This is a genomic window from Bradyrhizobium sp. 604_D8_N2_3 (assembly GCF_051810765.1).
Lineage (GTDB): Bacteria > Pseudomonadota > Alphaproteobacteria > Rhizobiales > Xanthobacteraceae > Bradyrhizobium > Bradyrhizobium barranii.
The window spans coordinates 454,269-567,043 of the sequence record NZ_JBPWPM010000001.1 but is presented as its reverse complement, the minus strand read 5'-3'; the positions used below and the strand labels follow the sequence as shown (position 1 = coordinate 567,043).

Below are 112,775 nucleotides of genomic sequence, written 5' to 3'. Positions count from 1 at the left end.
TCGCGGCCGCTCCAGCATCCTGCCGCAGAGTCGAACCAGATGGCGCCGAGCACAACCGTGACAGTCCGTTTATTCCCCTCCCGGCGCGCCCATGCATCGCGGTCAATTGTCGCGATAATGCCGAATCTCCAAGCGGTTGACGCCCCCCTTCCGCGGTTTGATAATGCACATTGCGTAAGTTAAGGTCGCCGCGGCGCAAGCTGGTAACGGCGCCTTTTTGGCTGGACCGCGCTGATTATGAAAATTCGCTTCCTTTTTCTTCTGCCCTTGCTCGTTTCGCTCGTCCCGGTTGCGCCATCCCTGGCCGCCGGTGACCGTTATGCGTTGGTCATCGGCAACGCCAAATATCCGGACGCGGACGCTCCGCTGAAGGAACCGCTCAACGACGCGCGCGACGTCGCCGACGAGCTCAAGCGCGACGGCTTTTCCGTTGAAATCGGCGAGAACCTGACCGGCGACGGCATGCGCCGCGCGTTCGACAAGCTCTATGGCAAGATCAAGCCGGGCTCGGTGGCGCTGATCTTCTTCAGCGGTTTCGGCATCCAGTCGGCGCGCCAGAGCTACATGCTGCCGATCGACGCGCAGATCTGGACCGAATCCGACGTCCGCCGCGACGGTTTCAGCCTGGAGACCGTGCTCGGCGAGCTCAATACCCGCGGCGCGGGCGTCAAGATCGCGCTGGTCGACGCCTCCAGGCGCAATCCCTTCGAGCGCCGGTTCCGCAGCTTCTCGGCCGGCCTGACGCCGGTCATCGCGCCGAACGGCACGCTGGTCATGTACTCGGCGGCACTGGCCTCGGTGGTCTCGGACGCGGGCGGCGATCACAGCCTGTTCGTCCAGGAGCTCCTGAAGGAGATCCGCGTCCCCGACCTGATGGCCGAGGAGACGCTGAACCGCACCAAGATGGGCGTCACCCGCGCCTCGCGCGGCGAACAGGTGCCGTGGATCTCCTCGTCGCTCGCCGAGGATTTTTCGTTCATTCCGGGCGCCGGCGGATCGCGCCCGTCGATGACGGCACCGCCGCCATCGCCGCCGGTTGTCGCCAACAACCCGCCGCCGGCTCCGCCCGCACCGCCTCCGCCGCCAAAGCCGGCGGACACGGCAGCGGCACCTGCTCCAGCACCGGCTCCTGCTCCGGCACCGGCGCCCTCACCGAAACCGCAGGTCGAGGCGGCCTTGCCGCCGGCGCCACCGCCGGTGAAACCAGCCGAGACCACCCCCGCACCGAGCATGGATAGCGGGCCGAGCGCGGCCGCGCTGGCGGAGGATCCGACCATCAAGGGCCTGACGGCCAAGATCGCCGCCAATCCTGATGACGTGAATGCGCTGTACCGGCGCGGTCAGGTCTATGCCAGCAAGGGCGCTTACAATTTGGCCATCAAGGATTTCGACGAGACGCTTCGGATCAACGCGAAGGACGTCGAGGCGCTGAACAACCGCTGCTGGACCCGCACCGTGGTCGGCGACCTCCAGGGCGCGCTGAAGGATTGCAACGAGGCGCTGCGGCTGCGGCCGAATTTCGTCGATGCGCTGGACAGCCGGGGGCTCGTCAATCTGAAATCGGGAGCGGTCAAGAACGCCATCGCCGATTTCGACGCAGCCCTGAAGATCAACCCGCGCCTGACCTCCTCGCTCTTTGGCCGCGGGATTGCCAAGCAGCGCAACGGCTCGGCGCAGGAAGGCGCGCTCGACATCGCCAATGCCAAGGCGATGGACCCGAACATTGTTCAGGAGTTCGCAAGCTACGGAGTACGCTAGTATTTTTTTGAATTGAGGCGGCAGACGCCTCGAACCCTCGGCGGCTCAGGGAAGACTAACGGACGGATGCCGCAGGCGGCCTTTCCCGGGGGGGCCATTGCAGGAATTTTGGAACCGCGCGGTCAGCTGCGCAGGAGGGACTGGCAATGAGATTGGCTGCAAAGGGATTTACCGCGATCCTGTCCATCATCGCGGTCGGCGCCGCTCTGTCGCTGACGACCCCGCTCGCATTCGCGGGCGACGACGGCAACAGCAAGAACGTCACCGAGGACGAGATCGTCCGCGCACTGGCGCCGCCGCCGAAGAAGCCGTTGACCCGCGGCCTCTCGATCGCCCCGCAGGCCGATCCCGCACCCAGTGCGGCGGAAACCAAGCTGATCCAGTCCGTGCGCGGCCGCTCGACGCGCTCGCTTTCGTCGACCGAGCGCGAAGAGATCGCGTCGGTGGCCAAGGACAAGCCGAATATCGATCTTGAAATCACGTTCGACTACAACTCGGCCAATATCAGCGCCAAGTCGCTCGCCTCGGTACAGGCGCTCGGTCGCGCGCTGACCAGCCCCGACCTGAAGGGCTCGACCTTCGTGGTTGCCGGCCACACCGACGCCGCCGGCGGCGAGGGCTATAATCAGGACCTGTCGGAGCGCCGCGCGGATTCGATCAAGCGCTACCTCGTCGACAAGTACGGCATCGCCGCGACCGATCTCGTCACCGTCGGCTATGGCAAGAGCAAGCTGAAGGACCCGGCCCAGCCGATGGCGGAGGTCAATCGTCGCGTGCAGGTCGTCAACATGGAAAACAAGACCACCGCATCGAAGTGAGAGCACGACGTAATCCTTTGAAGTGCCAAATCCTTTGAACTGCCAAGTCGTGATGTGGTGTAAAGTCTTGCTTCAAAAGCGCGTCCCGCAGCCTTGTGGGACGCCGCTTTATTTCAGGGAAACGCTCTCAGCAGGCCTCGTGCGGATGGCCGTGAGCCAGGCCAGGACAATCCGGCGATGAACGCCTCCGAATATCTCAAGCCTGCCGGAACCGTGGTGTTCGTCGTTGCGCTCGGCGTCGGCTATTATCTGTTCGAGCATCGGCATCGCCCCGAGGCGAAGGAAACGCCGAGCGAGGCGCTCGTCATCGTGACGAAGTCGACCAACGCCTGCTTCTCCGACCTCGTGCGGGTGACCGGCTTCTTCGTGCCACGCCGCGAGGCCGTGGTCGTCGCCGACCAGGAAGGCTCCAGGGTCACCGACCTCTTCGTCACCGAAGGCGCCATGGTCACCGACAATCAGGAGCTGGCGCGCCTGACGGCGCCGCCGCAGATCCCCGGCCAGCCGCAAAGACCCGGCCCGCAAGGCCCGATCTCGCTGAAGGCGCCCGCGCCAGGCCTCGTCACCGAAGTGCGCACCATCGTCGGTGCGCCCGCCTCGCCGCAGGCCGGCCCGATGTTCCGCATCGCCGTCAACAACGAGATCGAGCTCGACGCCCAGGTCCCGGCGGTGCACATGCCCAAGCTCAACCCCGGCGCGACCGTGCGCATCAGCCGCGATGACGCGCCCGATTTGATCGGCCGGGTCCGGCTGGTCGCGCCCGAAATCGACCGCACCACGCAGCTCGGCCGCGTCCGCATCAGCGTCACCAACAATCCTTCGCTCAAGGTCGGCGTGTTTGCCCGCGCCTCGATCGACGCCAAGCGAAGCTGCGGCGTCTCGATCCCCAAGACCGCGATCGACCATCTCACCATTCAGGTCGTCAAGAACAATATTGTCGAAACGCGCAAAGTACGGGTCGGGCTGTCGTCCGACAGCGCGACGGAAATCCTGGAAGGCCTCGAGGTCGGCGAAATCGTCGTGGCCGACGCCGGGTCTTCGCTCCATGACGGCGACCAGATCAAGACCATGTTCGCCGATGAACTCGATCGCACGCGGGTACGCTGATGGCTCTCAATATCTCGGCTTGGTCGATCCGCAATCCACTGCCGTCGGTCGTCTTCTCGATCATCCTCCTGGTCCTCGGCTGGGTGTCCTTCACCAAGCTCGCGGTGACGCGGCTGCCCTCGGCCGACATTCCCGTGATCTCGGTCGTGGTGTCGCAATTCGGCGCCGCGCCCGCAGAGCTCGAATCCCAGGTCACCAAGACGGTTGAAGACGCCGTCTCCGGCGTCGAGGGCGTCAGGCACATCACCTCCTCGATCACCGACGGCGTGTCAGTGACCACCATTCAGTTCGCGCTGGAAACCAACACCGACCGCGCGCTCAACGACGTCAAGGACGCGGTGACGCGGGTGCGCTCCAACCTGCCGCAGAACGTCACCGAGCCGCTGATCCAGCGCGTCGACGTCATCGGCCTGCCGATCGTCACCTATGCCGCGATCTCGCCCGGCAAGACGCCGGAGCAGCTCTCCTATTTCGTTGACGACGTGGTCAAACGCGCGCTGCAGGGCGTGCGCGGCGTCGCCCAGGTCGAGCGCATCGGCGGTGTCGAGCGCGAGATCCTGGTCTCGCTCGACCCGGACCGGATGCAGGCAATGGGGCTGACCGCGGTCAATGTCAGCCAAAGCCTGCGCGGCACCAATGTCGACGTCGCCGGCGGCCGCGCCGAGATCGGCAAGAACGACCAGGCGATCCGCACGCTTGCGGGCGCGAAGACACTGGGCGATCTCGCCGGCACCATGATCCCGCTGTTCGGCGGCGGCGAGGTCCGGCTCGACGATCTCGGCACCGTCACCGACACCATCGCCGACCGCCGCACCTTCGCCCGCTTCAACGGCGAGCCGGTGGTCGCGCTCGGCATCAAGCGATCCAAGGGCGCCAGCGATGTGAAGGTGGCCGAGGCCGTGCAGAAGCGCATCGACGCGCTGAAGGCCGCCTATCCCGACGTCGACCTGAAGGTGATCGACACCTCGGTCGAATATACCAACGGCAATTACCACGCGGCGATCTCGACCCTGTTCGAAGGCGCCATCCTTGCCGTCATCATCGTGCTCCTGTTCCTGCGGGACCTGCGCGCCACCATCATTGCCGCGATCTCGCTCCCGCTGTCGATCTTCCCGGCGTTCTGGGCGATGGACCTTCTCGGCTTCTCGCTGAACCTCGTCAGCTTCCTCGCCATCACGCTGTCGACAGGTATTCTCGTCGACGACGCCATCGTCGAGATCGAGAACATCGTCCGGCACATGAACATGGGCAAGTCGCCCTATCGTGCCGCACTTGAAGCCGCAGACGAGATCGGCCTTGCGGTGATCGCGATCTCGCTGACCATCATTGCGATCTTCGCGCCCGCGAGCTTCATGTCGGGCATCGCCGGACAGTTCTTCAAGCAGTTCGGCATCACCGTCTCGGTGCAAGTGTTCTTCTCGCTGCTCGCGGCGCGCTTCGTCACGCCGGTGCTGGCCGCCTACTTCCTCAAGCACCATGCGCACGAAGAGCCGCCGCCCGGCCGCGTGCTGCGGGCCTATCACAGGATCGTGGCCTGGTCGGTGAAGCACCATTTCATCACCGTGCTGATCGGCTTCGGGGTGTTCGCCGCCTCAATCTGGAGCATCACGCTGCTGCCGCAGGGCTTCCTGCCGGCGCAGGACAGCGCGCGCTCGCTGCTGGCGCTCGAGCTGCCGCCGGGCACCCAGCTTGCCTACACCGAGAAGGTCACCGAGGACATCGTCGCACGCCTGCGCAAGCGGCCGGAGGTGAAGAGCATCTTCGTCGATGGCGGGCGCGTCCCGCCGGGCACCCAGGAAGTCCGGCGCGCCTCCTTGATCATCAACTACACGCCCAAGGACAGCCGCGACATCACTCAGCGCGAGCTCGAATTCTCGATCAGCCAGGAGCTGGAGAACGTTCCCGACATCCGCTTCTGGTTCCTCGACGAGAACGGCCTGCGCGCCATCTCGCTGGTCGTGACCGGCGTCGACGCCAACATCGTCAACAACGTCGCCAGCGAGCTCGCGACGCAGATGAAGCGGATTCCGACGATCTCCAACGTGATCTCGGAAACCACGCTCGAGCGGCCCGAGCTGCGCATCGAGCCGCGCGCAGATCTCGCCGCGCGCCTCGGCGTCTCCACGGAAAGCCTGTCGCAGACCATCCGCGTCGCCACCATCGGCGATGTCGGGCCCGCGCTCGCCAAGTTCGACGTCGGCGACCGCCTGGTGCCGATCCGCGTTCAGCTCGAGGACGCCGCGCGCGGTAATCTGAGGACGCTCGAACAGCTGCGCGTGCCGCTCGGCGAGCGCGGCGAGAAGGGCGGCGTGCCGCTCTCGGTCATCGCCGACGTCAAGCTCGACCAGGGTCCGACCAGCATCAACCGCTACGATCGTGAGCGGCAGGCAACCGTCGCCGCCGACCTCGTCGGCTCCGCCGCGCTCGGCGACGCGACCAAGAAGATCTACGACCTGCCGGTGATGAAGAGCCGACCGAAGGGCGTGAAGGTCTCGCCCTCCGGCGACGCCGAAAGCCTGAACGAGCTGTCCGACGGCTTCGCCACTGCGATCACCGCGGGCCTGATGATGGTCTACGCCGTGCTGGTGCTGCTGTTCGGCACCTTCCTGCAGCCGATCACCATCCTGTTCTCGCTGCCGCTCTCGATCGGCGGCGCCATCGCCGCCCTGCTCATCACCGGCAAGCAGCTCACCACGCCGGTCTGGATCGGCATTCTGATGCTGATGGGTATCGTCACCAAGAACGCGATCATGCTGGTGGAATTCGCCATCGAGGCAATCCGGGCCGGCAAGCCGCGCGAGGAAGCGATGATCGACGCCGGCATGAAGCGCGCGCGCCCGATCGTGATGACCACGATCGCGATGGCCGCGGGCATGACGCCGAGCGCGCTCGCGGTCGGCGCCGGCGGCGAGTTCCGCTCGCCGATGGCGCTCGCGGTGATCGGCGGCCTGATCTTCTCGACCATCCTGTCGCTGGTGTTCGTGCCCGCGATGTTCATGGTGATGGACGATCTCGGCGCCCTGATCTGGCGATTCGCCAAGCGGCTGATCGTGCACAGCGAGGATGCCGAGACCGCCGATCATCACGGCGCGGCGCCGGATAAAAAGGGCATGGTACACCCCGCGGCGGAGTAGCCGTGATACGGACGTCGACGGCTCAAGCTGGTTCAGCGAGCGGCGTCAGCGAACTCGACGTCGCAGGAGATCGTCTTCGCTACCAAGCGTTCAAGCGCACCGGTCGCGCCGCCCGAACGACGGAGCGGTTTGGCCGATCCCCTACTCGTTCCGCGCGATCGCCGTCAGCTTGGTCATGTTCCGCAGCAGGATGCGGCCGCGCTGGAGATCGAGAATCGCCTCCTTGCGCCAGGCCTGAAGCTGGCGGTTGACGCTCTCGCGGGCCGCGCCGACGAAGATGCCGAGCTGCTCCTGCGAGATGTGGACCTCCGAGCCGAAATCGGCGGCGAGCGCGCAGAGCCGCCGCGCCAGCCGCACCGGCAGCGGTTGCAGCATGGATTCTTCCATGCGCTCGCTCTGCCAGCGGATGCGCTGGCACAACAGCGCGATGATTTTGATTGCGACCTTCGGCTCGCGTTCGAGGAAGCTGAGAAAATCTTCGCGCCGCAGCACGAACAATTCACTGGCTTCGCCTGCGGTCGCATCCGCAGTGCGGCTCTGGCCGTCCAGCACCGCGACCTCGCCGAACAGGTCGCCCGGCCCCATGAAGTTCAGGGTCAGACGGCTGCCGTCGGAGACGCCGGTCTCGATACGGACCTGGCCCCGGCGCACGCCGAACAGCGCGTCCCCAGCATCGCCCTTCTGGAATAGCACCTCGCCATTCCCCAGATGCTGGGTGTGGCAGAGATTCGACAGCCGCTGGAGCTCGTCTGCGCCGAGATCGGCGAACATCGCGTTCATCTTCAGGATGACCGCAAATTCGGCCTGCTTGCTCATTTCAATGTCCTTGTGAATTTCCTTAGCCAGTTTCCCTGGCAAATCGCTTGGAACCATCAAATCAGGATCGCGTAATACCGCGCCGGGGAAGTGTGTCATAAGTCACATAACTTTGCAGCACCCCCTGACTATTTTTACGTGCTTGGAGCCGCTTCCCGTCCGGGGATAAACTCAGGCGCAAAGGACGGATGCATAGGACGGTCATCTGCGGGATTCGACGCCGATTGTCCGTCGTTGGAAAGTCGACATGAGAGCAGTGAAATTCGCCGGCGCGGCGATAGCCGCCGTCATCATCGTGATCGGGCTTCTCCTCGTGGTCGGGATTCCCTCGGGATTCCTGACCACGACGATTGCCTCGCGGGTCGAGAGCGCGACCGGCTATCGCCTGTCCATCGACGGCACCACGAAGATCAGCCTGTGGCCGACGCTGAATGTCACGCTCAACGATCTCACGCTTCAGGACCCGAAGGACCGCAGCGGCATCACGCGCCTGACGGTCGACAGCGTGCAGGCCGACATGTCGCTCTCGAGCGTATGGTCGGGCAGCCCGAAGATCAGCGAACTCGTCGTCACCCATCCCGTGCTCCACCAGCCGCTGCTGCGTGAGCGACTGCCGAATGCAGGCACCGCGTCGAAGCCGCTGGCGCTCGACACCGGTGGTGCGACCATCGACCGCGTCAAGGTCATCGACGGTGAAGTCGCGTTCGCGCGCGTGCGCGACCGTGTCGAGGGCCGCATCAGCGCCATCAACGCCGATGCCGTCGTTGGCCGCGACCGCAAGGTCGACATCGCCGGCACCGCGCGGGTCGGCGATCACCCGACCAAGTTCGACATCAAGGCGTCGACGCCGGCGCCGCCAGCCGACCGGCCGACCATTCCGGTGGATTTCGCCATCGACATGCCCGATGTGCTGAAATCCCAGCTCACCGGTCATGCCGAGATGCGGCTGAGCGGCGATGTCGTGATGATCAACGGCGTGAACGGCAGGCTCGGCGACGGCGCCTTCAACGGCTGGGCCTCGGTCGATATTGCGAGCAAGCCTCTGGTCAAGGTCGATCTCGACTTCCAGCGGCTCGCGATTCCGGTGGCGAAATCGCCGGAGGGCACGTCGGGACAGCCCTGGAGCAATGCACCGATCGACGTGTCCGGGCTCAATTATGTCGACGCACAAATCAGGATCTCCGCGAACGAGGCCGTGATCGGCGATGCGCGCCTCGCGCCGCTGGCACTCGATGCGAAGCTCGCCGGCGGCGTGCTGAAGGCCGGCACCGCCAATCTCGGCGCCTATGACGGCCAGGTCTCGGGCGAGGTGATCCTGGATGCCACAAGCGGCGCACCGAGCTTTGCCATGCATTCCGATCTCGTCGGCGTGCGCGCGCTGCCGCTGCTCCAGGGCCTTGCCGAGTTCGACCGGATCGACGGCAAGCTGCAGGCCAAGCTCGCGCTGCGCAGCGCCGGCACCAGCCAGCGCGCCCTGATGGCGAACATGCAGGGCACCGCCTTCGTCAATTTCCAGGACGGCGCCATCCGCGGCATCAATATCGCGCAGATGATCCGCTCGCTGACATCGGGCACGCTGTCCGGCTGGCAGGACAGTGAGGCCCAGAGTACGGATCTGTCGCAGCTCTCGGCGTCCTTCCGCATCGACAAGGGTCAGGCGGTGACGACCGATCTCAATCTGATCGGACCGCTGGTGCGCGTGACCGGCGCCGGCACCATCGCGCTCGACACCAAGATGATGGGTTTTCGCGTCGAGCCGAAGCTCGTGATGACCACCGAAGGCCAGGGCCGCGCGTCGGAGCCGGTCGGCTTCGGCATTCCCGTGATGATCCAGGGCAGTTGGTCGCAGCCGCGGATCTACCCTGACATGGCCGGCATGCTGGACAATCCGGACGCCGCCTATGCCAAGCTGCGCGAGATGGGCAAGGGCCTGTTCAGCCCTGATGGCGCAGGGCTCGGCAATATTCTGGGCAGCCTCGGATTGGGCGGCGCCGCAGCGCCGGGCGGCGGCAACGCGGCCGGCAATGCCAATCCGCAAACCCAGCAGCCGGGACAGAACAACCCGCTCGGCGGCCCGCTGGGCGAGGCGATCGGCAATTTGATCCAGCAGGGGCTTTCCGGCGGCGCGGGGACCAGCACCGGCACCGGCCGCAGCCGCGGCCTGCCGGCAACACCGTCCACCCCCGCTCCGCAGGCCTCTCCCGCGCCCCCGGCCCAGGACGACCCGGCGGTGGTGCAGCAGGACAGCCAGCCGATGAACGACGTGCTGCGACAGCTCTTTAATCGATGATTGGCCGACCAACGCACTGGACTCCACGCCAATCCCTACATCGGCCTCCCCGTCCGCCGCTTCATCCGAAGGGATGAGGCCGCGACAATTCACGACCCTTTCGGCCTAGCCCGGCGTCGACAGCGGGTAACCACGCTGGCCGGTCGACCGGTCGCAGGACCGTCTCCTGGCCCGAATTGTGGTAGAAGGGCGCCTGGACCGGTACGGCCCGTAGCGCCGGCGTCGATGACGGCGCGAGAGGATCTGGATGGCGGGAGCGAAAGACAAGACACGGTTTCTGCGCGAGGGCCTGTTCGCCAAATACGTCGTCTCCCTCGTCGGCCTCGTCGTGTTTGTCCTCGCCGTCAACGGCGCGATGGAGACCTGGATCTCCTATCGCGCCACCAAGACCCAGCTGACCGACGGGCTCGACGACAAGGCGCAAGGAGCCGCCCGGCGGATCGAGCAGTCGATCTCCGAGCTCGAGCGCCAGATCAGCTGGGTGACGCGGGCAAGCCAGGACACGCTCGAGAAGCGCCGCGCCGACTACGCATCGCTCCTGCACCAGGTCTCGGTCGTCAACCAGCTGTTCCAGCTCAACGGCGAGGGACGCGAGGTGCTGCGCGTCTCGCGCCAGTCGACCACGACCGGTGGCAATGCCGACCTCTCCCGCGACATGCGCTTCACCGACACGGTTGCCCGCGGCGTCAGCTACGCGCCGGCCTGGTTCTCCGACCGGACGCCGATGATGTCGATCTCGGTGGCGCATTCCGGCTTCAATGCCGGCGTCACCGTGGCCGAGATCGATCTCAGCTTCCTCTCCGACTTCCTGTCCGACGCCCAGGTCGGCAAGGCCGCGTTCGCCTATGTGGTCGATCCGCGCGGCCGCGTGCTGGCGACGTCGTCGAAAGGGCCCGATGTCGGCAAGGATCTGTCGAAGCTGCCGCAGGTGGCATCGGCGATTGCGCCCGGCCGCGAGCCCGACACGTCGGGTACCGACTTCAACGGCCATGCGGTGATGAGCGCCGCCAGCACCGTGCCGAAGCTCGGCTGGAACGTGATGTTCGAGCAGCCGACGACGCAGGCGTTGATGCCGATCCGCGACCAGCTCGTGCGCATCGCGCTGTTGATCGGCATGGGCCTGATGGTCGCGATCCTCGCCGGCACGCTGCTCGCCCGCCGCATGATCATCCCGATCACGGCGCTGCGCGACGGCGCCCACAAGCTCGGCGAAGGCGATTTCAGCCACCGCATCGACGTCCATACCTCCGACGAGCTGGAAGACCTCGCCGGCCAGTTCAACCGCATGGCCGGCCAGCTCCAGGAAACCTATTCGGACCTGGAGACCAAGGTCGAGGAGCGCACCCGCGATCTCGCGCAGTCGATCAACGAGCTCAAGGCGCTGGAAGAGGTCGGCCGCGCGGTCGCCTCCTCGCTCGACCTCAACGCCGTGCTGCCGACCATCGCGGCGCGCGCGATCGAGATCACCCATGCCGATGCGGTGCTGATCTACGGCTTCGATGCCGAGACGCGCCGCTTCAACCTGATCGAATCCAACGGCATCGACAAATCGGCCGACGGCGCGCATGTCACGATCCAGCAAGGCGCGAACATCCTGAGCGATGCCGCCGAGAGCGGCGAGCCGATCGCGATTGCCGATCTCGACCGGGCCTCCGAGCAGCCGCTGCGCGACGTCGCGGTCGATGCCGGCTTCCACTCGGTGCTGGTGGTGCCGCTGGTGGACCAGCAGGGCACGCTCGGCTCGCTGGTGGTGCTGCGCCGGGCCGGCGGCGAGTTCGCCGGAAGCCTCACCGGCCTGATGCGCACCTTCGCGAACCAGGCCGTGCTGGCGATGCGCAACGCGCGGCTGTTTACCGAGGTCGATCACAAGGGCCGCGAGCTCGCCGCGGCACATAACACCGTGCAGCAGCAGGCGGCAAAGCTCCAGGAGCAGACCGAGCAGCTTCGCAACTGGAACCGCTCCCTGGAAGAGCGCGTCGAGAAGCAGCTCGGCGAGATCAGCCGCATCAAGCGGCTCGAACGATTTCTCGCGCCGCAGGTCGCCCAGCTCATCGCTTCGTCGGATGGTCATGACTCGCTGCTCGACAGCCATCGCCGCGAGGTCACCGTGCTGTTCTGCGATTTGCGCGGCTTCACCGCCTTCACCGAGGCGACCGAGCCGGAGGAGGCGATGAACGTGCTGCGCGAATATCACGCAGCGCTCGGCAAGCTGATCTTCAAATACGAGGGCACGCTCGACAAATATGCCGGCGACGGCGTGATGATCCTGTTCAACGCGCCGATCCAGTTCGAGGACCACACGCGGCGCGCGGTGCAGATGGCGGTGGAGATGCGCGACACGATCGGCCCGCTGACCGAAAAGTGGCGCAACCGCGGGCACACGCTCGGCTTCGGCATCGGCATCGCGCTCGGCTATGCCACGCTCGGCCAGGTCGGCTTCGAGCAGCGGCTGGAATACGCCGCGATCGGCAGCGTCACCAACCTCGCCTCGCGTCTCTGCGACGAAGCCAAGGCCAACCAGATCGTGGTCAGCCGCCGCGTCTACGGCATCGTCGAGCCCTGGGTCGAAGCCCGCGCGCTCGACGACCTCGTGCTCAAGGGGTTCAACCACCCGGTGCTGGCGATGGAAATCCTGAGCTGGCGCGAGCAGGTGGAGAACGTGGTGGATGCGTCGGCGGCGCGCCGGCGAGGGTAGCCAACAACAAAAACTCGAAAACAACCCCTTGCACAGTAGACGGGGTCCGTAAGATCAATGACTTACGCGGGTGCCGAAGTGGTTTGACACGTCGGGCAAAACACCGGCAGGATGGTATGATCCCCCCGCACCCCTCCCACGAACCACATCCCTCCTCCCTGCGACTAACCATCGCCTCGGCGTCGAGGCTCGATTTCGGATGGGAGACGATCGTGGCGTTTGCCTTGCCTTCGCGCGCGTATGATTTGCAGATGCTGGACCGTCCCGCGGATCGTGCGCGCGATCACGGTTGGGTCTTTGGCCTGCCGCCGGGCATCAGCAGCGAGCAATGGCCGCTCGATCCCGTCACCGGCTTTCCGCTGATGCACGGCTTCACCTTGAGGCTGCCGGATGATTATCGCGTGCATGGCGAGGACATCGTCGCGGTGTCGTTCTTCGCCACGGCGCCCGACCACAATGACGGCGGGGCGCCCGATGATCCCGAGATTCGCGAAGCCGTGGCGGCGCGACCCGCGCATCCGCGGCTTTCGCGCATGACCGATATTCTCGACTACGAATATGCCGCGTTGCTGCTGACCAAAGCCGAATATGAGGGCGCGTTCGCGGCGCCACCGGCACCGCTTCCGCTTGCGACGGCAGATCGGCCGCGCTGGCTCGACGTCGGCGGCGCCGGTGCCTTCTTCGAGGCCGCCGCGCCTTACGCAAAAAAGATGTTTGCCGCGCAGCCGCGCGCCGATCTCAGCGAGACCCGCGCGATCGCGCTGGTGCCGCGCGCGACCGATCCCAATGCCGGCAAGGGCCCGCAGGACGAGCACACAAGGCAGAACCCGCCGACCGGTTATCAGCCCTACTATTACTATGTCGGCGGCGTGCCGAGCCGCGACAATTTCCGCCTGCACGACTGGGGCAAGGATCACGCGCACAACCATCTCGGCGGCACCATGCGGCCGTGCCAGGCGGTGCCGGAGATGAGCCCGTTCTACATCGAGTTCGAGGAATATTTCGGCGGCTACAATTTCGGCGGCGGCAACGCGCAGCTCGACTTCAAGGACATGAAGTTCGACTGGGCGTGCGGCTGATCACGCCCCGCGCTTCGGCCCGATCGCCTCGAAGCCCGCCTTCTGCTCGTCGCTCAAGTCTGCCTCGAAATCGTCGAGCGCGTCGCCGACGCCCTTCACTGCCTGCAGCATCGTCTCCAGCCGCGCCTTCACGGCGGTGAGGCGGGCCTGTGGCGTGGGCTCGGCCTTGAGCTCGGTCTTGGACGGGCAGGCACTCAGCGTCTCCATGGTGCGCAGCGTGGTGTCCTGGAGCACCTCCAACCGGGCGCGAGCTGTGTCGTCAAGCCTCAGCGTGGACGCGATCTCGCCGGCGGGCCATTGCTGCTGCACGAGCTGCTCGTATTGCCGCTGCGCCTGAACATCATAGCGGGGATCGTAGCCGGCCTCGCACGCGGCTGGCGCCTGTGCGTCCTTGCGCTGGCCGGCCGCAAGCGCGGCACGGCGCTCATTGGCCAGCGCGTCGAGCTTTGCCCTCTGGCCGGCATCGAGAAGATCGACGAATTTTGCGAGCGGCGGCGCGATTGCGTCCGTCGCCTTGATCATGGCCGCGAGGCGCGTCTGCATCAGGCCGAGGCGCTCCGCGGCGGTCGCGGGGGCCTGCGTCGGGCAGGCCGTGCGGATGGTGTCGCGCGCAGCGACCCAGGCGGTCGCGAGCTCATCGAGCGCTGTGCGCTGCAATTCGTTCGGCTGCACCAGGGCGACGATACGGTCAACCGGCAGGCCGCCGGTGTCGCTGGCATCGCAAACGGCGTCGACCGAAGGGACCTTTCGCGCGCGCCTGCCTTGCGGCGCCGTGTAGGCGGCGAACTCCGTGGCCGCATAGGGGGCGAAGATCGCGGCGTAGATGTCGCCATAGCCATAGAGCGAGAGGCTGGTCGTATCGCCCAGGATGATTGCAGTGGTGAGGTCGTCATGCGCGAACGGCCAGAACACCGGGCCCGCCCAGCCATAGCTGCCATCGGGGTGGCGCCACCAGCCCTGCGGGCGGCGGCCACCGTGCCAGCCCGACAGCGCAGCTTGCGCCGTGAGCGCCGCACGCAAAATGTAGGGGTTGGCCGGCTGGCTGCGCTCGGCGCCGCGAGGATCCTGCGACCTCAACGCGGCGGAGCGGTATCGGCCGCCCCTTACCGCCATGCGCGAATGGCGCAGGCGCGACATGCCGATCACGTGGCCGACGGCAAAGCGCGCGACACCGAGCGGGCCGCCGCGCAATCCGAACTGTGCCTCGGCCTTATTCGGCAGCAGCACTGCCGCAATCATCAGAGCAGCGCCCGCCAGCGCCAGTCCCATGCGTCCGGACATGAAAGCGGACCTGACCACCTTGGCCTCCTCCCAGCGGCAAGCAAGCACTGCGACGCATCACAATGACGCGCTGGGGAACCGAATGTTCCAGAGAGACGGAGGGCAAAGCGTCGCAACGCGCACCGGCGTTGCCGATGCGGTCTCACTCCGCCTTCTGCGGCACCACAAAAGTCTGGCCGGGATAGATCAGGTTGGGGTTGTGGATCTTGCCCCGGTTGGCGTTGAAGATCACCGCGTAGCGGGAGCCATCGCCGTAAGCGAGCTTGCTGAGAGCCCACAGGCTGTCGCCGCGGGAGATCACCCGGTTGCCGCCTGCTTCGGCCGGTGCGCCGCTGATGGCGTCCGCTGGCGACGCCGATGCAACGGTCGTGGCCGCGGGCGCTCGCGCCATGACCCTGGGTTTCGGTGCACCGATAAATCTCGGCCGGGCCGCGGGCCGGTCGGACGCCGATGCCAGACGCGACGAAGCCGACGGCAGGGATGCCACGACATCAGACTTGTCGTCGTGCCTCTCGGCCTGCTTCGGCGCTTGTGCCGGCGCGGGGCGCGCGGGCGACGGCGCAGCTTCCGCGATGATCACCGGCATGCTGCGGCCCGATTGCGTAATGGTACCGTCGGGCGCTTTCGCCCGCAGGGTCAGTTCATAGGAACCGGCGGGAAGCTGCGGCGGGGTCATCACGAACTGGCCCGAGGCATCGGCGACCACGGTGTCGAGCGGCTTGCCGTCGCGCAGCAGTTCGACCTGTGCACCCGGCGCGGCGCGACCCGCGATCACCGCCGCCTCGCCGTGATCGTCGACGCGCGCGACGTCGAACCGCGGGCCGGCATCGGTCGCGGCCGCCGGTGGCTTGGCCGGCACGAGATCGGCCAGCGCCATGGCCTGCTTCTGCGTCTCGGCCAGCGCATCCACCTTCGGCGCGGAGGCCGGGGACTCCGATGGCGCAGGCGGCGCGGCGGCGGCGAGCTTCGGCTCTGGCTTGGTCTCGGCCTTAATCTCGGCCTTAATCTCGGCCTTGGTCTCCGCCTTGGCTTCGGGCTTTGCCTCCGGCCTGGCGGCGACGGCGATCTCGGTCTGCGCGCCGCCCGGCAGCAGGCGGCGCAGCTCGGTGGGACCGATCACCAGCAGGGTGCCGCCCACCGCGAGCAGGCAGAATGCAATGAAGGCCTTGGAAGCGGTGATCATCAGACAATGAACCCTTGGATCGCAAATCAACCGAGGCCGGCAAATTGCGCCGATTTGGCTGCGTCAGCAAGTCGATCATTGGGATGATGCACCTTTCGTTCCGGCACGCCCGGCGTGAACCGGCGGGGCACCGGCGGCGTCAAATCACCGAGGCCGCATCGCGGTCATTTCTTGAGGATTTTTTTCCCGTGACCGCATTTTGCCGTCTCGCACCATGGCTGGTGCTTGCCCTGACGCTCGTCGCCTCTCCGGCGCTCGCCGCATCCGGCCCGCCGCCGGACTACATCCTCACCAACAATGCCGGCCTCGCCTTCACCTCGCCCGATGGCGCCACCAGGATCGAGCAGTACATGAAGGACGGCGGGGATTGGGAAGTTAAATGGCAGGTCTGGGCTCGCCGCGGCGAGCAGATGACGGAGCTGAAGCCCGAGCAGGGCTACGGGGCCGGCTTCCGCTTCACCGGCGACTCGCAATGGCTGGTGCGGATGCAGAAGACCGGCTCGGGCGAGCAGGACCTCTATCTCTACCATGTCGAGAAGGGCGCCTTCGCGAGCGCGACGAAGAAGCCGCTCAGCGATCTCGCCTGGGCCTATTTCTACGGCCGGCCGGAGACGAAGAGGTTCGCCAAGCTCGACTTCCACATCTCGGCCAATCTCATGGAGGGTACGGAAGAGGCCTATCGCTCGCTCGGCATGGACTGGCCCAACAACCGCTACCTCGTGATCTCGCTGTCGGGCGAATATGACAATCATCCCAAGAACGTCGCCATGAAGGGACTGGGCGGCTGGCATTGCCGCTATGATCTCGAGACCGGAAAGTTCGACGTGCCCGAGACGTTCGCCAAGAAGAATGCGGAAGCCTTGAGGTGGGAAATCCGCCGGTGATCCCCCGGAATCGCGTCACCGTAAATCCAGCCTGCGGAGCTCCCGCCGATCGAGGGAAATCAACCCTCTGATTCCGTTCCGATTCATGTTTTCCTAACCCTTACTGGTAACGGGCTCTTGTCGGTTTTGCTGCATCTTGCATCCCACGGGAGGGCTGGATGGGCACATCAATCCGATGGACCACGCGCATGCGCGCGTTGCTCCGCCGTTGGCAGGGCGCGCCGCTGACGTGGCTGATCGCCGGCGGCTTCGTGCTGATGGTCGCGATGGCCATCGGCACCGCGCTCACCGTCGATCGTTTCCGGCAAAATGCAATCGAGAGCGGCCGCGACAGCCTGGAAAACTCCGTGCGCATGCTCGCCCGGCATTTCGACCGCGAATTCGCCGACTTTGCGGTGCTCCAGAAGAGCGTCATCGCCGAGCTTGAAAGTCACGGCATCGCATCCGCCGATCTCTTCCGCAGCGAGATGGCCACGCTGGCCATGCACGAGGTGCTGCGCGCAAAGGCCAGCGGCTGGTCCGACGTCGCCGGCGCCAACGTGTTCGATTCCAACGGCGTGCTGATCAACTCGTCGCGTCGCTGGCCGGTCGCCGATATTTCGGTCGCCGACCGCGGCTACTTCAATCGCCTCAGGAACGATCCGGCCTCACAGGAAGAGATCGAAGTCGTGCCCGGCCGGTTCGGCAACGGAGCTGCGATCGTATTCGCGCGGCGCGTCTCCGGTCCCCACGGCGAATTCCTCGGCACGGTGTCGCGGGCCATTTCGCCGGAGCAGCTCGAATCCTTCTTCGCCTCGGCCGGGCTCGGCGAGGAATCCTCGATCGCGATGCACCACCAGAATGGCCAGCTGCTCGCGCGCGTTCCGCATGTCGACGCGATGATCGGACAGAATTTTCGCAACGGCACGCGCGAGCAGATGGCGGTGTTCGAGCGCACCTTCGTCACGACGCAGCTCGCCAGCCCGATCGACGGCAAGGACCGCATCGTCGCCGCGCGCCTCCTGACCGGCGAGCCGCTGGTCGTGGTCGCGACCAAATCGCTGGACGCGACGCTGGCGACCTGGCGGACGCAGACAAAATTCTTCGTCGCCGTCGCCGTGCTGTCGATCGGCCTGCTCGTGCTCACGCTGTTCCTGATCTTCCGCCAGATGACGCGCAGGCTCGCCGCGGAGAAGCAGCAGCTCGACACCGCGATGAACACCATGACGCAAGGCCTGTTGATGTTCGACCAGGACGAGCGGATGATCGTCTGCAACCGGCGCTACATCGAGATGTACGGACTGTCGGCCGACGTGGTGAAGCCCGGCGCCTATTTCCGCGACGTGATCCAGCATCGCCATGACACCGGCTCGTTCCACGGTGACGTCGCGTCCTATTGCGACGACATTCTGAGCAATACCGGGCGAACCCAGAGCGCCGTCGTCGAGACCGCGGACGGCCGCCTGATCGAGATCAAGAACCAGCCCGGCGCCGCCGGCGGCTGGCTCGCGACCCACGACGACGTCACCGAACGCATCCGCGCCGACGAGCGCATCGCGCATATGGCGCATTACGACGCGCTGACCGACCTGCCCAACCGCGTGCTGATGCGCGGCCATCTGGAGCGCCGCATCGCGGAGCTTGCCCAGGGCCAGCCGTTCGCGATCCTCTACATCGACGTCGACGAGTTCAAGGGCGTCAACGATTCGCTCGGCCACGAGGTCGGCGACGAGCTGCTCCGCCAGGTCGCCAACCGCCTGCGCGCCTGCGTCAGCGGCAACGACCTCGTTGCGCGCCTGGGCGGTGACGAATTCGCCATCGTCAAGGCCGGCACCAGCGACCGGGCCGAGCTGACGGCGCTGGCGGAAAATATCCTGAAAGCGCTGCGTACGCCCGTGGACTGCAAGGGCCAGGAGATCCCGACCGATGCCAGCATCGGCATCGCGATCGCGCCCGATCACGGCGACAATCTCGACGATCTGCTCAAGCGCGCCGATCTCGCGATGTATGCCGCGAAGTCCGAGGGCCGCCGCACCTTCCGCCTCTTCGTGCCCGAATACGACGCCAAGGCGCGGCTGCGCCGCCAGCTCGAGCTCGACCTGCGCCAGGCCCTCGCCCGCGGCGAGTTCGAGGTGCACTACCAGCCGCTGGTCGATCTCGCGGCCAATGTGGTCAACGGCTGCGAAGCGCTGCTGCGCTGGCGCCATCCCGAGCGCGGCATGATCTCGCCCGCCGACTTCATTCCGGTCGCGGAAGAGACCGGACTGATCGGCGAGATCGGCGAATGGGTGCTGAAGCAGGCCTGCACCGAGGCCGCGAGCTGGCCCGGCGATATCCACGTCGCGGTCAACGTCTCGCCGGTGCAGTTCCGCGCCAGGACGCTGGCGCTGAAGGTTGCAGCCGCGCTCGCGGAGTCAGGACTTGCGCCCGGACGGCTCGAGCTCGAGGTCACCGAGACCGTGCTCATTCGCGACGACGAGGAGGCGCTGACGATTCTCCAGCAGCTGCGCGAGCTCGGCGTGCGCATCGCGCTCGACGATTTCGGCACCGGCTATTCGTCGCTGAGCTATCTGCACCGCTTCCCGTTCGACAAGATCAAGATCGACCGCAGCTTCATCAGCGACATCGGCCAGTCCGAGGATTCCTCTCCGATCGTGCAGGCGGTGGTGCACATGGCGGCCGCCCGCCACATGGCGACGACGGCCGAAGGCGTCGAGACCGAAGCCCAGCGCGAAGTGCTGCGGCAGCTCGGATGCAGCCAGATGCAGGGCTGGCTGTTCAGCCCCGCCGTGCCGGCGGCGAAGCTGAGGCAGCTGTTGTCGGCGCAGGCGGTGGCGGCTTAGCGCGGCCAGTCACCCCATCCCTCGCCGACGCCTCGCTACTTCTTCTTCGCCGGTCCGAAATCCGGTTGCCAGGCGGCTTCCTTGCGGCTCGGCGCCGCCGCGATCACCTTGGATTTTTCCTTCTTCGGCTTCTTGGTTTCGCGATTACCGCGTTGCTGGCCCTTTGCCATGTCGCTCTCCGTTGGTTCGAGCTCGTCGAGCTCATCCGATTGCAGCAGCCGTCCACGAGGGGTGCAGACCCTGACGTCCATGTAGCCTTCGCGCAGCAGTTTTCGAGCGAGGCGCAGCGCGAACGTCGCCTTGCCGCGACCGAGATTGGAGCTGCCGTATTCGTTGGTCCCGCTGACCAGATACGGCACAATTGTTGCCCTAGCCATTGAAGATGGCGGCCGCGCCGACGAGAAGCAGAAGAAACCGCGGAACCATCACCGGCGGCACGATCCGATCCGCGATGCGAACGCACGCCATCGAACGCTCCTGCGAAGCCTTCGGCGGGAGCACACGTGCCCCTCAGTCACCGGTCGAAGCCGTTGAGACGTGCGGTGATGGCAGCGACCCTACGCCCGCACCGAGCCAATAGCGAGGGTTAAAATGCTGCGGAAACAATGGCTGCTGTGACATCGTCGCTTGCCGGCCCGGCGACGATAGTACTGGCTATTGCTGCGGCGAGCGCGCATGGTCGTGACGGCCGGCACCGGTTGGGGCTTCACTTGCGAAAGGCAGGCGTGCATGACCATCCGCTCGCGGCGTGAAACCGTCACCTTCAGGCATCCGTTCCGCATCCGCGGCGTCGAGCGCATGTTGCCAGCCGGCGCCTATGAGGTCGTCACTGACGAGGAGGCGATCGAGGGCCTGACCTTCGCGGCCTATCGCCGCGTTGCCACGATGATCACCGTGCCCGCCGAAGGCCCCCGCGGAACCATGGAGATGCTGTCGATCGGCTCGGTCGATCTTGCGAACGCGCAGGCCGCAGACGCGAGCGTGGCGAATGACTGACCGCACCGTCGATCTCGACAAGCACCGCGGCATGGCTGCGCAGAAGGCGACCGACCTGCGCCGCGCGCTGGCCGAGGTCGAGGCCAATGTCAGGGAGCTGCGCGAGCGCGAGGCCGATCTCGAGAACCGCATGATGACGGTGCCCGCCACGTCCTGGCCGGAAGCGGCGGTGAAGGCGCGCCATCTGCTCAACCTCTATGCTGCGAGCCTGCCCGCCGAGGACACACGCCACCGCGCGCTGGTGGCTGCGCTGTTGGACGATTTCGTCCGGCTGTCGGGGGATGACTGAGGCAAACGACGACCGCCTGCAGTCTCGACGCGCGCCATGCTCCGGCCAACCGGGAATCGGGCGGCGATGATTTGAGGGACAATCATGCCAAGAAGCAATCAGGTGACGGAGTAAGCCATGACATTGACCAGCGGCCGCTTTATCGGCCACGAATACGATCGGATGATCGTCCGGTTCTCGATGCATGACGGCGCCAGGGAGATTCCTTGCGCAATCTCGACCTCGGCGATGGACTACCTCGAGCCCAGCCCGCAGGTCAGGCCCGAGCAACGTGAGGCCCAGTTCACTCGCCTGCGGGATCGCATCGAAGCACGCGCGGCGAGCAAATATCGCGCGACGGAGTTCGAAGGCACGCCGCCCGGCATCGTGCTGCGAGGCATCGACTTCAGGCTATAGGGACCCGAGCCTTGACATCCGGCAGGGGCGGCTTGCGCTCAAAAGGCTTCTTCTTCGGCGGCGCGGGCAGCAATCCTTCGCGGATTGCCTGCTTCCGCGCGAGCTTGCGGGCGCGTCGAACGGCCTCGGATTTCTCGCGAGTCTTTCTCTCCGAGGGCTTTTCGTAGGAACGCCGCTGTTTCATTTCCCGGAAGACGCCTTCGCGTTGCATCTTCTTCTTGAGAACACGGAGTGCCTGCTCGATATTGTTGTCTCTGACGAGTACCTGCAATCGATCCTCCTCCTCGCTTGGGGCTGCAAATGCGACACGCCCTGCATGGCAGCCAATTGCGCAGGAGCTTCATTGCGAATTTTGAGGATAGCGCTGCGACATTCGTCGCCAGCTTCGGACAAGTCGATGCGCTTGTCACAGCGATGCAACTTCGCGTTGGCACGTGACCACTCTCATGCAGCCCTGTCAATCGATAAAGCCTTGGCCGCACCTCGACCGGATCGCGTGAAGCCCCTCGATCGAGGCGCTGGAGCTGCCTGGCTGAGCCAAATCCGCCTTGCCGTCCTTGCAGAAAATTGAACGGAACATATATCGAGGGCGTTCGATCAACCGCTGTGCCTTGTTGAATGCGCCTGCGGGCACCTTTTCCAAAGACATCGACGGAGTTGAAAGTGTTCGCGCGATTGTCGCGCGCCAGCCCGTTCGATCCCCGGATTGCGCGGGTTTTGCCGGTTGCACAACGGAGTGAAGCATGAGCGCCAGGAAATCCGCCGAGCTGTCACCCGAAAGCATCGCGCGCTCCAATCGCAGGCGCCTCGCCGCCGAAGAGGGAGCACTTGCAATGGCAGACGTCGAAAGGCAGTCCATCGAGGTTCGCAAGAACATGGCGCGGCTTCGAGAGGCGCGCGAAGCCAAGCAAGCGGCTGACGCAGCCCTTCAGGCGACCTTGCCGGCGCCCACGGTCAGGAAGCGCGCGAGCAGAGCGGCGCGAAAGCCGTCTTCGACGCCGCCGGCGGAGCAGCCATCGCTACCCGCGAACGGTTCATAGCCCCGGAGATCGGGCCTCAGGCGCGCGGGCTCACTTCGCCTGCTTTGCCGCCCGGATCTCGGCGAACTCGGCGTCGGGATGGGTGACGATGGTGGTGAACATGATGCCGCTGATGATGAGCGACCAAGCGGTGTTCCAATAGATCCAAAACACGTGCCAGCCTCCGGTTCGACCTCGTCCGCTTGCGGGATCAGCATAACGGCAAGGCGAGGCTGATGTTCCCGGCGCGAAATACAGCGCTATTTTTGTTTGGTCGGCGGCGGCGTGCGATCGGTTTGGCCGGTGTGGCGCTTTGCCACGACGTCCTCATCGCGCGGACCCTCGCGCGGGCGCGGCGGCGGCTTGGGCTGGCCTTTCTGGCCGCCATGCTTGCCGCCCATGTCGGGCTTGCCTTCGAGGTCGTTTTCACGGGGCATATGGGTCAATGCACTCCCGCGGCATTGGTTCGCAATGCCGATGTGATGTTGTGCCTGTGAACGAGTTCATAGGATCGTCGCCGTTTGCAGTGCACGATCATGTGCGGGCCCCGGGGTTTCAAACAACGGATGGACTTGGCTTGATGCGGAAACGATTGGTCGCCTGGACCATTTTGACCTGCGCGCTGCTGGCGGTGGCCGTGTGGGGCCTGCTCGGGGCACCCAACACTGCGTCCGGCCCGCATCTGCCCTCCCGCAGCCAGACGGCCGCAGTGCGGTAGCCACCGCGCGACCGATACAATTTCGGCATCGATCGATCTTCAACCGGAACTTGGTACGGCGGCACGGCTCCCGCTATCCTCCGGACAAAACGACAAGGCCGTAACGCTGTAAGGAGGAGCCCCATGCCGAAACCGACACGCCGCATCGCGCCACGCGCTGCGATCGCCACCACCCTCGCCTTCCTCACCCTCGTTTCTGGAGTCCGCCCCGGCATGGCCGAGACCTTCGCCTATGTCGGCAACGCCGACAGCAACGACATCAGCGTGTTCAAGCTGGCCGAGAGCGGCGAGATGACACCGGTGCAGACCGCCGCCTTCACCGGCGTCGACAAGCCCGGCTCCTCGACACCGCTCGCGATCACGCCCGACCACCGCGTGCTGATTGCCGGCGTGCGCTCGCAGCCATTCCTCGCGGTGAGCTTTGCGATCGATCCCAAGACGGGCCAGCTCAGCCCTATCGGCAATGGTCCGCTCGCCGACAGCATGGCGAACATCGCCGTCGACGGCGGCGGCAAATTCCTGTTCAGCGCCTCCTATGGCGGCAACAAGGTCGCGCTCAATCCGCTGCTCGCCAACGGCGTCGCCGGCGAGCCGAAGCAGGTGATTCCGACCGGGCTGAACGCGCACGCCTTCCTGCCCTCGCCCGACAACCGCTTCGTGTTCGCGACCAATCTCGGTTCGGATCAGGTGCTGACCTTCGCGTTCGATGCAGTCGCGGGCACGCTGGCGCCGAGCGATCCGCCGGTGACCAAGGTACCGGAGAAATCGGGACCGCGGCACTTCGTGTTTCATCCCAACGGCAAGTTCGTCTATCTCATCCATGAACTGAACGGCGACGTCGCGGCGTTCAGCTATGAGGCCAAGAGCGGCGCATGGGACGAGGTCCAGCGCACCACCGCGCTGCCGGAAGGCTTTTCCGGCAAGCCCTGGGCCGCGGACATCCACATCACCCCGGACGGCCGCTTCCTCTACGCCTCCGAGCGCACCACCAACACGCTCGCCGGCTACAAGGTCGACGCAACAAGCGGCAAGCTGACCGCGATCGGCAGCGTACCGACGGAGAAGCAGCCGCGCGGCTTCCACATCGATCCGTCGGGGCGTTACCTCGCCGCGGTCGGCGAGCTCTCCGACAGCATGACGGTCTATGCGATCGACCAGAGCAGCGGCGCGCTCGCCAAGCTGAAATCCTATCCCACCGGCAAGAAGCCGAACTGGGTGGAGTTCTTGAGTCTGCCGTGAGGGATCCAGTGCCTCCACAGCGTCATGGCCGGGCTTGACCCGGCCATCCACGCCTTGCCCGCGGTGCGAAGAACGTGGATGCCCGGGACAAGCCCGGGCATGACGAGTTTGTCGGGCGGCAACCACCGGCGAACCTCTTCGCTTATGCAGCGACTAAATCAACGGGCGGCATCGCGCCGCCTGCGCTGCGGCATTTCTCATCCGGTCAGCCCATGGCCCGCTGCTGCCGCTTCTGCTATCGATTGAAGCCTTCTTGCGGCCAACCGGAATGACCGATGCGTCCATTGCCTGCGCGTTCCTTTCCCAAAAAACTCGTTGCTCTCGCCGGACTGGTTCTGCTGTCCGCCCAGCCCGCGCGCGCCGCCGATGACGACGCGCCCAAGGGGCCCGCGGTCACGGTGCTGAAGGTCGCAAAATCCTGCTTCTCCGACATCGTCGAGGCCACCGGCACGATCATCGCGCGCGAGGAGACCTCCGTGCGGCCGGAACGTCCCGGCCTGAAGGTCACGGACGTGCTGGCGGAAGCCGGCGACACCACCACGGCCGGCCAGGTGCTGGCGCGGCTGGCGCTGCCCGAGGGCGGCACGCTTCAGGTTACCGCCCCTGTGGCGGGCGTGATCGCGACCTCGACCGCGCAGATCGGCAACCTCGCCTCGGCCAAGGGCGAGGCGCTGTTCACGATCGTGGCGCGCAGCGAATATGATCTCGTCGGCCTGGTCGCGACCACCGATATTCGGAAGCTCGCGGTCGGCCAGCAGGCGACGGTGCGCATTGCCGGCGCGGGCGATCTCGACGGCAAGGTGCGCCGCATCGGACCGACCGTCGAGCCGAACATCCAGCAGGGCATGGTCTATATCGGCATCTCCTCGCAGAAGCGGCTGCTGCTGAACGCGAGCGGGCGCGCGCTGATCAAGACCGGGCAGAGCTGCAACGTCGCGGTGCCCCTGACCTCGATACAGTATTCATCCGCCGGCACCGTGGTGCAGGTGATCCGCCGCAACCGCGTCGAGACCAAGCGGGTTGAGATCGGGCTGATGTCGGGCGGCAATATCGAGGTTCGCGACGGCCTCAACGAAGGCGATATCGTCGTCGCCCGCGCCGGCGCGATCCTGCGCGAAGGCGATCCGGTGCGCCCGGTGATGGCCACGGAAGCCGCGAAGTAAGTCTCGCCTCAACCGTCATTGCGAGCGAAGCGAAGCAATCCAGAATCTTTCCGCGGGGAGACCCTGGATTGCTTCGCTGCGCTCGCAATGACGATGTGGGGGCAGAGGTGCGTTACACGCGCATACCGTAGGGTGGGCAAAGCGACTTGTCCGCCGTAGCTCGGCGAGCGAAGGCGGAAGCGTGCCCACATCTTCTATCGAATTCTTGGAGAGATGGTGGGCACGGCACTTTGCGCCTTTGCCCACCCTACAATTTGCGGCTAGCCGCCGGCTGCTTCGCCGAAATGGACGTCCTCGAGCAGCGAGGAGGAGATGGTCGGGACCTGGTCGCCTTCGGAGGCGCGGGAGATGGCGACGCGGGTCTTGTTGAAGACGCTTTCGGCGCTGCCCTGCGCAGTGAGGTTGGTGAGGAACTCGCCGACCAGCACGCTGTGCTCGCCCTTGTCGTCGTCGACGACCTTGCCGGGCGAAGCCGAGGAAAGGATCAACGCGTTGTCCGTCGCGCTGATCGGTGCAAGACCATGGCTGTAGGAGCGGAAGCGGCGCTCGTAGGGGTTACGGCGGGAGGCGTCGACGACGACGAGCTTGGCCTTGGCGCCCTGCTCCTTCATCATGTCGAGCACGCCGTCGATGGAGACGCCCTGGCGGCGGACGTCGCTTTCCTTCCAGATCACCGCATCGACCGGCAGCATGTAGCTCTCGCGGCCGGCCTGCACGCCGTAGCCGCCGAAGAACAGCATGACGACGGTGTCGCGCTTGATCCGGGACTTCAGGCGGTTGACGGCGCGGACCATGTCGTCCTTGGTCGCGTCTTCCACCATATCGACGTCAAAGCCGCTCTTGCGGAGCGACGAGGACAGCGCGCGGGCGTCGTTGATCGACTGCGTCAGCGGCGCGCTGGCGTCGGGATAATGTCCATTGCCGATGACGAGGGCGAGGCGGGACGACTGGCCGATCGAGCCGGTGACCTCGTCGGTCGACACGGCCTTGGCGGCATCGATCGCGCGCATGTTGAGGGCAGCATGGGCGCCGATCACGAGCGACACCGTGCCGATGAGGGCTGCGGCCACCGCAATCGTGCGCCTGGAAAGCTCGAGCTGCCTTACATTCATCTCGGTTCGTTCCTGTGCCAAAGACCAGCCAAGCGCGCGCACAATGTTTGAGTAGCGCGATGGTGGCTTCAGGTTTGAGGGATTGGCCGGGGATGTGCCCCCGAACTGCGCGCAATTTGCGGCGCCGCACCAAACAAAGCCTTAACCGGATATCTCCTCCCCGGCAATAGATCGCTCAAAATTTGAGCTAAGTGACTGAAGATATTGGTTAATCCTCCGAGCAGAATTTGCACGTTTTTTCGTCGCGAGCCCCTTGTAACGGCCTTAATCAAGCAGCTCCCGTGCCGGATTTTTCCGTGACCGCCATCACATTTGAATTTCCCGCGAATCCGGGTAGCTTTTTCAAAGACTTGGAGGGGGTGGCGCGCAGATGGGAGCGCGCCGGCCGGCCCCCGGCCAAAGCCCCGCGACCAGGTATTTCATGAGCTTTCATTATTTTGCCGGCGCCGCCTGCCGGGCGCTGACGGCGCGAAAAGACGGCCCCTCGCTTTACGACGTCTGCGATCCCGTATTGTCGGGCCCAGCCAGCGGCGATCCGCATCTGGCCAAGTTCTACAAGACCGCGCTCGGCAATCCCGCATTGCGGATCCTGCTCCGCCGCGCCGGGCTGCCCGAGTTGCGCGACGAGGCGAAGCTGACCCGGCTTCGCACGGCACTGGTGCGGGCACGCGACGACGCCGAGCCCGACTGGGCGGCGGTCGGCCAGCCCGTCGCCGATCTCGTCGACAGCATCGCGCTCGATCATCCAAAGCCGCCGCCGGCGATATTCACCGGCCTAGCGCCGCAACAAGCGCAGATCGACGGCGTGATCCGCGACTGCGCGCAGCATCTGCTCGGCTCGTACCGCAAGAACGGTTTCCTGCCGACCTATGCCGCCTTCAACCTGATCGGCGACCCCGATGTCCGCGGGCGCGAGCTGACCATGGCGCTGACGGGGCTGAACGCGCGTGGCTACAAGAATTCCTCGCTGCTGTTCAACCTCGCCCGCGTCTTCATCGCGCGCTCACAGGCAGCGGCCGTCGTCAATCCGCCCTGGAGCGGCATTGCCGAGCCGATGTGGGAGCCGGTGCAGATCCGACACCGCTCGGCCTATTACGACGCGTTCTTCATCGAGGCGCTGCTGAGCTATGTCGAGACCGGGCTCGCCTCGCCGGCCGACAAGATTGCATCCGAGCGTGCGATCGCCGACATGGTCGATTTCTGCGTCAACATCAGCCGCGAAGAGGTCGAGGGCATCGACGGCGCACGCTTCAATGTCATCACCGCGCTCGCGCCGGCGCCGCATCCGCGCTTCTCCCGCTTCTTCGCCCAGATCAAGCAGGACCTCGGCTTCGGCGTCTACGTGCCGGATTGCGACACCACGGCGTGCTCGATCTCGGCAGCGACGCAAGCCGGCTGCACCGATCCGATCATCGACCAGCCGCTGCTGGACTTCTATTCGGGCTATCAGGTGCTCGCCGGCGTCAACGAGCCGCGCGTGACCGTGCCGCTCAACGACAACATCGACTACGAGGGCGGCGTCGCGACCTGGATCGATAACCTCAAAGGCGAGCGGCCCTACGGCAACGATCTCGATCCGACGCTCAATCTCGACATTCTCGAGGTGAGCTTCCGCAACCTCGCGCGCTGGAAGATTTTGGAGACGCCGGCGCGGCTGGCGACCGTGCATCGCATCATCGGCTTCCAGAAGCGGCTCGCCGCCAGCGGCGCCTTCGCCAATCCGCGCTCGCACATCTACTATCTGCCCGAGCTCTACAGCGCCTATTTCGGCCGCTGCTATGCGGCCTTCCTGGCGCTGCCGCTGGCGGCGCAGGCGGCGATCGACCCCGACGGCGATTTCGATTTCATCCGCCATCGCGTGCTCTCCTACGTCAAGGGCGAGCTGATGGCCGCGGAGATGAACGTGTTCGACGCGGCGCTGGCGCTGATCGCGCTCGGCCATCTCGGCGCCGACCCGCGCGCCTTCGCGCCGGCGCTGAACGTGATCGTCGCGAGCCTCGGCGAAGGCGGTCGCCGCGGCCCGTTCCGCGCCTATGAATGGAACAAGATGAAGACGCCGACGCGGATTCTGGTGGGTGGTCCCGAGGTGACGTCGGCCTTCGTGCTGATGGGGCTGGCCGTGGCGAAGCGGGCGATGGCGCGGGGGTGAGGAGTCCTCTTACCCTCCCCTGGAGGGGGAGGGTCGATTGCGCGCAGCGCGAGCGGGGTGGGGTGACGGTCTCTCCGCGACGAACAGCGCCCGAGTGGAGAGATCACCCCACCCCGTCACGCAATCTCGCTTCGCTCGATCGCGTGCCGACCCTCCCCCTCCAGGGGAGGGTAAGCAAGCCACGCTACAATGACGGGAAGTTGACAGCTCAATCGTTGGGCAGGCGCTGGCCGGGCGGCCAAAAGCCGACCACAATTGCGACGTCTATCGAGATTTTCCTCACACGCGGACCGGCATGTTGCGAAAATTCCTGATTGCGCTGTCTTTGCTCGCCATCCCTTCGCTGGCCCAGGCCGCCGACATCACCGGCACCGCAAAGGTCCGCTCCGGCGATTCCGTCCTGATCGGGAACACGCGGGTCCGGCTCGGCGGCATCGACGCACCCGCGGTCGACCAGCTCTGCCTCAATACAAAAACCGAGCGCTGGACCTGCGGCATCGCGGCGCGCGACGAGCTCGCCAAATACACCGAGGGCAAGAACTGGGTCTGCCACGCCCGCGCGATCGACCGGCGCGGCCGCACCGTGGCGCGCTGCGAGGTCGGCGGCGAGGACATCCAGAAATGGCTGGTGCGCAGCGGCTGGGCACTTGCCTACACCCGCGTCTCTCACGACTACGAACCCGATGAAGCCGCCGCGCGCGAGGCAAAGGCCGGCATGTGGCAGGGCGCCTTCATCGCGCCGTGGGACTGGCGCGTCCGCAACAAGAAGACCACCATCCTGGGCGCGACCAAGCCGCCCGAGGGCGCGCATGCGGTGCTGCTCGCCTCGGCCTCCGGGCCGGTCGCGCCCTCGCCGGACTGCACCATCAAGGGCAACGTCAACACCGCCGGCGAGTGCATCTATCACCAGCCGACCAGCCGCTGGTACACCCAGATCAAGATGAAGATCAGCAAGGGCACCCGCTGGTTCTGCTCGGTGGAAGAGGCCGAAGCCGCCGGCTGCCGCGAGACCAAGAGATGAGTGCATGGTCCGGAAAAGTGTGAGGCGGTTTTCCGACAAGACCATGCTCGAAACAAAAACCACCCCAGACCTGCGTTTTGCGTGCTTTTCTTGGGCTTCCACGGCGCGTAGAACGTGAGTCAGCGACCCACCAGCCTGTTCTCAAGCAACAAGGACCAACAGCAATGACCGTTCGCGCGGGCCGGGAATTTCTGGCCATCCCCGGGCCCACCACGATGCCCGACGAGGTGCTGCAGGCGATGCATCGTCCGGCGATCGACATCTACTCCAAAGAGATGCACGAGCTGACCGATACGCTTCTCGCGGACATCTCGAAGCTGTTCGCGACCAAGGGCAAGTCCTACATCTACATCGCCAACGGCCATGGCGCCTGGGAAGCCGCGCTGAGCAACGTGCTGTCGCGCGGCGACAAGGTGCTGGTGCTGGAGAGCGGGCGCTTCGCGATCGGCTGGGGCAACGCCGCCGCCCTGATGGGCGCCGAGGTCGAGGTGCTCAAGGGGGACTGGCGCCGCGCGGTGCGGCCGCACGAGGTCGAAGAGCGCCTGCGCCGCGACAAGGAGCACACCATCAAGGCCGTCGTCGTCGTCCAGGTCGACACGGCCTCGGGCGTGCAGAACGACATCGAGGCGATCGGCAAGGCGATCAAGGCCAGCGGCCATCCCGCGCTGTATATGGTGGACACTGTCGCCTCGCTCGGCTGCATGCCGTTCGAGATGGACAAATGGGGCATCGACGTCGCGATGTCCGGCTCGCAGAAGGGCCTGATGACGCCGCCCGGCCTCGGCTTCGTCGCGGCGAACGCGCGCGCACTCGAGGTGCAGAAGACGGCCAACATGTCGACGCCCTATTGGAGCTGGAGCGAGCGCGAGGGCAGCGAGAATTATCGCAAATATGCCGGCACCGCGCCGGTGCATCTGTTGTTCGCGCTGCGCAAGGCGATCGACCTGCTGCACGAGGAAGGGCTCGAAAACGCGTTCCGCCGCCACAGTCTGCTCGGCGAGGCCGCGCGCCGCGCCGTCTCCGCCTGGTCGGAGGGCCAGGTGCTCGGCTTCAACGTCGCGGAGGCGAGCGAGCGCTCCAACACCGTGACCACGGTGACCATGAGCAATGGCCACGATCCGGCGCTGCTGCAGCGCTATTGCAAGGACAAGTGCGGCGTCGTGCTCGGCACCGGCATCGGCGATCTCTCGGGACAAGCCTTCCGTATCGCCCATATGGGCCACGTCAATGCGCCGATGCTGCTCGGCACGTTGGGGGTGGTCGAGATCGGGCTGAATGCGCTGAAGATCCCGCACGGCAAGGGCGGGCTGGAAGCCGCGGTCGCGTATCTCGGCGAGCAGGTGGCGGTGTAGCGGTAAGCCACAAGCACCTCCGTCGTTCCTGCGAACGCACGGCTTCTTTCTTCCTTCTCCCCTTGTGGGAGAAGGTGGCGTAGGCGGCCTTCGGCCGCCGTTCTTAGAAACGCCGAAGCGAAGCTTCGGCTATGGCGCCGGATGAGGGGTTGTCTCAGCGAACTCAATCGCGAGATGGACTCGCGGATAGATACCCCTCACCCGTCTCGCCGCTACGCGGCGAGCCACCCTCTCCCACAGGGGGAGAGGGGAAGTTCAGCGCGCGACTCGATACGCTTCGACTTGAACCTTCAGCGCATCAAGCGACGCGAGCGGCGCCTCAGGATCGACGCGATACTCTCCGCTCGCCAGCCATTTCAGCACCATCGCGTCCACGGCCGGCGAATGGTGGATGACGTCGCTGTAGTTATCGAGATCGTGCGTCACCGCCCTGATCGCACGGAAATCGTACAGACGCACATTCGGAAGCTGCGTCAGCCGCTCGGCGATGCGCGCGGTGAGGTCGGTGACGATCTTCAGCGTCGCAGGCGAGGCATCGCGCATCGCCACGAACTGCAGAATCGAATAGGGCGGCAAGTAGATGTCGAAGGTCACGTCCGGATGACGCGTGATCAACCCGACGGCGTCGCGCTCGAAATGCCGGAGCATGGCGTCGTAGCCGTAGCCTTCGCCGAGGAAGCGGCTGCGCACGGGGCTCGTGATGTAGGCGAACGAGGCAAGCGTCTTCATCGCATTGTAGTCACGCGCAATGTCGAAATCACGCGGCAGCGCGTAGATGTCGTCGACGTCGGACAGCGCGAACTTGACGGGGAGAAACGGCGCCGCCTGGGTCAGCGGCCGCTGCAGCGGCGGGATCGACCGCAGCAGCGCGAACAGGGATTCCTTCGCCATCGCGGCGCTGAACAGATAGGACGCGATGCCCTTCGTTGTTTGGCGATAGAGATCGACGGACAGAAAGGGATCGGCCTCGATATCGGCCGCATCAACAAAGATGAAATCGTCCATCGCCCAGATCACGCGCCGGGCGCCGCGCTCGATCGCCCGCTCCAGCACAAAGCCCTGCTGGCGCGAATTGGACCCGGTCATCGCCAGCTTGAGCGAGTGGACACCGAGCGCGCGATCGATGTCGCTCTGGCGGAAATGGATCGCGAGCGAGGTGCCCATGAAGGCGGTGTCGAACGACTGGCTGCGGATCAAGCCGGCATTCTGCACGCGCGTGTCGTCGGAATAGAAGGCCAGTCGCGACGGACGGAACAGTTGCAGGGGATCGACGAGATAGGTGAGCACCGCCGCGCCCAGCACGCATGTGATGCTGGCGAGCAGAAGACGTCTCAGATGTGTGAAATTGCCCCGCATCAGAACCGGAAATAGATGAATTCGCTGTAGCTCTGGATCCCGAGAATCCCGAGAGCGAGCACCAGCGACGCGCCGTAGAGAAACAGCGGCCGCATCCGCCCTGCCGGCAGGGCCTCGCCGACCCTGCGGTTGTCGTGATCGTATCCCATGATCGCTTGCGTGTTCGGCGCCAGCCACACCAGCGCGGCGTAGATCGACACCAGAACCAAGGCGGCGACCTCCTCGCGGCCGAGGACGATATTCGACGGATCGGCCATCGCGTGGAGGACGCGCAGCGCCCAAGTAACGCTCTCGGCGCGGAAGAAGACCCAGGCCACGACGACGGCGAGGAACGTCAGCATGGCTCCGACGATGCGGACCGGGCGCACGAGCAACGTCGGGACGTTGGGCACCAGCGCGTTGAAGGCATGATTGACGCAGAGATATGCGCCATGCAGCGCGCCCCAGGCGACAAAAGTCCAGGCCGCGCCGTGCCAGAGCCCACCGAGCAGCATCGTGATCGTCAGATTGACATAGCGCAGCACACGGCCGCGGCGGTTGCCGCCGAGCGAGATGTAGAGATAGTCGCGCAGGAACTGCGACAACGTCATGTGCCAGCGGCGCCAGAACTCGACGATGCTGGTGGCCTTGTAGGGTGAGTTGAAATTCACCGGCAGGAAGATGCCGAACATCAGCGATATCCCGATCGCCATGTCGGAATAGCCGGAGAAGTCGAAATAGAGCTGGAATGTGTAGGCGAGCGCACCGCACCAGGCCTGATCAAAGCTCGGCGAGCGCGCCTCGAAGGCGAGCGCCACCAGCGGCTGGATGCCGTCGGCAAGGCAGGTCTTCTTGAACAGGCCGATCGCGAAGATGACGATTCCGCACAGGATCAGGTGCGCGTCCGGATACTTGGTCTCCTTCCGCTCGAATTGCGGAATCATGTCCTTGTGGTGAAGGATCGGCCCCGCGATCAGGTGCGGAAAGTAGGTCACGAACAGCGCATAGTGCGGCAAGGCGTAACGCGCGACCTGGCCACGATACGCATCCACCAGGAACGCGATCTGGGTGAAGGTGTAGAAGGAGATGCCGACCGGCAGCAGGATATGGACCGCGACATGCGTGCCGGCCAGCGCATTGATGTTCTCGGCGACGAAGCCGGCATATTTGAAGATGCCGAGCACGAGAAGGTCGCCGACGACGCCGAGCGCGAGCGCCGCCTTTCGTTGCACTGGGGCGAGCTCCGCCGCGATCAGGAGATAGCCGACGCCGTAGTTGAAGGCGATCGAGACCAGCAGCAGGCCCACGAACTGCCAGCTGCCGATGGCGTAGAAGGCGAGCGAGGCCAGCGCCAGCCAGATCACCGGCGCCAGGTTGCTGCGCCGCCCGAGCCAAAAATAGCCGGCCAGCACGGCGGGCAGGAACAGCAGGATGAACGAGTAGGAATTGAACAGCATCAGGCTGGACCGGCGGCGGGGGTATCGCCCCTAAAGCATACAAGGGGGCGATCAACAACCCGGCGACTTGGCGCAGTCCTTGGCGCAGCGCCGCTGGCAATTCGTGGAATCGGGACGATATAAGGTGGAACACGCGCCTGCTTCTTCTCCCTCTCCCCGTTCTTACGGGGAGAGGGTCGGGGTGAGGGGCCTCTCTCCATACGCGAGATGGTCGAGAGACCTGTACCCCCTCACCCGAATTCGATCTGCGATCGAATTCGACCTCTCCCCGCAGACGGGGAGAGGTAAAGAGGGAGCGCGGCGCGAGCACGAGATGATGAGGACCGAGTGACACAAGCCAAGACACCTTCCCAGCCCCCCGTCGCCCCGCGCCGGCCGCATTCCTTCACGCGGCACGGGATCACCGTGACCGACGACTATGCCTGGCTGAAGGATGAGAAATGGCAGGAGGTGCTGCGGGATCCCGCCGTGCTCGATCCCGACATCCGCAAATACCTCGATGAAGAGAACGGCTACACAGAGAGCCTGCTTGGCCACACCTCGTCACTTCAGAAGACGCTGGTGCGCGAGATGCGCGGGCGGATCAAGGAGGACGATTCCAGCGTGCCCTCGCCCGACGGACCGTTCGCCTATTTCCGCAGGTTTCGCGAGGGTGGGCAGCACGAATTGTTCGGCCGCATGCCGCGCGACGGCGGCGAGGGCCATATCGTGCTCGACGGCGATGCGCTCGCGAAAGACCACAAATACTTCAAGTTCGGCGGCAGCCGCCACTCGAACGATCACAAGCTGCAAGCCTGGAGCGCCGACACCAAGGGCTCGGAATATTTCTCCATCCGCGTCCGCGACTGGGCCACGGGCAAGGATATTGACGATTTGGTCGAGGAGACCGACGGCGGCATCGTCTGGAGCAAGGACTGCAAGAGCTTCTTCTACGTGAAGCTCGACGACAACCATCGCCCGATGCAGGTGTGGCGGCACAGGCTCGGCACCAGACAGGCCGACGACACGCTCGTCTACGAGGAGCAGGATTCCGGCTGGTTCACCCATCTGCATGAGAGCACCAGCGGCCGCTTCTGCGTGATCGCGGGCGGCGATCACGAGACTTCCGAGCAGCGGCTGATCGATCTCGCCCACCCCGAAGCGCCGCCGCGCCTGGTCGCGGCGCGCGAGGACGGCGTGCAATATTCGCTCGCCGACCGCGGCGACGAGCTCTTCATCCTCACCAATGCCGATGACGCCATCGATTTCAAGATCGTCACCGCGCCGCTTGGCGCACCCGAGCGCAAGAACTGGCGCGACCTGATCCCGTATCGTCCCGGCGTCTACATCATCGACCTCGATCTCTATGCCGGCCATCTGGTGCGGCTGGAGCGCGCCAATGCGCTGCCGTCGGTCGTGATCCGCGATCTCGCGACCAGGGACGAGCACGCCATCGCCTTCGACGAGGCGGCCTATTCACTTGATACAATGGGCTCCTACGAATTCGAGACGACGAACTTGCGCTTCGCCTATTCGTCGATGACGACGCCGTCGGAAGTCTATGACTACGACATGGTCAAGCGCACGCGGACCTTACGCAAGCGCCAGGAGATCCCGTCGGGCCACGATGCGGCCGACTATGTCACGACGCGCATCATGGCCAAGGCGCATGACGGCGCCGAGGTGCCGGTGTCGATCCTCTATCGCCGCGGGCTGAAGCTCGATGGCTCGGCGCCGCTGCTGCTCTACGGCTACGGGTCCTACGGCATGGCGATGCCGGCCTCCTTCAACGCCAACCGCCTCTCGCTGGTCGACCGCGGTTTTGTTTACGCCATCGCCCATATTCGCGGCGGCGCCGACAAGGGCTGGGGCTGGTATCTCGACGGCAAGCGCGAGAAGAAGACCAACTCGTTCGACGATTTCGCCGCCAGCGCACGGGCGCTGATCGATGCGAAGTACACCAGTGCAAAGCGCATTGTCGGCCATGGCGGCTCGGCCGGCGGCATGCTGATGGGCGCGGTGGCAAACCGCGCCGGCGAGCTGTTCGCCGGCATCGTCGCCGAAGTGCCGTTCGTCGACGTGCTCAACACCATGCTCGACGACACGCTGCCGCTGACGCCGCCGGAATGGCCGGAATGGGGCAACCCGATCGAGAGCGAGAAGGATTTTCGCACCATCCTGTCCTACTCGCCGTACGACAATGTCGCGGCGAAGGACTATCCGGCGATCCTGGCGATGGGCGGCCTGACCGATCCGCGCGTGACCTATTGGGAGCCGGCCAAATGGATCGCGCGCCTGCGCGCGACCATGAGCGGCGGCGGCCCGGTGCTGCTCCGCACCAACATGGGCGCCGGCCACGGCGGCGCATCGGGGCGTTTTGACCGGCTGGATGAAGTCGCAATCGTCTATGCGTTCGCGCTTTGGGCAGCGGGGATGCCGGAGGCGTGACCTTGTAGCCCGGATGGAGCGCAGCGAAATCCGGGATTCGTGCAGACGGCAAGACCGCCCCGGATTGCGCTGTGCTCCATCCGGGCTGCGGGCCTCTCCCCGCACGCGGGGAGAGGCGAAGGAATTCGGCAGCTCTGTAGGGTGGGCAAAGGCGCATCGCGCCGTGCCCACCATCTTTCAGCAATTGCGACGAGAGCGGTGGGCACGCTTCGCTTTGCCCACCCTACGGCAGCTTAGCTGGTCAGCTCTGCCTCACACCGCCCCATGCGCCTCGACATACAGCGCATACACCGAATGGCTGCTCGCCATATAAAGCCGATTGTTCTTCGGACCGCCGAAGCAGAGGTTGGCGCAGCGTTCCGGCAGCTTGATGAAGGCGAGCGGCTTGCCTTCAGGGTTGAACACCATCACGCCGTCGAGATCCTCGGATTTGCCCCTGAGCTGAAACACCCTGCGGCCGCCGATGTCGGTGGGCTCGGATTGCAGCGCGCCGTTGGAGCCCCAGCCGCACCAGAGATTGCCGTCGCGGTCGACGCGGAAACCGTCGAGCGAGGCCTGGTCGGCGGCGTCGATCAGCTTGGTCTTGCCGCTTAAGGCACCGTCGTCGCCGACATTGTAGCTCCAGATGCTGCGATTGGGCGTGCCCTTCCATTCGACGATGTAGAGCTTCTTCTCGTCCGGCGAGAAGGCAAGGCCGTTCGGATTGACGAGGTCGGTGAGGACGGCGCTGATCTTGCCGTCCTTGGCGATGCGGTAGACGTTGGTGGTGGCCTGCTCGGCCTTCTCCTTCTTGCCTTCCCACTCGCCGTTGATGCCGAACAGCGGATCGGTGAACCAGATGCTGTCGTCGGACTTCACCACGATGTCGTTCGGCGCGTTCAGCCGCTTGCCCTCGAACTTGTCGGCAAGAACCGTGATTTTGCCGTCCTTCTCGGTGCGGGTGATGCGGCGGGTCACGGAGTGCTCGCAGGTGACGAGGCGGCCCTGGCGGTCGCGCGCATTGCCATTGGCGTAGTTGGCGTTGGCGCGGAACACGCTGGTCTGCCCGGTCTTCTCGTCGAACTTCATGATCCGGTTGTTGGGAATGTCCGAGAACAGGAGATAACCGCCCTCGGGGAAATAGGCGGGGCCTTCGGCCCAGCGCATGCCAGTCGCGACTTGCTCGACCGTTGAGGAATAGAGCCGGTATTTTCCAAAGCTGGGATCGAGGATCTGGACGGCGGGATCGGGGTAGCGCTGGTTGGGCGTGAACGGAAACGACTGGGCACCGGCGGTGCGGGCGAGAAGTGCGGAAGCCGCCGCTGCACCGGCGCCGGCCATGAGACTACGTCGCGTGAAATTCATAACAATCCTCCCTGCTCGATAAAAGGCCGGCGCTTGATGCGCCGGCTCGTTTCTTGACGTGACTTAGCTTCGGCCTAGCGGCCGTTCTTCTTCCGCCATTCCGCGAAATCGGTGAGCGTCTGCGGATCAGTAGCCGGATAAAGCCCAAAAATGCCGCGGCCCTTGCCGACTTCCTCGGTGACGAAATCCTCGAACGCCGTCATCTCAAAAGTTTCGTTCGCGATCTCGTCGGCGAGATGCGCGGGGATCACGATGACGCCGTCGCTGTCGCCGAGAATGACGTCGCCCGGAAATACCGGCGCATCGCCGCAGCCGATCGGCACGTTGACCTCGATCGCCTGGTGCAGCGTGAGATTCGTCGGCGCCGAGGGACGATGATGATAGGCGGGAATGCCGAGCTTGGTGATCTCAGCGGAATCGCGGAAGCCGCCATCGGTGACGACGCCGGCGACGCCGCGCTTCATCAATCGCGTCACCAGGATCGCGCCGGCAGAGGCCGCGCGCGCGTCCTTACGGCTGTCCATCACCAGCACGGCGCCCGGCGGACAATCCTCGACCGCCTTGCGCTGCGGGTGGGAGCGATCCCTAAAGACGTCGATGGTGTTGAGATCCTCGCGCGCCGGCATGTAGCGCAGCGTGAAGGCCTCGCCGACCATGGTCGGCTGGTCGGCGCCGAGCGGGTGCACGTCCTGGATCATCTGGATGCGCAGCCCGCGCTTGAACAGCGCGGTGGCGACGGTGGCGGTCGAGACGGATTTGAGTTTTGTGCGGGTGGCTTCGGAAAGTTTGGTCATGTGTATCCTCTTGTCATTCCGGGGCGCCGCGCAGCGGCGAGCCCGGAATCCATCGGGCCGCACGCAACGCGGTGAAATGGGTTCCGGGTTCGCGCTACGCGCGCCCCGGAACGACGGTCAGTAAATCGACGGCTCGCCGATCGGTGCGCCGAAATCAGTCTCCAGGAAGTCGAAGTCGCAGCCGTCATTGGCCTGCTTGATGTGCTTGGTGAACATCCAGCCATAACCACGCTCGAAGCGGCGTTCTGGCTGCTTCCAGGCGGCGCGGCGCTTTTCGAGCTCGGCTTCAGGGACATCGAGGTTGATGGTACGCGCGGCGACGTCGAGCGTGATGCGATCGCCGTTCCGCACCAGCGCCAGCGGCCCGCCGATGTAGGACTCCGGCGAAACGTGCAAAATGCAGGCGCCGTAGCTGGTGCCGCTCATGCGCGCATCGGAGATGCGCACCATGTCGCGCACGCCCTGCTTCACGAGTTTTGTCGGGATCGGCAGCATGCCCCATTCCGGCATGCCCGGACCGCCTTGCGGCCCTGCATTGCGCAGGATGAGGATGTGATCCTCGGTGACATCCAGGTTGGGATCGTCGACCGCCTTCTTCATCGAGGGATAGTCGTCGAACACCAGCGCAGGGCCGGTGTGCTTGAGAAAGCGCGGCGCGCATGCGGACGGCTTGATGACGCAGCCATCGGGCGCGAGATTGCCCTTGAGCACGGCGAGCGCGCCTTCCTTGTAAATGGGGTTATCGACGCCGCGGATGACATCGGCATTGTGCACTTCGGCGCCTTCGATGTTCTCGCCGACCGTCTGTCCGGTAACGGTAATGCAGTCGAGATGCAGATGCGGCTTGATCTGGCCCATCAGCGCCGGTAGGCCGCCGGCATAGAAGAAGTCCTCCATCAGATAGGCATCGCCGCTCGGGCGAACGTTGGCGATCACAGGCACCTTGCGGCTGGCGATCTCGAAATCGTCGAGGCCGATGTCCTGACCGGCGCGGCGGGCCTGCGCGATCAGATGGATGATCGCGTTGGTCGAGCAGCCCATCGCCATGGCGACCGCAATCGCGTTCTCGAACGCCTTGCGGGTCTGGATCAACTTCGGCGTCAAATCCTCCCACACCATCTCGACGATACGGCGGCCGCATTCAGAGGCCATGCGGATGTGGTTGGCGTCCGCGGCGGGAATCGAGGAGGCGCCGGGCAGCGTCATGCCAATCGCTTCCGCAATCGCGGTCATGGTCGAGGCCGTGCCCATAGTCATGCAGGTGCCGTAGCTCCGCGCGATGCCGGCTTCGATATCGAGCCAATCCTTGTCGGAGATCTTGCCGGCGCGCCGCTCGTCCCAATATTTCCAGCCATCCGAGCCGGAGCCGAGCGTCTTGCCCTTCCAATTGCCGCGCAGCATCGGACCCGCCGGCAGATAGATCGCCGGGATGTTCATCGAGGTCGCACCCAGCAGCAGCGCCGGCGTGGTCTTGTCGCAGCCGCCCATCAGCACCACGCCGTCGACGGGATGGCTGCGCAACAGCTCCTCGGCGTCCATCGCCAGCAGATTGCGATAGAGCATCGTGGTCGGCTTCAAGAGCGATTCCGACAGCGACAATGCCGGCAACTCGATCGGCAAGCCGCCCGCCATCAGGATGCCGCGCTTGACGTCGTCGACGCGCGACTTGAAGTGCATGTGGCAGGGCTGCGCGTCCGACCAGGTGTTGAGGATCGCGATGATGGGGCGGTCCTTCCACTCCTCCGGGGCGTAGCCCATCTGCATGGTGCGGGAACGGTGGCCGAACGAGCGGAGGTCGTCGGGCGCGAACCAGCGCGCGCTGCGGAGCTGGTCGGGCGTGATTTTCTTCTTGGTCATGATTGGGTGCCCCATTTCTGCACGGTGTTCCGCTCGATGGCGCGGAAGATCAGGTTCTCGACAAAAAGCCCGATGATAATCACCGTCAAGAGGCCCGCGAACACTGCGGGTATGTCGAGGAGGTTGCGGTTCTCGAAGATGAACCAGCCGAGCCCGCCCTGCCCCGAGGAGACGCCGAACACCAGCTCGGCCGCGATCAGGGTACGCCATGCAAAGGCCCAGCCGATCTTGAGGCCGGTGAGAATCGAGCCGAACGCGGCGGGGATGAGAATTTTTGCGACGTAGGGCAGCCCGCGCAGGCCGTAATTGCGGCCGACCATGCGCAGCGTGTTGGACACGCTCTTGAAGCCGGAATGGGTGTTGAGCGCGACCGGCCACAGCACCGAATGGATCAGCACGAAGACGAGGCTGCCATTGCCGAGACCGAACCAGATCAAGGCGAGCGGCAACAGCGCGATCGCCGGCAACGGGTTGAACATTGCCGTCACCGTCTCGAGGAAATCGGTGCCGATGCGGGTGGAGATCGCGAGCACGGTGAAGATCGCGGCGAGCACGATGCCGGCCGAGTAGCCCATGAACAGCACCTTCAGCGAGGTCCAGGCCCGCATGGGGATGGTGCCGTCCCTGACCCGGTCGTAGAGCGTAACGACGGTGTCGTGCAGCGTCGGAAACAGCAGGGGATTGTCGAGAAAAACCCCGTAGGCCTCCCAGACGGCCGCAAGAAACAGGATGATGACGGTCTTGCGGACGAAGCCATCGTTCCACAACAGCTCCAGAACGCTCAGCTTGCGCTCGACCTCGCCTGCGCCGCTCACGGTGGCAACCGACGCGTCGCGCAGCAATATTCTCGCCTCGCCCATGACAGGCTCCCTCAATGCGCCACAGCTTCGGCCGCGAACAGGAGATCGTGGATCTCCTTCTCCAGCCGGCCGGCGCTGCCGTCTCCATTCGAGACCTTGTCGACGTCGACCACCTCGGCCTTGACCCGGCCGGGATGCGGCGACAGCAGCAGGATGCGGTTGCCGATGCGGATCGCTTCCGCGATCGAATGCGTCACGAACAGCACCGTGAATTTGGTCTCGCTCCAGAGCTGAAGCAGCTCGTCCTGGCAGGTGCGCCGTGTCAGCGCGTCGAGCGCGGCGAACGGCTCGTCCATCAGCAGGATATCGGGCTCCATCGCCATGCCGCGCGCAATCGCGACGCGCTGCTTCATGCCGCCGGACAGCGTGTGCGGATAGGCGTCGACGACGCGGGTGAGGCCGACCTTCTCGATATAGGCCCGTGCGCGGGCCTCGGCGTCCTTGCGCGACAGCTTTCGCGCGGTCAGCAGCGGGAACATCACGTTGGCAAGCACGCTCTTCCAGGGCAGCAGCTGGTCGAACTCCTGAAAGATCATCATGCGGTCCGCGCCCGGACCATGAATCTCGCGATCGTTGATGGTCATGCGGCCCTCGCTCGGCGTCATATAGCCGCCGACGGCCTTGAGCAGGGTCGACTTACCGCAGCCGGACGGCCCGAGCAGCACGAAGCGGTCGGACCTGTCGACCGTGAAGCTGACCCTTTCGGTGGCGGTAACGACGGCGCTGGAGGTCTTGTAGCGCAGCGTCACCCCGTTGACGTCGAGCAGCGCCATCAGTTGCCTTTCAGGTCGTGCGCGACGGGGAGGTAATAGTCGGTCCAGGCCTTGGGCTGCATCTTCAGTGTGCCGGTCTTGAACAGATGGGCTGCGAATTTCATCGTGCCCTGCGGCTCGAGATTCCATTCCATCATGCCGGGCTCCTTGAGGAGATCGAGCAGCTCTTCCACCGAGGTCTTGTCGCCGGTGATCTCCTTGTAGATCTCGACCGCCTGCTTGGTGTCGCTGCGGATCAGATCCTGCGCTTCCTTGGTGGCATCGCGCACCGCCTGGATGATCTTCGGATTGGCGTCGGCGAATTTCGTCGTGGTGAAGAACTGGGCCTGGCTCAGCGGGCCGCCCATTACGTCCGGCGAGTTCAGCACGACATGCGCGCCCGGCACGTTCTTCAGCTCGAGGAAGGTGAAAGGCGGGATCGAGAAGTGGGTGTGGACCTCGTGCTTCGAATTGGACAGCGCCGCATAGGCGTCGGGATGGCCAAGCTGCACGGTGTTGGCGTCCAGCTTCGACCATTGGTCGGCACCGAAGGCCTCGGCGGCCGCGATCTGAAGCACGATCGCCTGGGTCGAGACTTTTACGGTCGGCACCGCGATCTTGTCGCTCGGACCAAGATCCTTGATCGACTTGATGTTGGCATCGCGGCTGATCAGCGTCATCGGCTGCGCCGAGGTCGCGACGATGCCCTTCACGCCGCCGCGGGTGCGGTCCCACAGCAACAGAAGATTGCCGGTGCCGGTGTTGAGGATGTCGACGCCGCCGGCGAGCAGCGCATCGGTCTGCGCGCCGCCGCCGGAAAAGGTCACCCATTTGGTGGTGACGCCGGGTACGCCGAGCGAAGCTGCGTGCTTCTCGATCAGCTTCTGCTTTTCCATGATGTGGCTCGGCATGTAGAAAATGCCGGGCTGGCGCGACAGCGAGATCTCGGATTTCTGCTGCGCATGCGCCGCGGATACCGGCAGGACGGTTGCGGCGATCAGGGCGGCAGCCGCAAGCTTGCTACGAAGATGCTTGATCATTGTTGTGTGTTTCCTCCGGCCAGCGTCGAGCTGCGTTGACCCTGCTGATGCACTAATATATTAGTGCATCAAAGGCAAGCCCGCGGGACCCGACATGGAAGCAACCCATACCGCGCTGCGCGCGGCACGACCCGCCCGGCTCGATCGCGCCCGCCAGGCCGCGCCGCAGGTGTTCGAGCGGCTGCGCAATGCGATCATCGCCCTGGAACTGCCGCCGGGCGCCCCCCTGTCACGCGCCGAGCTCGCCGGCCAGTTCGGCGTCAGCTCGACACCGGTGCGCGATGCGCTGATGCGGCTGGAGGAGGAAGGGCTCGTCGACGTATTTCCGCAGCACGCGACCGTGGTCAGCCGAGTCGACGTCGGCCGCGCCGAGCAGGCCCATTTCCTGCGGCAGGCGCTGGAGCTCGAAATCGTCCGGATGCTCGCGGAACAACATGACCAGGCCCTGGTCATCCGTCTTGACCACGCGATCGCGCTCCAGCAGCAATTCGCCAAGGCCGGGGACTTCGAGAGCTTCATCGCCGCCGACAATGATTTTCACGCCCAGCTCTACGCCGCCGCCGGAAAGCAAGACCTGTGGACGCTGGTGCGCAGCCGCAGCGGGCATATCGACCGGCTGCGCCGGCTGCATCTGCCCTCGCCCGGCAAGGCCCAGAACATCGTCCGCCACCACAAGCTGATCACGCGCGCGATCGAGGCCGGAGAGGCCGATGCCGCGCAACAGCATCTGCGCAAGCACCTGTCGGGCACGCTCAGCGAGCTCGACAAGATCCGGAGCCACCATCCCGAATACCTGACCGATTAGGCCCGCGACACGATCCGGGCGTGCGTCAGGGACCGCATGTGCACGTAAGCATGCATATGACCGACCTCGCCGAAATCGCGCGAGGCGGACAAGGTGTCGGCCGCGAAGTGCTTGCAGGCCGGACGGAAACCGCGCAACAATTTCGCATTTGATGCTTTGATTTGGGGTCGCTGGAACGTCCCATCCGGCCCGGAGGGTTTCAGACGTGGCCAACATCCTGATTGTGGATGACGACCCGGCCGTGCAGATCACGATCCGGCTGATCCTGGAGAGGGCCGGCCATCACGTCACCGCCGCCGGCGACGGCCACACGGGGCTTGCGCTGTTCGAGGCGAGCCGGTTCGACCTCCTGTTCCTCGACATATTCATGCCCGGCATGGACGGACTGGAGACGATGCGCCACATCCGGGTGCTGCAGCCGACCCTTCCGATCATCGTCATTTCCGGCCGCGCCGTCGCGCCAGACGCCTATGCCGAGCCGGACTTTCTGAAGATGGCGACCAAGCTCGGCGCGGTCGCAAGTCTGCAGAAGCCGTTCCGGCCGGACGCCCTGCTCGCCGCTGTCGACGGCTGCCTCACATCCGCGCCGCTAGCCAATGCCGCCTCCGGCAGCCGATGACGGGGCGATCCATGTTGCAGCGTAGCAGGACATTCGGGACCGCTCGCGACGCAGCGCGAAGGCCGAAATGACCCTCGCGACCCGGCTGGCCATCGCAATGATCCTGCTGGTCGCGGCTGCGGTCGCCGCTGTCGGATGGCTGAGCCATTACAGCCTGGAGCAAGCCTTCCTGCCGCGCGTGCTCGACCGTATCGAGGGCCACTCACGGCTCCTGGCCTCGCAACTCGAAGCGCATGTGAACGGCGCCCGCGCCGACGTTGCGACGTTCCGCTCCCGTGCCGCCGCGCGCGGCATGATCGATGCCCATTTCAACGACGGGGTCGATCCGGTCGATCACCTCTCGGAGAAGACCTGGCGCGACCGCTTGCTGACGCGCCTCGTGGCCGACGTCGGCGCCAACCCGGCCTACGCAAAATTCCGTATCATCGGTGCCGACGGCGTCGAGTATCTGCGCGTCGACCGCTCCGGCCCGAACGGAGCGGTGCGAGCAGTTCCCGACGATGCCTTGCAGAACAAGGGCGAGCGCTCCTTCTTCCAGGCGGCGATCAAGCTGGCAGAAGACCAGGTCAGCGTCTCCCCGGTCGAACTGGACGTCGACGACGGCGTGGTTCAGATGCCCTATGTTCCGACCTTGCGCGTCGCGGCGCCCCTGTTTGGGTCCGATCACCGGCTGTTCGGCATCGTCGTCGTCAATGTCGACATGCGCCAGGTGTTCGACCGGATCAGGATATCGATCCGGAACGGTGAAGCGGTCTATGTGGTCGGCCGCAACGGCGATTATCTCGTGCATCCGGATCGCACCCGCGAGTTCGGTTCGCAACTGGGGACACCAACACGCTGGCAGGACGACTTCCCCTATTTCGCAGCCATCACCGGATCGACGCTGGGTGCGACCCAGGTCGTGCCGGGCAGTGACGGCAAGCCGAGCGGCACCGCGATCGCGCCCGCAATCCTGGCCGAGGACCAGTGGGTCGGTGTCATCCGCGTCGTGCCCAACGCCGTCTTCATGGCGCCGGCCGTCACCATCGAGAAATCGACCATCACGATCGGCCTCATCGCGGTGCTGGTCGCCGCCATACTGGCCGTGCTGCTGGCGCGGTCGTTGACCCGGCCGATCGGGCAGCTCACTGCGGCGGTCGAGTGGCTCGGTCGGGACAATTCCATCAGAATTCCAACCGACGCCCCCGGCGAGACCGGTGTGCTGGCGCGGGCATTTGCCCGTCTGATCGATGAAATGCGGGCGAAGACGGCAGCGCTGGAGCATGAGGTCGAAGAGCGGCGGCGCACCGAGGCCGCGCGCGACCAGCTTGCCGTCCGCGAACGCCTGTTCAGCGCGGCCGTCGAATCCTCCGACGATTCGATCGTGATGCAGACGCTCGACGGCATCGTCATCGGCTGGAATGCGGCGGCCGAGCGCCTCTACGGCTATACGGCCGAGGAAGCGGTCGGACAGCCGACCTTGATCCTCCTGCCACCCGATCGCCGCGAAGAGGGCAAGGACTATCTGCGGCGGATTGCGACGGGCGAGCGGATCGAGCACTTCGAAACGGTGCGCCTGCGCAAAGACGGCAGTCCGGTCGAAATCTCGGTGAGCCTGTCACCGATCAGGGACGATTCGGGCGAGATCATCGGCGCGTCCGGCACGGCGCGCCGCCTGACCGATGCGCGACGGACCGAGCGCGCGCTGCAACAGCAGATCGAGGAACGGCGGCAGCTGTTCGACGCCTCGGAAGATCTGATCATGATCATGGATTCGCGGGGCCATATCGTGCAGGTCAGCCCGAGCAGCCAAGCCGTGCTCGGCTACCCGCCGGACGAGATGATCGGCCGCAGCGGCGTCGATTTCATCCATCCCGCGCATCTCGAGCAATCCCGCGAGGAGATGCGCGCGCTGCGGCGCGGCGGGCACCCCAGGCTCGCCGACACCCGCTGCATCCACAAGGACGGACGCGAGGTCTGGCTGTCCTGGCTCGGCAACTGGTCAGATCAGGCCAAACGCTTCTTCTTCGTCGGACGCGACATGACCGAGGCGCGGCGCGCGGAAGAGTCCTTGCGCGAAAGCGAGCTGCTCGCGCGCAATATCGTTGAGACCGCGCTCGACGCCTTCGTCCAGACCGACGAGCGCAGCACCATCCTGAACTGGAGCTCGCGGGCCGAGGAGCTGTTCGGCTGGCGGCGCGACGAAGCGCTGGGCAGGAATGGGGTCGACCTCATCGTCGCCGAGAGCGAGCGGGAGCGGGTCAAGGCCGGCCTCGCGCGCTTCCTCGAGTCCCAGGACGGCCAGACGCTCAACCGCCGCCGCGAGCTCACGGTTCGCCGTCGCGACGGCAAAGAATTCAGGGCCGAGCTGAGCGTCACGGCGCTGAAACGCCGCGAAGGCATTCTGTTCAACGTGTTCTACCGCGACCTCACCGACAAGATCGCGTCCGAGGAGCGCATCCGCCACGCCGACAAGATGGAGGCTGTCGGCCAGCTCACCGGCGGCGTGGCGCACGACTTCAACAACATCCTCACCGTCATCACCGGGACGATCGAGATCCTGGCCGACGCGGTGGCGAAGGAGCCGGAGCTTGCGGCGATCACGAAGATGATCGACGAGGCCGCCGGGCGCGGCGCCGAGCTGACCCAGCACCTGCTCGCCTTCGCGCGCAAGCAGCCGCTGCAGCCACGCGAGGTCGACATCAACGCGCTGATCATCGACACCGCAAAGCTGTTACGCCCGACGCTGGGCGAGCAGATCCAGATCGAATCGGTGTTCGAGGACGAGAGCTGCGTCGCGATCGTCGACCCCAACCAGCTCACCACCGCGATCCTCAACCTCGCGCTCAATGCCCGTGACGCCATGCCCGGCGGCGGCAAGCTGATCGTGGAGACCGGCGCCGCCTATCTCGACGAGGTCTATGCCAGCGTCAACGACGTCAGGCCCGGACACTATGTGCTGATCGCCGTGAGCGACACCGGCACCGGCATTCCTGCGCACATGCTGGCCCGGGTGTTCGATCCGTTCTTCACCTCGAAGGGACCGGGCAAGGGCACCGGGCTCGGGCTTTCGATGGTCTACGGCTTCATCAAGCAGTCCACGGGCCACATCAAGATCTACAGCGAGGAAGGCCACGGTACCACGATCAAGATGTATCTGCCGCCCGGCAAGACGGCCGCGGCCGTGGGCGAAGGCGTGACGCCGTCGACGATCGAGGGCGGACACGAGACGATCCTCGTGGTCGAGGACGACCGGCTGGTGCGCGACTACGTGCTGGCGCAGCTGCATTCGCTCGGCTACGTCACCTTGCAGGCCGCGAACGCCGCGGAGGCGCTCGCGATCGTCGCCACCGGCAAGCCGTTCGACCTGCTGTTCACCGACGTCATCATGCCCGGCAAGTTGAACGGACGGCAGCTTGCCGACGAGGTGTCGAAGACGCGTCCGGACCTCAGGGTGGTCTACACCTCAGGCTATACGGAGAACGCGATCATCCATCACGGCCGGCTGGATTTAGGCGTGCTGCTGCTGGCGAAGCCGTATCGCAAATCCGATCTGGCGCGGATCATCCGCAAGGCGCTGAGCAGTTGAGGAACCGTGTCCCGGACAAGGCGCAGCGTGCAACGCTGCGGCGCAGAGCCGGGACCCAGAACTGTCAGCCGTGAAATTGGAGAGATATGGGCCCCGGCTCAGCAGCGCATCATTGCATGACGCGCTGCGTCCGGAGCACGAGAGGATGGCGAGCGTTACGATGCGCGCTGGGCCGCAGTCATCACGATGCGGATCAGATCGGCGGCGTTGCGCGCCCCGAGCTTCTTCATGATGTTGGCGCGATGGTCCTCGATGGTGCGCGGGCTGATGCCGAGCGTGCGGCCGGCTTCCTTGTTGGACGCACCGGAAGCGAACTGCTCGAGCACCTCGCGTTCGCGCCGCGTCAACGGCTCGCGTCCGGGGAAGTGCAGCGAAGAGAATTTCGGCGATACGCTCTCTGCCTGCCTGCGTGCATAGGCTCCGATCGCCTCGTCCAGCCGGCCGACGATCTCGCTACCGCGGAACGGCTTTTCGATGAAATCGAGCGCGCCGCTCTTGATGGCGCCCACCGCCATCGAGATGTCGCCCTGCCCGGAGATCATGAAGATCGGCGCCGGATAATCTTCGCCCTGCAGTTCGTTCAGAATGTCGAGGCCCGACTTTCCGGGAATGTGCACGTCGAGCAGGATCGCAGCCGGCGTACGGTTCCGCGCGACGGAGAGCAGCGCTGCGCCGTCCGCAAAACAGATCACCTCATAACCCGCCGCCTTCAACACCATCGACAAGGTGTCGCGAACCGCAGGGTCGTCGTCGACCACGAAGATTTCACCACGAGAGGTTTGCTCGGCCATGTGCCACATCCAGTTGGCATTACGGACTCGCGTCCGCGCCAACCGTTATGGCGTTCGGCGCGGATTCGGCCCACCCGTATTTGTACGGGACATAGACTTAACGCACAAGTAGCGGCATTGCGCCTAATTGCAGGAGACGGAGAATATCCATGCTAAATTTGGCCGATACGCCGCCGCTGGTCGCGACATCCGAGGCCGACAGCCAACGATTGATCGCCGCAGACCTTCGCTTGCTGATCGCACAGATCGAGACCAGTATGCGCCGGATCGCCGCAGCCATGGATCAAGAACACAGCAACGATCCGGAAGGTTCCGCCGACGTCTTCATACTCGACGACGTCACGCCGCGTTATGCCACCGCGAACGCCGCTCTCAACGCCTGCCGGGCAGGCCTCGGCCACGCCCTGCAATACCTGTCTGAATCCGGCAATCCGGCTTGAATTGCGACCGACGCGGCGCAGTGCCCGCGTCCGATCGCATGGCAGCTCCGCGCCTCAGGCGCGGTGCCGTTCCACGATCGCGTCGGTGGCGACGCCACCCCAGGTGTGGATCGCCGGCAGCCCCATTGCGGTCTTGCCGAGATTGGCGAGGCTGATGCGCAGCGCCGCGAGATCGAGCGGCTTCGGCAGGCCCTGGAGCTGAATCCCGACGGAACGGGCGAAGCTGCGGGCGGCGCTGCGGCGCTTGCCGTCCATACCGCTGATGACGATCACATGGCCTGCGAATTTCGCCGCCGCCATCTCGCGCAGCACGTCGATGCCGTCGCCATCCTCCAGCACGAGATCGAGCGTCACGCAGTCGAAGCGGGCGGCGCGGAGCTTCTCGATCGCCTCGGCGACGGACGGCGCCACCGTGACTTCATGGCCGGCCTGCTTTGCGGCGACCGTGATCAGGCTGCGCTGCGTGGCGTCGTCGTCGACCACCAGGAGCTGAAGCGCACGCCGCTCGGCGACGTCGGGCAGATTTGACGGGATGGGGGAGAGGGAACTTCGGGGCATTGCCGTATCCTGAGATTGAGACGGGCAATTGCTACACGGCTCGCGCTTAGGCCACGTAAAGCCGGTGCGGCGAATTCGTCCGGATGTTTTAGCAAATATGAACCAACGTCTCGGAAAGCGGCGACGGGGCGCGCGGGACGAGGCCTATTTGGCGATCACGCTGCCTCGTCACGGCCGCCGGCGGCGCCGCGCTTCTTGCGGTTCTTGCCGCGCAGGAACTGGATGTCCATTTCGGCGCCGTTGACGCGCACCAGCTCGCAACGGCGATAGGCGAGCCCGGTCGACGACAGCAGCAGGAAGAATTCCTTCAGGTTCAATCCCTGGATCGAGCCGTCCACCGTGAGGATGGCGTCGGTGTCGGAAATCGCATTGAGCTTGCAGTCGCGCCGCCACGTGCCATCGATCGCCATGATGCAGACATCATAGCCACGACTGAACGTGACGCGCTCCGCGCCCTTGCCATCCTCTGCCATGCCTATCGTCCCGCCAACACCGCCATGCGCGGCGGCGCGGCGCCGGCGAGAGCCGGTTTGGTTGCCGCTGCACGCGGATCGTTCGGCTTGTAGAGGCCGCGACGATCCGGGATCGGCCTGAACGTGTCGGTCAGTCCGACCACGGTTTCGGCTGCACCCAGCACCAGGAAGCCGTCTCCCTCGATCTGGCGGGCGAGGCGGTTGAAGATGTTGATCTTGGTGTCCTGGTCGAAATAGATCAGCACGTTGCGGCAGAAGATGACGTCGAAGGTGCCGAGCTGGGCAAAATCATGCAGCAGGTTGAGCTGCCGGTGCTGGATCATCGCGCGCAGCTCGGGATTGATCTGCCACGTCTCCCCGGTCTGCTTGAAATATTTCATCAGCATCTGGATCGGCAGGCCGCGCTGCACCTCGAACTGGCTGTAGATGCCGGCCTTGGCCTTCTCGAGCACCTCCTGCGACAGGTCGGTCGCGATGATCTCGACGCGCCAGCCGGTCAGGGCCGCGCCCATCTCCTTCAGGCACATCGCGAGCGAATAGGGCTCCTGCCCGGTCGAGCCGGCGGCGCACCAGATGCGCACGCTCCGTCGGCCGGCGCGCGCCTTGATGACCTCAGGCATGATGGTGTCGCGGAAATGATCGAACGGGACCTTGTCGCGGAAGAAGAAGGTCTCGTTGGTGGTCATGGCTTCGACCACGCTGGTGACGAGCGCGCTCGAGCCGCCCTGCAGCTTCTGCACGAGCTCGCCGATCCCGGAGAGCCCGGCCTTGCGGGCGAGCGGCAACAACCGGCTTTCGATCAGATATTGCTTGTCTGCGGACAGGTCGAGTCCGGAATGATCCCTCAGGAACTTACGCAGATACTCATACTCGGTCGGGGTCACGGATAGCCTCTCGGAAGCTGTACTGGGGACACTCTGGCTGAAACGCTCGGGCCAGATACTCAGACCATGGCTTGTCCGACCGGGATCAAGCCGACTTCAGCGAATTTGTCGGCGATGATGTCTTTATCGAAGGGCTTCATAATGTACTCGTTGGCGCCGCCGCTGAGCGCCTGGGCGATATGAGCCACGTTGTTCTCGGTGGTGCAGAACACCACCTTCGGCTGGTCGCCGCCGGGCAGGCGGCGCATGTGGCCCATGAACTCGAAGCCGTCCATCACGGGCATGTTCCAGTCGAGCAGCACCGCATCGGGCAGCTGCCGCTGGCAGATCTCCAGCGCCTTCGAGCCGTCCTCGGCCTCGGTGACTTCGAATTCCAGGCCTTCCAGGATCCGGCGCGCGATCTTTCGCACGACGCTGGAATCATCGACCACCAAACATGTCTTCATTTTGGTTCTCCGGCTTCGATGTTTCGGTTAGCTCAGGCAGCCATTTGTACTTCGGTTTTAAGCTCGAGGACGCGATCGACGTCGAGGACGACCATGAGCTGCCCGTCGAGGCGGTGGACGCCGCCGGCGAGCTTGGCCATGCGGGGATCGAGGTTGACGGGGTTTTCTTCCTTGTTGTCCTCGGCGAGCCGCAGCACCTCGCCGATCTGGTCGATCAGGAGGCCGTAGGATTCACCGCGCAGGTCGACGCCGACCGCCATCGGGGTCTTGCCGTCCTCGGGCTTGGGCAGGCCGAGCCGGGCACGCATGTCGACCACGGTGACGATGCGGCCGCGCAGGTTCAGCACGCCCGCGATCTCGCGCGAGGACAAGGGAACGCGGGTGACGCGCTCGGGCATGAACACGTCCTGCACGCGGGAGATCGGCAGGCCGAACAGCTGGCCGCCGATCATCGCGGTGACGTATTCGACCATGGCGCCTTCGCCGATCTGCGTCTTCTTGTTGCTCATAGCGGTATCTCCTGATCCCCAGTGCCGTTACGCCGCTGCCCGGCTCAGCTCGGAGGCGCCGGCGGCGCCCGCGGTCTGTTCCTTCAGCGCCGCGATCAGACCGGGACGGTCGAACTTGGCGACATAGTCGTGGAAGCCGGCCTGACGGCCGCGCTCGATCGCCGCCGGCGACACCAGCGCGGACAGGCCGATGATCGGCATCGCGCCCAGATTGGTGTCGGAGCGGATCACTTCGGCGAACTCGAACCCGTTCATGTCGGGCATCTCGATGTCGGTCAGGACCACGTCGAAGCTCTGCGCACGCAGCGCAGCCAGGCCCTCCTGCGCAGTCGGCGCGGTGCGGACGCGGTAGCCGGCCGCCTTCAGCACGGGTGCCAGCATGTTGCGGAAGAAGGCCGAGTCGTCGACCAGCAGCACCGACTGCGAGTGCTGCGACGGCTTCATCTCCTTGCGGGTGAACCAGTCGGCGAACGCCATCGGCAGGAAGTGGCCGACGTCGATCACCTCGGTGGCCTGGCCCTTGATCACGGCCGAACCGAGAATGCCGGAGGCGGAGCCGCCGACCTCGATGTTGAGCCGTTCCTCGACGATGTCGATGATCTCGTCGACGACGAGGCCCATGGAGCGGCCGTCATCCGCAAACACCAGAATCGGCTGGGCGCCCTGGCTCGCAATGGTGACGCTCTCCATGGCGACCAGCGGCATCAGCTGCTCGCGGTACTGCACCATGTAGCGGCCGTTGCTGAACTCGATCTTGTCGGCCGGGAGCTCTTCCAGGCGGGTGACGAGCCCGAGCGGGACCGCCTTGGGCTGGCTGGAGCCGGCGCGGAACACCAGCAGCGAGGTGGTCTGCTCGCCACTTCCGATGTGATGGGCGCCGTTCTCGTCGCCCATGTCATGGGCCGAGGAGCCGGCGGCGCCGAGCGCCTTGGCAATGCCGTTGGGATCGATGATCATGATAACAGCGCCATCGCCCAGAATGGTGTTGCCGGAGAACATGTCGATGTGACGCAGCTTCGTCGACATCGGCTTCACCACGATCTCTTCGGTGTGGAACACGCCGTCGACCACGATGCCGAAGGTCTGGCTGCCGACCTGGGTCACCACGATAAAACCGTTCTCGGGATCGCTGGCCGCGCCGTCGTCGATCTTGAGCAGCTTCTTGAGGTGGATCAGCGGCAAGAGCTTGTTGCGCAACCTGAGCACCGCGGTGTCCTTGATGCGCTCGATGCGGTGCTCGCTGTTGGCGCGGGCACGGACAAGCTCGACGACCGAGAGCTGCGGGATTGCAAAACGGTCGCCGGCGGCCTCGACGATCAGCGCCGAGACGATGGCCAAGGTCAGCGGGATCTTGATGGTGACGGAGGAGCCCTCGCCGGCCACCGACTTGATGTCGATGGTGCCGCCGATCTGGTCGATATTGGTGCGCACCACGTCCATGCCGACGCCGCGGCCGGAGACCGAGGTGATCGCAGCTGCGGTCGAGAAGCCCGGCGCGAAGATGAACTTGTGGATCTGGGCTTCGCTCATCTTCTCGAGCTCGGCCTCGGTGACGAGACCGGAGGAGATCGCCTTGGCCTTGATCCTCTCGGTGTTGAGGCCGCGGCCGTTGTCGGCGATGCAGATGATGATGTGGCCGCCCTCGTGATAGGCGGACAGGCGGATGGTGCCCTGCTCGCCCTTGCCGGACGCGAGCCGCTCGGCGGGGGTCTCCAGGCCGTGGTCGGCGGAGTTGCGCACCATGTGGGTGAGCGGGTCCTTGATCAGGTCGAGCACCTGGCGGTCGAGCTCGGTGTCGGCGCCGTGCATCTCCAGCTCGATCTGCTTGCCGAGTTCGCTCGAGAGATCGCGGACGATGCGGGGCAGCTTCTGCCAGGCATTGCCGATCGGCTGCATGCGCGTCTTCATGACGCCTTCCTGCAGCTCGGCGGTGACGTTGGACAGGCGCTGCAACGGCACCTTGAACTCGGTGTCCTCGTTGCGGCGGGAGATCTCCAGCAGCTGGTTGCGGGTCAGGACCAGCTCGGAGACCATGGTCATCAGATGCTCCAGCGTATCCACGTTGACGCGGATCGACTGGTTGGCGATGCTGGCGCCTTCGCCTGCATTCTCGTCGGCCGTCGACTTCTTCGGCGCGGCCTTTTCCTTGGCGGGCTTCGCAGCTTCCTTGGCGGCGAGCGCCGGAGCTTCAGCAGCCGGCGCGGGCTCGGCCTTGGCGACAGGAGCCGGCGCTTCGATCGCGGTCTCGCGGAAGGCGCGCTCGAGCTCGTCGAGCGAGACTTCGCCCGGACGTAAGGGGCGCTCCAGGGTCTGGTCGATCAGCGTGCCCTCGGTCATTTCTTTTTCTTTCGACGGTGCAACCTTTGCTTCGACGGGAGTGGGAGCTTCCGGGACGAGCGGCGGTGCATCAGCAACAGCACCTGCGGCCATCGCGGCCATGCCCTGCTCGACCATCGCTTCCAGCTTGTCGATGAGATCGCGGTCGTTGCCTTCGGGCTCGGCTTCGGTCGCCTCGAGGCCGGCGAGGATCTCCTTGATGCGGTCGATCGAGGACAGGATCACCGTCACCGCGCCGGCCGTCACCGGCATGCCGTCGCGGAATTTGCTCATCAGGGTCTCGCCGGCATGCGCCAGCGCTTCAAGCCGCGGCAGTCCGAGGAAGCCGCACGTGCCCTTGATGGTGTGGACCAGGCGGAAGATGTTATCCAGGATCTTGGCGTTATTCGGCTCCTGCTCGAACTTCACCAACTGATTGTCGACGGTGTCCAGGCTCTCGCTGGTCTCCGTCAAAAACTCCCGCAACAGATCATCCATGAGCTACGCCTTACTGAGCCGGACTTCGACGCCTGGGCCGCACCTGGAGTTCGGCGGAGGTCCGCGCCTGGATCGTTAGACAACCCCTTTCACGGTCCCGTTAATTTCAGCCTCCGTGCTAATACGGATATTGAAGACAAGTTTGCGCTTCGAGGCCTGCGATAGCGTCTTGCGACAAAAGCGGCGCCGCATCTCACGCGACAGACGCGATAGGTAAACGCTCCGATAACAACACTGCGACGTATGCGAAAAATCCTGCTCGCGAAGGACGATATGCACGGGCCGCGCGAATTGAATCAAATCACGCGCAATCAGAATCGCTCACACCGCCGCCCGCTGCTCGCCTGCTCAATCCGCAACAGCTGCGCTTGCGGTAAACGGACGCTTATTTCGCGGCCGCCGCGATTGCTACCGCGCTAACCCAATTGCGGAGACAGCACGATGCTCCGCGAGACAATCCTCGATGGCCGCGAATAGCGCATCCGGTCTAAACGGCTTGCGAAGGCAACGCGCAGCGCCGAGCTCCGGCGCCATCCGGAGGAAGTCGGGTGCGGGCGCGTTCAAATTTGCGAAGGCGTAGCCGGACATCGCAATCAGCGGAATGGCCGGCGCGTGCTCGTGGAAGATCCGGATCGACTCGAACCTCGCGTGTGCGGCATGAAGATGTCGATCATCATCAGATCGACCTGTTCGTTCTCGAGAGCGCGGAGGCGGCTTCTCCTCCGTCGGCAATCGTCACCCGGAAATGATTCCGCTGCAGATAGATCTCGATGGCCATGCACACCATCGGGTCGTCGTCGACGAGAGTATGGTGCAGGTCTGCCGTCCCCGTTTGAGTTTCCCGTTTCGGCGATTCAAACGTCAAACCGTGGGGCACGCCGTTCTCCTCTGGCTGGTCGAAACATTGATGCAAGCGTCAACGGTCCTGTCGGGAAATCAGGGGCAAGGGGTGCGACAGTCGCGGCGTTGCGAAGCCGCGCGGACCAGTCCCGGATGGATAGAAAATGCGCGCTTGAGGGGAAGCCGCAGGTGTCGGTCGGGTCCGATGACGGCGCAGATGCGATCCTAGCGGCTCATGATGGCCCCCTTGCCGCTTTTTCCTGCCGCCCGGCGCAAGACGGACGCCCCTAATTAACGCGCGAATCAGCGTGCGTTTCTCAATTTCCGCCGCAAATGCCGCAGCCTGTCTGCCCCCCAACGGGTATATGGACGGCCACACAACCTTTACAATATGTTTTGGTCGCCGTGCAACTGAATGACGCACAGGGCGCGGCGGCCGATCGTCCTAATGAACGCGCCGGATTGACCTGCATGACCGCGAGCGGCCACCCGTCCAACCAGTTGCTGCAAATGCTCGGCGTGGCGGATTTCGATCTGCTGCGCCCCCATCTCGCGACAGTCGAAATGGTCAGGGAATCTGTCTTGGCCGAGGCAGGCGCCGCGCTGCGACATGTCTACTTCCCGCACGGCGGGTCCGTTTCGATCACGGTGGGTCTCTCCGAGGGACAGATGATCGAGGTCGCGATGCTGGGCCGCGACAGCGCCGTCGGCGCCGGCGCCGCGCTTGCCGACGGCATCGCTCCGACGGATGCCGCTGTGCTCTTCCCCGGGACTGCGTCCGTGCTCGAAATCGCGGCCTTCCGGGCGGTGGCGGCCGCAAGCGCGCAGTTTCGCGGCCTGATGATCCGCCACGAGCAGGCGCTGCTCGCGCATGCGCAGCAATCGGTGCTGTGCAATACGGTGCACCCGGTCGAAGCGCGGCTGGCGCGCTGGCTCCTGCGTGCCCGCGACCTGTCCGACAGCAAGTTCCTTCCGCTGACACAGGAGACGCTGGCGCAGATGATGGGCGTACGGCGCAACGCGATTTCCCTCGTCGCAAATGCGCTCCAGCGCGCCGGCATCATTCACTACACCCGCGGCCAGATCGAGATCGTCGACGAGCGCGCATTGGAGACGAGGTCCTGCGACTGCTATGCGGCGGTGAAGGGCTGCCACGCCCGCCTGCTGGGAGCCCCGCGATGAAGATAGCCCGGCGCAACCGGCCTGCTGCATGCCGGTGTGCACACAGTGCAGCGGGGGCGCCATCGCAACCGGACATCTTGTCCCAATTGCCAATATATCCCGACGAGAACATGATCAAACTTATCCGTACAGCGAGCAGCCCATTCGCTTCGAGTTCGGGGGCTGACGAGACGGAGGCAGTCTTGGAAACGATGGCGCGCCCATCCAACGGTTTCCTGTCCGCACTGTCGGCGGAGGATTACGAATTGATCCGCCCGCATTTGCGCATGATCGATCTGCCGCACGAAGCGATCCTGGTGGAGACCGGCGAGACGCTCAAGCGCGCCTACTTTCCCCACCGCGGCGTCATCTCGCTGGTGGTGAAACTCGCCAAGGGCGAGCATGTGCAGGTCGCCATGGTCGGCCGCGACAGCCTGCTCGGAACGCTCTCGACCATGGGCGATGCCTGCGCGCTGAACACGGCAATCGTGCTGGTCCCCGGTGCCGCCTCCGTGATGGACCTCGACCGGCTGCGCGACGCGGCCGACCAGAGCAGCACCTTGCGGACGCTGCTCACCCGTCACGGGCTGGCCGTCTACGCACAGGTCCAGCAGACCGCGGGCTGCAACGCCGCCCATCCGGTGGAGTCGCGGCTGTCGCGTTGCCTGCTGCACACCCATGACCTGTCGGGCGATTACCGGCTGCTGCTGACCCAGGAGGCGATGGCGCAGATGATCGGGGCGCGCCGCAACAGCGTGTCGCTGGTCGCCAATACGTTGCAGCACGCCAATTTCATCCACTACAGCCGCGGGCACATCCAGATCCTCAACCTGGACGGCCTGCGCCAGACGGCGTGCGAATGCTACGCCACCGTGAAGGCCCAGTACGACCGGCTGCTCGGCCCGCGCTGACCGGCGCCTTGGTAAACCGGCGGCTAACGCCGGCCTGCAAACACGGATCGTCCTGCTACCGGAACTGAAATTCGGATGCCCTAGACACGGGGCATGCCTCGCGCCGTACAGGCCGCGCGGCAGACGAACCGTGACCAGGACGGGCCAAAGCCATGTTTGAAGTGACCGCCGCGCCGATGCCAAAAGCGCTCGATGCTGCGCCCGCGCGCGAGCCGGGTGCGTACGAAGCGCTGGTGCGGGAGATCGGCGAGGACGGGGCCTGTGAAGTCCGTGACGTGTTCTGGAGCGAGACCTGCGCGCGTCTGCAGCTGTTCCGCACGCTCTCGCTCGCGCGGCACCTCGCCAGGATCACCCGCGAAGCGCATTCGCTGAAGAGCGCGGCCGGAACGTTCGGCTATGTCAGGCTTGCGGCGCTGGCGCTGCGGCTGGAGCAGACCGCGGAGACGCTTGGCGAGGCCGAATTCCACGGTCTCCTCGACCTGATGGATGCCGCCTACGCCGCCGCGCGCGCGCAGGAGCCGCAGGGCTAGAGCCATTTTCGTTTCGATGAATCGGAGCGGGGCTTGCGCAAACCGTATCCACTTCGCTCGAAAACGCTCTGACGAAAACCGCGCCAGGCCCGCCGTACTTCTACGGTTTGGGATTTTCACAGATGGCTAATCATAGGTGGCGATAGTCGCCGGAAACCAGGAGGGTTTCCATGTTCACCTATGAGACTGCGGATCAGAAAGAGGTCCGTCGCTTCCGCATCGCACAGTTCAACGGCAGGACGGCGACGGTGAAGGCTGGCGAGGCGACGGTGACTGGTTTCGTTCGCTCGGTGCTGGAGCAGGAATCGAGCATGCCGCCGCGCTGGACCATCACGATCATTCCGAGCGCGCCGAAGGAAGAGCCCAAGTCGCTGCGGCCGCCGTCGCGGGTACGCCCTTTCGCCGAGGATTATCTCTGAACCCATCGGGTCCCCAGGCCATTCTCAGGCTTGATCGCCCGCCTGGCGGCGCAGGACAGAACCTCAATCGATCGAATGCAGCAGCGCCGCACGGACGAGGTCCGCGGTGTTGCGCGCGCCGAGCTTGCGCATCGCCTCGGCGCGATGGCTCTCGAACGTGCGCGGGCTGATCTGCATCCGCAGCGCGCCCTGCTTGTTCGAGTAGCCCTCGCTGATCAGCCTCAGCACCTCGCGTTCGCGCTTGGTCAGCCGCTTCTGGCCCGACAGGCCCAGCAACTCGGTGCTCGGCACACGCTGCGCTTGCTGTGCGCGGGCGGCGTTCAATTCGGCGCCCTCGGTCCTGGACTGGATCGGCAGGGCATCCCTATGAGGGCCGGCAAGCTGCTTGACCACGCCGCAAACACGTTCGGTCTGCGCCAGCGCATTCTCCACCACGCGCTGCAAATAGGCCCGATCGGCCGTAACCGGCGCGAGCTGGTCGCTGTGGTGCTTGATCTCGCCCATGTAGAGCAGGAGCGCGGTCAGGGGGCCGTTGAGCTCGCGGGCGATGGCGCTGGCCATCTCGTCGGCGGCCTTGGCGCGGACCGCGTTCAGGCGGGCGAAATCGAGCTCTTCGGTCGGAGCAGAGCTGCTTTCGAACCATTCCGACGGCCGCGAATCGGTGGCCGTATCGTTCTGTGACCCCATGTGACTCGTTTAGCGGAACCGAGGCCGGTCTGTGGTTAACTTTTTGCTCCGTAAGACTACGGTAATTTTGGCAGTTTTGTGCTGAAATACCGGCGCAGGCACAATTTATGCTTGAGTACCCACGCAATCGACCACGCGTAGGTTGAGGTTTCGCCCAAAACTTGAGCAGGCGACGAAATGCCTCCTTAACCAACGCTCCCCAGCGGGCGCCCGCGCCTCCCGGTTTTTACGGATAAATTAACAATGACTTGCTTCTCTTGGTCACGATTGAGAGCGCGCAAATGCCTCCACGCATGAGGCCGGTAGGCCTGCGGGAAACGCTGCGGAAGATTGCGTGCCATGAACGAGATCGATCGGCTGTCCGAGTTCTTGCAGAGGCTGACGCCGCTCTCGCGCAGCTGTCTGCTCAGCGAGCTCGAGCGGCTCGAACTGTGCGGCATCGACATGCCGGGCTCGTCCGACATCCAGGCGAAGTTGCGCGCCGAGTTCCGCAAGGACGGATCGACCCAGGCACGCGCCACCAGTCCCTCGCGCTATTTCTTCGCGCCGCTCGAACTGCTCCTGATCGACGGCGCACCCGAGCATGCCAATGCGGGGCGGATTTCACGTAACACGCTCACGCCGATCTGGGAGTGGATCTGCCGCGACCTGCTGCCGACCATGGCGCGCGACTACATCAAGGCGATCAACGACCAGGTCACCGCCAACAACCCGAAGGAAGTGCTGAAAACCGCGTCGATCTTCCAGACCAAGGTCCTCAAGGTCCTCGAGAACACCCTCGCATCGGCGGAAAGCACCGAGTTCGCACGCGCCAAGCTCACGCAATACACGGCCTCGCGCACCGCCTTCGACGACGTGAGGAAAATGCAGCAGGTGCTGCGCGCCGGCGACGCGCTGCCGAAGTTCAACGAAAAGCTGCCTGAGAAGATCGCGAAATTCGACGACGGCCAGGTTGCCCAGATCACTGCGCAACTCGATGTCTTCAAGAAGTCCCACCCGGACGCGCTGCCCTTTGCGCTGGCGCTGGTGGCGAGGCGGCTGAAGACGTCCTGGGAGCTGGTGCGCCTTGCCACCAGGATCGCCGCGAGCAAGAGCGTGGCCGACGTCGCCGCCACGCCCTATGCCTGCGTCGTTCCCATGGTGCTCGACCGGCTCGACGACAAGCGGCTCGCCCTGCGGGTCGCGCTCAAGCACAACCGCGTGCTGGTCGCCCGCGACCTGCTCGCCGACATCTACGACACCGAATATGCGCTCAAGGTCCGCATCGACGGCATCGAGGGTTGCGAATGGGGTATCCGGCTCCAGCAATTGATGGATGCGATCGCGGCGCTGGTGTCCGCCGAGGTGAGCCGCTTCCCCTCCAATGTCGGCCACATTCTCGGCTCGCGCCGGCTGCGCAGCCACGACACGCTCGGTGGCAAGCTGTCCTATCTGGCCTGGAAGGGACGCGACGCCGTGCAGGACGGCGCGGCGGCGTTTCGCAAATTGATTGGGCAGACCTGATACTGCGGCGCGGCTACTCCGCCCGCGGCAGGCACAGGAAGCGATCGGTAAATCGTCCTGACAGAACGAATCTGAACCACCAATACATCAATCGCCGCGTCGTCATTGCTGTAATCCTCGACAGCCCACCACCGGCTGCGCACAGCAATAGCGCAGGTGCAGCAAGACACATGTGATGTGCTTCACATTTGCGCCGCCGCAGCCGGCCACGTTGTCGCAGAACTGTCACGCGTAAACCATGGAACATGCGCGCATCGCGTGAAAATGAACTCTCCCATCGCTGCCATCGTGTCGATCCTGCGATGCACCGCAAGAGCGACGGGAAGGAGGTTGCGATGAGATCGAACCGGCGGACATCGACGATGGCGGCATTGCACGCGCGCGCCAGCGCCGCGCGAAACGCGAGCGGTTCGTAGCGCGTTGAACGAGCTGAATGCGCAGCTCGACAAGCACGGATTCTACAAGGCGTTTCCCGTCCTGAGTCGCGGTCGCGAGCTGGTACTGCATGACCCGGCACGCCACGGCCACAAGCAATTGAGGCGTCCATTATTCAATTGGGCGAAGTGCGCGCGACCTCGTCCGATTACAGGACAGCGCGCGTGTCCGCAGCCAAGCCGCGTCTTGCAAAAATTGCGCGGGATTGCCGCACGCTCGCGCGCGACGCGCGGGCAGACGTAAAAACTTCTGGAAGAAGATCCAGACAATTTTAGACGTGATGCGGGCTTTAACGTTACCCAGATAATTCAACAATCGACTGAAGCTCTCCATATTTGAAACTGCTCCCATCGCTAACACCTGTCGCGGAACGGGAGTGGTTTGCGATGAACGATGAACTTGTTGAGCTCGCCGGACGGAGGCCTAAAACCTTCGGACGGCGAAAGGTAACGCCGCGCGCATGCGTCGCCGACGGCAAGCGCCATCTGCGCGCATTCCTCGCCGAGGTGCTGGAGGATCTTGGTTTCGTCACCAGCGAATGCGCCAGCGCGGACGAGCTGCAGACCGTGCTGACCCGCGAGTTGCCGGACCTGATCCTGCTCGGCATCGCCGCCGACGGCATCGAGCCCGGCACGTTTCTGGAGACACTGGTGCGCGAGGCCTTCGACGGCAAGGTTCTCGCCGTCGGCGCCCGCGAGTCCATCATCGTCAGGGCTGTGCAGCAGGTCGGCGAGGAGTATGGCCTCGCGATGCTGCCGCCACTGACCACGCCCTTTGCCGCCGAGACGCTGCGCGAGCGCGTCGCGATGCTGCTGCCGGACGAGCCGGCGCCGAGCCCGGCCGTGTATGTCGGCGAGGCGCTGCATGCCGGCTGGCTCGAGCTCTGGTACCAGCCCAAGATCGACGCGCGCACCTTGGTCCGCAGCGGCGCCGAGGCGCTGGTGCGGATGCGGCATCCGACCTGGGGCGTGGTGCCGCCCGCCTACTTCATCCCCGAAGAGCACGATCCGCATTTGCGCGAGCTCTCGGAGTTCGTGATCGAGCGCGCCTTGCAGGACTGGCACTATCTCCTGGAGCAGCAGAGCCCGGTCGATCTCTCGATCAACCTGCCGACGTCGTATCTGAAGGAGCCGCAGGCGGTGCGCGATCTCTGCCGCCGCATGCCGACGCATCCGGCCTTCGGCGGGCTGACGATCGAGATCGACAGCGAGGAGGCGATCCGCGATCTCGAATTCCTCGTCGAGGTCGCCCGCGAGGTGCGCCTGCACAATATCGGCCTGTCGATCGACAATCTTGGCGCCAACTGGCCGTCACTGATGGATCTGGACAAGATTCCCTTCATCAAGCTGAAGGCCGATCGGCACTTCGTCACCGGCAGCGGCAGCGATCGGCTGAAGCGCACGGTGTGCCGTCACATCGTCGAGCTCGCGCACGCCTACGGCGCGCGCACCGTGGCCGAAGGCGTCGAGAGCCGCGCCGACCTCGTCGCCGCCAACGAGCTCGGCTTCGACCTCGTGCAGGGTTTTCTGTTCGGCAAGCCGATGCCGCTGAAGAAGTTTGCCCGGAGTGCGCTGACGCGGACGGTGATGGGGCAGGCGTGAGGCACAGGCCTCACGCCAACCGCCGCGCGAAGAAGAAGACGCACACGACCACGAGCGCGATCGCTGCGATCACCCCCATGAAGGACAGAGCTTTCCTAGCGACAGACCCACGCGCCATTGACCAGCACGCGGGCGCACGTTGGTGCCGCGACAGCGGCGCCTACGGCCGCTCCACCGACTACGGCGCGGCGCGTCGTTCGCCGCGCGACGCCGGCGACACTCACTGGGGTCGCTGGTCGCCCTACGCGGGCCTGTGCGCTCTGAACCGAGAATGAAAGACCATCCTCCTCCGACCACTGCACCGAGCCCATGGCTGCGCAGGCAATAACGGCGCCGGCTAGCCAAAATTTGGTTCCGTGTCGCATGACGTGCTCCTTCCCTTGCTTTCTGCGGATTTCTGTCAGTCGCGTGAGGATGCCGATCACCGTCCCATCAGCGAAACGAGCAGACCAGCCAGGCGGATGCTGTCACTGTGATCGCGAAACAGGGCACGCGATGCACCGGGGAGATAACTCTCCCATCCAGTGCGGCACTGCGTGCAAGAACAGACGTTGATCTAGATCAACGTTGGCAGTCGCATAACGACCGCGCCAAGGTGTGGTCGCGAGCCAATGACCAGATGGAAGCGCGTTCGATCAAGGTCATCAACTTCAGACCCTGGTCGGGAACTGCGATCACCGCCTCAGGCATATCGCCGCGCGAAGAACACGCAGACGACGACGAGTGCGGTCGCGGCGATCATGCTCCATGCGACCGGCTCGTGCAGCAGGAAGCCGGCAAGCGCGAGGCCGAAGAACGGCTGGAGCTGCTGCAATTGACCGACGCGGGCAATGCCGCCGACCGCAAGGCCCCGGTACCAGAAGATGAAGCCGACGAACATGCTGAAGACGGAGACGTAGGCGAGCCCGATCCAGGCGGGCACGCCGACGCCGCTCCACGTCGACGGCCATGTCAGGATCGCGACCGACACCATCAGCGGCAGCGCGAGCAGCAGCGCCCAGGAGATCACCTGCCAGCCGCCGAGGCGGCGCGACAGCGCCGCGCCTTCGGCATAACCGAGCCCGCACAGCACGATGGCGGCGACCATCAGGAGATCGCCGGTGACTGATGCCGAGCCGTCGTTGGACAAAGCAAAGCCTGCCACCGTGGTGCTGCCGAGGACAGCGAACAGCCAGAACAGCGGCTGCGGTCGCTCGCCACCGCGCAGCACCGCGAAGATCGCCGTCGACAGCGGCAAGAGCCCGATGAAGACGATCGAATGCGCGGAGGTGATGTGCTGGAGCGCGAGCGCCGTCAGCAGGGGGAAGCCGACCACGACGCCGATGGAGACGATGGTGAGCGAGACGAGATCCTTCCGCTGCGGCCGCGCCTGGCGGAGCAGGAAGAGCACGGCCATACCGATCAGGGCCGCGATGACCGCGCGGGCGGACGTCAGGAACAGCGCGGAGAAACCACCGACCGCCACGCGCGTCGCCGGCAAGGAGCCGCTGAAGATGATGACGCCGAGAAGCCCGTTGCCCCAGCCACTGCCTGTAGATTGCATGTCCGTCTCGCTTTTTGGGTCACGATCATCGGCCGTCGCCGGTGGCGAAACCAGCAACAATCCAGTACAATCCGGCAGAACTGTATGGATATGGAAGGTAATACACCTTGGGCGGCGAGCTACAAACGAAGGGACGGGGCGGGACGCGGACCAGCGACGTGATGGGCGCGATCCGCGCCAAGGTCGCCGCCCGCGCGCTCAGTGCCGGCGACCGCCTGCCGTCGATCCGCAGCCTTGCCGCGACAATGGGTGTTTCGCCGTCCACCGTCGTCGAAGCCTATGATCGGCTGGCCGCCGATGGCCTGATCCGCGCCCGGCGCGGCTCGGGCTTCTATGTCTCATCGGCCGTCACCCCGCCGCTGGCGCTGACCGAAGTCGAGCCCCGCCGCGACCGGGAAGTTGATCCGTTCTGGGTTTCCCGACAATCGCTCGACACGGATGATGGCGTGCCAAAACCCGGCTGCGGCTGGCTGCCGCCGGAGTGGATGCCGGAGGCGGCGTTGCGCCGCGCCACCCGCGCGCTTGCCCGCACCGACGCGAGCGTTTTGACCAACTACGGCAGCACGAGCGGCTCCCCTGCCCTGCGCCGGCTGCTGCTCGCGCGCCTCGCCGAAGACGCGATCGAGGCCTCGATCAACCAGTTGATGCTGACCGGTTCAGGCACGCAGGCGACCGACCTGATCTGCCGCTTCCTGCTCCGTCCCGGCGACACCGTGCTGGTCGACGATCCCTGCTACTTCAATTTTCGCGCGCTGCTGCGAGCGCATCAGGCGAAGATCGTCAGCGTGCCCTACACGCCGTCGGGCCCCGATGTCGCGCGCTTCGAGCAGATCCTCGCGGCTGAGCGGCCGCGGCTCTACATCACCAATTCAGCGCTGCACAATCCGACCGGCGCGACGATCTCGCTTCAGACCGCGCACCGGCTTCTGACTGCGGCCACGACGCACGACCTCACCATCATCGAGGACGACATCTTCGGCGACTTCGAACCGGAGCGCTCGCCGCGCCTTGCCGCGCTCGACGGATTGAACCGCGTGATCCGCATCGGCAGCTTCTCCAAGACGCTGTCGGCCTCGGTGCGCTGCGGCTACATCGCAGGGCGAGCCGACTGGATCGAGCACCTCGTCGACCTCCAGGTCGCGACCAGTTTTGGCGGCCCGAGCCCGGTGGCGACCGAAATCATCGCAAGGGTCCTGGCCGGCGGCAGCTATCGCAAGCACATGGACGAGCTCAGGCAGAAGCTCACGCGCACGCGCCGCGACGTCGCGCGAAAACTTCAGGCGCTGGGCATCGAGCCCTGGCTGATGCCGCGCGGTGGCTTCTTCCTCTGGTGCCGCCTCGCGGGCGGACAGGATGCCACCGCCGTCGCGCGCGCCGCGCTCGAGGAGGATGTGGTGCTCGCACCGGGCAACGTCTTCAGCGTATCGCAGACGGCATCGGACTTCCTGCGCTTCAACGTGGCGCATATGAGCGATCCGCGAATGTGGGACGTGCTGCGGCGGGCGCTGAAGGCCAAATGATCAGCGCCTAGTATAACGGCTCCTCATAGACCGGCTCGCCGTCGAGCAGCAGCCGCTTGATGGCGGCGCGGCCTGAGGGGAGTACGGCGGCGACGACCCGGAGTTTCTGCTGGTTGCGGGCCTGCTCGAGCTTCTTGCCCTCGCCTTCGGGCACGAAATAGCTTTCGAGACCGTATTTGATCGCCAGTTTCTCGCAGAAGACGCGCGAGCCGGAGCCGCAGGTTCCGCCGTAAGAGGAGACGCGGCCGCGGATCAGCACTTCGGGAGCCGTGACCGTGACGGGCTCGGCATGCACCGAGACGGCCTCGTAGAGACCATTGGCATTCGGCGCGAGCTTGACGAACACGACGGGCTTGCGCTCGGCCGCCGGCTGTCCAGCGAGCGTGCCCGCCGGCAGTTGCGAGATGTCGTAGCGGAGCACGACATAGTCGCCGCGTAGCAGATCGCGGGGATCGACCGGCTGCGTCTGCAACGTCACCTCACGGCCTTCGCGCAGGATCTGCATGCGATCGGCGACCATCAGCACCAGCAGCACGCATTGAAGCAGGACGGCGACACCGAACAGCACGGCTTTCGGGATGCGTTGCCAGAGTTTTGTCACGGACGCGGTCAACTCCATCATCGCTGGGCCCTCGGCAGCGCGCGATTGAGCGCGGTGGCAAATACGACGGCAACAACACCGGCCGCGGCAAGGAAAGCCGAGCGGCGCAGCAGCGATCCCTTCACCGCCCAGGTGATGCCCGCGATCACGCCGGCAATCCCGAGCCAGCCGGCAACGATCCGCGGACGCACATCATCGAGCACACCGGAGACAACAAGGCACAGCATGGCGCAGAGCAGCGCGGCATAGGCGAACCAGGGCTCGCCGGCCGTGGATGCCGGCCAGATCGGCGCCGCGAGCAGGACGAGTCCGATCGAACATGCCGCAAGGATTTCACCTGCACGCCTGGTGACGCCGGCAGACGCAAGCGCGAGGATCACGCCCGCGGCCCCGCACAGGATCGCCCAAAGTGGCTGGGCCGGCACCGTGCTGTTCCGGAAGCGGATGATGTCGTCCACCGTTGTCACCTCCAGGCAAGCGACGGCCGCCAGCGAAAACGCTCCGTAGATCGATAAAACGGTCCCGAGACGCCGCGCCCTCGGCGACGGCACAGCGGCGATTGCGAGTCCGGCGCCGAACAGCAAGGCGGCGCCGTTCGCGAGCACGAACGACGGCTGGGCACCGTCGAGTTCGAAGCGGAGCGAAGTCGCGATCCACCACGGAAGCAGCGCGACCGCGACGAGATGGGCCGCCACACGGGAATTCCATGCAAGCGCGAGCGCGGCGGCGATCAGCCAGACCGCCACGAACGGAAGATGCAGGACATCATGCGCATCATAGTTGCGCATGCAGGTCCAGATGCAGGCCGCGACGAGGGCGACCGCAAGCGCGCCGCGCGATCCGGTCAGCAGTGCGGCGGCAAATGCTCCGATCGACCACAGCAGCATGCCGCCGGCGAAATCCTCGCCGAGATGATACATCTGGCCGACCAGCGCGATGCCCGCGCCGAAGATGATCGCACCGATGCTCGCACAGAGATCGGCGAGAACATTGCGGCCCGTCGCGGCAAACCACGCTCCGAGGCCGCCGGCGACGACCATGCCGGCGATCAGGATCGCGAACCGCAGCAGCCGCGCGATCTCGGTCCAGTGCGCCGCGACGAAGGCGAGGAAGGCGGCTGCGATCAAGAGGCCGCCGACGATGGCAACGACGACGGCGATGTTGATGCCGGGCGAGAGCGGCGGCAGCGCGCTGCGGATGGAGGTGGCCGCCGCCGGCGCGATCACGCCGTCGGCTTCCCATTGCGCAAGATCAGCCTCGAGGCGCTGCCGATAGGTTTTGTCGAACATCGTCGTGAAACACCTCGCTCCCTGCCGGTTGGCGGGATGCTGTTGGTCGGGCCGCGACGGTAGCAGGTTCAACCTGTCACCGCTCTGGTTGCGGGGGGACCGGGCGCGTGCCCCCGCGCGACAGCGGCTTCGCGTTCACGGTCGAACCGAGTGAGTAACCGGCCGTCATGATGATGACCCGTCATGCAGAAACTGACGAACTCGAGGCAGGACGAGATCGACCGCACTCAGTTCGGCTTCATGGGTCAGGCCGTCCAGGATCACGAGCTGTACTTTGGTCGACTGCAACGCAGTCCCGATGGTCTGCGCGTTCCCGAGCGCGGGAACTTCCATTTCGCGGGCCACGCCCAGCGTCGCCGCCTCGATATCCAGCGTGCGTAGAATATGACGTCCGGCGATTCATTGGTCAGATCGTTCAAGCGTAACCGCGCGCGAATTTTGATTTCACGCAACAATTCATCGCACGTGCTTGGGAATTCGAGCATCGCAGCGCCCGACGAGAATACGGTGTTCATGACAACCCCGATGAGGCGTCCGACACTCCCGCTATTGCCGAACAAAGGGCTCGTCATCGTTGGCCTTCCCGGATGCCGATCGAAGGATCGTATCGCCGGAAGAAAACGGACAACCTCTCGAAGGGTGAGAGCCTCTTGTGCGGGAAGGCGCCCCTTCGGCACCTGCGCGAGGTTATAAGGTCGTCTTCAAAAGGACGCAAGCTGGTCGGGACGGCGGGCCGTGACGACTTTGAACCTTCCGTCCCCACGTATCGGCAGTCTACTGCAAAGGGATTCGCATGACGCCAACTCACGCACTGACGTCCATCCTTCCCTGCAACGACCTCGACGCCTCGGAGAAATTCTACGCCCGGCTCGGTTTTACGCGCGCGGACGGCGACAAGCCGGAGGACGGTGAGGACAGCTATCGCATCCTCTCCGATGGAAAGGGCGGCCATCTCCATCTCACCGATGCCGTCGAAGGCTGGCTGATCAGAGGCCGCAACCCGTTCGGTCTCTATCTCTACACCGAGGCCGTCGACGAACTCGCGCGAGAGTTTTCGGGCGAGTTGGCCAACGGACGGGGGCCGGAGGACACGCCGTGGGGAATGTACGAGTTTGCGCTGTCGGACCCGGACGAGACCCTGGTCAGGATCGGCTGGCCGTCACGGCTCCGTCAGAACAAGCAAGCTTGAGCGGCGGAGAGGAAGGCCTAGGACGTGGACTCATTAGCGCCAAGCCATAGCCTGATTGAAGCGAGTTGGACGAAGGCGAGATAGTTGGCGGCAAGCTTGTCATAACGCGTCGCCACACGACGGCATTGCTTGATCCTGTTGAAGAAGCGCTCAGTGCTGATGCACGCGGACAATCGACGTGTCGCAGACGCTCTTCTTACGTGGAGTAGCAAGCACCCAGCGTGTCGATGATGCGGCCCCAGAGACCAGCCCGTCACCAACGGACGATTCTCCTCTTCTGCGCCCGGATTTATTCCGACTTCGTCGTTGCCCTCTTTATGGTGCTGTCGCGAAGCGATCGGTGGCGCGCACCAGTTGATCGAGGATACCTGGCTCCGACCAAGCATGACCTGCACCCTCGACCAGATGGAATGCGGCATCAGGCCACGCCCTATGCAGCGCGTACGCATATCGGGCTGGACAGGGCATGTCGTAGCGGCCGTGAACAATGGCTCCCGGGATACCGCGGAGGCGGTGAGCGTTGCGCAGAAGTTGCCCATCCTCCAGCCAGCAATCGTGAACGAAATAGTGGTTCTCCAATCGCGCAAACGCGAGCGCAAATTGGTCGTCGCCAAACGATGTCGAGAATGCTGGATTAGGCAGCAGCGTGATCGTTTCGCCCTCCCAAATAGCCCAAGCCTTGGCTGCCTCGAGCTGGGTGGCTCGATCGTCGCCCGTCAGCCGGCTGCGATACGCCGCAATCATGTCGCCTCGCTCGCTCAGGGGTATCGGTGCCTGGAACTTTTCCCACTTCTCCGGAAAGATCTCTGAAACGCCGAACTGATAGTACCATTGCAGCTCCGCCTTGGTGACGGTGTAGACGCCACGGAGAACAAGCTCGCTGACGCGGTCGGGATGCGTTTCTGCATAGGCTAACGCGAGAGTCGATCCCCACGAGCCACCGAACACGAGCCATTTGTCGACGCCTGCAAGTGCACGCAAGCGCTCGATGTCCGATACCAAATGCCAAGTCGTATTCGCTTCGAGCCCCGCATACGGAGTTGATTGCCCACATCCTCGCTGATCGAAGAGCATGACATCATATCGATTGGGATCAAACAGACGCCTATGTTCAGGGGACAAACCTCCGCCCGGTCCGCCGTGCAGGAAGACCGCCGGCTTCGCGCCCGGCGTCCCCACCCGTTCGTAATAAACCCGGTAACCTTCTCCAACGTCGAGGGTACCAGCGCTATAGGGCTCGATGGGTGGGTACATCGACCTCAACTGACTCATACGGCCTCCGTTTGGCACCACGAGGTTCGATTAGCACGCCGCGATCATGGTGGTTTCGGTTATAGGAGCAAAGCGGACGAAGCCACCAGTCACATGACGCACCGGGTTTATGGGTACGCGGCCTAATTCGCCTTGATGCCGGCCTCGCTGATGAGCTTGCCCCATTTCGTGCTCTCGCTCTGAATGAAGCGGCCGAACTGCTCCGGCGAGGTCGGCGCGGGCTCTGCGCCGAGGGTCCGGATTTTCTCGGCCACCACCGGGTCTTTCAGGGCTTTTGTGAAAGCCTCGTTCAGCCTGCTGATGACGTCCGCGGGCGTGCCTGAGGGAGCAACGAGCCCGAACCAGCCTACGGATTCAAAGCCCGCAATACCGCTCTCGGCAAGGGTTGGCACATCGGGCAAGGATGGGAGGCGACGTACCGAGGAGACGCCGACGGCGTTGAGCTTGCCTTCGAGAATCAGTTGCCTCGATGCGGGGATATCCAGCACCGCGAAGGGGACGTGTCCCGCAAGGACATCAACCGCTGCCGGCGCCGTCCCGCGATACGGAACGAGCTCCATGCTGATCCCCGCCTTCTGCGTGAACAGCGCGGCCGTCAGATGCATCGCGGTCGAATTGCCGCCATGCCCGATCGACAGCGCGCCCGGCTTCGCCTTGGCGAGCGCGATCGTCTCTGCGGCATTGCGCGCGGGCACGTCCGCGGACGCGACCAGCACAAAGGGAATTTCCGCCAGCAGGGTGATCGGCGCGAGATCCTTTGGGTCGAACGGCATCGACGAATTGAGGTGCGGGTTCACCGTCAGTGCGCCCGCCGGCGCAACGCCGAGCGTGTAGCCGTCGGGCCTGGCCTGGGCCACCGCGGCCATGCCGATATTGCCCCCTGCCCCGGCGCGGTTCTCGATCACCAGGCTCTGCTTGAGCTCCGCGGTGACCAGCGGCTCGAGCGCACGGATGACGGTGTCGGCGCTGCCGCCGGGCGGGAAGGTCACGATGATCTTGATCAACTGGTCCGGATAGGCTGCTTCACCGGCCTCCAGCGGCAGCACGGCGAAAGTCGCGGCCGTCAGCGCGGCCAGAATGCGGCGCCTTGCAACGTGAAACAATTTCTCCTCCCCCATTACGTATTCTTGTTTGTAGGCCAACCAGGCTGCCGTGCCGTTGGCAGGCAGCCTGCTATTCGATCACGCCGCAGCGCCTGTGATGCGCGCCAGCAGGCCTTGCGGATCTTCGGGCGCGGCCTGCCCGCGCCAGGCGATGTGCTGGTCGGGTCGTGCCAACACGAGCTTCTCGGCATAGGCCCCGTTCGCCTCATCCGGCGCGATGTCGATGAGCGCGAGCGGCATGCCGCGCTGTTCTGCGGCTGAGAGCAGCCGCGCCACATCGATTGCCGGGTCGAACCGCAGCAACGTGTAGCCGGCTCCGAAGGCGTCGTAGAGCGATCGTCCGTCGCGGAGAAACACATGCGGCGCGCGGGCGCCCGGCACGGTGGAGGGCGTAAAGCTTCCCATCGCGTAGGCCGGCGGGGTTTCGCCGTCATAAGCGATGATCGGCGAGGCATCGTAGTAGTAGCCGAAGTTGAGGCCCGCGCAGCAATATTGCTGCACGTTGAGATCGTAGGCCGCTCTCGCAAGCGAAGCGCGCGCCGCGTGGCCGCGCGGCGTGTCATCCTCGATCTCCGTGGACACGCCGCCGCGCTGCGCCATCATCTTCATCGCATGATCCATGGCAAAGCGCGACACCTGGTCGGTGATGGGCTGGCGCTCCGCCTCATAGGCATCAAGGATCGCAGCCGACGCCCATCCGTTCAGACGCGCGGCCAATTGCCAGCAGAGATCGACGGCATCAGCAATGCCCGCGTTCATGCCGTAGCCCGCATAGGGCATCCACAGATGCGCGGCGTCGCCGCAGATGAAGACCCTGCGGTCGCGGAAGCGATCGGCCACCAACCGGCGCCCGACCCAGTCCTCCTTGCTGAGGATTTTGTACTCGAACCGCTCGTCGACGCCGAGGATGGCACGGATCGACCAGTCGCGATCGACCGAGTCGAACTCAGGCTCGTCGGGCCTCAGATGATTATGGATCAGCCAGCGGTCGTGGCCGTCGATCGCAACGGTGGTGCCGGAACGTCGCGGGTTGAGCGAGAGCACCATCCAGGCCGGCTTGTGCGCGCCCATCAACTCCTTCAGTTGCGGCGCTTCGATGAAGGTTGATTGCACCCGCTGGATCACCGGCGTGCCGGACAGGCTGGCGCCGATCGATTTGCGGACGAGGGAGCGGCTGCCATCGCAGCCGACCACGAAGTCGGCCTCGATGCGGAGCGCGTCTCCACTGTCGAGGTCGCGACCTAGCGCGACCACACGATCGTCGTCCTGCTCGATATCGGTGATTTCCGTGCGCGCCAAAATGGTGATGCGCGGTTGAGCGGCGGCGTGGCTGAACAGGATCGGCTCGAGATAGACCTGGTTGATACGGTGCGGCGGCTCGGGCGTCGGCCACCAGGTGTCGGGGCCGCCGGTGGCGCTGTAGCGGCGCGCGCGCGAGGGAATGTCGATACGGCACAGCTCGATACCGGTCGCCGTGGTCCGATAGGAGCAATCGTTCGGGAAGTCCGCGGGCAGGCCCGCGTCGCGCAGCTTTGCGGCGACGCCCAGCCGGCGGAAGATTTCCATCGATCGCGCCGAGACGTGATTGCATTTGACGCTGGGCGGATCGCCGGCGTGGCGGATCTCCGCGACGACGACGTCGATCCCGCGCGAGGCCAGATCCATGGCCGCGGTCAATCCCACGGGCCCGGCGCCCACGACCAGCACCTGTGTCCTCATGCTCGTTTCCATCCCCTTGCATCATCGCGGATTCGTTGCCCGCGCAGTATGCATTTTATTGCAAGGCCTCTTATGCGATAAGTCGGAAAGAACTCATCAATTCATGAGAATTAGCTATGAATGTCACCTTGCGACAATTGCGGGCCTTCACCGGCGTGTATCGCACGCGCAGCATCACGCGGGCCGCCCGCGAGCTGGGCATCACGCAATCGGCGGCGAGCCTCCTGATCCAGCAGCTCGAAGTGCAGCTCGGCGTGAAGCTGTTCGATCGCTCCACGCGTTCGGTGCAGCCGACGCTGGCCGCCGACGAGGCCTTTCACGCCGCCGAACGCATGCTGAGCGATGCGCTGGGCCTGTCACGGCGCATGCATGACCTCGCGCAGGCGCGCGCAGGCCGCGTCGCGTTCGTCGCGTCGGCGGGTGCCGCTTCGGCACTGCTGCCGCAGGTTCTCGCGAAATTCCGCGCAGGCCATCCCGAGATCGACATCGACATGCGCGACGTCGCCGCCGACGATCTCGTTCCGCGCCTGATCGCAACCGATGCCGAGTTCGCGATCGGCAGCGTCGAAGGTGAGTTCGCGGAGATGACGATCGAGACGCTGACCCGCGGGCGGCTGAGCGCGATCGGCCGTCGCACCGCCGACTTCGCCGCGCGGCGCGCACTGACATGGGACGAACTGGCGCAGCTTCCGACCATCGCGATGCGGCGCGAGACGCGGATCCGCATGCAGATCGATCACGCCCTCGGTGCGCAGGGCAAGCACCTTTCTCCAACCTATGAGGTCACGCTGATCAACACCGCGCTCGCCATGACAGCACAAGGCCTCGGCCTCGCCATCCTCCCCGCAACGATGCTGCCCGCCGATCAATTCCCGACGCTGATCGCAAGACCGCTGATACGCCCGGCGATCATCCGCCCGGTGTCGCTGCTGCAGCGTCAGGGACGCACGCTGTCGCCGGCGGCGCAGGCGTTTGTGACGACGGCTCGGACGGTGCTGGCGGGGTCGTAATCCGCAGGCCGCTGCTCGGGCTACTCCGCGAGATTATGCTGCTGCCAGCGCAGCAGATAGGCCTGCAATCGCCAGATCAACGCGGACAGCGCGACGCCGACCAGCATCAGCACGACGACGGCGACCATCATTCCCGATGCCTCCGCCCGCGCCTCGGATTCGATGATCAGGCGGCCGATTCCTCGTTCCGCGCCGATGAACTCGCCGACGATCACGCCGATCAGGGCGAAGGAGATCGCAGGCGTCAGCGAGGCGAAGACCCAGGCCATGGTCGAGGGGATGACCACCGTGCGGGTGATCTGCCACTCGCTGGCGCCGAGCAGCCGCGCTGCGTTGACGAAGCCCTCGTCGATCGAGCGCGCCCCTTCGAACGTATTGAAGAACACCAGGAAGACGACCACGATCCACGACGTGACGATCTTCGAGGTATCGCCGATGCCGAAGGCCAGCACGATGATCGGCGCCAGCGCGATGCGGGGGATCGAATTCACCGCCGTGATGAACGGCTGGAAGATCGCGCTGAGCCGGTCCGAACGGCCGAGCACGAGGCCCGCGGCAAAGCCGCTGCTGACGCCGGTGACGAAACCGAAGAACGTGTTCTTCAGGGTGACGGCGGTCGCGATCCAGAGATTGTTCTCGGATCGCGCCATGCAGCGGGTGAATTCGCCATTGAACCAGCCGTTGAACACGCCGAGCTTGGACTTGAGGCAGCTCAGGATCAGGAAGTGCTCGAAGATGTCGGACGGCTTGGACACGAAATAGGGGTCGAGCAGATCCGGCACCAGCCAGGGAAGGCGGCCGTGCAGATCGTACCCCCACTGCCAGATCGACAGGAAGCCGATGCAGATCAACATCTGCCATGCGAACGTTCTGCCGGGGCGGCGCGCGCGCCTCATGGCTTGCGGCCCTTGATGAATTCCTCGCCGAGCGAGTGCCAGATCAGCTGAAACAGCTCGGCGTAACGCGGCGTCTCCCGGATCTTCACGGCATTGCGCGGGCGGGCGAAATCCACCTCGAAACTCTCCTTGATCCGGCCCGGCCGCGCGGAAAACAGAATGATGCGGTCTGCCAGCGTCAGGGCCTCGCCGAGATCATGGGTCACGAACAGCACGGTCTGCTGCTCGCGTTCCCAGATGCGAAGCAGCACATCGTGCATGTCGATCTTGGTGTGGGTGTCGAGTGCGCCGAACGGCTCGTCCATCAGCAGAACCTGCGGCTCGACGACCAGCGTTCGCATCAAGGCGGCGCGCTGGCGCATGCCGCCCGACAGCGCCGAGGGATAGGCATTGTCGAAATCCTGCAGCCCGGCTTGCGCCAGGCAGGCACGGACACGATCCTTTCGCTCCGCCGCCGGGACACCCGCCAGTTCGAGGCCGTAGCCGATGTTGTCGGCGACGGTGCGCCAGGGAAACAGGGTGTCGCGCTGGAACACATAGCCGACATTGGGCGTCGCCTGTCCGGGGACGACGGGCGTACCATCAATCAGGATCTGACCGCTGGTCGGCTTGACCAGGGTTGCGATCATGTTGAGGACGGTGCTCTTGCCCGAGCCGGATGGCCCCAGCAGGGCGACGAATTCGCCGCGCCGGACATTGAAGGAGACGTCGCGCACGGCCTCGATGGCCGTACCCGCCAGCTGGAACGTCTTGCACAAACCGCGCACGTCGATGCGCCGCGTCTCAGGCGGCGCATCGACGTGCGGCGTGTGTAAGGCCTGGATCGTCAAGCGGGATAGGCCTTGCGTGCCGCTTCGATGAAGCTGGTGTTGACAACGTCGGCCATCGCGAGCGGCTTGATGCCGGTCATTTCACGAAACCAGACCTTCTGACCGCGCGCGAAGCTGGCGGCATCGATGATGCCTTCGTAATCGGTGACCTTCTTCATGACGCCGCTGTCGAAGATATTCGCATCGCGCGACGTGCTTCCGACGTAAGGCTCGATCATATCATAGATCTCTTCGGGAGAGTGCCCCTTGATCCACAGGGTGGCGCGCCACAGCGCCGTGACGAACGCCTGCATCTTCTGCGGGTCCTTGTCGATGGTCGCCTGCAGCGTGAAATGAGACGTCACCGGGACCTTGCCGCCGATATACTTGGCCCAGACTGCCTCGTCCGTTCCATCGAACAACAGCGCACCCCAGCCCTGCTCCACTGAATCCTTCAGGATCGATGGCGAGTTGATGAGAACATCGACCTGCTTCGTCTTCAACGTGCCCATCATGGTGTCGACATTGCCGGTGCCGATCCAGGTCACCTTGTCGTCCAGCCCCATGGTTTCCATGTAGTAGGACGCCCAGACGTGGTTGGTGCCGCCCAGCGACGACACCGAGACGATCGGCTTTCGTCCGTCAGGCCGCTTCCACTTCGCCAGCGCCTCCAGGGTGGTGATGCCCTGATCGAACAGATCCTTGCGGATGATGAAGATCGCCGCGTTGCTTCTTGTATCGACCGGCATCAGGACCCGCGCGCTGCGGCCGTGATTGCTGAGCTGCATCGGGTGGGTGATGTCGCCGATACCGATATCGCCCTGGGACGAAGCGATGATCTCGCGCGTCTTCACGCCGCTGCCGCCCTGGATCAGCTTGCAGTCGAGGCCGGCCTCTTTGAAGAATCCGGCCCGGTCGGCGACGAATTGAGACTGATAGACCGGAATGGCCACCGGATAGATCACGCGGCCCGACGGGGTATCCGCCCACGCCCGTCCTGCCGCCATGGACGCACCGGCGCCGGCGACGATCGTCAACGCGGCCCGTCTGGTGACCCGAGTCCTCATCACGCGTGCTCCCTCTCCTTGCCGACCACCTTGTCGAGCGCGTTCAGAACCGCATCGCCCATCTCCTGGGTCGAAAGTCTTTTTGCGCCGGGTTCGGCGATATCGGCCGTTCTTGCGCCGGCAGCCAGCGCCGTATCCACGGCCTTCTCCAGCAGCGTGGCATCATCGGGCCGATTGAGGGTGATGCGCAACATCATTGCGACGCTGAGGATCGAGCCGAGCGGATTGGCGATGCCCTTGCCCGCAATATCAGGCGCGCTGCCGTGAACCGGTTCATAGAGCGCCTTGCGGCGGCCCAGCCGGTCCGGCGGCCCGAGCGAGACCGACGGCAGCATGCCCAGCGAGCCCGAGGCCATCGCGGCGCAATCGGAGAGAATGTCGCCGAAGATATTGCAAGTCACCATGACGTCGAACTGCGACGGCGCCCGCACGATCTGCATCGCAGCGTTGTCGACATAGAGGTGTGTCAGCTCCACATCGGAGAATTCCGCCTGATGCAGCGCGGTGACCTCCTCGCGCCACAGCACGCTGGTTTCCAGCACATTGGCCTTGTCGACGGAGCAGACCCGGCCTTTGCGCGTCCGCGCCAGTTCGAACGCGGTTCGCGCCACCCGGCGAATCTGGCTGGTGGTGTATTGCTGGGTGTTGAAACCGCGGCGCTGGCCGTCCGGCAGCGTTTCGATGCCGCGCGGTTCGCCGAAATAGATGCCGCTGGTGAGCTCGCGGATGATGATGAAGTCGACATCCTTCAGCACCGGGGCCTTGAGCGGCGCGGAGTCCGCCAGCGCCGGATTGGCGACGATGGGCCGGAGATTCGCATAAAGGTCGTACTTGCTGCGCAACGACAGCAGGCTTCCCGCCTTGCGCGCTGCCGGAGGGACCTCAGTGGTTTCAGGACCACCCGTCGCGCCCCAGAGTATCGCGTCGGCCTCCTCCATCGCCTCGACGGTGTCGTCCGGCAACACCTTGCCCGTCGCGAGATAGGGGATGAGACCGTATTGCGCTTCGCGCAGCGCCACGGGAATGCTGCGCCTCGCCGAAAACCATTTGAGAATGCGGTGAGACTGGTCGGTCACTTCAGGACCGATGCCTTCACCGCCGACCACGGCGACCTTGATCATGTTCGAGAGCGTGTTCATGCCAATTGTCCTGCCTGATGTCCTGCAAAGTGAATCCACGGCCGCGCGTCGCGGTCGGATGCCTGGAATGCGCGGATCTCGTGGTCGCGCCGCAACGTCAGCGAAATCTCATCGAGGCCTTCGAGCAAACCCGCACGCCGGCGCGGATCGATCTCGAAGACGTGCCGTACGCCCGATGGCGAGGTAACCGTCTGCTCCTGCAGATCGACGCTGACACGTCCCGCGCCCTGGCTCGCTTCGATCTCCGCGGCGAGGCCGTCGATGACGGCCTTGTCCAGCACCACCGGCAGGATGCCGTTCTGGAAGCAATTGGCGAAGAAGATGTCGCCGAAACCGGATCCGATGATGGCGCGGATGCCCATCTCCTGCAGCGACCACACCGCCGCCTCCCGCGACGAGCCGCAGCCGAAGTTCGGTCCCGTCACCAGAATTTCCGCTGCGCGATAGGGCTCGCGATTGAGGATGAACTCCGGATTATCCGAGCCATCAGGCAAATAGCGGAGCGAACCGAACGCCCATTTTCCGAGACTGCCGCGGACGGAATTTCCGATCATGCGGTTGATGCTGATGATGACGTCCGTATCGACATTGGTGCGCATGATCGGCGCCGCAGTCGCGGTCAGCTTGGTGAAGGCTTGCGGCATCTAGCGCTCCATCGTTCGGACGTCGGCGATGGCGCCGGACACCGCCGCCGCCACGGCCATGGCCGGGCTTGCCAGATGGGTGCGGGCACGCGGCCCCTGCCGGCCGATGAAATTCCGGTTCGACGTCGACACCGAGCGCTGGCCGGGCGGCACGGTCTCGCCGTTCGCGGCGAGGCACATCGAGCATCCGGGCTCGCGCCATTCAAAGCCCGCGTCGATGAAGATCTTGTCGAGCCCCTCGGCCATCGCATCGCGCCTGACGGTCTCCGACCCCGGCACGACCCAGGCCCGCACGCCTGGCGCAACCTTGCGGCCGCGCGCGACTTCGGCCGCGGCACGCAGATCGCTGAGGCGGCTGTTGGTGCAGGAGCCGATGAAGACCCAATCCACCGGCGTGCCGGCGATCGGCGCACCGGGCTTCAGGCCCATATAGTCGAGCGCGATCTCGATCGCGCCGCGGCGCGCGGGATCGGCGATATCAGCGGGATCCGGGATGCGGCCATCGACACCAAGGACGTGTTCGGGACTGGTGCCCCAGGTGATCTGGGGGATGATGGTTCCGACGTCGATCGACACCTCGCGATCGAACATTGCGTCGCTGTCGCTCCGCAGCGTCCGCCACGCCGCGACGGCCCGCTCCCACATCTCGCCTTGCGGCGCATAGGGACGGCCGCGGATATAATCGAACGTCGTTTCATCCGGCGCGATCAGCCCCATCTTGGCGCCGAGCTCGACCGACAGATTGCAGATGGTGAGCCGCCCTTCGATCGGCATGTCCCTGATCGCACTGCCGGCATATTCGACGGCATAGCCGGTGCCGCCGGCGGCTCCGACATGGCCGATCAAGGCGAGGATGAGGTCCTTCGCCGTCACGCCGAACGGCAACCGGCCGTCGAACGTCACCCGCATGGTTTTCGGCCGGCGCTGGATGATGGTCTGGGTCGCCAGCACATGCGTGAGCTCGCTGGAGCCGATGCCGAAGGCGAGCGCGCCAAGCCCGCCATGGGTGCAGGTGTGGCTGTCGCCGCAAACGATCAGGCAGCCGGGCAGGCTGAGACCGAGCTCCGGCCCGATGACATGGACGATGCCCTGCCCCGGCTGGTCGAGGTCGAACAGCCGGATGCCGCTGGCGGACGTCTCGGTCCGCAACGCCGCCAGCAGCTCCCACCCGGTCTTGATCGTGCCGGCACGTCCGGACGCCGTCGAAATCGCATGATCGGGCGTCGCGAAGGTCAGTTCGGGATTGTGGACCGGAATGTTGCGGCTTTTGAGATTGATCAGGCCGCTGGAGCCGCCGAGGTCATGCAGCAGATGGCGATCCACGTGAAGCAGATCGGTGTCATCGCTGACATGGGCGATGACATGCTGGTCCCAGATTTTGGCCAGCAGCGTGCGGCCACTCGTGTCCACGATCCGTCCTCCCCTGTTCGGCATCTGATGTGCCGTGTTGCCGCCGATCATGCCGACCGACAGCGAGCTTGAGAAGCAGGATAGAAGTCCGTCGCGGAAATGTGCAGTGACGGTTGGGCAGGGAGCCATCGCGGCCGGCGATGGCAGGCCGTCGGCAGGAGCGATGTCAGCTTCGGCCGCGCACGACCGTCAGCCGGTCGGAGACGCCGCCCATGGTGAGACGCGCATCATCATGGGTCCGCAAATGCTCCACCAGCAGCTTCGTCACCGAAGGCAACGACTTGTAATCGCGCACGCCGATGACCAGGTCGCGTCGCGCCCAGGACTCGTCGAGCGGGACGGTGACGAGACTGTCGACGCCGTAGCGGTCGCGAACGATCTCGAGCGGCACGATTCCGACCCCCATCCTGGCATCGACGACGCGGAACAGCGCATCGAAACTGCTGACGCGGATGCGCACCTTGAGGTGCTGCCCGAGTGCCGCGGCGGCCCTGACACACAGCGTCTCGATCGAGCTGCCCTTCTCCAGGCTGACGAAGTCGAAATCGACCAGCTCGCGGAAGCGAACGCTATCGCGGCCCGCCAGCGGGTGGTCGCGCGTGACCAGCGCGACCAGGCTGTCGCTGCGATAGGACAGCAGCTCCAGATCCTGCCCGTCGATGTTGCCGCCAAAAATGCCGATGTCGGCCCGGTTCTCCACCACCGCACGCACGATCGCGGGGCTGAGATCCTCCTCGATGTCGATGTGGACCAGCGGATGCCGTTCCAGGAACAGGCTGAGCTCGTCGGCGAGCGCTTCGAGGATCGCGGATTTGTTGGCACAGATCCGGATCAGCCCGCGCTTGCCCTGCCGGTATCCCGTCAGCTCGCTCTCGAGCTTGCTGAGATTTCCCAGGATGATGCGGGCGTGCTCGAGCAGGGCGAAGCCAGCCGGTGTCGGCTCGATCCCCTTCGAATGACGATGCAGCAGCTCGACCTGAAACAGGTCCTCGATATCCGAGACGCGCCGGCTGACCGCGGACGCGGCAATGTTCTTCTTCTCCGCCGCCTTCGCGATGCTCTGCTCCTCGACGATCGCCACGAACAATTGCAGCGTCAGCAGATCGATTTTAGCCGTCATCCGGAATGATCCTCGGGCGGGTCGTCACGAGGGGCATTGTGGAGAAGCTTGGCAGCCAGTCGCAAGTGCGGCGTCAGATTGCGGTCCCCGGGGGGACGACAGCAGAGGCTGCTGGGACGCAGAGAGACTGTCCTTGGTGGGAGTTCTCAAAGTCGCTTTAATATGGCGGAGAGGGAGGGATTCGAACCCCCGATAGGCTTGCACCTATGCCGCATTTCGAGTGCGGTGCATTCAACCACTCTGCCACCTCTCCTGAAGGCGCCAAGTAAGGAGCAGGGCCCCTGTGGTTGGGGGCGTTAATAGGCGAGGATGGCGGGCCAGACAAGGCGCGAAAGGGGAAAATCCGCTGCCTCTTTCAGCCCTGCCCTGGAGCCGTCTACGGTCCGATGAATCGGAACGGGGCTCCAGATTCTTGTTTTGACGCGTTTTCTTGAGGCGAACCGGTGTCCGCTTCGCTCGAAAACGCTCTCACCGCCGGGAGGAACTGCCGTGGAGCACCTGACGATCAAGGCCAATGGCGCCGATTTCCACCTGGTCCGCGCTGGCAGCGGCAAACCGCTGCTTTTGCTGCATGGTTGGCCGGAATTCTGGCTGACTTGGGAGCCGGTGATATCAAGGCTTTCGGACCGTTTCATGCTGATCGCGCCCGATCTGCGCGGCTTCGGCGACAGCGACAAGCCGGACGGGCCTTTTGGGCCGGACGGCCATGCCGCCGACATGCTGGCGCTGATGGAGGGGCTCGGCATCGAGCGATTCGCCGTGGTCGGCCATGACGTCGGCGGCGCCGTGATGCAGCCGCTGGCCCGGCAGGCGCCCGAGCGGCTCGCGGGGCTGTTCTTCTTCGATTTCGTCTATCCCGGCATCGGGCCGCGCATGGCGGCGCCCGATAGGCTCAACCACATCTGGTATCAATCTTTCCACCAGATGGAGATGGCGCCCGCGCTCGTCGGCATGAGCCGCGAGAGCTGCCGGCTCTATATCAGCCACTTCCTCAAGGGTTGGGCGCACCGGGAGAGCGCCTTCGACGATGTTCTCGACGCCTTCGCCGACAATTTCTTCAGAGAAGGCAATCTCGCCGGGGGCTTTGCGCATTATCGCGCCTCGCATGCCGGGCGGGTCGCGATGATGAAGGGCGAAGCCCTATCGCTTCCGCCGATCAACGCGCCGACCTGCGTGCGCTGGGCCGAGCACGATCCGCTGTTTCCCTATGCCTGGACCGATCGTCTGGGCGAGACGTTTGGCGATCTCGATCTTGCGATGTTTCCGGGCGTCGGCCACTTCCCGCATCGGGAAGATCCGGATCGCGCGGCCGCGGAGATCGCGGCGTTCTTTCAGCGGATCGGCTGGAGCTGAAGACAGGGGTGGGACCGCCAGACGCGGTAAACACTGGCGGTCCCGTGCCGCTCATTGAAATACTGGCTGGGAAGGGCGGCTTCGCCGGCCAGGGTGAGGCGACGATTCGACCCTAGCGAGTGTCCTGTGCGCCGCAACGCAATCCGGTCCTTAACCTAACCAGTCAAGGTTACTCCTTGTCCGCCTTACTCTTTTTCTTGCCGTTCTCAGTAGAATCCCGGTCTTTTCCGTTGCCGTTGTCCTTGCGGCGGTTGGTGAAGCGGGCATTGCCGAGCCCGGTGCCGATGGTGAGCACACCCCAGCGATCGACGTCCTGCATGAACGGCACCTCGGAGAGGCCCTGAACCACGCCGTCATTGTGCATCAGGATCGCGGTGTCGTGGTCGCCGATCACGGGGATGCCCTCGATCAGGCTCGCCGGCAGGTTGAACTTGCTGCTCTCCCAATTGCCCGGCAGGTTCTGTGCGCCCTTCTCGATCGAGCCATCCTCGTTGATCACGCCGGGGCAGGCGATGCCGATGAAGGGAGCGAGCTTGTAGCCATCTTTCTCGGCCTCGGTGATCAGCCCCTTCAGCATCTTGGTGAGCCGCTTCACCGCACCCTCGCGGGTCGGCTCGTCATCCGCATGACGCCACAGCTCGGATTTCACGACCTTGGCCTTCGAGAGGTCCTTGGCCTTCTTCCAGCCGGTCTCCACCAGGCCACAGCGGATGTTGGTGCCGCCGATGTCGACGGCGAGGATGCTGTCATGAGCCTCGAAAATCCATGATGGCGCCAGATGCAGCGCGCCTATCAGGCCCGCTTCATCGGGATGGGCGCGGATCGGCACCATGTCGATCTTGAAATCCTCGGCCTTGAGGATGATCCCGGTGCGCGCGATCGCGAGCTCACCGAGCCGTGAATCGCGGAAGCCGCCGCCGACGACGATGCGCGCGGTCTTCGCCCAGGCCTTGCTCTTGAGGAAGCGACGGGTGACGTAAGCGAGCTCCTGGGCAAAGTCCTCGATGGCGCTATGCACCACGGCCCAGGCCTCGGTGTCATCGCCGATCAGGATGGCGTCCAGCGTCTTCTTGCTGATCTCATCCGATGGCTCCTTGCCGAACGGATCCTCGCCGGACTTGCGCAGCGGCTTGCGCCAGCGCTCGAGGATTTCGCGGAACGCGCCCTTGCTGGCGCGGTCGCCGAGGAAACCGTCCTCGTCCTTCATCTCGATGTTGAAACTGTCGATGTCCACTGACGGCAGCCGCGCCGCACCGTGGGCGGCGATGCCCGTCGTCGTCTTGACCAGTTCGTCCGTTGCCATGAAAGCCCTGCCCGATTGCAAAAATCCGGCGGGACAACAAACGGGAACCCGTTTGGTTGCGTTGCCCATGGCACAGTTCTGGCCACGTCCGGGGATATATGGTATATTGTTCGCCCTCAGATTGTGGGGAGGATCGAATGGGAATTGCCTTCGACCTGGCCACCGTCAACTGGTTGGCCCATTTGCTTCAGCCTGGCGGACACATTCCCCGGCGTGCCGCGCCTGATGAGCACGAATCGCTGGAAATGTTCCTAAGCCAATTGCCGGAGCGTTTTGTCTCCTCTCGCGGGAACAAGGACAAGGTGCGCGAGGTCGCTGAGGCGGCACGTGCGCAATTGAGCCAGATTCCCTACGGGCAGGAGATTCCCCTTGAGATCCTCGAGTCGCTGCAACAACTGTTTTCGCACTACCCTTGGATCGGCATGATCGTGCCATCGATGAAGAATATGGAGCTGGATCGTTTTCTGGCCTCTCCGGAATTTCTTTACGATCTCGTCCATAAGGTGAACTGGCAAGACGACGGCCTGATCATGCAGCCCCGGGATCTCGACGATCACCCGCAAGCGCTGCTGGACGTCTTCCCCCCATTTCAGACTGCGTTGAACGCAATGACGCGGTGGCCCGGGCTGCTGTTCTGGAGACCCAACGAGGATTCCGTGTTTCTGCCCTTTGCAGGCAAGACGCCGGCTGCTGTCCGCGAATGCGCGGGATGGGCGTTGTCCAATCTCAAGATATCCAGGTTTCGCGGATTAAAGACATTCGAAGCCGAATATTTCAGGAGATTTCCAGAGGCCAGAGCTACTGCAGCATCAACCACGACGCTGCTGCATATCAGCGACCTTCACATCGGAAGCACCGAGGCAGCGACGAGCTTGCCCCGTCTGCAACAATTGTTGCGGAATCAAATCCACGAGATACCGAATGGGCAAAAGGTCGTTTTGGTCATCAGCGGCGATCTGATCGACGATCCCAAAGACGAGTACTACAATTCGGCGCGACAGTTCCTCGACACAGCGCAAAACCTCACGGAGGAACCACCGATCCTCGTTTTGGGCAACCACGACGTCCGAACAGATGGCTATCTGAGCGAGAACCTGAGAAACGCGATCAAGCTCCCGACAAATCGCGTGCGATGGTTCGATGATCGGCCTCTTGGTCTGGTCTGCTTCAATTCAGTGGCCGGCGGCCGTCTCGCCGCGGGCAAGATTGGGCCGGAGCAATTTGCCGACGTTGGCAACGAAATCGACCACAAACGCGATTGGCGGGATCACACGCTGGTTGGCGTACTCCATCATCATCCGCTCCCGGTCGATAATCCCGCCTGGTATGCAAGGCCGTTCTACGAGCGGATACTGGGACGATTTTTCGAGAAGACCGACCAGCTTGAGGACGCCGCCGAATTCGGGGACTTCGTCCGCCAGCGGCGATTTGCCGCCGTGCTTCACGGGCACAAGCATATCCCTCGCGTTGCGTCGATACCGGGACCACCTCCGATCGCGGTTTTGGGATGCGGAAGTTCCGTCGGAAAGGTTCCGACCAATGATGGGAGGATCTTCCTGTCCATCAACCGCATCGACGTCAATCACCAGACCGGGTCCTTGTCGTGCCGGCTGATGGCCGAGCGCACCCTGGGGGCGGGCATGAGCCAATGGGACCGATGGGAGAGCCACGAGATCCTCCATGCGCAGGCCTTGTAGCCTCCTGGATTACGGGTGAATTGCCCTAAACTCTTCGGTTTTCGGCGCTTTTCCTTGACTCTCCGCGTCCGGCGGCTATAAGTCCCGCAACCGGCGCGGGGCGTTTCTCGCGCTGTTTGTTTTTGCGTGGGTTTTCAAAGGGATAACTCCCGCCCGCACAAAACGCGCATAAACCCATAGCGACTGACAAAAAGCCGGCCCGGACGATTCTCGTCGCGAGGCCGGGATTTGAACACGGAGAAAAAACGATGTTCGCAGTCATCAAAACCGGCGGCAAGCAATACCGCGTCGTGCCGGATGATGTTCTCGAAGTAGGCAAGATCGAAGGCGAAGTCGGCTCGATCATACAGCTGAATGAAGTGCTGGTGCTCGGCGGTGACACGCCGGTCCTGGGCGTCCCGACGGTCGCAGGCGCGTCCGTTGCGGTCGAGGTGCTCGACCACAAGCGCGGGCCGAAGGTCATCGCGTTCAAGAAGCGCCGCCGCAAAAATTCGCGCCGCAAGCGCGGCTATCGCGACGAGATCACGGTCCTCCGTATCTCCGAGATCCTGACGGACGGCGCCAAGCCCACCAAGGGCCCGCGTCCGAAGCGGGAGAAGGTCGCCAAGGAAGCGACCACCGAAGAAGCCGCCGCATAATTTGATCACGCGCAATCACGAATTGATGCGTGAGAAATTGTGAAATGATTCCGTCAAGGAATTGATCTAGAAGTACGCAGGATTTTGGAGACGAGCCATGGCTCATAAAAAAGCAGGCGGTTCATCGCGCAACGGTCGCGATTCGAAGGGCAAGCGCCTCGGCATCAAGGCGTTCGGCGGCGAAGTCGTGATTCCCGGCAACATCATTGCGCGTCAGCGCGGCACCACCTGGCATCCCGGCCTTAATGTCGGCATGGGCACGGACCACACTCTGTTCGCCAAGATCGAGGGTCGCGTCACGTTCCAAGCCAAAGCCAACGGCCGCACATTCGTATCGGTACTCCCGATCGCCGAGGCGGCTGAATAGACGGTGGACCAAATTTGGAGTCCGCCGGGTCCTTGACCGAACCGGCGGAGTCCACAAGACGGCTCCAGGGGAGGCAGGGAAACCGGCCTCCCCTTTCGTTTGACTTGCTCACTTTTCACTTAGTGACTTTGACGGAGCCGGACATGTTGCAGGATTTCTCGAGCGTGACCTTGCGGGAGGCGAGACCGAGCGTCGTCGCCACCGAGCGGCTGACGTTGCGGCGCCCGACTCTCGCCGACGTCAGGACCATCGCCCACCTCGCCAACGACCGCCGTGTCGCGGAAAACACCCGCCGCCTTCCACACCCCTATTCGCAGGACGACGCCGTCGAATTCGTCCGCGCCACCGCCGCGCTCGGCAGCGAGACCGTGTTCCTGATCGAGCACGACACCGGGCCGGTCGGCATGGTCGGCATCGACCGCTCCACGCCCGACAATGCCGAGCTCGGCTACTGGCTCGGCGTCGAGCATTGGGGCCAGGGCTTTGCCACCGAGGCGGCGCGCGGCGCGATCGACTTCTTCTTCGAGGAATTCGAGGACGATCATCTCCATGCGGGCGCGCGCGTCACCAATCCGGCCTCGCGCAACGTGCTGGAGAAGTGCGGCTTCCAGTGGAGCGGCGTCCAGCTGCATCGCTTCCTCGCGCTGGGCTCGTCCACGCCGGTCGATTGCTTCCGCCTGTCACGCGGCGTGTGGTCGTCGCTGAAGAACTGGAGCAGTGCGAGACGGATGAGGTAGGGCGGAGAACTGCTCCATTCTCCGCTGTCGTCCCGGGGCGCGACAAAGTCGCGAGCCCGGGACCCATAATCCCAGGGAGAAGTGGGGGACAAAAACTCCCGCTCCGAGTTATCGCAAAACGGCGTCCTGTGGGTATGGGTCCCGGGCTCGCGCTACGCGCGCCCCGGGACGACGGTGTGACCGCAGCTACGCCGGCGGATTCACCTCGTTGCTCGGGCGGCCGAGATCGCGTTCGCGCAAGTAGATGTAGAACCCGGCGCCGATGATGATGGCGGCGCCGATGATGGTGGCAATCGACGGCACGTCGCCGAACACGACGAAGCCGAAGATCACGGCCCAGACGATCATCGAATATTGATAGGGCACCACGACGCTCGCCGGCGCCAGCTTGAGCGAGCGGTTGACGCAGAACAGCGCCGTCACCGAGACGCACCCCGCCATTGCGAAGATCGCGAGGCTGCCCGGTGTCGGCGGCACCCAGTGGAATGCCGACAGCACAGCACCCAGCGAGAACGTGCCGATGAATTGCGACGACGCCATCACGATGTCGGGCGTCTTCCGCAGGCTGCGCGTGATCAGCATCAGGGTCGCAAACGACAGACTGCCGCCGAGCGCGATCAGCGCCGGCAGGCTGACCGTCTGGGCCGACGGCCGTAACGCGATCAGCACGCCGCAGAAGCCGATCAGGATCGCCGTCCAGCGCCGCCAGCCGACCTTCTCGCCGAGGAAGATCGCCGACATCGCGGTGACGAAGATGGGGCCGGCGAGATAATAAGTGATGACGTCGGCGAGCGGCAGATAGACCGTCGCGAGGAAGAAAGCGGCCACTTCCAGCGTCGACAGCACGACGCGAAACAGCTGCAGGCGCGGCCGCTCCAGATGCAGGAACTGGTGACGCTGCCGCCAGACCAGCGGCGACAGCAGCAGCAGCGCCGCGCAGGCGCGCAGGAACAAGAGCTGCCCCACCGAATACGTCCCGACCAGGAACTTGCCCATGGCGTCGCCGAACGAGAACATGAAGATCGACAGCACCATCAACGCAATGCCGGCCAGGCGTGCGGAGCGGTCGTCATAGGCGGAGAGATTCTTGAAGAAGGGCATTGGCGCCGTTTTAATCACGTGGGCGCGCCGGACAAGCCCGCATCTGCCGATTGAACGGATTGTCGCACTCTTCGCGGCGCGATAGCGATAGGCGCCTCCCCAACTAGAGAGCATGGACATGACCGACTTCGACCCGACGCGGCATCGCATGATCCCCGCGCAACGCTGGTTTGAGGATTTCGTGGTCGGCGAGCGCTTCGTGCTGCCGAGCCGCACCCAGACCTCGGCGGTGTTCGCCGCCTTCCAGACCGCGAGCGGCGACACTCATCCCGTGCATTACGACGTGGAATATTGCCGCAGCCGCGGCATGCCGCATCTGCTCGCCCACGGCTTCCAGACCTTGATCCACACGGCGCCCGGCGCAGGCCTGTTTCCGTTCATGGTCGAGGACTCCCTGGTCGGCTTCCTCGAGCAATCGAGCCGGTTCCTCAAACCGGTGTTCGCCGACGACACCATCTATCCCGCGCTCGAGGTCACGGAGCTGGTGCCGGGTCGCACGACCGGCGCGGTGACGCTCAAAAGCACCGTATTCAACCAGCGCAAGGAGCTGGTGCTGGAGGGGATGCAGAAATTCCTGATCCGGAGACGGCCTGCGGGTTAAGCACGGGGTCAAATTCGCGGAAATTCGGCCGATTCAGGGATAAGTCCGGGTTGCCGCGCGGGACCACCTGCCCTACCTATGGCCCATGAAATTCCTCGACGAAGCAAAGGTCTATATCCGCTCCGGTGACGGCGGGAACGGCTGCGTGGCGTTCCGCCGCGAGAAGTTCATCGAATTCGGCGGTCCTTCCGGCGGCAATGGCGGCCGCGGCGGCAACGTGGTCATCGAGGTCGCCGACGGCCTCAACACGCTGATCGACTACCGCTACCAGCAGCATTTCAAGGCCCAGAAGGGCGAGAACGGCTCGGGCTCGGACCGCCATGGCGCCAACGGCAAGGCGATCGTGCTGAAGGTCCCCGTGGGCACGCAGATCTTCGACGAGGATCGCGAGACCCTGATCCACGACTTCACTGATGTCGGCGAGAAGTTCGTGCTGGCCGAGGGCGGCAATGGCGGCTTCGGCAACGCGCATTTCAAATCGTCGACCAATCGCGCGCCGCGCAACGCCAATCCCGGCCAGCCCGGCGAGGAGCGCTGGATCTGGCTGCGGCTGAAACTGATCGCGGATGCCGGCCTGGTCGGCCTGCCCAATGCCGGCAAATCGACCTTCCTCTCCAAGGTCAGCGCGGCGAAGCCGAAGATCGCCGACTATCCCTTCACCACGCTGCATCCGCAGCTCGGCGTCGTGAATTCCGACGGCCGCGAATTCGTGCTGGCGGACATTCCCGGTCTGATCGAAGGCGCGCATGAAGGCGCCGGCCTCGGCGACCGCTTCCTCGGCCATGTCGAGCGCTGCCGCGTGCTGCTGCATCTCGTCGACGCGACCTGCGAGCACGCGGGCAAGGCGTATAAGACGGTTCGCAACGAACTCAATGCCTATGGCGGCCTGCTCACCGACAAGATCGAGATCGTCGCGCTGAACAAGATCGACGCGGTCGGGCCGGACGAGTTGAAGAAGCAGAAGGACCGGCTGAAGCGCGCCGCCAAGAAGACACCGCTGCTGCTCTCCGGCATCACCGGCGACGGCGTGAAGGAAGCGTTGCGCGCGCTTGTCGAAGTGATCGGCGAGGCCCCGGTATCGGCCAAGGCGAAGAGCGCGGCCGAAGCGGAGCCGTGGTCGGCTTGAACTCTCTCCCCACGGTCGTCCCCGCCTAGTGCGCAATTGCGCACGGGGAGCGGGGACCCATACCGCGTGATCTTTCGATTGCGGACGGTTGTAGTACCGAACAACGAGCCTTCGCAAAACTACGTCTTGGGGTTATGGGTCCCTGCTTTCGCAGGGACGACAGCGGAATGCGCGGCCGCGGGCACGCGTATCGCTGGCTTGTCATCGCGCCCGCGATAGCGCAGCATTAAAAAATCAAGAAACGGCAGGGGCGAAGCATGGCGCGCGCGAAGAACGTTCTCTGGATCATGTGCGACCAGCTTCGCTACGACTATCTCGGCTGCACCGGCCATCCCACGCTGAAAACGCCCAACATCGACGCCATGGCCAAGCGTGGCGTGCTGTTCAGCAAGGCGTATGTGCAGTCGCCGATCTGCGGCCCGTCGCGGATGTCGTTCTACACCGGGCGCTACATGCGCTCGCACGGCTCGCACTGGAACGGCTGGCCGCTGCGCGTCGGCGAGCCCACGCTCGGCGACCACCTCAAAAAGATCGGCGTGCGCAACGTGCTGGTCGGCAAGACCCACATGGCGCCCGATCTCGAGGGCATGAAGGCGCTCGGCATCCCGCCGGAATCGATGATCGGCGTTCACGTTGCCGAATGCGGGTTCGAGCCTTATGAGCGTGACGACGGCCTGCATCCAACGGGACGGCCGCGCCCGAAATACGATGAGTACCTGCGCAGCCAGGGATTCGAGGCGACCAATCCCTGGGAGCATTGGGCGAATTCCGGCGAAGCTGGCGACGGCTCCCTGCAGAACGGCTGGCTCCTGGTGCATGCCGACAAGGCCGCGCGCGTGCCGGACGAGCACTCTGAGACGCCCTACATGACGCGGCGCGCGATGGACTTCATCAGCGAGGCCGAGACCGACGGCAGGCCGTGGTGCCTGCATCTGTCCTACATCAAGCCGCACTGGCCCTACATCGCGCCCGAGCCCTATGCGAGCATGTATTCGACCGATGACATGATCCCGGCGATCCGCTCCGAGCGCGAACGCCAGAATCCGCATCCGGTGTTCGGCGCTTACATGGACATGCGCTACTCCCGCAACATGGCGCGCGACGAGGCTCGCGAGAAGGTGATCCCGACCTATATGGGCCTGATCACCCAGATCGACGACCAGATGGGCGTGCTGATGAAGTTTTTGGAGGCGCGCGGCCTGCTGGACACCACCATGATCGTGTTTACCTCCGATCATGGTGATTATCTCGGCGATCACTGGATGGGCGAGAAGGATCTGTTCCACGAACAGTCGGCGAAGATTCCGTTGATCATCATCGATCCGTCGAAGGAAGCCGACGCCACGCGTGGCGCGCGCAGCGACGCGCTGGTGGAAGGCATCGATCTCGCGCCGACCTTCGTCGATTATTTCGGCGGCAAGGTGCCGGGCCACATCCTCGAAGGACGCTCGCTGCTGCCGCTGCTGCGCGGCGAGAGGCCGTCCGACTGGCGCAAGGTCGCGTTCTCTGAATACGACTACGCCATGCAGGATGTGCGGCTGAAGCTGAACCAGCCGATCGAACGCTGCCGCCTGTTCATGGTGTTCGACGGCCGCTGGAAATACATCCACGCCTCCGGCTTCCGCCCGATGCTGTATGATCTCGAAACCGATCCGGAGGAATACGTCGATCGCGGCGACGATCCGGAATGCGCCGCGATCATCGCGAGGCTACAGGCCGAGCTGTTCGACTGGGCCCTGCATCCCAACGACCACATCACCACGCCGCGCGAGAAGATCGCGAACTATGCCGACAACCAGCTCCAGGTGAAGGGCGGCATTTTGATCGGCGTCTGGGATGAGGCGGAGCTTGCGTCGATCAAGGACGGGATCGCGCAACGCGCGAAGCTCTAAAACCCTCATGGTGAGGAGGCGCGAAGCGCCGTCTCGAACCATGCAGGCCCCCGCTGCTACAGCCGGGCCTTTCATCCTTCGAGACGCCGCTCCGCGGCTCCTCAGGATGAGGGGATAGAGTAGCGCGCGGCATTCAATTCTCGATCTTGTACCCCGTCGCCTTCACGATCGGCTGCCAGAACGCCGTGTTGGCGGCGAGCTCCTTGGTCAGGCCATCCGCGGTGCTGCCGACCGGGATCAGCCCGATCGCGGTGAGCTTCTCCTTCACCTCGGGCCTGGCGAGCGCCGCACTCGCGGCGGCGCCGAGCTTGCTGGCGAAGTCCGGCGGGCTGCCGGCGGGAAGCCACATGCCGTACCAGGCATCCGCGACGAGATCGATGCCGCTCTCCTTCAGCGTCGGAACCTCAGGTGCGAACGGCGAACGTTCCGCGCTCGCGACCGCGATGATCTTCACGCCCTTGGCGCGGTGCTGCGGCAGCGCATCGGCCAATGTCACGATGCCGAACGACAGATGGCCGCCGATGAGATCGTTGAGGATGGGCGCGCTCCCGCGATAGGGCACGCGGGTCAAGGGAATGCCGAGATCCTTCTCGAGCTTGGAGCCCATGAAATGCGGAATGGTGCCGTTGCTCGGCACCCCGAACGACGTCTTGTCCGGATGCGCCTTCAGCCACGCCACGAATGACTTGAAATCGGCAGCGTCAATCGCCGGGCCGATCACGACTGCGAATTCGAACCGCGCCAACAGCGACACCGGCATGAAATCCCTGGCCGTGTCGAAGCTCGGCGTCGTCTCCACCATCGGCAGCAGGTACATGGTGGGGCCCGTCGTCACCAGCACCATGCTGCCGTCGGCACTCGCGCCCTTCACCGCCTTGATGCCGATCAGGCCGTCGCCGCCGGTACGGTTCTCGACGACGATGGTCCGTTGCAGCGCCGGCGCCATCTCCTGCGCGATCAGCCGGCACAGCGTGTCGCCGCCCGCTCCCGCCGCGAACGGGAAGATCATCTTTGTCAGCCCGGCCTGCGCTTGCGATCCGCCCGCCTGCGCCAACAGCGGCAACCCGAGACATCCGGCGATGAAGTTGCGGCGATCCATCGGTTTCCTCTTTGAGCCCATTATGGTTGGCGACAATTAGAGCCAGACGCGTGTCCCGGACAAGCGCCGTTTACCATTTTAGCCGCCTTGCGCCGGCCATCGTCCTGCTGCAAAAGCAGGCCTTAACCGGCGCCGCCTGTCGCTCCGCCGTTTCCGATGCAGAGCAATCCGTCACACGCGCCAACGCATACACACATGGCCAGCCCCGAACTCAGTCAATTCCGCCGCATCGTCGTCAAGGTCGGCTCCGCCCTGCTGGTCGATTCCGACAAGGGCGAGGTGCGCGCCTCCTGGCTCGCCGCGCTCGCCGACGACATGGCCAAGCTGCATCGCGAGGGCCGCGATGTGCTCGTGGTGTCCTCGGGCTCGATCGCACTCGGCCGCAGCCGCCTCAAGCTGCCGCGCGGCCCGCTGAAGCTGGAGGAGAGCCAGGCGGCCGCCGCCGTCGGCCAGATCGCGCTGGCGCGGATCTGGTCGGAGGTGCTCGGCGCCCACGGCATCGGCGCGGGGCAGATCCTGGTCACGCTCCAGGACACCGAGGAGCGCCGCCGCTATCTCAACGCTCGCTCCACCATCGGCAAGCTGCTGGAATGGCGCGCGATCCCCGTCATCAACGAGAACGATACGGTCGCCACCAACGAGATCCGCTACGGCGACAATGACCGCCTCGCCGCGCGCGTCGCCACCATGGCGAGCGCCGATTTGCTGGTGCTGCTGTCAGATATCGACGGGCTCTACGACGCCCCGCCGAAGAACAATCCGAACGCAAAACTCATTCCCGTGGTCGACAGCATCTCCTCCGAGATCGAGGCCGTGGCAGGCGACGCCGAGTCCGAGCTGTCGCGCGGCGGCATGCGCACCAAGGTCGAGGCAGCCAAGATCGCGACCACAGGCGGCACGCATATGCTGATCGCCTCGGGCAAGATCGAGCATCCCCTGCAGGCGATCGCCGACGGCGGCCGCTGCACCTGGTTCCTGACGCCGGCCAACCCCATCACCTCGCGCAAGCGGTGGATCGCGGGCACGCTGGAGCCGAAGGGCACGCTGACCATCGATGCCGGTGCCGTGACGGCGCTGCGTGCCGGCGCCAGCCTGCTGCCGGCCGGTGTGATCAAGGTCGAAGGCCAGTTCGCCCGCGGCGATGCCGTGATCGTGCGCGGTCCTGATACCAGCGAGGTCGGCCGCGGCCTGATCGCCTACGATGCCGAGGTCGCCGAGCGGATCAAGGGCCGCTCGTCCCCGGACGTGATGGCCATCCTGGGCATCAGCGGGAGGTCCGAGATGATCCACCGCGACGATCTGGTGGTGGGTGGGTAAGGACGAGCAAGTCCGCCAACTATTGCATGTCGTCAGAGCCGATATCCTGGCGGCCGTGCATCACGCGGACGATCTCGACTCCATCGGGCAGCGGGACATAGAAGATCACGTAATTGCCAACGGGGAAGCTGCGCAGGCTGTCGCGCAATTCTCGCCGTTCGCGGCCAGCCAAGGGATTTTCCACGAGCATCTCGAAAATCTCGCCGATGCGCGCGATCTGCTTGTCGGCCGCCCGAACGCTGTCCGACGCGATGAAATCCCAGATCGAATCTAGATCTTGGTCGGCTTGTGGGGCCTTGCGGAATCTATTCGCCACGTTTGCGCGCGGCCAGTCGCTGCCGTCCCCGCGCCTTGATGTCGTTCATCCATTCCTGGACATCGACCTCTTCCATTGGTCCGCTGTCAAACCCCTTCTGGATTTCCTCCCGCAGCGCCTCCAGCTTGACCCTGCGCCGCTCTTCACGCTCCTCGACTAGGCGAAGGCCTTCGCGCATGACCTCGCTCGCGGTGGCATAGCGGCCGCTCTCGACCAGATCGTCGATCAGGTCCTCGAAATGCTTTCCAATGCTGTAGCTGCTCGCCATGGAACGGCTCCGTTATCAAGTAATGATATTTATTGATATTTGAGCGCCTCGCAAGGATCCGTCCGGCCTCGGGGGCAACCAGGCCATTGGCCGACCGGGCGGCGCGAACCGGGCCCCAGCCATACCCTCCCGACCCTTCGCAGACGCGGGATTTCCGTGCTAGGACACTGCCTTAGCAGAAGGTTGAACTCTCCATGGCCGCCCCCCTCAAAGCCGTCGACGGCAATGCCGATCTCCAGGCGCTGATGTCCGATCTCGCCGCCCGTGCCCGCGCTGCCGCGCGCGTGCTGGCGCTGGCGCCGCCGGAGCAGAAGAACAGGGCGCTCGGGGCCATGGAGCGGGCGATCCGCGCGAACTCTGCCGCGATCCTTGCCGCCAATGCCGAGGACGTCGCGGAGGCCCGGGCCTCGGGCACCATGATCGCCTCATTCATCGACCGCCTGACGCTGACACCTGCGCGCGTCGAGTCGATGGCCGAGGGCATCGGTATCGTGCGCGGCATCGCCGATCCGATCGGCATCGTCACCGAGAGCTGGCAGCGGCCGAACGGCATGACCATCGAGCGCGTGCGCGTTCCGCTCGGCGTCGTCGGCGTGATCTTCGAGAGCCGGCCGAACGTTGCGGCGGATGCCGGCGTGCTGTGCCTGAAATCCGGCAATGCCGTGATCCTGCGCGGCGGCTCCGACAGTTTTCGTTCGTGCCGCGCGATCCATGAATGTCTCGTCCAGGGCCTGCGTGACGCCGGGCTCCCCGAAGCTGCGATCACGCTGGTGCCGACGCGCGACCGCGCGGCGGTCGGCATGATGCTGTCGGGGTTGAACGGCGCCATCGACGTGATCGTTCCGCGCGGAGGCAAGAGCCTCGTCGCGCGCGTCGAGCAGGAGGCCCGCGTGCCCGTGTTCGCGCATCTCGAAGGCGTCAACCACGTCTATATCGATGCCAGCGCCGACCTCGCCATGGCGAAGTCGATCGTGCTCAACGCCAAGATGCGCCGCACCGGCGTCTGCGGCGCGGCCGAGACGCTGCTGGTCGATCGCGCCGCGGCCGCCAAGAACCTGAGGCCGCTGGTCGAGATGCTGATCGAGGCCGGCTGCGAAGTGCGCGGCGACGACGCCGTGCAGAAGACCGATGCGCGCGTCAAGGCTGCCAGCGAAGACGATTGGGACACCGAATATCTCGACGCGATCATCGCGGCGAAGGTGGTGGACGGTGTCGACGGCGCAATCGCGCATATCCAGAACCACGGCTCGCACCACACCGATGCGATCGTGAGCGCGGATGAGGCTGCTGCGAAGAAATTCCTGAGCGAGGTCGATTCCGCGATCGTGCTGCACAATGCCTCGACGCAATTCGCCGACGGCGGCGAGTTCGGTTTCGGCGCCGAGATCGGCATCGCCACTGGCCGATTCCACGCCCGTGGTCCTGTCGGCGCCGAGCAGCTCACGAGCTTCAAATATCGCGTCCACGGCACAGGTCAGACGCGGCCGTAAGTCATGTCGCGAGGCGTGGGGCATTGAGTAACAATTTCGTCGCGCCACGTTTCTTCGCGCAGGCCATTCCGCCCTACACCGAAGGCATGCGCGTCGGCCTGCTCGGCGGCTCGTTCAATCCACCGCACGAGGCCCATCGCGCCATCAGCCAGTTCGCGCTGAAACGCCTCCGACTCGACCGCGTGTGGTGGCTGGTGACGCCGGGCAATCCGCTGAAGGAGAACGGCACGCTGCATGAGCTCGGCGCGCGCATGCAAGCCGCGCGCGACGTCGCCGACGATCCCAGGATCGAGGTGACCTGTCTCGAATCCGTCATTCGTACCCGCTATACTATCGACACGATCAACACCTTGCGCCGCCGCCTCAGCGGCCTGCGCTTTGTCTGGATCATGGGCGCCGACAATCTCGCTCAATTCCATCGTTGGCAGCACTGGCGGCGCATCGCCGACCAGGTGCCGATTGCGGTCATCGATCGCCCGCCGCAGAGTTTTCGCGCCCTCGCCTCGCCCGCTGCCCAGGCCCTTGCACGCTACCGCGTGCCCGAGACGGACGCGGCATTGCTTCCGGATCGGCCAGCGCCGGCCTGGGTCTTTCTGACGGGGTTGAAACTGAACCTGTCCTCGACCGGCTTGCGGAACCCGGACGGGAGCTGGAAAGGTCCGAAGTGAGACGGAGTGTGTGGACGTTGTGGGGATTTCAGACTCTCTGGCATATTGAAACCCTTAACCCCACATGATGTAGTGTAACCAGTGAGCGTCGGATTCGGCGTTCGCGATACAGTGAAAGGAATGGTCCCTGACCACATCTGTATTGTCCAAGTCTGTTTTACCCAAGGTAGCGAAACCGGCGCGTAAAACATCGACCAAAGCTGCGGCCTTGAAGGCGCAACCCGACGCCGACAAGACGCTGAGCCTGATCCTCTCCCGCCTCGACGACATGAAGGCGGAAGAGACGGTCACCATCGACCTTCGCGGCAAATCGGCGTACTCCGACTACATGATCGTCACCACCGGCCGGGTGAACCGGCACGTCGGCGCGATCGCGGACAACGTCGCCAAGGGCCTCAAGGAAAACGGCATCAGGAACATCCACGTCGAGGGCTTGCCCAATTGCGACTGGGTGCTGATCGATTCCGGCGATGTGATCGTGCACGTGTTCAGACCCGAGGTCCGTGAGTTCTACAATCTCGAGAGATTGTACACGCAGGGCCCAGGGGCGGCGAAGGCGATCTAGGCTCATCGAGCCGATTTCGAATCGGCTGACGCGCATGCTAGCGTCGTGCGCGCGCATATTGCGCGCGGTCTCGAAACACGACCTGAAGATATCATGCGCGTTGCTGTCATTGCGGTGGGCCGGCTGAAGCAGGGCCCCGAACGGGAGCTTGCCGACCGCTATTTCGAGCGGTTCGACGAAGCCGGCCGCAAGCTCGGATTCCGCGAGCTCACCATCCACGAAATCCCCGAAAGCCGCGCGCGCGACACCGCGACACGGATGGCCGAAGAGGCCGCGGCGATTGGTGCGCACATCCCGGAAAAATCGATCCTGGTGGCGCTGGACGAGCGCGGCCAGAATCTCGACTCCACCGTATTCGCACGGCACCTCGGTCGCTGGCGCGACGAGGGTGCCGGACATACTATCTTCGTGATCGGAGGGGCGGACGGACTTTCGCCCGAATTGCGCCGTAAGGCCAAGCTCGCGATCGCGTTCGGCTCTGCGACCTGGCCGCACCAAATGGTCCGCGTCATGCTTCTGGAACAGCTTTATCGGGCCGCCACCATTCTGGCCGGCCACCCCTATCACCGCGCGTGATGCGCGCACAACGAGCACCTTTGCGTAAAGCGATGCGAGCGCCGATCCTCAACCTGCTGCTGATCGCCGGCGTCACGGGCGCAAGCCTCGCGCAAGCTCAGACGCAAGGTCCGATAATTGCGCCCGCGCCACAGACGGCGGCCGCCTCGCCCGATGCGATCAAGCAGCGCGAGCAGGAGCTCGAGGCCGCCCGCGCGAGGCAGAAGAGCGCCGAGGAAGCGCAGGCCAAGCTCAAGGCCGAAATCACCTCGCTCGGCCAGGACCGCACCCAGCTCAATCAGCAGCTGATCGATACCGCAGCCAATGTGCGGGCCGTCGAGACCAAGATCGACGAAGCCGAAGCGCGGCTGCGCTCGCTCAACGGCCGCGAGCAGCAGATGCGCACCTCGCTGGAGTCGCGCCGCGCCGACATCGTCGAGGTGCTGGCGGCCCTGCAGCGCGCCGGCCGGCGCACGCCGCCGGCGCTGTTGGTGCGGCCAGAAGATGCGCTGCAATCACTGCGCACCGCCATGCTGCTCGGCGCCGTGGTGCCGGAATTGCGCGGCCGCGCCGAGAAGCTCGCCGGCGACCTCGGCGAGCTCGTGGCCTTGCGCAAGAACATCGCCGCCGAACGCGACCAGCTTGCCACCGACCGCGACAAGGTCCGCAACGACCAGACCCGGCTGACCGCCCTGGTCGACGAGCGGCAGCGTCAGCAGGCGTCGCGCGAAAAAGACCTAGACGCCGAGAACTCGCGCGCCATCGCGCTCTCCAGGCAGGTCGGCGATCTCCAGGGGCTGATCACCAAGATGGAGCAGGATCTGCAGAGCGCCGCCAAGGCCGCCGAGAAGGCGGCTGAGGCCGCCAAGCAGGCCGAGGCCAAGGCGGCCGCCAGCGCCAAGCCCGGTCCGGGCACTTTCAAGGACCGGTCCCGGACCACCCCGGCGATCGCCTTCGCGGCGGCCAAGGGGCTCCTGCCTCTCCCGGTTAACGGTAACAAGATCAGGGATTTTGGCGGTTCCGACGGGGTCGGCGGTGTCCAGAAGGGCATTTCGCTGGCAACCAGGCCCGGCTCCCAGGTCACGACGCCGTGTGATGGCTGGGTTGTCTATTCCGGCCCGTTCCGCAGCTATGGACAACTCTTGATCCTCAACGCCGGGGGCGGGTATCATGTCCTGATCGCCGGGATGGAGCGCATTTCGGTTAACATCGGTCAGTTTGTGCTCACGGGGGAGCCGGTCGCGACCATGGGATCGACCTCACAAGTCGCCTCCATTCTCGCCACGAACGCGAGTCAACCTGTGCTGTATGTCGAGTTCCGTAAGGACGGCACTCCAATCGATCCAGGCCCATGGTGGGCCGCAAATGAAGGCGAGAAGGTTCGCGGATGATGCGCAAGACTTCAGTTATCCTCCTCAGCGCGGCCACCGGTGCTGCGCTGACGCTGTTCGTGACCCAGCCGCGCGCGGTCTTCATGGGCTCCAGCGCGCGAGCCGCAACTGCAGACACTTATCGCCAGCTCAATCTGTTCGGCGATGTGTTCGAGCGCGTGCGCTCGGACTATGTCGAGAAGCCCGATGACACGAAGCTGATCGAATCCGCCATCAGCGGCATGCTCACCGGCCTCGATCCGCATTCGAGCTACATGGACGCCAAGAGCTTCCGCGACATGCAGGTGCAGACCCGCGGTGAGTTCGGCGGCCTCGGCATCGAAGTCACGATGGAGGACGGCCTGATCAAGGTGGTCTCGCCGATCGACGACACCCCCGCTTCGCGCGCCGGCGTCATGGCCAACGACATCATCACCAATCTCGACGACGAAGCCGTGCAGGGCCTGACCCTGAACCAGGCGGTCGAGAAGATGCGCGGTCCGGTCAACACCAAGATCAAGCTCAAGATCATCCGCAAGGGCCAGGACAATCCGATCGACGTCACCCTGGTGCGCGACAACATTCGCGTCCGCTCGGTGCGCGCGCGCATCGAGGCCGACGACATCGCCTATATCCGCATCACCACCTTCAACGAGCAGACCACCGAAGGCCTGAAGCGCGAGGTCGCCAACCTCTCGAATCAGATCGGCGACAAGCTCAAGGGCTACATCATCGATCTCCGCAACAACCCGGGCGGCCTGCTCGAGGAAGCGGTCACCGTCTCCGACTCGTTCCTGGAGAAGGGCGAGATCGTCTCGACCCGTGGCCGCAATGCCGAGGAGACCCAGCGCCGCACCGCGCATGCGGGCGACCTCACCAAGGGCAAGCCTGTTATCGTGCTGGTCAACGGCGGTTCGGCTTCGGCATCGGAAATCGTCGCCGGCGCGCTGCAGGACCACAAGCGCGCGACCATCGTCGGCACGCGCTCGTTCGGCAAGGGCTCGGTGCAGACCATCATTCCGCTCGGCTCGGGCAACGGCGCGCTGCGCCTGACCACGGCGCGCTACTACACGCCGTCGGGCAAGTCGATCCAGGCGAAGGGCATCGTGCCCGACATCGAAGTGCTCCAGGATGTGCCGGACGAGCTGAAGTCGCGCACCGACACCAAGGGCGAGGCTTCGCTGCGCGGCCATCTCAAGAACGACGGCGACGAGAAGACCGGCTCGCAGTCCTACGTCCCGCCGGACGCCAAGGACGACAAGGCGCTCAAGCTCGCGGACGACCTGCTCCACGGCATCAAGAACAGCGCCTCCGCGGCGCCGACGCCGGGCGACAACAAGGCCACGACCGACAAGCCCAAAGCGGCGAACTAAGTCGGCGCGTCACCTCATCTCTCGAAAAGGGCGGCTCCTGGAGCCGCCCTTTTTGCTTGGGGCTCCTGCTACCCCCGGCCTATCCCGGCCTGACGCCGCTTGACCTCGGCGTGGTATCGTCGGCGGGAGTGATTCGGGATCTCGCATGACTGAAACGGCCGATGATCTGAGCGCCCCGCTCGGACAGGACAAGCCGCGCCGGAAACGGCGGCTGCGGCTGCCGTTCACAGCCATGCAGGCCCTCACGGTCATGCTCGGCCTGTTCCTGGTCGCCTTCGCCGGCTTCGCCATCTTCAACAAGGATCCGCTCGGCGGTGAGCCGATGACGCGGATTGCGATCCGCGAGCCCAGGGCCACCGACGAGAAGCCGGCCGCCGCGAGCCTTGGCCAGGAGAGCAAGCCAGAGAGCAAGCACGAGGCCAAGGAGGCGCCGAAGCAGGCGGGCGAGCAGAAGACCGTCACCATGATCGACGGTTCCACCGGCACGCGCCACGACGTGGTGATCGGTGGCGGCGATGCCGCCGACAAGGGGGACGCGGCAGCCGCCTCCGCCCCTCCGCCCGTCATGGCCGGGATCGACCCAAAACTGCTGGAAAAATCGCGCTACGGCATGATCCCCGTGACGGCCGAGGGCGCGAAGCCGTTCAACGTCTACGCGGCGGATGCCGACCGCGCCAAGGCGGCAAAGATGCCTGTGGTCGCGATCCTGATCGGCGGCCTTGGCGTCGGCGCGGCCAAGACCACCGACGCGATCATGCGGCTGCCGCCGGCGGTGACGCTGGCCTTCACGCCCTATGGCGCCGATCCCGGCAAGCTCGCCGAGCGGGCCCGCGCCCAGCGGCACGAGATCTTCCTCCAGATCCCGATGGAGCCCTACGACTTCCCGGACAACGACCCGGGCCCGCAGACGCTGCTGACCTCGCTCACCACCGACCAGAACATGGACCGCCTGTACTGGCACCTGAGCCGGATGCAGGGCTATGCCGGCCTCACCAATTTCATGGGCGCCCGTTTCGTGGCGACCGACGCCGCGATGCAGCCGATCATCCGCGAGGCGGCCAAGCGCGGCCTCGGCTTCTTCGACGACGGCTCCTCGCCGCGCAGCATCGCGCCCCAGGCCGCGGGCAGCCAGGCGATGCCGTTCGGCAAGGGCGATATCGCGATCGACGTGGTGCCGACCCCGGCGGAGATCGACCGCGCCCTGAACAAGCTCGAATCGATGGCGCGCGAGCGCGGCGTTGCAATCGGCACCGCCTCCGCCCTGCCGGTCTCGATCGAGCGCATCGGCAGCTGGACCAAGACATTGAGCGACCGTGGTATCCTTTTGGTGCCGTTGACAACCGCGATGCTGAAATCAAAATCTAGCTAAATCAACGGATTGGTACGTTACGGGCCCTCGGGACCGGCATACCCACCAAAAGCACGCGAGAGGTCTGGCGGAATGGCACGTTACGAGGATCTGCCCTACCGTACCTGCGTCGGTGTGATGCTGATCAACATGAAGGGTCTGGTGTTCATCGGCCGCCGCGCCGGTGGCATCGAGCATGTCGACGACGCCCATGTCTGGCAGATGCCGCAGGGCGGCGTCGATCCCGGCGAGGACACCTGGGATGCCGCCAAGCGCGAGCTCTATGAGGAGACCAGCGTGCGCTCGGTCGAGCGGCTCGGCGAGGTCCCGGACTGGCTCGTCTACGACATCCCGCGCACGGTTGCCGGGCGCGCCTGGAAGGGCCGCTATCGCGGCCAGCGCCAGAAATGGTTCGCGGTCCGGTTCACCGGCAAGGACAGCGAGATCAATGTCGAAAAGCCCGGCGGCGGCCACAAGGCCGAGTTCGTGAGCTGGCGCTGGGAGCCGATGAAGAACCTGACCGGTTTGATCATCCCGTTCAAGCGCCCGGTCTATGAGCGCGTGGTGAAGGAATTTTCCGCGCTGGCGGATGAATAAATCAAATCGTCATCCCGGGTTCGGTGCTAATGCATCGCCGGAATGACGATGAAAGACGCGCGCGTGACCAATCAAAAACCCTACCGTCCCAACGTGGGGATCGCCCTCTTCAATGCCGATGGCCGCGTGCTGATCGGCCACCGCTTCAAGGGCGACGGCCCCGAGATCATCCTGCCGGGCCTCGACTGGCAGATGCCGCAAGGTGGTGTCGATGAGGGCGAGAACCTGCGCGATGCGGCGCTGCGCGAACTTTGGGAAGAGACCAGCGTCAAGAGTGCGGACTATCTCGGCGAGACAGACTGGCTGACTTACGAGTTCCCGCCCTACGACGGGCCGCAGACGCATCGGCTGGCGAAGTTCCGCGGGCAGCGCCAGAAATGGTTCGCGCTGCGCTTCACCGGCCGCGATGACGAGATCGATCCGCTGACGCCGCGCAACGAACAGCCCGCGGAGTTCGACGCCTGGCGCTGGGAGCGGCTCGACCGCGTCACCGAGTTCGTGGTGCCGTTCCGTCGCGACGTCTACCGCGCGGTCGCGCAGCAGTTTGCGCCCTTCGCAAACTAAAACCGCGAAAACAACCCCATGCACAGTAGCCGGCGATTGCCGGCGCGATGCGCGGTGGTTGTGGCGAAGTTTTTGAAGCGTCAAAGAGAATCGGCCGCGGGGCACAAGCGGCGTGGCGGCCTACGTCCAGCAAGCTCTAATTCGTCGGTCCGACCGTGAACGGGCCGATCGCGATGACGTGGCAATCGCTGTCGCGCTTGGCGCAGTCGGCGAGCGCGGAGTTGACGGCGGTCTGCTCGTCCGCCACCTTCAGGCCGAGGCCCGGCCGGCCCGCGGTTCCGACCGCGACCGCGTTCCAGCCCATGCCATCGGCGAGCTTGCGTACGACCTCGGCCCGCGCGTCGGCGGCGATCGAGGCGTTGGAAGCGGCATGGAAGAAGCCGGTGATCCTGAGCAGGGTCGGGATCGGCACGACGAAATTGTCGTCGACCGCGACGATCAGACAGGCCATGCCGGCGATGGCGCCGCACGATTCCAGCGAACGCCGCGCCGAATCGTCGACGGATGACGCGCCCAGCACCATGAAATATTGACCGCCCGGGCCGAGCGCGATCGCGCGGGATTTCGCCGCCGGCACGAACATGTTCTCGAGCCGGACTTTTGCCGGATCGCGCACCATAGGAAAATCCTTCGGCACGAAGGCCCGCTCGGTCATGGCGTCGTGGCGCACCCAGGGCTGCGGCGGCATCGGCGGCTTGCCGTGCGTGTAGACGACGTCGTTGCCGACCGCATAGAGCTCGCAGCGCCGCGGCGATTGCGCGGCATCGGCGCGCTTCTGGCATTGCTCGAGCGCCATGTTGCGCGCGGCTTCCTCGGTCGGCTGGTTCAACGCCGCGCCTGTGAAGCCGCCGACATTGAGCGCGAAGGCCTTGTAGTCGCCGGAGGCGGAATAGTCGCCAGCCAGATAGTTGCGGATGCGCTCGTTGATGAAGGGCACGCTGTCGGCGGCCAGCTTGCCCGATAGCGGCGCGGCGGATGGTGAGGACGCGGGCATCGGCGCCATCGCAACGCCGGCTGGGCTCATCGGAGCCATCGGCGCCTTTGCCATCTGGGTCGGCATCGGGCTCGGCGCCACGGCATCTGCCGCTGGCGCTGCGCTTGGCATTGCAGCACTTGGCGTCGCGGCCGGCGCGACTGCGGCGGTGACCGTCTGCTTGAGCTTGGTGTTGTAGAGGAAGCCGGTGACAAGGATGGCGACGACCGAGACGACGGCGACCACCAGCGGCCACATCCAGACGGGTGCCGCGGCCAGCTTGGAGGCGGGCTTCTTCAGTTTCGGCGTGGCGTAAGTGCCGTCCTCGCGCCGCATCGCCACCATGTAGGCATGCACCGGCGTCGGGATGTTCTTGATCTCCTGCGCGCCGATGTCGGCGAACTGCACCGACAGCTTGTTGGCGACCTGCTCGTGCACGGCGCGGGAGACGCAAATGCCGCCGACCTCGGCGAGGCCTTCGAGCCGGGCGGCGATATTGACGCCGTCACCGAGCAGATCGCCGTTGCGCTCGACCACGTCACCGATGGTGATGCCGATGCGGAACGACATCTGCCGGCTCGGCGGATAGGCCATGTTGCGGGTTCGCAGGGATTCCTGGATGTCGATCGCGCAACGCACCGCATCGACCGCGCTCGGAAACTCCGCGAGCACGGCGTCACCCGCCGTGTTGAAGATGCGGCCGTTGGCCTTCGCGATGAAGTCGTCGACGACCTCGCGATAGGAGGCGAGACGCCGCAGCGTCTCCTCTTCGTCTTCCGCGACCAGTCTTGAGTAACCGGCAATATCGGCTGCGAAAATCGCTGCGATCTTGCGTTTCATCTGCTGCCAGCCCCGAAACAAATTCGCGGGCGCAGAATGCCGCTATCGGCGGCGCGGTGCAACAAAGTTTCAGCGCCCGCCACTTTCGTGACGAGCGCTGAACCTGTTCAGGAATTTTTAGCTTGAGCCCCGGAGCAGTGCACCGGGGCTTAGTGCATAGCCGTGCTGTTGAGCTGCTGCTGGATGCTCTTGAAGTGGTCGAGCCGCTCGATGGCCTGATCGAGCTCGCCGCCCTCGTGCTCCTTCAGGCCGTCTTCCATCTCGGAGATGGTCGCGGCGAACTGGGCACGGTCGAGTTCGTCGAGCGACGTCGCGACGTCGGCGAGCACGGTGAGGCCCTTTTCGGAGACTTCGGCGAGACCGCCGAGCACGATGATCTTCACGTGCCTGCCGCCCGTGGTCACGGTGAGGATGCCGGGCCGGATCGCAGCCACGACCGGCGCATGTCCCGCCAGCACGCCGAAGTCACCCTCGACGCCGGGGATATCGACCTGATCGACCTGGCCCGAGAATGCGAGCTTTTCCGGCGAGACGAGATCGAAGTGGATGGTGGCCATTGGAAACCTGCGAATGGTGAGTAGCGAACGCGCGAGTGACGAGCAGCGAATGGCGAATAGATTCTACTCGCCACTCCCTATTCGCTATTCGCCAGCTTAGGCGGCTTCCGCCGCCAGCTTCTTGCCCTTCTCGACTGCCTCTTCGATGGTGCCGACCATGTAGAAGGCGGCTTCCGGCAGGTGGTCATACTTGCCTTCGCAGAGGCCGCGGAAGCCCTTGATGGTATCCGCGAGGTCGACGAACTTGCCGGGCGAGCCGGTGAAGATTTCGGCGACGTGGAACGGCTGCGACAGGAAGCGCTCGATCTTGCGGGCGCGGGCCACCGTCAGCTTGTCCTCTTCCGAAAGCTCGTCCATGCCGAGAATGGCGATGATGTCCTGGAGCGACTTGTAGCGCTGCAGCACCTGCTGGACCTGACGCGCGGTGTCGTAGTGCTCCTGACCGACGACGAGCGGCGAGAGCATGCGCGAGGTCGAGTCGAGCGGGTCCACCGCGGGGTAGATGCCCTTTTCCGAGATCGCGCGGTTCAACACCGTGGTCGCGTCCAGATGCGCGAACGAGGTCGCGGGCGCCGGGTCGGTCAAGTCGTCGGCCGGAACGTAGATGGCCTGCACCGAGGTGATCGAGCCCTTCTGCGTGGTGGTGATGCGCTCCTGCAGCGCGCCCATGTCGGTGGCGAGCGTCGGCTGATAACCCACCGCCGAAGGAATACGGCCGAGCAGCGCCGACACTTCCGAGCCGGCCTGGGTGAAGCGGAAGATGTTGTCGACGAAGAACAGCACGTCCTGGCCCTGGTCGCGGAAGTGCTCGGCGACGGTGAGACCGGTGAGGCCGACGCGGGCGCGGGCGCCCGGCGGCTCGTTCATCTGGCCGAACACCAGCGCGCACTTGGATTTCACGCTCGGATCCGGATTGTGCGGATCGGCGTTGACCTTGGACTCGATGAACTCGTGATAGAGGTCGTTGCCTTCGCGGGTACGCTCGCCGACGCCGGCGAACACGGAGTAACCACCGTGCGCCTTCGCGACGTTGTTGATCAGCTCCTGAATCAGCACGGTCTTGCCGACGCCGGCGCCGCCGAACAGGCCGATCTTGCCGCCCTTCGCATACGGAGCAAGAAGATCGACGACCTTGATGCCGGTGACGAGAATTTCAGCTTCGGTCGACTGGTCGGTGTAGCTCGGCGCTTCCTGGTGGATGGCGCGGAGACCTTCGGACTTGATCGGGCCGGCTTCGTCGATCGGCTCGCCGATGACGTTCATGATGCGGCCGAGCGTGCCGTCACCCACCGGAACCGCGATCGGCTGGCCGGTGTCGGTCACTTCCTGGCCGCGCACCAGACCTTCGGTCACGTCCATCGCGATCGTGCGGACGGTGGACTCACCGAGATGCTGCGCAACTTCCAGCACGAGGCGGATGTTGCCGTTCCGGGTTTCCAGCGAATTGAGAATGGCGGGCAGGTGGCCCTCGAACTGCACGTCGACGACGGCGCCCATGACCTGGGTGACGCGACCGACCTGGTTAGCTGCTGTAGCCATGAATAGCTCTCCTTCGAAATTCTGGACTTGAACGACCGTCGTTTGGTTCGTGCGTCAGACCGCCTCGGCGCCGGAGATGATCTCGATCAGCTCCTTGGTGATCTGGGCTTGACGGGTTCGGTTGTAGATCTGGGTTTGCTTGCGGATCATTTCGCCGGCATTGCGGGTGGCGTTGTCCATCGAACTCATCTGCGCGCCATAGAACGAAGCGTTGTTTTCCAGCAGCGCGCGGAAGATCTGCACCGCGATGTTGCGCGGCAACAGGCCGGACAGCAGTTCGTCCTCCTCCGGCTCGTAATCGTAGGACGTCGTCGGCGCGTTCGCCGCCTTTTCCTCGACGACCAGCGGGATGATCTGCTGCGCGGTCGGGATCTGGGCGATCACCGACTTGAACTGCGCGTAGAACAGCGTGCAGACGTCGAACTCACCGTTGTCGAAACGGGCCAGCACCTTCTTGGCGATGTCCTCGGCGTTGACGAAGCCGAGCTGACGAACGCTACGCAGGTCGAGGTGCTCGACGATCTGCTTGTCGAACAGGCGGCGGAGCTGCTCATAGCCCTTGCGGCCGACACAGAAGAATTTCACTTCCTTGCCCTGCGCGATCAGCGCCTGGGCGCGCTCGCGGGCGAGGCGCACGATCGAGGAGTTGAAGGCGCCGGACAGACCGCGCTCGCCGGTGCAGACCAGCAGCAGGTGGACCTGGTCCCTGCCGGTGCCGGCCAGCAGCGCCGGCGCGCCGGGCGAACCCGCAGCGGCGCTGGCGATGTTGGAGATCACCGCGCTCATCTTGTCGGCATAGGGCCGCGCCGCCTCGGCCGCTTGCTGGGCACGGCGCAACCTCGACGCCGCGACCATCTGCATCGCCTTGGTGATCTTCTGCGTCGCCTTGGTGGAGGCGATGCGGACGCGCATGTCTTTAAGTGACGCCATTCTTCGTCCCCGACGATCCGACCCTTTGGCCTGATCGCAAACCTATCCAGTCGTCATGCCCGGGCTCGCCCCGGGCATCCACGCGGTGCCTCACACGCCGTTAGACGTGGATGGCCGGGACAAGCCCGGCCATGACGGCATTTACGCGAAGCTCTTCGCGAAGCCTTCGACCACCGACTTCAGCTTGGCGGCGGTGTCGTCGGAGAGATCGCGGCTGTCGCGGATCGCGTTGAGGATCTCGGCGTTCTTGCCGCGCAGCAGCGACAGCAGACCGTCCTCGAACGCGCGCACCTTGTTGAGCGGGAGCGGATCGAGATAGCCGTTGGTGCCGGCCCAGATCACGCAGACCTGCTCTTCCATCTTCAGCGGCGCGAACTGCGGCTGCTTGAGCAGCTCGGTCAGGCGCGAACCGCGGTTGAGCAGGCGCTGGGTCGAGGCGTCGAGATCGGAGCCGAACTGCGCGAACGCCGCCATTTCGCGGTACTGCGCGAGCTCGCCCTTGATCTTGCCGGCGACCTTCTTGGTGGCCTTGGTCTGCGCGGACGAACCGACGCGCGACACCGACAGACCGACGTTCACCGCGGGACGGATGCCCTGGAAGAACAGGTCGGTTTCCAGGAAGATCTGGCCGTCGGTGATCGAGATGACGTTGGTCGGAATGTAGGCCGACACGTCGTTGGCCTGGGTTTCGATGACCGGCAGCGCCGTCAGCGAGCCCGAGCCCTGGTCCTTGTTCAGCTTCGCCGCGCGCTCGAGCAGGCGGGAGTGCAGATAGAACACGTCGCCCGGATAGGCTTCGCGGCCCGGCGGGCGGCGCAGCAGCAGCGACATCTGACGGTAGGCGACGGCCTGCTTGGACAGATCGTCATAGATGATGACGGCGTGCATGCCGTTATCGCGGAAGTACTCGCCCATGGTGCAGCCGGTGAACGGCGCGATGTACTGCATCGGAGCCGGATCCGAAGCGGTGGCGGCGACGATGATCGAGTATTCGAGCGCGCCCTGCTCTTCCAGCACCTTCACGAACTGGGCGACGGTCGAACGCTTCTGGCCGATCGCGACGTAGACGCAATACAGCTTGATGTTCTCGTCCGGCTGCGCGTTGAGCGGCTTCTGGTTCAGGATGGTGTCGAGCGCGATCGCGGTCTTGCCGGTCTGACGGTCGCCGATGATCAGCTCGCGCTGGCCACGGCCGATCGGGATCAGGGCGTCGATCGCCTTGAGGCCGGTCGCCATCGGCTCGCTCACCGACTTGCGCGGAATGATGCCGGGCGCCTTGACGTCGACGCGCATGCGCTTGTCGGCCTGGATCGGGCCCTTGCCGTCGATCGGGTTGCCGAGCGCGTCGACGACGCGGCCGAGCAGGCCCTTGCCGACCGGCGCGTCCACGATGGCGCGGGTGCGCTTGACGGTCTGGCCTTCCTTGATCTCGCGGTCGGCGCCGAAAATAACGATACCGACGTTGTCGGTTTCGAGGTTCAGCGCCATGCCGCGGGTGCCGTTCTCGAATTCGACCATTTCGCCGGCCTGGACGTTGTCCAGACCATAGACGCGGGCAATACCGTCGCCGACGGACAGCACCTGTCCGACTTCGGAGACTTCAGCTTCCTGGCCGAAATTCTTGATCTGGTCCTTCAGGATCGCGGAAATTTCCGCGGCGCGGATGTCCATCAGCCTGCCTCTTTCATCGCGTGCTTGATCGAATTGAGTTTGGTGCGAAGCGAACTATCGATCATGCGGCTGCCAAGCTTGACCACGAGGCCACCGATGATCGAGGGATCGACCTTCACGTTGAGCGCGACGTCCTTGCCGGTCACCGACTTCAGGGCAACCTTGAGGGCGTCGAGATTCTTGTCCGAAAGCGCCTCCGCCACGGTGACGTCGGCCGTCGTCTCGCCCTTGAACCTGGCGACGAGGGCGCGATAGGCGCGAATGACGTCAGCCACCGCGAACAGGCGGCGGTTGGCGGTCAGGACTTTCAGGAAATTGGCGGAGATGCCGGCGATGCCCGCCTTGTCCAGAACGGCCGAGAGGGCCCTGGACTGGGTATCGGCCGCAAACACCGGGCTGCGGACGAGGCGCGTCAGATCGGCGCTTTCGCTCAGCAAGCCCTCGAATTTATCGAGATCGGCTTTGACCTCGTCGACCACATTCTGGTCGCGGGCCAGTTCAAACAAGGCCGTTGCATAACGGCCGGACACACCGGAAACGGACGTATCTTCTGCAGCCACAGACGCGCTCTTTTTGCTGTCAAACTCGCAAGGGAAAAACCGTCGCCACAAAGCGGCGCCAAGCGATCCAAGCCCTTGGAATTCAAGCGGGACTTCGATTTTCGGCCGACACGGGAGGTGCCGGGTCCGTTAAAATCGCGGCTTTGCTAACATAGCAGGCGCGCACGTGCAACATGACGCCAAATTAAAGGCACGACCTTCTGTCGCCAGTTCGTCGCAGCCGACGGCACCGCGACAGCGGCCTGCCACGTCGCGGAATGACGCGCCCCCTCGGCGGCATCGCGGCCATTCGTTCCTGCCCTCAGCGCATAGCGGCCATGAACACGAATCGCTGAGGCGTGAGTCGGACGTGACGAGCGGCCTCCCCTGAATACTTTCCTAATTCTAAACATGAAGTATAATGACCTCGTTTTACAGTATTAATGAGTAATAAAATAGTTAAATAATTGTTAAAGCGAAAGATTCCAGAACATCGGCTGCAACATTGATGCCAATCACAGAATATTTCATGACGACACAGAACGGATTTACTGCCCAATTCACGCCTCATTAGGAATCGAAACGCGATCCCGCTCACAGACTTACGGGGGCTCCACTTGCCACATATGTGGCAATACTAGATTAGGGACCACTAAATGCTGTCTTTGAAGACGCTGGGCTCCGTGCCCCGGCCGCGCACGGCGATCGCTTTCGTTGCCGCCACTCTCCTCGTCGGTGGAACCGCCACCGAAGCTTCTGCCAAATCCCGGCATCACCACCGGTACTCTCACCATCATCACCGCCACCACGCCCAGAGCGATGCCAACACGACCTCCGATTGGCGCAACGCCAACGCGTCGATGACGCCGTCGTCGGGCACGGGCCGCAGCTTCTCCGGCATGGCCTCCTATTATGGCAACGAATCCGGCAGCCGGACTGCATCGGGCCAGCGCTTCAACCAGAACGCCATGACCGCAGCGCACCGTTCGCTGCCGTTCGGCACCAAGCTGCGCGTCACCCATGGCGGTTCGAGCGTCATCGTCACCATCAATGACCGTGGCCCGTTCATTCGCGGCCGCGTCCTCGACCTCTCCACGGGCGCTGCCCGCGCCATCGGCCTCACCGGCGCCGGCGTCGGCCGCGTCACCGCGGAAGTCGTCTCCTAAGGCGCCACCAGCGCCTCACCGACAAAGCGCAAATCTCGCCATCGTCCGCGGACGTGTGAGCGGCGAGACCAGTTCGGGCGAAACAAGCCCGCCGTCTTGGGGGACGGCGGGCTTTTTGATTCTTTCGTCATTGCGAGGAGCGCAGCGACGAAGCAATCCAGACTGCCTCCGCGGAGGGATTCTGGATTGCTTCGCTGCGCTCGCAATGACGGGGATGGATCGCAGCCTTACAAAAAGCTCTGCGGGTCGACGTCGACCTCGAGCTTTTGGTTGCCCTTCGGCTTCGGACACACCGCCAGCCAGTTGCGCAAATAGTCCGACAGATCGAAACCACGCGCCGATTTCACCAGGATGCGGAAACGGTAGCGACCCTTGATCACGGCGAGCGGGGCCTCCGCCGGTCCCAGCACCACGACGCGCTCGTCGCGCGGTGCGAGCGCAACGAGGCGGCGACCCAAACCTTCGGCGCTCGGGCGGTCGCCGGCCGAAATGATCAGGCTCGCGAGCCGGCCGAACGGCGGATAGAGCGTGCGCTCGCGCAGATCGATCTCGCTGTCGTAGAAGGCCTCGCGGTCGCAGGCGATCAGCGCCTTCATCACGGGATGATCGGGCTGGTGGGTCTGGAGATAGCCGACGCCGCGGCCCTGCTCGCGCCCGGCACGGCCGATCACCTGGTTGAGCAGCTGCCAGGTGCGTTCCGACG

At 64.8% G+C, this 112,775-nt stretch carries 103 protein-coding genes, 1 tRNA gene and 2 pseudogenes (1 of these 106 only partly in view); 53 read left to right on the top strand and 53 right to left on the bottom strand.

Annotated elements, in window-relative coordinates; all coding sequences use genetic code 11:
* Positions 1-237: 237 nt before the first annotated feature.
* From AB7245_RS02660 to AB7245_RS02645, 4 genes are all read left to right on the top strand, one after another.
* A complete protein-coding gene (locus tag AB7245_RS02660; RefSeq protein WP_354246901.1) occupies positions 238-1,758 on the top strand; it encodes a caspase family protein in 1,521 nt (506 codons plus the stop codon).
* Between the two features lie 146 nt (positions 1,759-1,904).
* Positions 1,905-2,576, top strand: coding sequence for an OmpA family protein (locus AB7245_RS02655; protein ID WP_439033854.1), 672 nt, complete (start codon positions 1,905-1,907; stop codon positions 2,574-2,576).
* Between the two features lie 177 nt (positions 2,577-2,753).
* Positions 2,754-3,683 (top strand): efflux RND transporter periplasmic adaptor subunit, encoded by a 930-nt coding sequence (locus tag AB7245_RS02650; RefSeq protein ID WP_071908567.1) that lies wholly within the window; start codon positions 2,754-2,756, stop codon positions 3,681-3,683.
* Positions 3,683-6,817 (top strand): efflux RND transporter permease subunit, encoded by a 3,135-nt coding sequence (locus AB7245_RS02645; protein WP_208084007.1) that lies wholly within the window; start codon positions 3,683-3,685, stop codon positions 6,815-6,817. Before AB7245_RS02650 ends, AB7245_RS02645 begins: the two co-directional genes overlap by 1 nt.
* Positions 6,818-6,958: 141 nt before the next feature.
* Here the strand turns inward: AB7245_RS02645 and AB7245_RS02640 are convergent, their stop codons facing one another.
* Entirely contained in the window at positions 6,959-7,633 is a 675-nt protein-coding gene (locus AB7245_RS02640) for a Crp/Fnr family transcriptional regulator (RefSeq protein ID WP_028149299.1), read from the bottom strand.
* A 247-nt stretch (positions 7,634-7,880) separates the two neighbouring features.
* Here AB7245_RS02640 and AB7245_RS02635 point away from each other — a divergent pair, with 247 nt between their 5' ends.
* The 3 genes from AB7245_RS02635 to AB7245_RS02625 all read left to right on the top strand — a co-directional run bounded on the left by AB7245_RS02635 (position 7,881) and on the right by AB7245_RS02625 (position 13,697).
* Positions 7,881-9,923, top strand: a complete 2,043-nt coding sequence (locus AB7245_RS02635; RefSeq protein WP_439033853.1) for an AsmA family protein — start codon at positions 7,881-7,883, stop codon at positions 9,921-9,923.
* Positions 9,924-10,170: 247 nt separating this feature from the next.
* Positions 10,171-12,618, top strand: coding sequence for an adenylate/guanylate cyclase domain-containing protein (locus AB7245_RS02630; RefSeq protein WP_439033852.1), 2,448 nt, complete (start codon positions 10,171-10,173; stop codon positions 12,616-12,618).
* 212 nt (positions 12,619-12,830) lie between these two features.
* Positions 12,831-13,697, top strand: a complete 867-nt coding sequence (locus AB7245_RS02625; protein ID WP_439033851.1) for a hypothetical protein — start codon at positions 12,831-12,833, stop codon at positions 13,695-13,697.
* On the opposite strand, the gene AB7245_RS02620 is transcribed toward AB7245_RS02625, so the two are convergent.
* On the bottom strand, positions 13,698-14,978 hold the full coding sequence (locus tag AB7245_RS02620) for a Spy/CpxP family protein refolding chaperone (protein ID WP_439035691.1): 1,281 nt from the start codon (positions 14,976-14,978) through the stop codon (positions 13,698-13,700).
* Between the two features lie 142 nt (positions 14,979-15,120).
* On the bottom strand, positions 15,121-16,161 hold the full coding sequence (locus AB7245_RS02615) for a LysM peptidoglycan-binding domain-containing protein (RefSeq protein WP_439033850.1): 1,041 nt from the start codon (positions 16,159-16,161) through the stop codon (positions 15,121-15,123).
* 188 nt (positions 16,162-16,349) lie between these two features.
* On the opposite strand from AB7245_RS02615, the gene AB7245_RS02610 reads away from it, so the two are divergent.
* Both AB7245_RS02610 and AB7245_RS02605 read left to right on the top strand, forming a co-directional pair.
* On the top strand, positions 16,350-17,045 hold the full coding sequence (locus tag AB7245_RS02610; RefSeq protein ID WP_439033849.1) for a hypothetical protein: 696 nt from the start codon (positions 16,350-16,352) through the stop codon (positions 17,043-17,045).
* A 158-nt stretch (positions 17,046-17,203) separates the two neighbouring features.
* Positions 17,204-19,867 carry a bifunctional diguanylate cyclase/phosphodiesterase gene (locus tag AB7245_RS02605; protein ID WP_439033848.1) on the top strand — a complete coding sequence of 888 codons (2,664 nt, stop codon included), beginning with the start codon at positions 17,204-17,206 and terminating at the stop codon, positions 19,865-19,867.
* 35 nt (positions 19,868-19,902) lie between these two features.
* On the opposite strand, the gene AB7245_RS02600 is transcribed toward AB7245_RS02605, so the two are convergent.
* Positions 19,903-20,226 (bottom strand): hypothetical protein, encoded by a 324-nt coding sequence (locus AB7245_RS02600; RefSeq protein ID WP_049807642.1) that lies wholly within the window; start codon positions 20,224-20,226, stop codon positions 19,903-19,905.
* Between the two features lie 370 nt (positions 20,227-20,596).
* Here AB7245_RS02600 and AB7245_RS02595 point away from each other — a divergent pair, with 370 nt between their 5' ends.
* The 3 genes from AB7245_RS02595 (at position 20,597) to AB7245_RS02585 (ending at position 21,548) form a co-directional block, all read left to right on the top strand.
* The gene (locus AB7245_RS02595; protein WP_085403708.1) at positions 20,597-20,863 is read left to right on the top strand and encodes a hypothetical protein; all 267 of its coding nucleotides are present in this window, start codon (positions 20,597-20,599) and stop codon (positions 20,861-20,863) included.
* Positions 20,856-21,152 (top strand): hypothetical protein, encoded by a 297-nt coding sequence (locus AB7245_RS02590; RefSeq protein WP_028149307.1) that lies wholly within the window; start codon positions 20,856-20,858, stop codon positions 21,150-21,152. Before AB7245_RS02595 ends, AB7245_RS02590 begins: the two co-directional genes overlap by 8 nt.
* Positions 21,153-21,269: 117 nt before the next feature.
* Positions 21,270-21,548 carry a DUF1488 domain-containing protein gene (locus AB7245_RS02585; protein WP_028149308.1) on the top strand — a complete coding sequence of 93 codons (279 nt, stop codon included), beginning with the start codon at positions 21,270-21,272 and terminating at the stop codon, positions 21,546-21,548.
* Here AB7245_RS02585 and rpsU read toward each other — a convergent pair.
* Together rpsU and AB7245_RS02575 are read right to left on the bottom strand one after the other, a co-directional pair.
* Positions 21,538-21,819 (bottom strand): 30S ribosomal protein S21, encoded by a 282-nt coding sequence (gene rpsU, locus AB7245_RS02580; protein ID WP_063980487.1) that lies wholly within the window; start codon positions 21,817-21,819, stop codon positions 21,538-21,540. The two genes, AB7245_RS02585 and rpsU, sit on opposite strands and share 11 nt — an antisense overlap.
* A gap of 186 nt (positions 21,820-22,005) precedes the next feature.
* Positions 22,006-22,332: a hypothetical protein gene (locus tag AB7245_RS02575; protein WP_439035781.1), complete on the bottom strand. Its 327-nt coding sequence runs from the start codon at positions 22,330-22,332 to the stop codon at positions 22,006-22,008.
* Between AB7245_RS02575 and AB7245_RS02570 the strand changes: the two genes are divergently transcribed.
* Entirely contained in the window at positions 22,292-22,588 is a 297-nt protein-coding gene (locus tag AB7245_RS02570; protein WP_439033847.1) for a transcriptional regulator, read from the top strand. The genes AB7245_RS02575 and AB7245_RS02570 overlap by 41 nt on opposite strands.
* A 30-nt stretch (positions 22,589-22,618) precedes the next feature.
* Here the strand turns inward: AB7245_RS02570 and AB7245_RS02565 are convergent, their stop codons facing one another.
* Both AB7245_RS02565 and AB7245_RS02560 read right to left on the bottom strand, forming a co-directional pair.
* Positions 22,619-22,741, bottom strand: coding sequence for a hypothetical protein (locus AB7245_RS02565; RefSeq protein ID WP_256376446.1), 123 nt, complete (start codon positions 22,739-22,741; stop codon positions 22,619-22,621).
* An 86-nt stretch (positions 22,742-22,827) separates the two neighbouring features.
* Positions 22,828-23,004: a hypothetical protein gene (locus AB7245_RS02560; protein ID WP_155794778.1), complete on the bottom strand. Its 177-nt coding sequence runs from the start codon at positions 23,002-23,004 to the stop codon at positions 22,828-22,830.
* Positions 23,005-23,147: 143 nt separating this feature from the next.
* On the opposite strand from AB7245_RS02560, the gene AB7245_RS02555 reads away from it, so the two are divergent.
* From AB7245_RS02555 to AB7245_RS02545, 3 genes are all read left to right on the top strand, one after another.
* On the top strand, positions 23,148-23,285 hold the full coding sequence (locus tag AB7245_RS02555; RefSeq protein WP_175627410.1) for a hypothetical protein: 138 nt from the start codon (positions 23,148-23,150) through the stop codon (positions 23,283-23,285).
* A gap of 123 nt (positions 23,286-23,408) precedes the next feature.
* A complete protein-coding gene (locus AB7245_RS02550) occupies positions 23,409-24,524 on the top strand; it encodes a lactonase family protein (protein WP_439033846.1) in 1,116 nt (371 codons plus the stop codon).
* Between the two features lie 275 nt (positions 24,525-24,799).
* Positions 24,800-25,687 carry an efflux RND transporter periplasmic adaptor subunit gene (locus AB7245_RS02545; protein WP_439033845.1) on the top strand — a complete coding sequence of 296 codons (888 nt, stop codon included), beginning with the start codon at positions 24,800-24,802 and terminating at the stop codon, positions 25,685-25,687.
* Between the two features lie 260 nt (positions 25,688-25,947).
* Here the strand turns inward: AB7245_RS02545 and AB7245_RS02540 are convergent, their stop codons facing one another.
* On the bottom strand, positions 25,948-26,799 hold the full coding sequence (locus AB7245_RS02540; RefSeq protein ID WP_439033844.1) for a caspase family protein: 852 nt from the start codon (positions 26,797-26,799) through the stop codon (positions 25,948-25,950).
* Between the two features lie 421 nt (positions 26,800-27,220).
* Between AB7245_RS02540 and AB7245_RS02535 the strand changes: the two genes are divergently transcribed.
* From AB7245_RS02535 to AB7245_RS02525, 3 genes are all read left to right on the top strand, one after another.
* Entirely contained in the window at positions 27,221-28,948 is a 1,728-nt protein-coding gene (locus tag AB7245_RS02535) for a hypothetical protein (protein ID WP_439033843.1), read from the top strand.
* Between the two features lie 295 nt (positions 28,949-29,243).
* Complete coding sequence (locus tag AB7245_RS02530; protein WP_071908582.1) at positions 29,244-29,969, top strand: thermonuclease family protein; 726 nt, start codon at positions 29,244-29,246, stop codon at positions 29,967-29,969.
* Between the two features lie 164 nt (positions 29,970-30,133).
* Entirely contained in the window at positions 30,134-31,321 is a 1,188-nt protein-coding gene (locus AB7245_RS02525; protein ID WP_439033842.1) for a pyridoxal-phosphate-dependent aminotransferase family protein, read from the top strand.
* A gap of 255 nt (positions 31,322-31,576) precedes the next feature.
* Here AB7245_RS02525 and AB7245_RS02520 read toward each other — a convergent pair whose 3' ends face one another.
* Positions 31,577-32,677, bottom strand: a complete 1,101-nt coding sequence (locus AB7245_RS02520; protein WP_439033841.1) for a hypothetical protein — start codon at positions 32,675-32,677, stop codon at positions 31,577-31,579.
* Positions 32,677-34,113: an MBOAT family O-acyltransferase gene (locus AB7245_RS02515; protein WP_439033840.1), complete on the bottom strand. Its 1,437-nt coding sequence runs from the start codon at positions 34,111-34,113 to the stop codon at positions 32,677-32,679. The genes AB7245_RS02520 and AB7245_RS02515 overlap by 1 nt, the downstream gene beginning before the upstream one ends.
* A 327-nt stretch (positions 34,114-34,440) precedes the next feature.
* On the opposite strand from AB7245_RS02515, the gene AB7245_RS02510 reads away from it, so the two are divergent.
* Positions 34,441-36,540, top strand: a complete 2,100-nt coding sequence (locus AB7245_RS02510) for a S9 family peptidase (protein ID WP_439033839.1) — start codon at positions 34,441-34,443, stop codon at positions 36,538-36,540.
* Positions 36,541-36,792: 252 nt separating this feature from the next.
* Here the strand turns inward: AB7245_RS02510 and AB7245_RS02505 are convergent, their stop codons facing one another.
* From AB7245_RS02505 to AB7245_RS02480, 6 genes are all read right to left on the bottom strand, one after another.
* Positions 36,793-37,884, bottom strand: coding sequence for an SMP-30/gluconolactonase/LRE family protein (locus AB7245_RS02505; protein ID WP_439033838.1), 1,092 nt, complete (start codon positions 37,882-37,884; stop codon positions 36,793-36,795).
* Positions 37,885-37,958: 74 nt separating this feature from the next.
* Complete coding sequence (locus AB7245_RS02500; protein WP_439033837.1) at positions 37,959-38,678, bottom strand: ribonuclease activity regulator RraA; 720 nt, start codon at positions 38,676-38,678, stop codon at positions 37,959-37,961.
* Between the two features lie 117 nt (positions 38,679-38,795).
* A complete protein-coding gene (gene araD, locus AB7245_RS02495; protein ID WP_439033836.1) occupies positions 38,796-40,535 on the bottom strand; it encodes an L-arabinonate dehydratase in 1,740 nt (579 codons plus the stop codon).
* Positions 40,532-41,395, bottom strand: a complete 864-nt coding sequence (locus tag AB7245_RS02490; protein ID WP_439033835.1) for an ABC transporter permease — start codon at positions 41,393-41,395, stop codon at positions 40,532-40,534. The genes araD and AB7245_RS02490 overlap by 4 nt, the downstream gene beginning before the upstream one ends.
* 11 nt (positions 41,396-41,406) lie before the next feature.
* Entirely contained in the window at positions 41,407-42,168 is a 762-nt protein-coding gene (locus tag AB7245_RS02485; protein ID WP_063980471.1) for an ABC transporter ATP-binding protein, read from the bottom strand.
* On the bottom strand, positions 42,168-43,187 hold the full coding sequence (locus AB7245_RS02480) for an ABC transporter substrate-binding protein (protein WP_063980470.1): 1,020 nt from the start codon (positions 43,185-43,187) through the stop codon (positions 42,168-42,170). The genes AB7245_RS02485 and AB7245_RS02480 overlap by 1 nt, the downstream gene beginning before the upstream one ends.
* Before the next feature lie 94 nt (positions 43,188-43,281).
* Here AB7245_RS02480 and AB7245_RS02475 point away from each other — a divergent pair, with 94 nt between their 5' ends.
* From AB7245_RS02475 to AB7245_RS02465, 3 genes are all read left to right on the top strand, one after another.
* The gene (locus AB7245_RS02475) at positions 43,282-43,992 is read left to right on the top strand and encodes a GntR family transcriptional regulator (protein WP_063980469.1); all 711 of its coding nucleotides are present in this window, start codon (positions 43,282-43,284) and stop codon (positions 43,990-43,992) included.
* A 205-nt stretch (positions 43,993-44,197) separates the two neighbouring features.
* Positions 44,198-44,611, top strand: a complete 414-nt coding sequence (locus AB7245_RS02470; protein ID WP_063980468.1) for a response regulator — start codon at positions 44,198-44,200, stop codon at positions 44,609-44,611.
* Positions 44,612-44,678: 67 nt separating this feature from the next.
* A complete protein-coding gene (locus AB7245_RS02465) occupies positions 44,679-48,179 on the top strand; it encodes a PAS domain S-box protein (RefSeq protein ID WP_063980467.1) in 3,501 nt (1,166 codons plus the stop codon).
* A gap of 155 nt (positions 48,180-48,334) precedes the next feature.
* On the opposite strand, the gene AB7245_RS02460 is transcribed toward AB7245_RS02465, so the two are convergent.
* On the bottom strand, positions 48,335-48,970 hold the full coding sequence (locus AB7245_RS02460; RefSeq protein ID WP_063980466.1) for a response regulator transcription factor: 636 nt from the start codon (positions 48,968-48,970) through the stop codon (positions 48,335-48,337).
* Positions 48,971-49,119: 149 nt separating this feature from the next.
* Here AB7245_RS02460 and AB7245_RS02455 point away from each other — a divergent pair, with 149 nt between their 5' ends.
* Positions 49,120-49,410, top strand: a complete 291-nt coding sequence (locus AB7245_RS02455; RefSeq protein ID WP_063980465.1) for a hypothetical protein — start codon at positions 49,120-49,122, stop codon at positions 49,408-49,410.
* Between the two features lie 54 nt (positions 49,411-49,464).
* Here the strand turns inward: AB7245_RS02455 and AB7245_RS02450 are convergent, their stop codons facing one another.
* The 7 genes and pseudogenes from AB7245_RS02450 to AB7245_RS02420 all read right to left on the bottom strand — a co-directional run bounded on the left by AB7245_RS02450 (position 49,465) and on the right by AB7245_RS02420 (position 55,971).
* A complete protein-coding gene (locus AB7245_RS02450) occupies positions 49,465-49,968 on the bottom strand; it encodes a response regulator (RefSeq protein WP_063980464.1) in 504 nt (167 codons plus the stop codon).
* 155 nt (positions 49,969-50,123) lie between these two features.
* A complete protein-coding gene (locus AB7245_RS02445; protein WP_014490546.1) occupies positions 50,124-50,441 on the bottom strand; it encodes a hypothetical protein in 318 nt (105 codons plus the stop codon).
* A 2-nt stretch (positions 50,442-50,443) separates the two neighbouring features.
* Positions 50,444-51,325, bottom strand: coding sequence for a CheR family methyltransferase (locus AB7245_RS02440; RefSeq protein WP_071908599.1), 882 nt, complete (start codon positions 51,323-51,325; stop codon positions 50,444-50,446).
* A gap of 59 nt (positions 51,326-51,384) precedes the next feature.
* Complete coding sequence (locus AB7245_RS02435; protein WP_018321619.1) at positions 51,385-51,771, bottom strand: response regulator; 387 nt, start codon at positions 51,769-51,771, stop codon at positions 51,385-51,387.
* Between the two features lie 32 nt (positions 51,772-51,803).
* Complete coding sequence (locus tag AB7245_RS02430; protein ID WP_231143772.1) at positions 51,804-52,280, bottom strand: chemotaxis protein CheW; 477 nt, start codon at positions 52,278-52,280, stop codon at positions 51,804-51,806.
* Positions 52,281-52,307: 27 nt separating this feature from the next.
* Positions 52,308-55,094, bottom strand: coding sequence for a hybrid sensor histidine kinase/response regulator (locus AB7245_RS02425; RefSeq protein ID WP_231143771.1), 2,787 nt, complete (start codon positions 55,092-55,094; stop codon positions 52,308-52,310).
* A gap of 408 nt (positions 55,095-55,502) precedes the next feature.
* Positions 55,503-55,971, bottom strand: a pseudogene (locus AB7245_RS02420) (response regulator).
* Positions 55,972-56,405: 434 nt separating this feature from the next.
* Here AB7245_RS02420 and AB7245_RS02415 point away from each other — a divergent pair.
* From AB7245_RS02415 to AB7245_RS02400, 4 genes are all read left to right on the top strand, one after another.
* The gene (locus tag AB7245_RS02415) at positions 56,406-57,116 is read left to right on the top strand and encodes a Crp/Fnr family transcriptional regulator (RefSeq protein ID WP_063980461.1); all 711 of its coding nucleotides are present in this window, start codon (positions 56,406-56,408) and stop codon (positions 57,114-57,116) included.
* Between the two features lie 191 nt (positions 57,117-57,307).
* Entirely contained in the window at positions 57,308-58,006 is a 699-nt protein-coding gene (locus AB7245_RS02410) for a Crp/Fnr family transcriptional regulator (protein WP_038943206.1), read from the top strand.
* A 152-nt stretch (positions 58,007-58,158) separates the two neighbouring features.
* Positions 58,159-58,536, top strand: a complete 378-nt coding sequence (locus tag AB7245_RS02405) for an Hpt domain-containing protein (protein WP_063980460.1) — start codon at positions 58,159-58,161, stop codon at positions 58,534-58,536.
* Positions 58,537-58,706: 170 nt separating this feature from the next.
* A complete protein-coding gene (locus tag AB7245_RS02400) occupies positions 58,707-58,955 on the top strand; it encodes a hypothetical protein (RefSeq protein ID WP_063980459.1) in 249 nt (82 codons plus the stop codon).
* A gap of 63 nt (positions 58,956-59,018) precedes the next feature.
* On the opposite strand, the gene AB7245_RS02395 is transcribed toward AB7245_RS02400, so the two are convergent.
* Positions 59,019-59,642, bottom strand: a complete 624-nt coding sequence (locus AB7245_RS02395) for a helix-turn-helix domain-containing protein (RefSeq protein WP_063980458.1) — start codon at positions 59,640-59,642, stop codon at positions 59,019-59,021.
* Between the two features lie 339 nt (positions 59,643-59,981).
* Between AB7245_RS02395 and AB7245_RS02390 the strand changes: the two genes are divergently transcribed.
* Positions 59,982-61,145: a hypothetical protein gene (locus tag AB7245_RS02390; RefSeq protein ID WP_063980457.1), complete on the top strand. Its 1,164-nt coding sequence runs from the start codon at positions 59,982-59,984 to the stop codon at positions 61,143-61,145.
* Between the two features lie 821 nt (positions 61,146-61,966).
* Entirely contained in the window at positions 61,967-63,181 is a 1,215-nt protein-coding gene (locus tag AB7245_RS02385; protein ID WP_063980456.1) for an EAL domain-containing response regulator, read from the top strand.
* 682 nt (positions 63,182-63,863) lie between these two features.
* Here the strand turns inward: AB7245_RS02385 and AB7245_RS02380 are convergent.
* Positions 63,864-64,724 carry a DMT family transporter gene (locus tag AB7245_RS02380; RefSeq protein WP_063980455.1) on the bottom strand — a complete coding sequence of 287 codons (861 nt, stop codon included), beginning with the start codon at positions 64,722-64,724 and terminating at the stop codon, positions 63,864-63,866.
* Positions 64,725-64,885: 161 nt separating this feature from the next.
* Here AB7245_RS02380 and AB7245_RS02375 point away from each other — a divergent pair, with 161 nt between their 5' ends.
* Complete coding sequence (locus tag AB7245_RS02375) at positions 64,886-66,244, top strand: PLP-dependent aminotransferase family protein (protein WP_063986000.1); 1,359 nt, start codon at positions 64,886-64,888, stop codon at positions 66,242-66,244.
* Positions 66,245-66,251: 7 nt separating this feature from the next.
* Here the strand turns inward: AB7245_RS02375 and AB7245_RS02370 are convergent, their stop codons facing one another.
* Both AB7245_RS02370 and AB7245_RS02365 read right to left on the bottom strand, forming a co-directional pair.
* Positions 66,252-66,866 carry a GDYXXLXY domain-containing protein gene (locus AB7245_RS02370; protein WP_063980454.1) on the bottom strand — a complete coding sequence of 205 codons (615 nt, stop codon included), beginning with the start codon at positions 66,864-66,866 and terminating at the stop codon, positions 66,252-66,254.
* On the bottom strand, positions 66,863-68,134 hold the full coding sequence (locus tag AB7245_RS02365) for a DUF2157 domain-containing protein (protein ID WP_063980453.1): 1,272 nt from the start codon (positions 68,132-68,134) through the stop codon (positions 66,863-66,865). Before AB7245_RS02365 ends, AB7245_RS02370 begins: the two co-directional genes overlap by 4 nt.
* A 183-nt stretch (positions 68,135-68,317) precedes the next feature.
* Here AB7245_RS02365 and AB7245_RS02360 point away from each other — a divergent pair, with 183 nt between their 5' ends.
* Both AB7245_RS02360 and AB7245_RS02355 read left to right on the top strand, forming a co-directional pair.
* On the top strand, positions 68,318-68,515 hold the full coding sequence (locus tag AB7245_RS02360; protein ID WP_063980452.1) for a hypothetical protein: 198 nt from the start codon (positions 68,318-68,320) through the stop codon (positions 68,513-68,515).
* A 412-nt stretch (positions 68,516-68,927) separates the two neighbouring features.
* A complete protein-coding gene (locus tag AB7245_RS02355; RefSeq protein ID WP_063980451.1) occupies positions 68,928-69,323 on the top strand; it encodes a VOC family protein in 396 nt (131 codons plus the stop codon).
* A gap of 17 nt (positions 69,324-69,340) precedes the next feature.
* On the opposite strand, the pseudogene AB7245_RS02350 reads toward AB7245_RS02355, so the two are convergent.
* The 4 genes and pseudogenes from AB7245_RS02350 to AB7245_RS02335 all read right to left on the bottom strand — a co-directional run.
* Positions 69,341-69,475: pseudogene (locus tag AB7245_RS02350) on the bottom strand (IS5/IS1182 family transposase); the annotation flags it as partial.
* Positions 69,476-69,638: 163 nt separating this feature from the next.
* Positions 69,639-70,595: a prolyl aminopeptidase gene (gene pip / locus AB7245_RS02345; protein ID WP_063980450.1), complete on the bottom strand. Its 957-nt coding sequence runs from the start codon at positions 70,593-70,595 to the stop codon at positions 69,639-69,641.
* A gap of 122 nt (positions 70,596-70,717) precedes the next feature.
* Positions 70,718-71,698, bottom strand: a complete 981-nt coding sequence (locus AB7245_RS02340; RefSeq protein ID WP_063985999.1) for a Bug family tripartite tricarboxylate transporter substrate binding protein — start codon at positions 71,696-71,698, stop codon at positions 70,718-70,720.
* A 78-nt stretch (positions 71,699-71,776) separates the two neighbouring features.
* On the bottom strand, positions 71,777-73,417 hold the full coding sequence (locus AB7245_RS02335) for an FAD-dependent oxidoreductase (protein ID WP_084795325.1): 1,641 nt from the start codon (positions 73,415-73,417) through the stop codon (positions 71,777-71,779).
* Between the two features lie 116 nt (positions 73,418-73,533).
* Here AB7245_RS02335 and AB7245_RS02330 point away from each other — a divergent pair, with 116 nt between their 5' ends.
* Positions 73,534-74,427 carry a LysR family transcriptional regulator gene (locus AB7245_RS02330; protein WP_063980448.1) on the top strand — a complete coding sequence of 298 codons (894 nt, stop codon included), beginning with the start codon at positions 73,534-73,536 and terminating at the stop codon, positions 74,425-74,427.
* Between the two features lie 20 nt (positions 74,428-74,447).
* Here AB7245_RS02330 and AB7245_RS02325 read toward each other — a convergent pair whose 3' ends face one another.
* The 8 genes from AB7245_RS02325 to AB7245_RS02290 all read right to left on the bottom strand — a co-directional run bounded on the left by AB7245_RS02325 (position 74,448) and on the right by AB7245_RS02290 (position 81,765).
* A complete protein-coding gene (locus AB7245_RS02325) occupies positions 74,448-75,281 on the bottom strand; it encodes an ABC transporter permease (protein WP_231143768.1) in 834 nt (277 codons plus the stop codon).
* A 38-nt stretch (positions 75,282-75,319) separates the two neighbouring features.
* On the bottom strand, positions 75,320-76,153 hold the full coding sequence (locus AB7245_RS02320; RefSeq protein WP_187387865.1) for an ABC transporter ATP-binding protein: 834 nt from the start codon (positions 76,151-76,153) through the stop codon (positions 75,320-75,322).
* Positions 76,150-77,199, bottom strand: coding sequence for an ABC transporter substrate-binding protein (locus tag AB7245_RS02315; RefSeq protein ID WP_063980446.1), 1,050 nt, complete (start codon positions 77,197-77,199; stop codon positions 76,150-76,152). Before AB7245_RS02315 ends, AB7245_RS02320 begins: the two co-directional genes overlap by 4 nt.
* On the bottom strand, positions 77,199-78,338 hold the full coding sequence (leuB, locus tag AB7245_RS02310) for a 3-isopropylmalate dehydrogenase (protein WP_063980445.1): 1,140 nt from the start codon (positions 78,336-78,338) through the stop codon (positions 77,199-77,201). The genes AB7245_RS02315 and leuB overlap by 1 nt, the downstream gene beginning before the upstream one ends.
* A complete protein-coding gene (gene leuD / locus AB7245_RS02305) occupies positions 78,335-78,982 on the bottom strand; it encodes a 3-isopropylmalate dehydratase small subunit (protein ID WP_014490573.1) in 648 nt (215 codons plus the stop codon). The genes leuB and leuD overlap by 4 nt, the downstream gene beginning before the upstream one ends.
* Entirely contained in the window at positions 78,983-80,416 is a 1,434-nt protein-coding gene (gene leuC / locus AB7245_RS02300; protein ID WP_439035690.1) for a 3-isopropylmalate dehydratase large subunit, read from the bottom strand.
* A 142-nt stretch (positions 80,417-80,558) separates the two neighbouring features.
* Positions 80,559-81,512: a LysR family transcriptional regulator gene (locus AB7245_RS02295; protein ID WP_063980444.1), complete on the bottom strand. Its 954-nt coding sequence runs from the start codon at positions 81,510-81,512 to the stop codon at positions 80,559-80,561.
* A gap of 163 nt (positions 81,513-81,675) precedes the next feature.
* Positions 81,676-81,765: transfer RNA gene (locus tag AB7245_RS02290), tRNA-Ser, on the bottom strand.
* A 236-nt stretch (positions 81,766-82,001) separates the two neighbouring features.
* Here AB7245_RS02290 and AB7245_RS02285 point away from each other — a divergent pair.
* Positions 82,002-82,865 (top strand): alpha/beta fold hydrolase, encoded by an 864-nt coding sequence (locus tag AB7245_RS02285; protein WP_063980443.1) that lies wholly within the window; start codon positions 82,002-82,004, stop codon positions 82,863-82,865.
* A gap of 169 nt (positions 82,866-83,034) precedes the next feature.
* On the opposite strand, the gene AB7245_RS02280 is transcribed toward AB7245_RS02285, so the two are convergent.
* On the bottom strand, positions 83,035-84,168 hold the full coding sequence (locus tag AB7245_RS02280; RefSeq protein WP_063980442.1) for an ROK family protein: 1,134 nt from the start codon (positions 84,166-84,168) through the stop codon (positions 83,035-83,037).
* Between the two features lie 137 nt (positions 84,169-84,305).
* Here AB7245_RS02280 and AB7245_RS02275 point away from each other — a divergent pair, with 137 nt between their 5' ends.
* The 4 genes from AB7245_RS02275 (at position 84,306) to AB7245_RS02260 (ending at position 87,607) form a co-directional block, all read left to right on the top strand.
* On the top strand, positions 84,306-85,865 hold the full coding sequence (locus AB7245_RS02275) for a metallophosphoesterase family protein (protein WP_231143767.1): 1,560 nt from the start codon (positions 84,306-84,308) through the stop codon (positions 85,863-85,865).
* Positions 85,866-86,113: 248 nt separating this feature from the next.
* Positions 86,114-86,503, top strand: a complete 390-nt coding sequence (gene rplU, locus AB7245_RS02270; protein ID WP_063980440.1) for a 50S ribosomal protein L21 — start codon at positions 86,114-86,116, stop codon at positions 86,501-86,503.
* A 97-nt stretch (positions 86,504-86,600) separates the two neighbouring features.
* On the top strand, positions 86,601-86,870 hold the full coding sequence (gene rpmA, locus AB7245_RS02265) for a 50S ribosomal protein L27 (RefSeq protein WP_011083253.1): 270 nt from the start codon (positions 86,601-86,603) through the stop codon (positions 86,868-86,870).
* A gap of 143 nt (positions 86,871-87,013) precedes the next feature.
* Positions 87,014-87,607: a GNAT family N-acetyltransferase gene (locus tag AB7245_RS02260; protein ID WP_063980439.1), complete on the top strand. Its 594-nt coding sequence runs from the start codon at positions 87,014-87,016 to the stop codon at positions 87,605-87,607.
* A gap of 186 nt (positions 87,608-87,793) precedes the next feature.
* Here the strand turns inward: AB7245_RS02260 and AB7245_RS02255 are convergent, their stop codons facing one another.
* Positions 87,794-88,708: a DMT family transporter gene (locus AB7245_RS02255; protein ID WP_063980438.1), complete on the bottom strand. Its 915-nt coding sequence runs from the start codon at positions 88,706-88,708 to the stop codon at positions 87,794-87,796.
* A 118-nt stretch (positions 88,709-88,826) separates the two neighbouring features.
* On the opposite strand from AB7245_RS02255, the gene AB7245_RS02250 reads away from it, so the two are divergent.
* The 3 genes from AB7245_RS02250 to AB7245_RS02240 all read left to right on the top strand — a co-directional run bounded on the left by AB7245_RS02250 (position 88,827) and on the right by AB7245_RS02240 (position 92,327).
* Positions 88,827-89,309: a MaoC family dehydratase gene (locus AB7245_RS02250; RefSeq protein WP_014490587.1), complete on the top strand. Its 483-nt coding sequence runs from the start codon at positions 88,827-88,829 to the stop codon at positions 89,307-89,309.
* Positions 89,310-89,394: 85 nt separating this feature from the next.
* Complete coding sequence (obgE, locus tag AB7245_RS02245; RefSeq protein ID WP_063980437.1) at positions 89,395-90,435, top strand: GTPase ObgE; 1,041 nt, start codon at positions 89,395-89,397, stop codon at positions 90,433-90,435.
* A 257-nt stretch (positions 90,436-90,692) separates the two neighbouring features.
* Positions 90,693-92,327: an alkaline phosphatase family protein gene (locus AB7245_RS02240; RefSeq protein ID WP_063980436.1), complete on the top strand. Its 1,635-nt coding sequence runs from the start codon at positions 90,693-90,695 to the stop codon at positions 92,325-92,327.
* A 133-nt stretch (positions 92,328-92,460) separates the two neighbouring features.
* On the opposite strand, the gene AB7245_RS02235 is transcribed toward AB7245_RS02240, so the two are convergent.
* Positions 92,461-93,426 (bottom strand): Bug family tripartite tricarboxylate transporter substrate binding protein, encoded by a 966-nt coding sequence (locus tag AB7245_RS02235; RefSeq protein ID WP_063980435.1) that lies wholly within the window; start codon positions 93,424-93,426, stop codon positions 92,461-92,463.
* Between the two features lie 195 nt (positions 93,427-93,621).
* Here AB7245_RS02235 and proB point away from each other — a divergent pair, with 195 nt between their 5' ends.
* Complete coding sequence (gene proB / locus AB7245_RS02230; protein ID WP_028149988.1) at positions 93,622-94,743, top strand: glutamate 5-kinase; 1,122 nt, start codon at positions 93,622-93,624, stop codon at positions 94,741-94,743.
* Between the two features lie 19 nt (positions 94,744-94,762).
* On the opposite strand, the gene AB7245_RS02225 is transcribed toward proB, so the two are convergent.
* Together AB7245_RS02225 and AB7245_RS02220 are read right to left on the bottom strand one after the other, a co-directional pair.
* Positions 94,763-95,059 carry a type II toxin-antitoxin system RelE/ParE family toxin gene (locus tag AB7245_RS02225; protein WP_063980434.1) on the bottom strand — a complete coding sequence of 99 codons (297 nt, stop codon included), beginning with the start codon at positions 95,057-95,059 and terminating at the stop codon, positions 94,763-94,765.
* Entirely contained in the window at positions 95,049-95,327 is a 279-nt protein-coding gene (locus AB7245_RS02220; RefSeq protein WP_063980433.1) for a type II toxin-antitoxin system ParD family antitoxin, read from the bottom strand. Before AB7245_RS02220 ends, AB7245_RS02225 begins: the two co-directional genes overlap by 11 nt.
* 194 nt (positions 95,328-95,521) lie before the next feature.
* On the opposite strand from AB7245_RS02220, the gene AB7245_RS02215 reads away from it, so the two are divergent.
* From AB7245_RS02215 to AB7245_RS02175, 9 genes are all read left to right on the top strand, one after another.
* Positions 95,522-96,817 (top strand): glutamate-5-semialdehyde dehydrogenase, encoded by a 1,296-nt coding sequence (locus AB7245_RS02215; RefSeq protein ID WP_063980432.1) that lies wholly within the window; start codon positions 95,522-95,524, stop codon positions 96,815-96,817.
* Positions 96,818-96,840: 23 nt separating this feature from the next.
* Positions 96,841-97,485: a nicotinate-nucleotide adenylyltransferase gene (locus AB7245_RS02210; RefSeq protein WP_063980431.1), complete on the top strand. Its 645-nt coding sequence runs from the start codon at positions 96,841-96,843 to the stop codon at positions 97,483-97,485.
* 208 nt (positions 97,486-97,693) lie between these two features.
* Entirely contained in the window at positions 97,694-98,050 is a 357-nt protein-coding gene (gene rsfS / locus AB7245_RS02205) for a ribosome silencing factor (protein WP_014490594.1), read from the top strand.
* 93 nt (positions 98,051-98,143) lie between these two features.
* Positions 98,144-98,626 (top strand): 23S rRNA (pseudouridine(1915)-N(3))-methyltransferase RlmH, encoded by a 483-nt coding sequence (gene rlmH / locus AB7245_RS02200; RefSeq protein ID WP_014490595.1) that lies wholly within the window; start codon positions 98,144-98,146, stop codon positions 98,624-98,626.
* Positions 98,627-98,658: 32 nt separating this feature from the next.
* Entirely contained in the window at positions 98,659-99,996 is a 1,338-nt protein-coding gene (locus AB7245_RS02195) for a murein hydrolase activator EnvC family protein (RefSeq protein ID WP_063980429.1), read from the top strand.
* The gene (locus AB7245_RS02190) at positions 99,993-101,348 is read left to right on the top strand and encodes a S41 family peptidase (RefSeq protein ID WP_014490597.1); all 1,356 of its coding nucleotides are present in this window, start codon (positions 99,993-99,995) and stop codon (positions 101,346-101,348) included. The genes AB7245_RS02195 and AB7245_RS02190 overlap by 4 nt, the downstream gene beginning before the upstream one ends.
* A 145-nt stretch (positions 101,349-101,493) precedes the next feature.
* On the top strand, positions 101,494-102,717 hold the full coding sequence (locus AB7245_RS02185; RefSeq protein ID WP_063980428.1) for a divergent polysaccharide deacetylase family protein: 1,224 nt from the start codon (positions 101,494-101,496) through the stop codon (positions 102,715-102,717).
* Positions 102,718-102,789: 72 nt separating this feature from the next.
* Entirely contained in the window at positions 102,790-103,293 is a 504-nt protein-coding gene (locus AB7245_RS02180; protein WP_063980427.1) for an RNA pyrophosphohydrolase, read from the top strand.
* Between the two features lie 63 nt (positions 103,294-103,356).
* Positions 103,357-103,857: an RNA pyrophosphohydrolase gene (locus tag AB7245_RS02175; RefSeq protein WP_063985996.1), complete on the top strand. Its 501-nt coding sequence runs from the start codon at positions 103,357-103,359 to the stop codon at positions 103,855-103,857.
* Between the two features lie 136 nt (positions 103,858-103,993).
* Here the strand turns inward: AB7245_RS02175 and AB7245_RS02170 are convergent, their stop codons facing one another.
* The 6 genes from AB7245_RS02170 to AB7245_RS02145 form a co-directional block, all read right to left on the bottom strand.
* Positions 103,994-105,670 carry an adenylate/guanylate cyclase domain-containing protein gene (locus AB7245_RS02170; protein WP_439033834.1) on the bottom strand — a complete coding sequence of 559 codons (1,677 nt, stop codon included), beginning with the start codon at positions 105,668-105,670 and terminating at the stop codon, positions 103,994-103,996.
* Positions 105,671-105,819: 149 nt separating this feature from the next.
* Positions 105,820-106,227 (bottom strand): F0F1 ATP synthase subunit epsilon, encoded by a 408-nt coding sequence (locus AB7245_RS02165; protein ID WP_063980425.1) that lies wholly within the window; start codon positions 106,225-106,227, stop codon positions 105,820-105,822.
* Positions 106,228-106,323: 96 nt separating this feature from the next.
* Positions 106,324-107,766 (bottom strand): F0F1 ATP synthase subunit beta, encoded by a 1,443-nt coding sequence (gene atpD, locus AB7245_RS02160; RefSeq protein ID WP_063980424.1) that lies wholly within the window; start codon positions 107,764-107,766, stop codon positions 106,324-106,326.
* A 54-nt stretch (positions 107,767-107,820) separates the two neighbouring features.
* On the bottom strand, positions 107,821-108,696 hold the full coding sequence (locus AB7245_RS02155) for a F0F1 ATP synthase subunit gamma (RefSeq protein WP_063980423.1): 876 nt from the start codon (positions 108,694-108,696) through the stop codon (positions 107,821-107,823).
* 141 nt (positions 108,697-108,837) lie between these two features.
* The gene (atpA, locus tag AB7245_RS02150; RefSeq protein WP_063980422.1) at positions 108,838-110,367 is read right to left on the bottom strand and encodes a F0F1 ATP synthase subunit alpha; all 1,530 of its coding nucleotides are present in this window, start codon (positions 110,365-110,367) and stop codon (positions 108,838-108,840) included.
* Positions 110,367-110,927 carry a F0F1 ATP synthase subunit delta gene (locus AB7245_RS02145; RefSeq protein ID WP_063980421.1) on the bottom strand — a complete coding sequence of 187 codons (561 nt, stop codon included), beginning with the start codon at positions 110,925-110,927 and terminating at the stop codon, positions 110,367-110,369. Before AB7245_RS02145 ends, atpA begins: the two co-directional genes overlap by 1 nt.
* A 635-nt stretch (positions 110,928-111,562) precedes the next feature.
* Between AB7245_RS02145 and AB7245_RS02140 the strand changes: the two genes are divergently transcribed.
* On the top strand, positions 111,563-112,072 hold the full coding sequence (locus AB7245_RS02140) for a septal ring lytic transglycosylase RlpA family protein (protein ID WP_028150468.1): 510 nt from the start codon (positions 111,563-111,565) through the stop codon (positions 112,070-112,072).
* 227 nt (positions 112,073-112,299) lie between these two features.
* Here the strand turns inward: AB7245_RS02140 and AB7245_RS02135 are convergent, their stop codons facing one another.
* A protein-coding gene (locus AB7245_RS02135; RefSeq protein WP_063980420.1) for a primosomal protein N' crosses the window boundary here: on the bottom strand, positions 112,300-112,775 show its end. Its footprint extends 1,735 nt past the window's final position; only the last 476 of its 2,211 coding nucleotides appear in the window; its start codon lies off the right edge, out of view; its stop codon occupies positions 112,300-112,302.

What these genes read in the sequence shown, in the direction of transcription:
- AB7245_RS02660 (WP_354246901.1), top strand. Translation starts at nt 238, where the DNA reads ATGAAAATTCGCTTCCTTTTTCTTCTGCCCTTGCTCGTTTCGCTCGTC.
- AB7245_RS02655 (WP_439033854.1), top strand. Translation starts at nt 1,905, where the DNA reads ATGAGATTGGCTGCAAAGGGATTTACCGCGATCCTGTCCATCATCGCG.
- AB7245_RS02650 (WP_071908567.1), top strand. Translation starts at nt 2,754, where the DNA reads ATGAACGCCTCCGAATATCTCAAGCCTGCCGGAACCGTGGTGTTCGTC.
- AB7245_RS02645 (WP_208084007.1), top strand. Translation starts at nt 3,683, where the DNA reads ATGGCTCTCAATATCTCGGCTTGGTCGATCCGCAATCCACTGCCGTCG.
- AB7245_RS02640 (WP_028149299.1), bottom strand. Translation starts at nt 7,633, where the DNA reads ATGAGCAAGCAGGCCGAATTTGCGGTCATCCTGAAGATGAACGCGATG.
- AB7245_RS02635 (WP_439033853.1), top strand. Translation starts at nt 7,881, where the DNA reads ATGAGAGCAGTGAAATTCGCCGGCGCGGCGATAGCCGCCGTCATCATC.
- AB7245_RS02630 (WP_439033852.1), top strand. Translation starts at nt 10,171, where the DNA reads ATGGCGGGAGCGAAAGACAAGACACGGTTTCTGCGCGAGGGCCTGTTC.
- AB7245_RS02620 (WP_439035691.1), bottom strand. Translation starts at nt 14,978, where the DNA reads ATGTCCGGACGCATGGGACTGGCGCTGGCGGGCGCTGCTCTGATGATT.
- AB7245_RS02615 (WP_439033850.1), bottom strand. Translation starts at nt 16,161, where the DNA reads ATGATCACCGCTTCCAAGGCCTTCATTGCATTCTGCCTGCTCGCGGTG.
- AB7245_RS02605 (WP_439033848.1), top strand. Translation starts at nt 17,204, where the DNA reads ATGGGCACATCAATCCGATGGACCACGCGCATGCGCGCGTTGCTCCGC.
- AB7245_RS02595 (WP_085403708.1), top strand. Translation starts at nt 20,597, where the DNA reads ATGACCATCCGCTCGCGGCGTGAAACCGTCACCTTCAGGCATCCGTTC.
- AB7245_RS02590 (WP_028149307.1), top strand. Translation starts at nt 20,856, where the DNA reads ATGACTGACCGCACCGTCGATCTCGACAAGCACCGCGGCATGGCTGCG.
- AB7245_RS02585 (WP_028149308.1), top strand. Translation starts at nt 21,270, where the DNA reads ATGACATTGACCAGCGGCCGCTTTATCGGCCACGAATACGATCGGATG.
- AB7245_RS02570 (WP_439033847.1), top strand. Translation starts at nt 22,292, where the DNA reads ATGAGCGCCAGGAAATCCGCCGAGCTGTCACCCGAAAGCATCGCGCGC.
- AB7245_RS02575 (WP_439035781.1), bottom strand. Translation starts at nt 22,332, where the DNA reads ATGCTTTCGGGTGACAGCTCGGCGGATTTCCTGGCGCTCATGCTTCAC.
- AB7245_RS02560 (WP_155794778.1), bottom strand. Translation starts at nt 23,004, where the DNA reads ATGCCCCGTGAAAACGACCTCGAAGGCAAGCCCGACATGGGCGGCAAG.
- AB7245_RS02555 (WP_175627410.1), top strand. Translation starts at nt 23,148, where the DNA reads ATGCGGAAACGATTGGTCGCCTGGACCATTTTGACCTGCGCGCTGCTG.
- AB7245_RS02550 (WP_439033846.1), top strand. Translation starts at nt 23,409, where the DNA reads ATGCCGAAACCGACACGCCGCATCGCGCCACGCGCTGCGATCGCCACC.
- AB7245_RS02545 (WP_439033845.1), top strand. Translation starts at nt 24,800, where the DNA reads ATGCGTCCATTGCCTGCGCGTTCCTTTCCCAAAAAACTCGTTGCTCTC.
- AB7245_RS02540 (WP_439033844.1), bottom strand. Translation starts at nt 26,799, where the DNA reads ATGAATGTAAGGCAGCTCGAGCTTTCCAGGCGCACGATTGCGGTGGCC.
- AB7245_RS02535 (WP_439033843.1), top strand. Translation starts at nt 27,221, where the DNA reads ATGAGCTTTCATTATTTTGCCGGCGCCGCCTGCCGGGCGCTGACGGCG.
- AB7245_RS02530 (WP_071908582.1), top strand. Translation starts at nt 29,244, where the DNA reads ATGTTGCGAAAATTCCTGATTGCGCTGTCTTTGCTCGCCATCCCTTCG.
- AB7245_RS02525 (WP_439033842.1), top strand. Translation starts at nt 30,134, where the DNA reads ATGACCGTTCGCGCGGGCCGGGAATTTCTGGCCATCCCCGGGCCCACC.
- AB7245_RS02520 (WP_439033841.1), bottom strand. Translation starts at nt 32,677, where the DNA reads ATGCGGGGCAATTTCACACATCTGAGACGTCTTCTGCTCGCCAGCATC.
- AB7245_RS02515 (WP_439033840.1), bottom strand. Translation starts at nt 34,113, where the DNA reads ATGCTGTTCAATTCCTACTCGTTCATCCTGCTGTTCCTGCCCGCCGTG.
- AB7245_RS02505 (WP_439033838.1), bottom strand. Translation starts at nt 37,884, where the DNA reads ATGAATTTCACGCGACGTAGTCTCATGGCCGGCGCCGGTGCAGCGGCG.
- AB7245_RS02500 (WP_439033837.1), bottom strand. Translation starts at nt 38,678, where the DNA reads ATGACCAAACTTTCCGAAGCCACCCGCACAAAACTCAAATCCGTCTCG.
- araD (WP_439033836.1), bottom strand. Translation starts at nt 40,535, where the DNA reads ATGACCAAGAAGAAAATCACGCCCGACCAGCTCCGCAGCGCGCGCTGG.
- AB7245_RS02490 (WP_439033835.1), bottom strand. Translation starts at nt 41,395, where the DNA reads ATGGGCGAGGCGAGAATATTGCTGCGCGACGCGTCGGTTGCCACCGTG.
- AB7245_RS02485 (WP_063980471.1), bottom strand. Translation starts at nt 42,168, where the DNA reads ATGGCGCTGCTCGACGTCAACGGGGTGACGCTGCGCTACAAGACCTCC.
- AB7245_RS02480 (WP_063980470.1), bottom strand. Translation starts at nt 43,187, where the DNA reads ATGATCAAGCATCTTCGTAGCAAGCTTGCGGCTGCCGCCCTGATCGCC.
- AB7245_RS02475 (WP_063980469.1), top strand. Translation starts at nt 43,282, where the DNA reads ATGGAAGCAACCCATACCGCGCTGCGCGCGGCACGACCCGCCCGGCTC.
- AB7245_RS02465 (WP_063980467.1), top strand. Translation starts at nt 44,679, where the DNA reads ATGACCCTCGCGACCCGGCTGGCCATCGCAATGATCCTGCTGGTCGCG.
- AB7245_RS02460 (WP_063980466.1), bottom strand. Translation starts at nt 48,970, where the DNA reads ATGGCCGAGCAAACCTCTCGTGGTGAAATCTTCGTGGTCGACGACGAC.
- AB7245_RS02455 (WP_063980465.1), top strand. Translation starts at nt 49,120, where the DNA reads ATGCTAAATTTGGCCGATACGCCGCCGCTGGTCGCGACATCCGAGGCC.
- AB7245_RS02450 (WP_063980464.1), bottom strand. Translation starts at nt 49,968, where the DNA reads ATGCCCCGAAGTTCCCTCTCCCCCATCCCGTCAAATCTGCCCGACGTC.
- AB7245_RS02445 (WP_014490546.1), bottom strand. Translation starts at nt 50,441, where the DNA reads ATGGCAGAGGATGGCAAGGGCGCGGAGCGCGTCACGTTCAGTCGTGGC.
- AB7245_RS02435 (WP_018321619.1), bottom strand. Translation starts at nt 51,771, where the DNA reads ATGAAGACATGTTTGGTGGTCGATGATTCCAGCGTCGTGCGAAAGATC.
- AB7245_RS02430 (WP_231143772.1), bottom strand. Translation starts at nt 52,280, where the DNA reads ATGAGCAACAAGAAGACGCAGATCGGCGAAGGCGCCATGGTCGAATAC.
- AB7245_RS02425 (WP_231143771.1), bottom strand. Translation starts at nt 55,094, where the DNA reads ATGGATGATCTGTTGCGGGAGTTTTTGACGGAGACCAGCGAGAGCCTG.
- AB7245_RS02415 (WP_063980461.1), top strand. Translation starts at nt 56,406, where the DNA reads ATGACCGCGAGCGGCCACCCGTCCAACCAGTTGCTGCAAATGCTCGGC.
- AB7245_RS02410 (WP_038943206.1), top strand. Translation starts at nt 57,308, where the DNA reads ATGGCGCGCCCATCCAACGGTTTCCTGTCCGCACTGTCGGCGGAGGAT.
- AB7245_RS02405 (WP_063980460.1), top strand. Translation starts at nt 58,159, where the DNA reads ATGTTTGAAGTGACCGCCGCGCCGATGCCAAAAGCGCTCGATGCTGCG.
- AB7245_RS02400 (WP_063980459.1), top strand. Translation starts at nt 58,707, where the DNA reads ATGTTCACCTATGAGACTGCGGATCAGAAAGAGGTCCGTCGCTTCCGC.
- AB7245_RS02395 (WP_063980458.1), bottom strand. Translation starts at nt 59,642, where the DNA reads ATGGGGTCACAGAACGATACGGCCACCGATTCGCGGCCGTCGGAATGG.
- AB7245_RS02390 (WP_063980457.1), top strand. Translation starts at nt 59,982, where the DNA reads ATGAACGAGATCGATCGGCTGTCCGAGTTCTTGCAGAGGCTGACGCCG.
- AB7245_RS02385 (WP_063980456.1), top strand. Translation starts at nt 61,967, where the DNA reads ATGAACGATGAACTTGTTGAGCTCGCCGGACGGAGGCCTAAAACCTTC.
- AB7245_RS02380 (WP_063980455.1), bottom strand. Translation starts at nt 64,724, where the DNA reads ATGCAATCTACAGGCAGTGGCTGGGGCAACGGGCTTCTCGGCGTCATC.
- AB7245_RS02375 (WP_063986000.1), top strand. Translation starts at nt 64,886, where the DNA reads ATGGGCGCGATCCGCGCCAAGGTCGCCGCCCGCGCGCTCAGTGCCGGC.
- AB7245_RS02370 (WP_063980454.1), bottom strand. Translation starts at nt 66,866, where the DNA reads ATGATGGAGTTGACCGCGTCCGTGACAAAACTCTGGCAACGCATCCCG.
- AB7245_RS02365 (WP_063980453.1), bottom strand. Translation starts at nt 68,134, where the DNA reads ATGTTCGACAAAACCTATCGGCAGCGCCTCGAGGCTGATCTTGCGCAA.
- AB7245_RS02360 (WP_063980452.1), top strand. Translation starts at nt 68,318, where the DNA reads ATGCAGAAACTGACGAACTCGAGGCAGGACGAGATCGACCGCACTCAG.
- AB7245_RS02355 (WP_063980451.1), top strand. Translation starts at nt 68,928, where the DNA reads ATGACGCCAACTCACGCACTGACGTCCATCCTTCCCTGCAACGACCTC.
- pip (WP_063980450.1), bottom strand. Translation starts at nt 70,595, where the DNA reads ATGAGTCAGTTGAGGTCGATGTACCCACCCATCGAGCCCTATAGCGCT.
- AB7245_RS02335 (WP_084795325.1), bottom strand. Translation starts at nt 73,417, where the DNA reads ATGAGGACACAGGTGCTGGTCGTGGGCGCCGGGCCCGTGGGATTGACC.
- AB7245_RS02330 (WP_063980448.1), top strand. Translation starts at nt 73,534, where the DNA reads ATGAATGTCACCTTGCGACAATTGCGGGCCTTCACCGGCGTGTATCGC.
- AB7245_RS02325 (WP_231143768.1), bottom strand. Translation starts at nt 75,281, where the DNA reads ATGTTGATCTGCATCGGCTTCCTGTCGATCTGGCAGTGGGGGTACGAT.
- AB7245_RS02315 (WP_063980446.1), bottom strand. Translation starts at nt 77,199, where the DNA reads ATGAGGACTCGGGTCACCAGACGGGCCGCGTTGACGATCGTCGCCGGC.
- leuB (WP_063980445.1), bottom strand. Translation starts at nt 78,338, where the DNA reads ATGAACACGCTCTCGAACATGATCAAGGTCGCCGTGGTCGGCGGTGAA.
- leuD (WP_014490573.1), bottom strand. Translation starts at nt 78,982, where the DNA reads ATGCCGCAAGCCTTCACCAAGCTGACCGCGACTGCGGCGCCGATCATG.
- leuC (WP_439035690.1), bottom strand. Translation starts at nt 80,416, where the DNA reads ATGCCGAACAGGGGAGGACGGATCGTGGACACGAGTGGCCGCACGCTG.
- AB7245_RS02295 (WP_063980444.1), bottom strand. Translation starts at nt 81,512, where the DNA reads ATGACGGCTAAAATCGATCTGCTGACGCTGCAATTGTTCGTGGCGATC.
- AB7245_RS02280 (WP_063980442.1), bottom strand. Translation starts at nt 84,168, where the DNA reads ATGGCAACGGACGAACTGGTCAAGACGACGACGGGCATCGCCGCCCAC.
- AB7245_RS02275 (WP_231143767.1), top strand. Translation starts at nt 84,306, where the DNA reads ATGGGAATTGCCTTCGACCTGGCCACCGTCAACTGGTTGGCCCATTTG.
- rplU (WP_063980440.1), top strand. Translation starts at nt 86,114, where the DNA reads ATGTTCGCAGTCATCAAAACCGGCGGCAAGCAATACCGCGTCGTGCCG.
- rpmA (WP_011083253.1), top strand. Translation starts at nt 86,601, where the DNA reads ATGGCTCATAAAAAAGCAGGCGGTTCATCGCGCAACGGTCGCGATTCG.
- AB7245_RS02260 (WP_063980439.1), top strand. Translation starts at nt 87,014, where the DNA reads ATGTTGCAGGATTTCTCGAGCGTGACCTTGCGGGAGGCGAGACCGAGC.
- AB7245_RS02255 (WP_063980438.1), bottom strand. Translation starts at nt 88,708, where the DNA reads ATGCCCTTCTTCAAGAATCTCTCCGCCTATGACGACCGCTCCGCACGC.
- AB7245_RS02250 (WP_014490587.1), top strand. Translation starts at nt 88,827, where the DNA reads ATGACCGACTTCGACCCGACGCGGCATCGCATGATCCCCGCGCAACGC.
- obgE (WP_063980437.1), top strand. Translation starts at nt 89,395, where the DNA reads ATGAAATTCCTCGACGAAGCAAAGGTCTATATCCGCTCCGGTGACGGC.
- AB7245_RS02240 (WP_063980436.1), top strand. Translation starts at nt 90,693, where the DNA reads ATGGCGCGCGCGAAGAACGTTCTCTGGATCATGTGCGACCAGCTTCGC.
- AB7245_RS02235 (WP_063980435.1), bottom strand. Translation starts at nt 93,426, where the DNA reads ATGGATCGCCGCAACTTCATCGCCGGATGTCTCGGGTTGCCGCTGTTG.
- proB (WP_028149988.1), top strand. Translation starts at nt 93,622, where the DNA reads ATGGCCAGCCCCGAACTCAGTCAATTCCGCCGCATCGTCGTCAAGGTC.
- AB7245_RS02220 (WP_063980433.1), bottom strand. Translation starts at nt 95,327, where the DNA reads ATGGCGAGCAGCTACAGCATTGGAAAGCATTTCGAGGACCTGATCGAC.
- AB7245_RS02215 (WP_063980432.1), top strand. Translation starts at nt 95,522, where the DNA reads ATGGCCGCCCCCCTCAAAGCCGTCGACGGCAATGCCGATCTCCAGGCG.
- rlmH (WP_014490595.1), top strand. Translation starts at nt 98,144, where the DNA reads ATGCGCGTTGCTGTCATTGCGGTGGGCCGGCTGAAGCAGGGCCCCGAA.
- AB7245_RS02195 (WP_063980429.1), top strand. Translation starts at nt 98,659, where the DNA reads ATGCGAGCGCCGATCCTCAACCTGCTGCTGATCGCCGGCGTCACGGGC.
- AB7245_RS02190 (WP_014490597.1), top strand. Translation starts at nt 99,993, where the DNA reads ATGATGCGCAAGACTTCAGTTATCCTCCTCAGCGCGGCCACCGGTGCT.
- AB7245_RS02185 (WP_063980428.1), top strand. Translation starts at nt 101,494, where the DNA reads ATGACTGAAACGGCCGATGATCTGAGCGCCCCGCTCGGACAGGACAAG.
- AB7245_RS02180 (WP_063980427.1), top strand. Translation starts at nt 102,790, where the DNA reads ATGGCACGTTACGAGGATCTGCCCTACCGTACCTGCGTCGGTGTGATG.
- AB7245_RS02170 (WP_439033834.1), bottom strand. Translation starts at nt 105,670, where the DNA reads ATGAAACGCAAGATCGCAGCGATTTTCGCAGCCGATATTGCCGGTTAC.
- AB7245_RS02165 (WP_063980425.1), bottom strand. Translation starts at nt 106,227, where the DNA reads ATGGCCACCATCCACTTCGATCTCGTCTCGCCGGAAAAGCTCGCATTC.
- atpD (WP_063980424.1), bottom strand. Translation starts at nt 107,766, where the DNA reads ATGGCTACAGCAGCTAACCAGGTCGGTCGCGTCACCCAGGTCATGGGC.
- AB7245_RS02155 (WP_063980423.1), bottom strand. Translation starts at nt 108,696, where the DNA reads ATGGCGTCACTTAAAGACATGCGCGTCCGCATCGCCTCCACCAAGGCG.
- atpA (WP_063980422.1), bottom strand. Translation starts at nt 110,367, where the DNA reads ATGGACATCCGCGCCGCGGAAATTTCCGCGATCCTGAAGGACCAGATC.
- AB7245_RS02140 (WP_028150468.1), top strand. Translation starts at nt 111,563, where the DNA reads ATGCTGTCTTTGAAGACGCTGGGCTCCGTGCCCCGGCCGCGCACGGCG.